121 protein-coding genes, 1 tRNA gene and 2 pseudogenes (2 of these 124 only partly in view) are annotated in these 108374 nt (G+C 74.9%); 46 read left to right on the forward strand and 78 right to left on the reverse strand.

All coding sequences use genetic code 11. The features are described 5' to 3' along the window. The 3 genes in view from RM780_RS04080 to RM780_RS04090 are tightly spaced (at most 59 nt apart) and all read right to left on the reverse strand, a layout consistent with a single transcriptional unit that may run on beyond the window. On the reverse strand, positions 1-611 hold the 5' portion of the coding sequence (locus tag RM780_RS04080) for a MucR family transcriptional regulator (protein ID WP_311629060.1). The gene continues 115 nt to the left of window position 1, outside the view; the window shows 611 of its 726 coding nt (coding positions 1-611); the start codon lies at positions 609-611; its stop codon lies off the left edge, out of view. Beyond that, the gene (locus tag RM780_RS04085) at positions 608-1036 is read right to left on the reverse strand and encodes an Aca2/YdiL-like domain-containing protein (RefSeq protein ID WP_311629061.1); all 429 of its coding nucleotides are present in this window, start codon (positions 1034-1036) and stop codon (positions 608-610) included. The genes RM780_RS04080 and RM780_RS04085 overlap by 4 nt, the downstream gene beginning before the upstream one ends. Before the next feature lie 59 nt (positions 1037-1095). Next, positions 1096-1272: a hypothetical protein gene (locus RM780_RS04090; protein ID WP_311629062.1), complete on the reverse strand. Its 177-nt coding sequence runs from the start codon at positions 1270-1272 to the stop codon at positions 1096-1098. 122 nt (positions 1273-1394) lie between these two features. On the opposite strand from RM780_RS04090, the gene RM780_RS04095 reads away from it, so the two are divergent. After that, positions 1395-1634, forward strand: a complete 240-nt coding sequence (locus RM780_RS04095; RefSeq protein ID WP_311629063.1) for a hypothetical protein — start codon at positions 1395-1397, stop codon at positions 1632-1634. 117 nt (positions 1635-1751) lie between these two features. On the opposite strand, the gene RM780_RS04100 is transcribed toward RM780_RS04095, so the two are convergent. Next, positions 1752-2045 (reverse strand): hypothetical protein, encoded by a 294-nt coding sequence (locus RM780_RS04100; RefSeq protein ID WP_311629064.1) that lies wholly within the window; start codon positions 2043-2045, stop codon positions 1752-1754. 183 nt (positions 2046-2228) lie between these two features. Here RM780_RS04100 and RM780_RS04105 point away from each other — a divergent pair, with 183 nt between their 5' ends. Beyond that, a complete protein-coding gene (locus RM780_RS04105) occupies positions 2229-2813 on the forward strand; it encodes a recombinase family protein (RefSeq protein ID WP_311629066.1) in 585 nt (194 codons plus the stop codon). Positions 2814-2866: 53 nt separating this feature from the next. Here the strand turns inward: RM780_RS04105 and RM780_RS04110 are convergent. The 37 genes from RM780_RS04110 to RM780_RS04285 form a co-directional block, all read right to left on the reverse strand. Continuing rightward, positions 2867-2940, reverse strand: a tRNA-Met gene (locus tag RM780_RS04110). A gap of 38 nt (positions 2941-2978) precedes the next feature. Next, the gene (locus tag RM780_RS04115; RefSeq protein ID WP_311629067.1) at positions 2979-3644 is read right to left on the reverse strand and encodes a hypothetical protein; all 666 of its coding nucleotides are present in this window, start codon (positions 3642-3644) and stop codon (positions 2979-2981) included. A 69-nt stretch (positions 3645-3713) separates the two neighbouring features. Continuing rightward, a complete protein-coding gene (locus RM780_RS04120) occupies positions 3714-3974 on the reverse strand; it encodes a hypothetical protein (protein ID WP_311629068.1) in 261 nt (86 codons plus the stop codon). Positions 3975-4012: 38 nt separating this feature from the next. Next, on the reverse strand, positions 4013-4351 hold the full coding sequence (locus tag RM780_RS04125; RefSeq protein WP_311629069.1) for a hypothetical protein: 339 nt from the start codon (positions 4349-4351) through the stop codon (positions 4013-4015). Next, a complete protein-coding gene (locus RM780_RS04130; RefSeq protein WP_311629070.1) occupies positions 4348-4605 on the reverse strand; it encodes a hypothetical protein in 258 nt (85 codons plus the stop codon). The genes RM780_RS04125 and RM780_RS04130 overlap by 4 nt, the downstream gene beginning before the upstream one ends. Continuing rightward, positions 4605-5900 (reverse strand): hypothetical protein, encoded by a 1296-nt coding sequence (locus RM780_RS04135; protein ID WP_311629071.1) that lies wholly within the window; start codon positions 5898-5900, stop codon positions 4605-4607. Before RM780_RS04135 ends, RM780_RS04130 begins: the two co-directional genes overlap by 1 nt. Beyond that, positions 5897-6142 carry a hypothetical protein gene (locus RM780_RS04140; protein ID WP_311629072.1) on the reverse strand — a complete coding sequence of 82 codons (246 nt, stop codon included), beginning with the start codon at positions 6140-6142 and terminating at the stop codon, positions 5897-5899. The genes RM780_RS04135 and RM780_RS04140 overlap by 4 nt, the downstream gene beginning before the upstream one ends. Continuing rightward, on the reverse strand, positions 6135-6326 hold the full coding sequence (locus RM780_RS04145; RefSeq protein WP_311629073.1) for a hypothetical protein: 192 nt from the start codon (positions 6324-6326) through the stop codon (positions 6135-6137). The genes RM780_RS04140 and RM780_RS04145 overlap by 8 nt, the downstream gene beginning before the upstream one ends. Then, positions 6319-6522, reverse strand: a complete 204-nt coding sequence (locus tag RM780_RS04150) for a hypothetical protein (protein WP_311629074.1) — start codon at positions 6520-6522, stop codon at positions 6319-6321. Before RM780_RS04150 ends, RM780_RS04145 begins: the two co-directional genes overlap by 8 nt. A gap of 175 nt (positions 6523-6697) precedes the next feature. After that, on the reverse strand, positions 6698-7090 hold the full coding sequence (locus RM780_RS04155) for a hypothetical protein (protein WP_311629075.1): 393 nt from the start codon (positions 7088-7090) through the stop codon (positions 6698-6700). Continuing rightward, entirely contained in the window at positions 7090-7479 is a 390-nt protein-coding gene (locus RM780_RS04160; protein WP_311629076.1) for a DUF4326 domain-containing protein, read from the reverse strand. Before RM780_RS04160 ends, RM780_RS04155 begins: the two co-directional genes overlap by 1 nt. Beyond that, positions 7476-7943: a hypothetical protein gene (locus RM780_RS04165; RefSeq protein ID WP_311629077.1), complete on the reverse strand. Its 468-nt coding sequence runs from the start codon at positions 7941-7943 to the stop codon at positions 7476-7478. The genes RM780_RS04160 and RM780_RS04165 overlap by 4 nt, the downstream gene beginning before the upstream one ends. Next, positions 7943-8152 carry a hypothetical protein gene (locus tag RM780_RS04170; RefSeq protein WP_311629078.1) on the reverse strand — a complete coding sequence of 70 codons (210 nt, stop codon included), beginning with the start codon at positions 8150-8152 and terminating at the stop codon, positions 7943-7945. The genes RM780_RS04165 and RM780_RS04170 overlap by 1 nt, the downstream gene beginning before the upstream one ends. After that, a complete protein-coding gene (locus RM780_RS04175) occupies positions 8152-8625 on the reverse strand; it encodes a hypothetical protein (protein ID WP_311629079.1) in 474 nt (157 codons plus the stop codon). Before RM780_RS04175 ends, RM780_RS04170 begins: the two co-directional genes overlap by 1 nt. Continuing rightward, a complete protein-coding gene (locus tag RM780_RS04180) occupies positions 8622-8867 on the reverse strand; it encodes a hypothetical protein (protein WP_311629080.1) in 246 nt (81 codons plus the stop codon). The genes RM780_RS04175 and RM780_RS04180 overlap by 4 nt, the downstream gene beginning before the upstream one ends. Before the next feature lie 80 nt (positions 8868-8947). Further along, a complete protein-coding gene (locus tag RM780_RS04185) occupies positions 8948-9787 on the reverse strand; it encodes a DNA adenine methylase (protein WP_311629081.1) in 840 nt (279 codons plus the stop codon). A gap of 30 nt (positions 9788-9817) precedes the next feature. Continuing rightward, positions 9818-10618 carry a DNA cytosine methyltransferase gene (locus RM780_RS04190; protein WP_311629082.1) on the reverse strand — a complete coding sequence of 267 codons (801 nt, stop codon included), beginning with the start codon at positions 10616-10618 and terminating at the stop codon, positions 9818-9820. Beyond that, entirely contained in the window at positions 10615-10863 is a 249-nt protein-coding gene (locus tag RM780_RS27945) for a zinc finger domain-containing protein (RefSeq protein WP_449657194.1), read from the reverse strand. The genes RM780_RS04190 and RM780_RS27945 overlap by 4 nt, the downstream gene beginning before the upstream one ends. Then, on the reverse strand, positions 10860-11693 hold the full coding sequence (locus RM780_RS04195; RefSeq protein WP_311629083.1) for a hypothetical protein: 834 nt from the start codon (positions 11691-11693) through the stop codon (positions 10860-10862). The genes RM780_RS27945 and RM780_RS04195 overlap by 4 nt, the downstream gene beginning before the upstream one ends. Further along, complete coding sequence (locus RM780_RS04200; RefSeq protein ID WP_311629084.1) at positions 11690-11878, reverse strand: hypothetical protein; 189 nt, start codon at positions 11876-11878, stop codon at positions 11690-11692. Before RM780_RS04200 ends, RM780_RS04195 begins: the two co-directional genes overlap by 4 nt. Further along, on the reverse strand, positions 11875-12255 hold the full coding sequence (locus RM780_RS04205; protein ID WP_311629085.1) for a hypothetical protein: 381 nt from the start codon (positions 12253-12255) through the stop codon (positions 11875-11877). The genes RM780_RS04200 and RM780_RS04205 overlap by 4 nt, the downstream gene beginning before the upstream one ends. After that, positions 12252-12923, reverse strand: coding sequence for a WhiB family transcriptional regulator (locus tag RM780_RS04210; RefSeq protein ID WP_311629086.1), 672 nt, complete (start codon positions 12921-12923; stop codon positions 12252-12254). The genes RM780_RS04205 and RM780_RS04210 overlap by 4 nt, the downstream gene beginning before the upstream one ends. Beyond that, complete coding sequence (locus RM780_RS04215; RefSeq protein WP_311629087.1) at positions 12920-13468, reverse strand: helix-turn-helix domain-containing protein; 549 nt, start codon at positions 13466-13468, stop codon at positions 12920-12922. The genes RM780_RS04210 and RM780_RS04215 overlap by 4 nt, the downstream gene beginning before the upstream one ends. Further along, positions 13465-13710: a hypothetical protein gene (locus tag RM780_RS04220; RefSeq protein ID WP_311629088.1), complete on the reverse strand. Its 246-nt coding sequence runs from the start codon at positions 13708-13710 to the stop codon at positions 13465-13467. The genes RM780_RS04215 and RM780_RS04220 overlap by 4 nt, the downstream gene beginning before the upstream one ends. Then, the gene (locus RM780_RS04225; protein WP_311629089.1) at positions 13707-14063 is read right to left on the reverse strand and encodes a hypothetical protein; all 357 of its coding nucleotides are present in this window, start codon (positions 14061-14063) and stop codon (positions 13707-13709) included. Before RM780_RS04225 ends, RM780_RS04220 begins: the two co-directional genes overlap by 4 nt. 164 nt (positions 14064-14227) lie before the next feature. Further along, positions 14228-14452: a hypothetical protein gene (locus RM780_RS04230; protein ID WP_311629090.1), complete on the reverse strand. Its 225-nt coding sequence runs from the start codon at positions 14450-14452 to the stop codon at positions 14228-14230. Next, positions 14449-14691: a hypothetical protein gene (locus RM780_RS04235; RefSeq protein ID WP_311629091.1), complete on the reverse strand. Its 243-nt coding sequence runs from the start codon at positions 14689-14691 to the stop codon at positions 14449-14451. The genes RM780_RS04230 and RM780_RS04235 overlap by 4 nt, the downstream gene beginning before the upstream one ends. Positions 14692-14837: 146 nt before the next feature. Beyond that, the gene (locus RM780_RS04240; protein WP_311629092.1) at positions 14838-15254 is read right to left on the reverse strand and encodes a hypothetical protein; all 417 of its coding nucleotides are present in this window, start codon (positions 15252-15254) and stop codon (positions 14838-14840) included. Beyond that, complete coding sequence (locus RM780_RS04245) at positions 15251-15418, reverse strand: hypothetical protein (protein WP_311629093.1); 168 nt, start codon at positions 15416-15418, stop codon at positions 15251-15253. Before RM780_RS04245 ends, RM780_RS04240 begins: the two co-directional genes overlap by 4 nt. After that, positions 15418-16023 carry a 3'-5' exonuclease gene (locus RM780_RS04250; RefSeq protein ID WP_311629094.1) on the reverse strand — a complete coding sequence of 202 codons (606 nt, stop codon included), beginning with the start codon at positions 16021-16023 and terminating at the stop codon, positions 15418-15420. Before RM780_RS04250 ends, RM780_RS04245 begins: the two co-directional genes overlap by 1 nt. Further along, positions 16020-16796, reverse strand: coding sequence for an ERF family protein (locus tag RM780_RS04255; protein WP_311629095.1), 777 nt, complete (start codon positions 16794-16796; stop codon positions 16020-16022). The genes RM780_RS04250 and RM780_RS04255 overlap by 4 nt, the downstream gene beginning before the upstream one ends. Further along, positions 16793-17842: a YqaJ viral recombinase family nuclease gene (locus tag RM780_RS04260; RefSeq protein ID WP_311629096.1), complete on the reverse strand. Its 1050-nt coding sequence runs from the start codon at positions 17840-17842 to the stop codon at positions 16793-16795. Before RM780_RS04260 ends, RM780_RS04255 begins: the two co-directional genes overlap by 4 nt. Beyond that, the gene (locus RM780_RS04265) at positions 17839-18084 is read right to left on the reverse strand and encodes a hypothetical protein (protein WP_311629097.1); all 246 of its coding nucleotides are present in this window, start codon (positions 18082-18084) and stop codon (positions 17839-17841) included. Before RM780_RS04265 ends, RM780_RS04260 begins: the two co-directional genes overlap by 4 nt. After that, positions 18081-18422, reverse strand: coding sequence for a hypothetical protein (locus RM780_RS04270; RefSeq protein ID WP_311629098.1), 342 nt, complete (start codon positions 18420-18422; stop codon positions 18081-18083). Before RM780_RS04270 ends, RM780_RS04265 begins: the two co-directional genes overlap by 4 nt. Beyond that, a complete protein-coding gene (locus tag RM780_RS04275; protein ID WP_311629099.1) occupies positions 18419-18718 on the reverse strand; it encodes a hypothetical protein in 300 nt (99 codons plus the stop codon). Before RM780_RS04275 ends, RM780_RS04270 begins: the two co-directional genes overlap by 4 nt. Positions 18719-18810: 92 nt before the next feature. Further along, positions 18811-19086: a DNA-binding protein gene (locus tag RM780_RS04280; protein WP_311629100.1), complete on the reverse strand. Its 276-nt coding sequence runs from the start codon at positions 19084-19086 to the stop codon at positions 18811-18813. Next, positions 19083-19316 (reverse strand): helix-turn-helix domain-containing protein, encoded by a 234-nt coding sequence (locus RM780_RS04285; protein ID WP_311629101.1) that lies wholly within the window; start codon positions 19314-19316, stop codon positions 19083-19085. The genes RM780_RS04280 and RM780_RS04285 overlap by 4 nt, the downstream gene beginning before the upstream one ends. Positions 19317-19491: 175 nt before the next feature. On the opposite strand from RM780_RS04285, the gene RM780_RS04290 reads away from it, so the two are divergent. The 3 genes from RM780_RS04290 to RM780_RS04300 all read left to right on the forward strand — a co-directional run bounded on the left by RM780_RS04290 (position 19492) and on the right by RM780_RS04300 (position 22042). Beyond that, positions 19492-20061, forward strand: coding sequence for a hypothetical protein (locus tag RM780_RS04290; protein ID WP_311629102.1), 570 nt, complete (start codon positions 19492-19494; stop codon positions 20059-20061). A gap of 215 nt (positions 20062-20276) precedes the next feature. Beyond that, a complete protein-coding gene (locus RM780_RS04295) occupies positions 20277-20735 on the forward strand; it encodes an ImmA/IrrE family metallo-endopeptidase (RefSeq protein ID WP_311629103.1) in 459 nt (152 codons plus the stop codon). Then, positions 20699-22042, forward strand: a complete 1344-nt coding sequence (locus tag RM780_RS04300; RefSeq protein ID WP_311629104.1) for a tyrosine-type recombinase/integrase — start codon at positions 20699-20701, stop codon at positions 22040-22042. Before RM780_RS04295 ends, RM780_RS04300 begins: the two co-directional genes overlap by 37 nt. 159 nt (positions 22043-22201) lie before the next feature. Here the strand turns inward: RM780_RS04300 and RM780_RS04305 are convergent, their stop codons facing one another. Further along, the gene (locus RM780_RS04305) at positions 22202-22633 is read right to left on the reverse strand and encodes a pyridoxamine 5'-phosphate oxidase family protein (RefSeq protein ID WP_311629105.1); all 432 of its coding nucleotides are present in this window, start codon (positions 22631-22633) and stop codon (positions 22202-22204) included. Positions 22634-22756: 123 nt separating this feature from the next. Between RM780_RS04305 and RM780_RS04310 the strand changes: the two genes are divergently transcribed. Then, positions 22757-23575 (forward strand): hypothetical protein, encoded by an 819-nt coding sequence (locus RM780_RS04310; RefSeq protein ID WP_311629106.1) that lies wholly within the window; start codon positions 22757-22759, stop codon positions 23573-23575. Beyond that, a complete protein-coding gene (locus RM780_RS04315; RefSeq protein ID WP_311629107.1) occupies positions 23572-24294 on the forward strand; it encodes a winged helix-turn-helix transcriptional regulator in 723 nt (240 codons plus the stop codon). The genes RM780_RS04310 and RM780_RS04315 overlap by 4 nt, the downstream gene beginning before the upstream one ends. A gap of 83 nt (positions 24295-24377) precedes the next feature. Here the strand turns inward: RM780_RS04315 and RM780_RS04320 are convergent, their stop codons facing one another. Then, entirely contained in the window at positions 24378-25946 is a 1569-nt protein-coding gene (locus RM780_RS04320) for a flavin-containing monooxygenase (protein ID WP_311629108.1), read from the reverse strand. A gap of 148 nt (positions 25947-26094) precedes the next feature. On the opposite strand from RM780_RS04320, the gene RM780_RS04325 reads away from it, so the two are divergent. After that, entirely contained in the window at positions 26095-26787 is a 693-nt protein-coding gene (locus RM780_RS04325; RefSeq protein ID WP_311629109.1) for a TetR/AcrR family transcriptional regulator, read from the forward strand. Between the two features lie 73 nt (positions 26788-26860). On the opposite strand, the gene RM780_RS04330 is transcribed toward RM780_RS04325, so the two are convergent. From RM780_RS04330 to RM780_RS04340, 3 genes are read right to left on the reverse strand one after another with little or no spacing between them, the layout of a single operon-like run. Further along, positions 26861-27178: a MazG-like family protein gene (locus tag RM780_RS04330; RefSeq protein WP_311629110.1), complete on the reverse strand. Its 318-nt coding sequence runs from the start codon at positions 27176-27178 to the stop codon at positions 26861-26863. A 40-nt stretch (positions 27179-27218) separates the two neighbouring features. Then, positions 27219-27467 (reverse strand): hypothetical protein, encoded by a 249-nt coding sequence (locus RM780_RS04335; RefSeq protein ID WP_311629111.1) that lies wholly within the window; start codon positions 27465-27467, stop codon positions 27219-27221. Then, on the reverse strand, positions 27464-27631 hold the full coding sequence (locus RM780_RS04340; RefSeq protein WP_311629112.1) for a hypothetical protein: 168 nt from the start codon (positions 27629-27631) through the stop codon (positions 27464-27466). The genes RM780_RS04335 and RM780_RS04340 overlap by 4 nt, the downstream gene beginning before the upstream one ends. A 161-nt stretch (positions 27632-27792) precedes the next feature. On the opposite strand from RM780_RS04340, the gene RM780_RS04345 reads away from it, so the two are divergent. From RM780_RS04345 to RM780_RS04365, 5 genes and pseudogenes are all read left to right on the forward strand, one after another. After that, a complete protein-coding gene (locus RM780_RS04345) occupies positions 27793-28620 on the forward strand; it encodes a helix-turn-helix domain-containing protein (protein ID WP_311629113.1) in 828 nt (275 codons plus the stop codon). After that, on the forward strand, positions 28617-28826 hold the full coding sequence (locus RM780_RS04350; RefSeq protein ID WP_311629114.1) for a DUF397 domain-containing protein: 210 nt from the start codon (positions 28617-28619) through the stop codon (positions 28824-28826). The genes RM780_RS04345 and RM780_RS04350 overlap by 4 nt, the downstream gene beginning before the upstream one ends. A gap of 113 nt (positions 28827-28939) precedes the next feature. After that, a pseudogene (locus tag RM780_RS04355) lies at positions 28940-29283 on the forward strand (DUF6879 family protein). A 189-nt stretch (positions 29284-29472) separates the two neighbouring features. Beyond that, complete coding sequence (locus tag RM780_RS04360; RefSeq protein ID WP_311629115.1) at positions 29473-30219, forward strand: helix-turn-helix domain-containing protein; 747 nt, start codon at positions 29473-29475, stop codon at positions 30217-30219. 287 nt (positions 30220-30506) lie between these two features. After that, positions 30507-31685 carry a serine hydrolase domain-containing protein gene (locus tag RM780_RS04365; protein WP_311629116.1) on the forward strand — a complete coding sequence of 393 codons (1179 nt, stop codon included), beginning with the start codon at positions 30507-30509 and terminating at the stop codon, positions 31683-31685. A gap of 24 nt (positions 31686-31709) precedes the next feature. Here the strand turns inward: RM780_RS04365 and RM780_RS04370 are convergent, their stop codons facing one another. After that, a complete protein-coding gene (locus RM780_RS04370) occupies positions 31710-32336 on the reverse strand; it encodes an ABATE domain-containing protein (RefSeq protein WP_311629118.1) in 627 nt (208 codons plus the stop codon). Positions 32337-32478: 142 nt separating this feature from the next. Between RM780_RS04370 and RM780_RS04375 the strand changes: the two genes are divergently transcribed. The 5 genes from RM780_RS04375 (at position 32479) to RM780_RS04395 (ending at position 37036) form a co-directional block, all read left to right on the forward strand. Next, positions 32479-33030 carry a carboxymuconolactone decarboxylase family protein gene (locus RM780_RS04375; RefSeq protein ID WP_311629119.1) on the forward strand — a complete coding sequence of 184 codons (552 nt, stop codon included), beginning with the start codon at positions 32479-32481 and terminating at the stop codon, positions 33028-33030. A gap of 64 nt (positions 33031-33094) precedes the next feature. Continuing rightward, positions 33095-33562: a nuclear transport factor 2 family protein gene (locus RM780_RS04380; protein ID WP_311629120.1), complete on the forward strand. Its 468-nt coding sequence runs from the start codon at positions 33095-33097 to the stop codon at positions 33560-33562. A gap of 80 nt (positions 33563-33642) precedes the next feature. Beyond that, the gene (locus tag RM780_RS04385; RefSeq protein ID WP_311629121.1) at positions 33643-35052 is read left to right on the forward strand and encodes a multidrug effflux MFS transporter; all 1410 of its coding nucleotides are present in this window, start codon (positions 33643-33645) and stop codon (positions 35050-35052) included. After that, the gene (locus tag RM780_RS04390; RefSeq protein ID WP_311629122.1) at positions 35049-36194 is read left to right on the forward strand and encodes a small ribosomal subunit Rsm22 family protein; all 1146 of its coding nucleotides are present in this window, start codon (positions 35049-35051) and stop codon (positions 36192-36194) included. The genes RM780_RS04385 and RM780_RS04390 overlap by 4 nt, the downstream gene beginning before the upstream one ends. Before the next feature lie 113 nt (positions 36195-36307). Further along, a complete protein-coding gene (locus tag RM780_RS04395; protein ID WP_311629123.1) occupies positions 36308-37036 on the forward strand; it encodes a bifunctional DNA primase/polymerase in 729 nt (242 codons plus the stop codon). 132 nt (positions 37037-37168) lie between these two features. Here the strand turns inward: RM780_RS04395 and RM780_RS04400 are convergent, their stop codons facing one another. Next, a complete protein-coding gene (locus tag RM780_RS04400; protein ID WP_311629124.1) occupies positions 37169-38155 on the reverse strand; it encodes a hypothetical protein in 987 nt (328 codons plus the stop codon). A gap of 195 nt (positions 38156-38350) precedes the next feature. On the opposite strand from RM780_RS04400, the gene RM780_RS04405 reads away from it, so the two are divergent. Continuing rightward, positions 38351-39109, forward strand: coding sequence for a CDP-alcohol phosphatidyltransferase family protein (locus RM780_RS04405; RefSeq protein ID WP_311629187.1), 759 nt, complete (start codon positions 38351-38353; stop codon positions 39107-39109). On the opposite strand, the gene RM780_RS04410 is transcribed toward RM780_RS04405, so the two are convergent. Further along, positions 39004-39495 carry an adenylyltransferase/cytidyltransferase family protein gene (locus tag RM780_RS04410; RefSeq protein WP_311629125.1) on the reverse strand — a complete coding sequence of 164 codons (492 nt, stop codon included), beginning with the start codon at positions 39493-39495 and terminating at the stop codon, positions 39004-39006. The two genes, RM780_RS04405 and RM780_RS04410, sit on opposite strands and share 106 nt — an antisense overlap. A gap of 178 nt (positions 39496-39673) precedes the next feature. Here RM780_RS04410 and RM780_RS04415 point away from each other — a divergent pair. The 4 genes and pseudogenes from RM780_RS04415 to RM780_RS04430 form a co-directional block, all read left to right on the forward strand. Beyond that, positions 39674-40915: pseudogene (locus tag RM780_RS04415) on the forward strand (glycosyltransferase); the annotation flags it as partial. A 383-nt stretch (positions 40916-41298) separates the two neighbouring features. Continuing rightward, positions 41299-43074, forward strand: coding sequence for a GumC domain-containing protein (locus RM780_RS04420; RefSeq protein WP_311629126.1), 1776 nt, complete (start codon positions 41299-41301; stop codon positions 43072-43074). Further along, the gene (locus RM780_RS04425; RefSeq protein ID WP_311629127.1) at positions 43071-44315 is read left to right on the forward strand and encodes an MATE family efflux transporter; all 1245 of its coding nucleotides are present in this window, start codon (positions 43071-43073) and stop codon (positions 44313-44315) included. Before RM780_RS04420 ends, RM780_RS04425 begins: the two co-directional genes overlap by 4 nt. A gap of 200 nt (positions 44316-44515) precedes the next feature. After that, positions 44516-47968: a tetratricopeptide repeat protein gene (locus tag RM780_RS04430; protein ID WP_311629128.1), complete on the forward strand. Its 3453-nt coding sequence runs from the start codon at positions 44516-44518 to the stop codon at positions 47966-47968. Between the two features lie 11 nt (positions 47969-47979). Here the strand turns inward: RM780_RS04430 and RM780_RS04435 are convergent, their stop codons facing one another. Continuing rightward, complete coding sequence (locus RM780_RS04435) at positions 47980-49491, reverse strand: hypothetical protein (protein ID WP_394812884.1); 1512 nt, start codon at positions 49489-49491, stop codon at positions 47980-47982. Between the two features lie 164 nt (positions 49492-49655). On the opposite strand from RM780_RS04435, the gene RM780_RS04440 reads away from it, so the two are divergent. Beyond that, positions 49656-50561, forward strand: coding sequence for an MOSC domain-containing protein (locus RM780_RS04440; protein ID WP_311629129.1), 906 nt, complete (start codon positions 49656-49658; stop codon positions 50559-50561). Between the two features lie 242 nt (positions 50562-50803). After that, positions 50804-51721: a helix-turn-helix domain-containing protein gene (locus RM780_RS04445; protein WP_311629130.1), complete on the forward strand. Its 918-nt coding sequence runs from the start codon at positions 50804-50806 to the stop codon at positions 51719-51721. 49 nt (positions 51722-51770) lie between these two features. On the opposite strand, the gene RM780_RS04450 is transcribed toward RM780_RS04445, so the two are convergent. Genes RM780_RS04450 through RM780_RS04460 form a run of 3 tightly spaced genes read right to left on the reverse strand, consistent with a single transcriptional unit; the run spans position 51771 to position 53046 of the window. Continuing rightward, complete coding sequence (locus tag RM780_RS04450; RefSeq protein WP_311629131.1) at positions 51771-52625, reverse strand: SCO6745 family protein; 855 nt, start codon at positions 52623-52625, stop codon at positions 51771-51773. A gap of 35 nt (positions 52626-52660) precedes the next feature. After that, the gene (locus tag RM780_RS04455; protein ID WP_311629132.1) at positions 52661-52900 is read right to left on the reverse strand and encodes a hypothetical protein; all 240 of its coding nucleotides are present in this window, start codon (positions 52898-52900) and stop codon (positions 52661-52663) included. After that, a complete protein-coding gene (locus RM780_RS04460) occupies positions 52897-53046 on the reverse strand; it encodes a hypothetical protein (RefSeq protein ID WP_311629133.1) in 150 nt (49 codons plus the stop codon). Before RM780_RS04460 ends, RM780_RS04455 begins: the two co-directional genes overlap by 4 nt. A gap of 160 nt (positions 53047-53206) precedes the next feature. On the opposite strand from RM780_RS04460, the gene RM780_RS04465 reads away from it, so the two are divergent. From RM780_RS04465 to RM780_RS04475, 3 genes are all read left to right on the forward strand, one after another. Then, a complete protein-coding gene (locus tag RM780_RS04465; protein ID WP_311629134.1) occupies positions 53207-54028 on the forward strand; it encodes a helix-turn-helix domain-containing protein in 822 nt (273 codons plus the stop codon). Next, positions 54025-54240 carry a DUF397 domain-containing protein gene (locus RM780_RS04470; protein ID WP_311629135.1) on the forward strand — a complete coding sequence of 72 codons (216 nt, stop codon included), beginning with the start codon at positions 54025-54027 and terminating at the stop codon, positions 54238-54240. Before RM780_RS04465 ends, RM780_RS04470 begins: the two co-directional genes overlap by 4 nt. Positions 54241-54423: 183 nt before the next feature. Beyond that, positions 54424-54849, forward strand: coding sequence for a nuclear transport factor 2 family protein (locus tag RM780_RS04475; protein WP_311629136.1), 426 nt, complete (start codon positions 54424-54426; stop codon positions 54847-54849). 86 nt (positions 54850-54935) lie between these two features. On the opposite strand, the gene RM780_RS04480 is transcribed toward RM780_RS04475, so the two are convergent. Continuing rightward, a complete protein-coding gene (locus tag RM780_RS04480) occupies positions 54936-55475 on the reverse strand; it encodes a dihydrofolate reductase family protein (protein ID WP_311629137.1) in 540 nt (179 codons plus the stop codon). Positions 55476-55604: 129 nt separating this feature from the next. Between RM780_RS04480 and RM780_RS04485 the strand changes: the two genes are divergently transcribed. The 4 genes from RM780_RS04485 (at position 55605) to RM780_RS04500 (ending at position 61995) form a co-directional block, all read left to right on the forward strand. Then, positions 55605-56822 carry an alpha/beta hydrolase fold domain-containing protein gene (locus tag RM780_RS04485; RefSeq protein WP_311629138.1) on the forward strand — a complete coding sequence of 406 codons (1218 nt, stop codon included), beginning with the start codon at positions 55605-55607 and terminating at the stop codon, positions 56820-56822. 54 nt (positions 56823-56876) lie between these two features. After that, positions 56877-58007 carry a glycosyltransferase gene (locus RM780_RS04490; protein ID WP_311629139.1) on the forward strand — a complete coding sequence of 377 codons (1131 nt, stop codon included), beginning with the start codon at positions 56877-56879 and terminating at the stop codon, positions 58005-58007. 159 nt (positions 58008-58166) lie between these two features. Next, complete coding sequence (locus RM780_RS04495; protein WP_311629140.1) at positions 58167-60335, forward strand: hypothetical protein; 2169 nt, start codon at positions 58167-58169, stop codon at positions 60333-60335. 85 nt (positions 60336-60420) lie between these two features. Beyond that, complete coding sequence (locus tag RM780_RS04500; RefSeq protein WP_311629141.1) at positions 60421-61995, forward strand: ABC transporter substrate-binding protein; 1575 nt, start codon at positions 60421-60423, stop codon at positions 61993-61995. Between the two features lie 55 nt (positions 61996-62050). Here RM780_RS04500 and RM780_RS04505 read toward each other — a convergent pair whose 3' ends face one another. The 4 genes from RM780_RS04505 to gmd all read right to left on the reverse strand — a co-directional run bounded on the left by RM780_RS04505 (position 62051) and on the right by gmd (position 67674). Then, the gene (locus tag RM780_RS04505) at positions 62051-62893 is read right to left on the reverse strand and encodes a glycosyltransferase family 2 protein (RefSeq protein WP_311629142.1); all 843 of its coding nucleotides are present in this window, start codon (positions 62891-62893) and stop codon (positions 62051-62053) included. Next, positions 62890-63342, reverse strand: coding sequence for a hypothetical protein (locus RM780_RS04510; RefSeq protein WP_311629143.1), 453 nt, complete (start codon positions 63340-63342; stop codon positions 62890-62892). Before RM780_RS04510 ends, RM780_RS04505 begins: the two co-directional genes overlap by 4 nt. Continuing rightward, entirely contained in the window at positions 63342-66368 is a 3027-nt protein-coding gene (locus RM780_RS04515) for a LamG-like jellyroll fold domain-containing protein (protein WP_311629144.1), read from the reverse strand. Before RM780_RS04515 ends, RM780_RS04510 begins: the two co-directional genes overlap by 1 nt. A 280-nt stretch (positions 66369-66648) precedes the next feature. Then, on the reverse strand, positions 66649-67674 hold the full coding sequence (gene gmd / locus RM780_RS04520) for a GDP-mannose 4,6-dehydratase (protein WP_311629145.1): 1026 nt from the start codon (positions 67672-67674) through the stop codon (positions 66649-66651). A 181-nt stretch (positions 67675-67855) separates the two neighbouring features. Between gmd and RM780_RS04525 the strand changes: the two genes are divergently transcribed. Next, positions 67856-68818: a GDP-L-fucose synthase family protein gene (locus tag RM780_RS04525; RefSeq protein WP_311629146.1), complete on the forward strand. Its 963-nt coding sequence runs from the start codon at positions 67856-67858 to the stop codon at positions 68816-68818. A gap of 87 nt (positions 68819-68905) precedes the next feature. On the opposite strand, the gene RM780_RS04530 is transcribed toward RM780_RS04525, so the two are convergent. From RM780_RS04530 to RM780_RS04545, 4 genes are all read right to left on the reverse strand, one after another. Beyond that, on the reverse strand, positions 68906-70372 hold the full coding sequence (locus tag RM780_RS04530; RefSeq protein WP_311629147.1) for a sugar transferase: 1467 nt from the start codon (positions 70370-70372) through the stop codon (positions 68906-68908). A 334-nt stretch (positions 70373-70706) separates the two neighbouring features. Then, entirely contained in the window at positions 70707-71549 is an 843-nt protein-coding gene (locus RM780_RS04535) for a heme ABC transporter ATP-binding protein (RefSeq protein ID WP_394812880.1), read from the reverse strand. Next, positions 71546-72658 carry a FecCD family ABC transporter permease gene (locus RM780_RS04540; protein ID WP_311629148.1) on the reverse strand — a complete coding sequence of 371 codons (1113 nt, stop codon included), beginning with the start codon at positions 72656-72658 and terminating at the stop codon, positions 71546-71548. The genes RM780_RS04535 and RM780_RS04540 overlap by 4 nt, the downstream gene beginning before the upstream one ends. Continuing rightward, positions 72655-73719, reverse strand: coding sequence for a heme/hemin ABC transporter substrate-binding protein (locus RM780_RS04545; protein WP_311629149.1), 1065 nt, complete (start codon positions 73717-73719; stop codon positions 72655-72657). Before RM780_RS04545 ends, RM780_RS04540 begins: the two co-directional genes overlap by 4 nt. Before the next feature lie 99 nt (positions 73720-73818). Between RM780_RS04545 and RM780_RS04550 the strand changes: the two genes are divergently transcribed. Together RM780_RS04550 and RM780_RS04555 are read left to right on the forward strand one after the other, a co-directional pair. Continuing rightward, entirely contained in the window at positions 73819-75345 is a 1527-nt protein-coding gene (locus RM780_RS04550; protein ID WP_311629150.1) for an HtaA domain-containing protein, read from the forward strand. Continuing rightward, complete coding sequence (locus RM780_RS04555) at positions 75342-76916, forward strand: HtaA domain-containing protein (protein WP_311629151.1); 1575 nt, start codon at positions 75342-75344, stop codon at positions 76914-76916. Before RM780_RS04550 ends, RM780_RS04555 begins: the two co-directional genes overlap by 4 nt. An 87-nt stretch (positions 76917-77003) precedes the next feature. Here the strand turns inward: RM780_RS04555 and RM780_RS04560 are convergent, their stop codons facing one another. Continuing rightward, positions 77004-77906 (reverse strand): LysR family transcriptional regulator, encoded by a 903-nt coding sequence (locus RM780_RS04560; protein WP_311629152.1) that lies wholly within the window; start codon positions 77904-77906, stop codon positions 77004-77006. A 105-nt stretch (positions 77907-78011) separates the two neighbouring features. Here RM780_RS04560 and RM780_RS04565 point away from each other — a divergent pair, with 105 nt between their 5' ends. Next, on the forward strand, positions 78012-78998 hold the full coding sequence (locus RM780_RS04565; protein ID WP_311629153.1) for a threonine ammonia-lyase: 987 nt from the start codon (positions 78012-78014) through the stop codon (positions 78996-78998). Positions 78999-79220: 222 nt separating this feature from the next. Here the strand turns inward: RM780_RS04565 and RM780_RS04570 are convergent, their stop codons facing one another. Next, positions 79221-80999, reverse strand: coding sequence for an acyl-CoA dehydrogenase (locus RM780_RS04570; protein ID WP_311629154.1), 1779 nt, complete (start codon positions 80997-80999; stop codon positions 79221-79223). A 64-nt stretch (positions 81000-81063) separates the two neighbouring features. Continuing rightward, the gene (locus tag RM780_RS04575; RefSeq protein WP_311629155.1) at positions 81064-81837 is read right to left on the reverse strand and encodes an SDR family oxidoreductase; all 774 of its coding nucleotides are present in this window, start codon (positions 81835-81837) and stop codon (positions 81064-81066) included. Positions 81838-81973: 136 nt separating this feature from the next. Between RM780_RS04575 and RM780_RS04580 the strand changes: the two genes are divergently transcribed. Further along, a complete protein-coding gene (locus RM780_RS04580; RefSeq protein ID WP_311629156.1) occupies positions 81974-82645 on the forward strand; it encodes a TetR/AcrR family transcriptional regulator in 672 nt (223 codons plus the stop codon). A gap of 38 nt (positions 82646-82683) precedes the next feature. On the opposite strand, the gene RM780_RS04585 is transcribed toward RM780_RS04580, so the two are convergent. The 8 genes from RM780_RS04585 to map all read right to left on the reverse strand — a co-directional run bounded on the left by RM780_RS04585 (position 82684) and on the right by map (position 91447). After that, positions 82684-83094, reverse strand: a complete 411-nt coding sequence (locus tag RM780_RS04585; protein WP_311629157.1) for a hypothetical protein — start codon at positions 83092-83094, stop codon at positions 82684-82686. 490 nt (positions 83095-83584) lie between these two features. Further along, a complete protein-coding gene (locus RM780_RS04590) occupies positions 83585-84619 on the reverse strand; it encodes a DUF5685 family protein (RefSeq protein WP_311629158.1) in 1035 nt (344 codons plus the stop codon). 87 nt (positions 84620-84706) lie between these two features. Further along, positions 84707-86311, reverse strand: a complete 1605-nt coding sequence (locus tag RM780_RS04595; protein ID WP_311629159.1) for an alpha-amylase family glycosyl hydrolase — start codon at positions 86309-86311, stop codon at positions 84707-84709. Positions 86312-86376: 65 nt separating this feature from the next. Continuing rightward, positions 86377-87264, reverse strand: coding sequence for a carbohydrate ABC transporter permease (locus RM780_RS04600; RefSeq protein ID WP_311629160.1), 888 nt, complete (start codon positions 87262-87264; stop codon positions 86377-86379). Beyond that, the gene (locus RM780_RS04605) at positions 87261-88337 is read right to left on the reverse strand and encodes a carbohydrate ABC transporter permease (RefSeq protein WP_311629161.1); all 1077 of its coding nucleotides are present in this window, start codon (positions 88335-88337) and stop codon (positions 87261-87263) included. The genes RM780_RS04600 and RM780_RS04605 overlap by 4 nt, the downstream gene beginning before the upstream one ends. Next, the gene (locus tag RM780_RS04610; RefSeq protein WP_311629162.1) at positions 88334-89731 is read right to left on the reverse strand and encodes an ABC transporter substrate-binding protein; all 1398 of its coding nucleotides are present in this window, start codon (positions 89729-89731) and stop codon (positions 88334-88336) included. The genes RM780_RS04605 and RM780_RS04610 overlap by 4 nt, the downstream gene beginning before the upstream one ends. Positions 89732-89792: 61 nt before the next feature. Further along, complete coding sequence (locus RM780_RS04615) at positions 89793-90458, reverse strand: biliverdin-producing heme oxygenase (protein WP_311629163.1); 666 nt, start codon at positions 90456-90458, stop codon at positions 89793-89795. 122 nt (positions 90459-90580) lie between these two features. After that, entirely contained in the window at positions 90581-91447 is an 867-nt protein-coding gene (map, locus tag RM780_RS04620; protein WP_311629164.1) for a type I methionyl aminopeptidase, read from the reverse strand. 33 nt (positions 91448-91480) lie between these two features. On the opposite strand from map, the gene RM780_RS04625 reads away from it, so the two are divergent. The 3 genes from RM780_RS04625 (at position 91481) to RM780_RS04635 (ending at position 92782) form a co-directional block, all read left to right on the forward strand. After that, on the forward strand, positions 91481-91732 hold the full coding sequence (locus RM780_RS04625; protein ID WP_311629165.1) for a hypothetical protein: 252 nt from the start codon (positions 91481-91483) through the stop codon (positions 91730-91732). A gap of 52 nt (positions 91733-91784) precedes the next feature. Then, on the forward strand, positions 91785-92477 hold the full coding sequence (gene npdG / locus RM780_RS04630) for an NADPH-dependent F420 reductase (protein WP_311629166.1): 693 nt from the start codon (positions 91785-91787) through the stop codon (positions 92475-92477). 101 nt (positions 92478-92578) lie between these two features. Further along, the gene (locus RM780_RS04635) at positions 92579-92782 is read left to right on the forward strand and encodes a hypothetical protein (RefSeq protein WP_311629167.1); all 204 of its coding nucleotides are present in this window, start codon (positions 92579-92581) and stop codon (positions 92780-92782) included. A 193-nt stretch (positions 92783-92975) separates the two neighbouring features. Here the strand turns inward: RM780_RS04635 and panB are convergent, their stop codons facing one another. Then, positions 92976-93851 (reverse strand): 3-methyl-2-oxobutanoate hydroxymethyltransferase, encoded by an 876-nt coding sequence (panB, locus tag RM780_RS04640; RefSeq protein WP_311629168.1) that lies wholly within the window; start codon positions 93849-93851, stop codon positions 92976-92978. A 243-nt stretch (positions 93852-94094) separates the two neighbouring features. Here panB and RM780_RS04645 point away from each other — a divergent pair, with 243 nt between their 5' ends. Further along, positions 94095-95177, forward strand: a complete 1083-nt coding sequence (locus RM780_RS04645; protein ID WP_394812881.1) for an endonuclease/exonuclease/phosphatase family protein — start codon at positions 94095-94097, stop codon at positions 95175-95177. Positions 95178-95210: 33 nt separating this feature from the next. Here the strand turns inward: RM780_RS04645 and RM780_RS04650 are convergent, their stop codons facing one another. Next, positions 95211-96971: an NAD+ synthase gene (locus tag RM780_RS04650; RefSeq protein WP_311629170.1), complete on the reverse strand. Its 1761-nt coding sequence runs from the start codon at positions 96969-96971 to the stop codon at positions 95211-95213. Between the two features lie 218 nt (positions 96972-97189). On the opposite strand from RM780_RS04650, the gene glnA reads away from it, so the two are divergent. Then, on the forward strand, positions 97190-98551 hold the full coding sequence (glnA, locus tag RM780_RS04655) for a type I glutamate--ammonia ligase (RefSeq protein ID WP_311629171.1): 1362 nt from the start codon (positions 97190-97192) through the stop codon (positions 98549-98551). Between the two features lie 106 nt (positions 98552-98657). Further along, a complete protein-coding gene (locus RM780_RS04660) occupies positions 98658-99110 on the forward strand; it encodes a VOC family protein (protein ID WP_311629172.1) in 453 nt (150 codons plus the stop codon). A gap of 9 nt (positions 99111-99119) precedes the next feature. On the opposite strand, the gene RM780_RS04665 is transcribed toward RM780_RS04660, so the two are convergent. Beyond that, positions 99120-99911 (reverse strand): crotonase/enoyl-CoA hydratase family protein, encoded by a 792-nt coding sequence (locus RM780_RS04665; RefSeq protein ID WP_311629173.1) that lies wholly within the window; start codon positions 99909-99911, stop codon positions 99120-99122. A gap of 125 nt (positions 99912-100036) precedes the next feature. Here RM780_RS04665 and RM780_RS04670 point away from each other — a divergent pair, with 125 nt between their 5' ends. Together RM780_RS04670 and RM780_RS04675 are read left to right on the forward strand one after the other, a co-directional pair. Then, a complete protein-coding gene (locus RM780_RS04670; RefSeq protein ID WP_311629174.1) occupies positions 100037-101896 on the forward strand; it encodes an ABC-ATPase domain-containing protein in 1860 nt (619 codons plus the stop codon). A 152-nt stretch (positions 101897-102048) separates the two neighbouring features. Then, positions 102049-105063: a bifunctional [glutamine synthetase] adenylyltransferase/[glutamine synthetase]-adenylyl-L-tyrosine phosphorylase gene (locus RM780_RS04675; protein ID WP_311629175.1), complete on the forward strand. Its 3015-nt coding sequence runs from the start codon at positions 102049-102051 to the stop codon at positions 105061-105063. 58 nt (positions 105064-105121) lie between these two features. Here RM780_RS04675 and RM780_RS04680 read toward each other — a convergent pair whose 3' ends face one another. Together RM780_RS04680 and RM780_RS04685 are read right to left on the reverse strand one after the other, a co-directional pair. Continuing rightward, entirely contained in the window at positions 105122-106027 is a 906-nt protein-coding gene (locus tag RM780_RS04680; protein WP_394812882.1) for a phosphatase PAP2 family protein, read from the reverse strand. A gap of 130 nt (positions 106028-106157) precedes the next feature. Continuing rightward, positions 106158-107186 carry a LacI family DNA-binding transcriptional regulator gene (locus RM780_RS04685; RefSeq protein WP_311629176.1) on the reverse strand — a complete coding sequence of 343 codons (1029 nt, stop codon included), beginning with the start codon at positions 107184-107186 and terminating at the stop codon, positions 106158-106160. 269 nt (positions 107187-107455) lie between these two features. On the opposite strand from RM780_RS04685, the gene RM780_RS04690 reads away from it, so the two are divergent. Beyond that, positions 107456-108374, forward strand: the 5' portion of a protein-coding gene (locus tag RM780_RS04690) for an extracellular solute-binding protein (protein WP_311629177.1). 344 nt of this gene lie beyond the right edge of the window; 919 of the gene's 1263 nt are visible here — the first part of the coding sequence; the start codon lies at positions 107456-107458; its stop codon lies off the right edge, out of view.

The raw sequence follows: 108374 nt of genomic DNA on the forward strand, positions 1-108374 counted from the left end.
ATCGAGTCGTACCCGGCCGCCCGCGCCACCGCTTCCAGGCGCTCCCGGCGCGCGGCGTTCGCCAGCGGCAGCGTCTGGGCCGCACCCCGCCGCCGGGCCTCCCGCACCGCAGGCAGGTCATCGGTGCCCGCGCGGGCATCCGCCGAGCGGCTGGCGATCTCCTCCGGCGGCGGGGCGGCCTCCCGCATCCGCTTCACCACCTCCGGGTCCGTCTCCATCAAGGCCTGGCGGGTGCGCTGGAGATCGGCGCGGGTATCGCGTGCCATCAGAGCAGTGGTCGCGGGCAGTTGGTGCTCGGCGCGGTACTCGGCTGCGGTGGTCTGGTGGGCGCGGGCCAGGTGCGGGCCCAGCGAGCGGAAGCGGCGCCCGCACGAGAGGCAGGTGACCAGCCCGTCGGGGTCGGCGCCGTCCGGGCCGCGCAGCGTGCCCCGGGTGCGGGCTGCGGCGGCGCGCAGCGCGTCGAGGTCGTACAGCAGGGCGCGGGCGCCCCGGGCCCGGCAGGCGACCGGGGCGGGCCAGCGGCCGGGCTGCTGCTGCATCACCACTTTCAGGCTGCGCGGGGCGTAGCCGAGGAGTTCCTCGGCCTCGCTGCGGCTCACCAGCTCGGTCACGCCCGCGCCGCCTCTCGCACGGCGTAGACGATGGACAGCGCCGGGACCTGCTGCGCGACGCGGGCAACCACCATGCGGTGCCAGGAGGCGGGGAACTCTGCGTCCGGGTGCGCCGCCCGGTATTCCTCGTCTGAGCGGTACGTCTCCACGACCGCGTCCCCGGGCTCGTCGCGGGTGTTCACGCTCCTGGCGACGGCGTCCACGAACTGCGCGGTGCGCTCCTCCAGCTCCTCCAGGGTCAGGCGCACCCCGTCGGGGACAGGGAACCTCCCGGACTGCCAGTGCTGGATCGTCTTGTAGGACACGCCCAGGTAGGAGGCGAGCCAGGGCCCGGACAGGCCGAGGTATTCGCGGACGGTCTGGAACTCGGCGGGAGTCATGCGCTCGTCGTCGGGCATCCCGGGCGGGTCGGTGTAGGTCGGCATCGGGGCTCCTGGCGCGGGTGGGCCCCCGGCGGTCGGCCGGGGGCCGGGTTCGCGGTGTGTCAGAGGGTGGTGTCGTGGCGCTCGACGATGGCCCAGTAGGCGTCGGAGTCGATGGTGTCGATGTCGACGTGGCCGTAGGTGCCGGTGATCTCCGCGACGATGCCGTCGATGTCGAAGTCCTCGATGTGGTCGCCGAGGGTGGTGGAGACGGCGTGGGCGATGTCCTGGGCGTTCATGGCCGGGTCCTTCCGGTCCGGGTCGGGGGCTGTTCCCCTGACCTCGCGACACCAACACTACTTCCTAGAATAGGAAGTTGGCAACCCCTCGCGCTGTCCGACCCCCGTGTCATGCTGCCCGGGTGACCGATGTGGCGGTGATGGTCGGCGGCCGGGGCCGGGTGCGGCTGGAGCTGGTGGTGGAGGCCGTGGCGGTGCTGGTGGACCCGGCGCTGCCCGGCACGCCGTGGACCGCCGGAGAGATCGCGGAGGCCCTGCCGGATCTGCTGGAGATGGCTGCCGGGGGTTCGCTGGCCGCGCCGGCGACGACGTTGCGGTGGCTGGGCGCGATCTGGGCGGGCGAACCACTCCCCGAGGAGTAAGTACTGCACGCGCGGCGTCATCTGCCGCACGCGGGCGTATGGTCGGGGCTGTCCGCGAGAGCTGTCCCCCCGGGTCCCCGCCCCCAACCCCTCCCCCGGGGCGGGGACCCCACCCCGCTACGGCACCCGGGCCCGGCACGCCGCGCACTCCTCGATCCGGCCGCCGTGCTCCGCCACCACCGCCCGCACCTCGCCCGCGCGCAGGTCCGGGCCGCCCGGCAGCCAGCAGCCCGCCCGGTGCAGCACACCCCGCCACGGCGCCCCCGGAGGCGTCCGCCGCCACTGCACCCACCAGCGCGGCGCCGCCGCGTCCTCCGCGGCCTCCAGCTCGGCGTGCACCTCCGCGAGCTGCGCGACCAGGTAGCGCTCGATCACGCGGAGCGCGGGCAGACTGCGGGGCAGGTCGTTCACGTGTTCGAGGATAGAGGGCGGCGCGAGCCCTGTGAGGCGTTCATCAATCGGTCGTTCCGTGAACTTCACGAACGCGCCCCCATCTGAGGCGAGTTGCCCGTTTCATCCGTTCGTTTTGGCGTTCATCAACTGGTAGCCTTCATCATGCCCCTACAGGACGTATTGCGAACGGAGGTGGGGGGCTTGGCCCTCATCGGGCTCGTCCGCGTCAGCACGGACGGCCAGAAGACCCAGCGCCAGCACGACGCGCTGGACCCGATCTGCCTGAAGGTCTTCGAGGAGAAGGTCAGCGGCAAGCTCACCGTGGACGAGCGGCCCGGGCTGACCGCAGCCCTGGAGTACATACGCGACGGCGACATGCTCTGCGTCCAGGAAGTCGACCGCCTCGGCCGCAACCTGCTGGACGGCCTGATCGTCCTGACCGACCTCTTCCAGCGCGGCATCGCCGTCAAGGTGCTGGAAGGCATCGCGGCCGGCGAGCACACCGAGCGCTCGCTCATCCTCGACCTGGCGCTCGCCCTCGCCGAGGACCGGCGCCGCGACATCGTCCGCAAGACGAAGAACGGCCTGGAAGCCGCCCGCGCCCGTGGCCGGGTCGGAGGCCGCCGCCCGGTCGTGGACGACGACAAGCGCGCAGCGATCTTCTCCCGCCGCGCGAGGGGCCAGTCCATCCGCGAAATCGCTGCCGGAGTCGGCGTCTCCGTCGGCGTCGTCCACAAGACGCTGACCGCGGCGACAGGCGACAAGGCCGAGAAGGCAAGCGCGTAGCTCCCAACGCGACGAAGGCCCCGGATCCGATCAGGATCCGGGGCCTTTTCTCGTAGCGAGGACAGGATTTGAACCTGCGACCTCTGGGTTATGAGCCCAGCGAGCTACCGAGCTGCTCCACCTCGCGTCGCAGGCTGGAGTCTACGGCATCCCGCCGGGTGTTGATCACGCCGCAACGGCCCGGCGCCGGGGCGCGGCAGGCAGCGCGGCGGCTTCCTCCCGCCCGTAGCGTGCCCCGCAGCCGGGGCAGTGGTAGGAGTCGCGGTCGCAGCGCCAGTGGATGACGCCGCCGCAGGGGCAGGCGCGGAGCCGTTCGGCGGGCCGCCCGTCGGTGGCGATCTCCAGGCGCCGGTGGATACGGCGGAGTTCTTCGATGAGGTCGTCGATGGCGGTGAAGTCGTGGCAGGCCCAGTCGAGGCGGAAGCGGAGCCACCCGCACAGTGCGCCCGCTTTGCTGCGGGGCTTGCCGTTGTCGTCGCGGTCCCAGCGTGCGGGCAGCTCGTCACGAATCTCCTTCTCGGCCCGCGCGTCCGCCAGCGCCCGCGCCCAGGAAGCGAGTTGCGGGAGGACGGCGGTGCTGCCGCCGGTCAGTGCCGCGCGGTCGAGGTCGACGCCGGGCGGGACGCGGGAGCCGGCGGGGGCACGGACCCCGTCGACGTGGATGGCGGTGTAGCCGAGGCCGTCGTCGAGGCTCGTGTACATGCCGGGGATGGCCTTGAGCCAGTCCTCGGCGGCGGTCTGGCAGGGGGTGCAGGCCAGGCGGCCCTGCTGGGCCTCCCAGGCGGTCAAGAGGCGGGGGCAGGCGGCGCAGTTGGTGTGCGGGTGGTCCATGGTCGGCTCCATGCGCGGTGGTGCGGCGGGGTGTGGGGCGCCCGGGTGGGGGCCGGGCGCCACGGGGGGCTAGTGGGGGGCGGTGCAGGGTTGGGTGGGCGTGGCCCACCACAGGGCTGCGGTCAGCACTGCTCGCCCGCAGCAGCAGGTGGTGAGGAACAGGCCGCACCGGTTGTCGTCGACCACGCCGCAGTGGGACGCGCCGTCGCGGTCGCGGACGACGAGGATGTGCTCGCCGACGGGTGGTACCCAGCCGCTGGCGGTCGGGTCGCCGGGGCAGGTCTGGGTGAAGCGCCAGTCGAGATCAAGGTCACAGCCGTTGTCGCTCACGGCGTGGGCTCCTTCGGGGCTGGGAGCGTCTCGGGGGGTTAGTGGCTGATGTGGATGGTGGCGTTGGGGTGGGCGAGGCACGCGGCGCGCAGGCGCCGCAGGTAGTCGAGGGCGCCGTCGTAGTCGCCCCACCCGTTGGGCGGATTCATCGCCTCGTACTTCGCGGGGTCGGCTTCCATGGCGGCGACGGCGCGGGTGAGGGCGTCGATGCAGTTCCTGGCGGTGCGGTCCTTGAGGTCGGAGAGCCGGTGGCCGAGCGCGTCGACCCACATGCGGCCAACGTTGCTCGTGTAGTTGCCGATGTCGGCGAGTTCGATCTCGACGGGCTCTGGGCCGCCGGTGTCGACCTTCATCCACAGGCTGATGTCGTAGCTCACGCGCGGGTCTCCTTGGGGGTTCGGGGGCAGCCGTTGGTGTGGTCGGCGGCGGGGTCGGTACAGAGGGCGAGGCAGTGGGCGTCGTGGCCCCCGGGGCGCGGGGGCTGGCAGTCGCAGTCGGGGTCAGGCGCGTCGCTGTACCGCTCGACGCGGTGGGCGCAGTCGCATGCCGCGCCGGGCCCGCCGTTGGCGTCGCAGTGCTGGTCGCGGGGCGCGCGGGCATCAGCCGCCGCGCAGCAGCGGGGGCACACCATCACGCCTCCTGCGTTTCGTTGTGGCACTCGCAGACGCACAGGGCGCCGGTGAATTTGTGGTTGCGCCGGCACCGCGCGTGCAGCCGCTCGGCATGCTCGTCGAGCCCTTCGGCGGCGAGGGCTTGGGCGGTGTCGCAGGCGGTGGACAGGTACTGGCGGGTGGTGATGCGCGCGAGGATCTCGGGCGGCAGTACCTCACCGGTGCCGCCGGGCGGGTTGACGGCGAGCGCGGCCTCGGCCGTCTCGGCGCGGTCGCGCCACCGGGCTACGGTCTGCTCGCTCTCGCCCAGGTCCCGGCGGAGGTCGGGAACGACGCTGCCCTGGAGGTAGTCGCAGCGGCGGGCAGCCTCCTCGGCGCGGCGGGTCAGCCGGATCGCCTGCGCGTTCATCTCGCCGACGACTTCCTCGTAGCGAGCGAGATCGGATTCCAACTGCGTCTGGGCATGGGCGAGTTCGTCGGCGCGGGCGCGGAGGCTTCCGGCTTTGCGCTCGGCCTCCCGGGCGTGCGCGGCAAGGTGCGCCTCGACCACGGCAAGGGCGGCGTCGGTGGCAGCCGCGAGGTCGACGCAGCCGCCTCCGGCGACGATCGCCGCCGCGATCTCCTCGCGCAGCCCGCCCGGCGCGGCGATGGGCTCCGGGGAGGGCGGCGTGGTAGCAGCGGCGGCAGCGGGCCCGAACGCCCAGCGATAGACGGCGGACCGCTCCCACTCGTCGCACGTCCCGGGGTGCCGCTGCCCGCAGTCCGCGCAGGCGGGCAGGGTGGCGAGGACCCGGACCAGGTCGGCACGCAGCGCGGCTCCCCGGCGGTCGGGCGGCGGGGGCCACGGCAGCGGGCCGCTGGAGGAGGCGGAGAGGCTGGCCGCGATCGCCGTTCCGATGTCGGTCGGCGGCGCCTCGGCGGCGTCCTCCTCGCCGTCCACCACTAGCGCGCCGGGTTGGGCGAGGCGGAGGCGGCCGGTGATGCAGCGGGCCCCCCGCAGCCACGCCGGGTCCGCGCCAAACGCGGCGGCGTCCGCGATGAACTCGTCGAGCTGGTCAGCCAGGCGGGCCGGCTCGGTGTGCGCGGCGAGTTCCAGGGTGATCGGGCCCCCGGCGGCGGCCTGCTGCTCCGCCTGGTCGAGTGCAGCCAGGACCGCGCGGGCGGCCGAGTCCCGGGTGGACAGCCGCAGCCAGTCGCCGGACGCCCGGACGGCGGCGCCGAGGGCGTTGAAGGCGACCGCGAGGCGGATGTCCGACGCCAGACGGCGCGGGGGGTCGGCGGGCTCGGGCTGCTGCGTCGAGTCGTTGTCGGTCACGGGGTCTCCTTGCGGTGGGCGGTCTGCTGGCTGATGGGGTTGGGGCGGCGGGCGCAGGCCGCGCACACCGGCAGCCCGGCGCCGTCACCGGTGACGGCGCCGCTCTTGCGGCACGGGGTGACGACGCTGCTGCCGCCGGCCCGCGCCTGGCGGGCGTAGTGCCGGACACGGCCCCCGGAGAGCTGCACCAGCAGCGGGTACCGGGCGGCCGGGTTCCAGACGAGGCGGGACAGGTCAGGCACAGGACGGCTCCTCGGTGGGCGCGGCGCAGTTCGGGCAGCCGGGGCGGTTCCAGCCGTTGCTGGAGTGCGGGCCCTGCTTGCCGCAGGCGGTGCGCACGGTGTCCCCGCCTGGTTCCCAGCGGGCGCGGTGCCGGTACGGGTCGCCGAGGAACGCGACGGTGAGGGGGAACTCGGGCTCAGGCACGGCGGGTCTCCTCGCGGGCGTGGTCGGGGCACAGGTCGAGCAGCGGCCCGCCGCGCGGGTGGCGCCGGGTCCGCCAGCCGTCCGCGCTGCGCAGGCGACGCAGTTCGGTGTAGGTGTCGACGTGGTGAGAGGTGTGGGTCTCCGCATAACAACCCGCCACGTCGCAGCGGATCGCGAGGTAGGCGTAGGTGCTCATCGCCGGTTCCTCCGGTTGCGGTTGCGACGTGCTGCTGCGCGGCGTGCGGCGCGGTTCGCGCGGGGCGGCTCGGCGCCGTCCGGGGCGTACTCCTCGCCGGTCGAGACGAGTTCCGTCTCCCAGGCGGCGCCCGGCGTGCCGTTGCGGTCTCGGCGCGGCGTCGAAGACGGGCCGGTCACGACGTCACCCCCGCCGGGTTCGGCGCGTCGAGCAGCGGCTCCCAGATCGCCCGAACCGTTCGCGCCCGCTCGGCCAGCCACGCCCGGACAGCAGGCTCGTCGGCCTCGGTGACGACGCACTCGGTCGAGCGAAGGATCGCCTTGCGCTGGAGGACCCAGAACACCTTCAGGGTGTCCGGCGGCACCTCGTCGCCGTCGGGGTCGGGGCGGTGCCAGTCCCAGCGGAAGACGAGGTTCAGGTCCGGGTCGAGGTCGCCCCACTCGGCGTGGAAGGCAGCCCAGGAGTCGTAGAGGGTGTGCAGTCCGTCGACGGGGCGGGCGTAGTAGTTGCCCTCGGTGCAGTAGTACGGGTGGTCGGTTTCCCACAGGCGGGGTGTGCCGCTGGCCATCACGCCACCTCCGCCGGGCTGTTGCTGATTTGCAGGAGCACCGCCGCGTGGCAGTGGTCGGGCACGCCGGGCGCGGGCAGCGGACACCAGCAGGCAAGATCGCGCCCGGCCAGCTCGGCGCGCGCGGCGGCGCGGAGGTCGGCCTGCTCGGGCTGGCGGATCCACGCCCGGTACGCCTCGGTGGCGAAGCGGCGGGCCCCGGCCGGGTCCGGCCAGGTGCCGACGCCGGAGCCGTGGTCGGTCTCGACGTGCCAGCCGCCGCTGTCCTTGCGGTAGACGACGCGGCTCGGGTTGCCCCAGCGCGTGCCCCGGCCGACGTACCGGGCGCCGGGCGGCATGCCGGGTTGCCCGGCGCGGCGGGTCCGCTGCACACGGCGGGGGGCGGTCACTGGTCCCACCCCTGCGGCATGTGGGCGGCGACCAGGGCCGACACCCACGCGGGCCACTCGTTCAGGCGCTGGTAGAGGTCGCGGGTGATCTCCTGGCGGCCGACGCGTCCGGAGGCGAGGCGGCGGGCGCCGGTGACCTGCACGATGGTGCGGCCCGGGGTGAACCACGACTGGCGGTGGGCCGGAGGCTGCCACTCGTAGGTGATCTTGAGGGTGTGGGGGGCGATCGTCGGCCCGTAGGCGTTGGGCAGGTCGGGTGCGCCGGTGACGCGGAGGGTGAGGATGCGGGTCTCGGCGGCGGGCTCAGCAGTCACGGCGGGGGCGGCGAGGCTCTGTGCGCCCGTCTGCGGCCCGTTCAGACCCCCCGGTCGCTCCTCGGTGCCGGAGGCGGGGGGTTCGGCGCTCTCAGGGCCGTACAGCGGCGCTCCCGGGCCCTGAGTCGGGTAGTCGGTTCCTCGGGTCATCAGTCTCCAGTCCCTTCGGTGTCGGTTTGCGGGGGTTCGAGGCCGAGCTGGACGGCGGCCAGGGCGACGGCGTCCGAGATCGACAGTTCGCCGTCGGACGCGGTTCGCAGAGCGAGCGCCCGGACGTGGAGGTCGTCGGCGATCCGCTGCTGCTCCGGGGTGAGCACGGGGCGGCCGAGACGATCGACGCGGCGGGGACGGGCGGCCATCACGCCCCACCCCCAGCGGCGGCGCTGGCGGCCAGCTCGCCCGCCAACGCCCGCACCTCGGCCGCAGTCACCGGCCCCGAGACCGCCCCGTCCGGGTACACCAGGCCGGCGACCCGGTGCTCCGTCTCGTACAGCCCCGCGCTCCACGCCCGGGCCGCGTCGAGCGACTCGGTCCGCAGCAGCCGCAGCCACTCCGCGCGCCACGCCTCGAAGCCGCCGATCGCCGCCCGGTGGATCAGGTCGCAGCCGAAGGACGGCGGCACCCCGAGCCGGCCGCGGCTCCCCCCGGCCCGGGCCCGCAGGGCGCTGGTGCGCACATCGTCGCGTTCCAGCGCGTCGGCGAACCGGTGCAGCGTGGCGATGACGGGCCCCAGGTCGCCGCGGCGGGCCTGGCGCAGGCGGCGGGCGGCGAGGAGCCGGGCCCGCAGCGCGTCCAGATCCGGCGGCGTCGGGGTGTTGGCGGCGTCGGTCACTTGGCACCCCCAGCGTCGGCGGTCCGGCACGGCCACGCCACGACGGCCACGAACTCGCCGTCGTCGGTCTGCGTGGAGCACCCGGCGCAGACCTCCTCGACGCGGATGTGGGAGCAGCGCTCCACGCCCGGGTCGTCGTGGCCGTCCTCGGTGGCGTACTCCTCGCACTCGCGCTCCAGGCACTCCACGGGCCCGGCGAAGATGAGCAGCGGCGCGTGCGTCATGGTGGTGGTGTCGGTCATGTGGCCCTCCAGGGCGGTGTCGTGGTTCGGTTGACGGGTGCCGCCCCGGGTTGAGCGGGGCGGCACACCAGCGGGCGCGGTCATGCGGGGAGGTCCGCCGCGGCGAACAGATCCAGGTCGGGCCCGGCAGCCAGGGGCCGGTTGGACCACAGCACCTCCGTGCGGCCCTTCGCGCCGCGCGCGTTGCCGGTCATGGTCTGCCGCTCCGCGCGGTGCCAGCCGGCGTACAGCGAGGCGTACAGCGGGGAGTCGTAGCCGGACAGGACGACCGCGGCGCGGCAGCCGGACAGCGCGGCCGCAAGGTCCCGGTGCTCCGCCTCGTCGCGCATCTCGACGCGGTAGTTGCTCCACGGCCGGGTCGAGCCGAGGTAGGGCGGGTCCACGTACAGCAGCACGCCGTCGTGCTGGCCGTACTTCCGGATCAGGTCAAGGGCAGGCAGGCACTCCAGCGACACGTGCGCCAGACGCTCCGCCGCCGCGGCCAGCCGGTCCCGGTAGGCCTGCATGTAGCCCGGCATCGACATGCTCGACCCGGCGGGGTCGATGTAGTGCCGCCACCCGGTGTTCCGGAGCGTCCCGGCGCGGCCCTGCGCGAGCCGGCACCAGATGCGGCGGGCCAGCTCCAGGTCGTCACCCGGCGGCGCGGGCTCGTGCGCGGCGGCGAGTTCGGCGCGGGAGTGCGGGGTGAGCATGCAGGCGCGCAGCAGCTGCTCGGGCCGGTCGCGGAGGACACGCCAGAACGTGACCAGCTCGTGGTCGAGGTCGTTCGCGGTCTCCATCACGGACGGCTCCTTGGCGAGCAGCACGGACAGGCCGCCGGCGTAGGGCTCCACGTAGTGCCGGTGGGCGGGGAGCTGGCTGACGATCCAGTCGGCCACGCGCATCTTGGAGCCGAAGTACGGGACGGGCGAGCGGGTCATGCCGGGTCCTCTCGGGTTGGCGGGGCGGGGTCATGCGGCAGGCGCCGGACACGACACGGGCGGGCCAGCGGCGGCTTCCGGGGCGCGGGCCAGGAGCAGCCGCAGCGCGAGCACCGCCTGGCGGGGCACCACGCCGTTACCGATCGCCCGCAGCTGCGCCTCCCGGTCCAGGCCCGGCACCGCCGTGGCCCGTGCCCCCCGGCCCTGCGCTTGTCCGGGTGCTGCGGGCCGCCGTTCTTCGCGAGCTGGGCGGTAGGGGTCTTCAGCAGCGGGCCACGCGAGGATGAACTCGCGCCACCGCTCGTGCGGCGCTCCGATGCGGGGATCACTGGCGGGCAGGCCCAGCCATTCCGCATCGAACCCGAGGTCGGCCAGGTCGCCGAGTACGGCTCCGAGTGCCCGAAGAGGTCCGGGTTCGGACTCCGCCAGAGGCGTGCCGCCGGGTCCCATACCGCGATCGGCTGGCTGCGAGAGGAGTCCTCGGACATTTTCGATCACCACGATTCGGGGATTGAGGGCTTGGATGGCGCGGGCGACGTGCGCCCACAGGCCGGAGCGGGTTCCGGGTGCTATGCCAGCGCGGAGGCCGGCGACGGACACGTCCTGGCAGGGGAAACCGGCGGTGAGCGCGTCCACGGGCTCGACGGTCGTCCAGTCGGTGGCGGTGATGTCGCCGAGGTTGCGCACGGTGGGGTGGTGGTGGGCGAGGATCGCCGCCGCGCCGGGGTCGGGGTCGGCGACCCACGCCAGCTCGCCGCCGAGCACCTGCTGGACGGCGTCGTCGAGGCCGCCGTAGCCGGTGCACAGCGACCCGATACGGGGGCCGCTCACCGCGTGCCTCCGTCCGCCGCGCCAGGCGTCCGGACGGGCGCGCGGTCGGCGGCGGATCCGGATGCGGCCTCGTGTCGGGTCCATGCGGTGATGCGGGCGGGGTGCAGGCCGGTCATGCGCCTGCCGCGGCCCGCGGTGGTGCAGGCGATGTGCGGGGCGGCGTGGCAGTGCGGGCAGGCGACAGCGCGGGCCGGGTGCCGGCGGGCGCCACCGAGCAGGGCGCGGAGTGTGGTCAGGCGGGTCATGAGGCGGTCCTCGCGGTTTGGGTTTCGCAGGCGTGGCAGATGGTGCGGGGCCGGTCGCGGCGGGGGATCATGCGGCCGTCGCAGGTTTCGCAGCGGGTGGGGTCGCGGGGCCGGGTTGGCGGCGGCGGCGCGGCAGGGTCGTGGCCGTCTTGTCCCTGGGATTGATCGAGATCTGTTCGGCCGGGGCGACCATCCACCTGTGGTTGCTCGACAAGGCCAGCCATCTCTTGGGGTAGTTCCATGGCTATCCCTGGGTTGTTCGGGCCGCGGTGGCCCGAACCAATCGGGCCGCGGTGGCCCGAACTCATAGGGGCCGCGGTGGCCCGAACTTTGTCCGGCTGTTCCTCCGAAAGTTCGGGCCGCGGTGGCCCGAACTCATAGGGGCCGCGGTGGCCCGAACTTTCCTCACCGCGCTCCCATGGCGGAGGCGTCTTCCCCGCCGAGCGCTGACTTGCCTTCAATGAGTCTTCGGCGGCGGCCCACAGCGGGGTCGGGGCCATCAGGAGGACGTACAGGGAGGGCCGCCCGCGGCGCTGCTGCCCGACGACGCCGACAACCCCGGCGGCGATCGCGGCGTTCAGGTAGCGCCTGGCATCTTTCTCCCGGGCGCCCGCGGCCTTGGCGATGTCCTGGATGCGGATCGGCTTGCGGTCCCCGTGGAAGCGGAGTTCGCCGCTGGCGTTGGCCATGGCGCGGAGGGCGTAGAGCAGGGTGAGGAACCCACCGCGGCGCAGCGCGGTGGGCAGGGCGGGCGCCCACTTCCAGGCCAGGGCGTTGCCCCAGGAGTTGGGGACGCTTCCGCTCGCCGGGCGGTCCTCGGGTGTGCTCACGGTCTCTCGTCTCGCTGCGGGGTGTCGGTGGGCCGGATGGGGTCGGAGTGGGGTGGTGGTGCGCGGCCGGCGAGGAGGGCGGGCTGGTGGCGGTCGCAGCGCCAGCCGCAGGGGTAGAAGCGGGCGGGGGCGCCGCAGGGGGTGCGGCCGTGGTTGCAGCGCCCGTCGCGGCGCGGGGCGTTCACGCGGTCACCCCCGCCCGGGTGTTGAGGGCCTCGCGCCACACGACGGTGTCTTCGTGGTGGTGGCGGGCGCAGGCGTAGCCGGGCTGGTCCCAGGTGTGGGCCCACAGGGCGCAGCGGCCGGTGGGGCAGGCGTAGGTGGCGTCCCAGTAGGCGCAGCCCAGGAGCCAGGCGCACCAGTCGCACGCGGCCTTGCGGCGGGGCGCGAGGCGGTAGCGGACGCCGTTGGCCTGGGCGTAGCGGGCGTTCGCGTCCGGGGTGGCGTAGACGTGGACGAGGAGGTTCGGCGCCCAGGCGAGGCGGGTGGTGGCGGGGGTGTGCCCGCAGTGGTCGCACAGGCCGGTGATGTCGGCGGCGTCGAAGAGCGTGAGCGTGGTCATGAGCGCCTCGCCTTCTTGGCGAGGCGGGCGCGCTGGTCGGGAGTGGTGGCGCCGCGGATGCCCTGGCGCTGCGAGGGGCGCAGGCCGGCCTCGTCGCGCAGGGTGGTGTCCAGGCAGTTGCGTCGGACGGGGCAGTCCAGGCACCAGTTGTAGGCGCGGCGGCCGTTTGCGGTGGCGATGGTGTCCTGGTCCCACCAGGTGGGGTCTGCGTCGGGGTGGAGGCACAGGCCGTGCTGCTGCCAACGGGCGGGGTCGATCCGGGCGGGCCGGGGCGCGACCGGGGGGGTCATGGGTGCGGCGTGCGTGAGGTGCGCGAGGCACAGGGGGATGCCGCAGGCGGGCCGCGGCCTGCCGTGCGGGGGCCGGCCGTGGGTGATTTCCCACCATGCGGTGCGGGCGGAGCCCTCGCGGTGTCCGTAGCGGACGCGGGGGCCGCGTTCGCTGATCGGCCCGGTCCAGATGAGGTGCCCGTCGGGAGTGCGGCGGGTGCGGGCGGTCATGTAGGCGCGGAGGCTGGGTGCGGGGGCGCACCCGGTGGGGACCGGGGGGAGCTGTAGTGCGCGGCGGGCGCGGGCGATGGTCTTGGCGGACACGTGGGCGCGGGCGGCGATCTCGCGCACGGGCAGCCCGGCGCGGATCAGGTCGGCGACGTCGGCTCGGATCCTCACGGCGTTGCCTCCCTGGACTGTCGGCGCCAGCGGGTGACGGTGCGTTCGGCGATGTTCAGGCGGCTGGCGATGTCGTGGGCGCTCCAGCCGCGTGCGGTGGCGGTGATGGCGGCGTGGCGCCGGTCGGCGGCGGTGAGGGGCGGGAGGGGCCGACCGTGGTCGAGGGCGCGTTCGACGGCGACGAGGTCGACGGGCCCGAGGGGGTCGGTGCGGATGGTGGCGGGGCCTGCGGTGTCGGGCTGGACGGAGAGGATCGCGGTCTCGGTGCGGGGGGCGATGGTGCGGACGTCGCCGTGGGCGAGCGCGGCGACGGCGCGGCGGGAGGTTGCGGCGACGTCGGCGATGTGGGTGTAGAGCCAGCCGGCGGCGAGGAGTTCGCGGACGCGCTGAGCGGCTGGTGCGGCGTCGACGCGGCGGCGCTGGCCGCGGTGGTGGTCGAGCTTGAGGCGGGCCATGTAGTGCTGGTGTGCTTGGCGGCATTCGGGGCGGCGGCAGCCTCGGAGGTAGCAGGCGCGGGTTCCGTGCTCGGGCAGGGTGCGGGTCACAGCTCTTCCTCCTCACGCTCGGGCCAGGCGGGGGCGTCGGGCCACAGGGCTTCGCAGGTTTCGAGTTCGCGGAGGCGCTGCTCGACGCGGACGGCGAGCCACGTTTCGGCCTGGCGGCGGATGCGGGCCTCGCGCGCGGCCTGCTGGCGGTGGCGGGGGGCGCTGTCGAGGACGACGGCCAGCGCCAGCACGGTGGCGCCGACGAGGGCCAGGTAGGCGCAGATCCAGGCGGTGTCGCTCACGCTGCGGCCCTCCCCTCGGCCGGCGGGGCGAGCCGGTAGACCGCTATGCGGTGGCCGTGGGTGCTCGCCAGGGTGGAGGGCACGTAGGTGCCGGTGTGCTGGAGCAGGCCGGAGGCGGCCAGGGCGCGGCATGCGGCCCCGACGTATCCGGCGCCCTGGTCGGGGAGCAGTTCGCGGAAGTCGTTGGCGGAGAAGGTGTCGAGGGCGCGGCCGTGGGCGAGGATGGCGCGTTTGACGACGGCCAGGTCCCAGGCGCTGGTGTCGGCGATGATGCGGGCGAGGGTGGTGTCGCGGGCGTCGGCGGCGAGGCGTTCGGCGGGGGTGAGGCGGCGGGGCCGCGGGCTGTCAGCCATGTGTGCTACTCCTTGGGGTGGTGCCGACCCGCCCGTGTCGGGCGGGCGGGTACGGCGTCAGGGGTGGTTGCGCTTGGCGCGGCGGTCGGCCAAGGGGGCGATCGCGAGCCAGACGGCGACGGCGATGCCGATGCGTAGTGCCCAGGCGGCGAGGTCGGCGGCGGTCACGCGGCGGCCTCGTTCGCCTTGCGGCGCAGGCGGTCGCCCACGCCGAACACGCCGTGCTGCTCGCAGTGCGCGTCCAGCTCGTCGGCCGCTTCCCGCAGCACTTCGTCGCGTACCTGCGCGTGGTAGGCGTTCAGGAGGGTGTCCGCTGCGGTGTCCGTTCGGGGGCGCATGCAGGCGGCGCGGCCAGTGAGGTAGTCGTGGATCAACTGCCGGGCGGTCATCGCGGGTCCTCGCTCTCGGCGATGGCGCGCAGCCGGGCCAGTTCGCCGCGCCGGAAGAGGGCGATGGCGGCTCCATAGGCGGGGAACGCGTCGGCGAGGCGCGCGGCGTTCGCGTCGTCGGCGGACGTCCACGCGGCGAGGAGCTTCGTGGTGAACGACCCGGCGGGGTAGCCGCCGTGCCCCTCGTGGAACAGGACGTGGGCGGCGACCTGCGGCGGGATGGTGACGGGCTGGCTCATGGGTGTTGGTCCTCTCGGGAGTGGCGGGTGTGTGGTTGGGGGTTCCGCCGCCCGGCCTGTGGCATCCGGGCGGCGGAACCGTGGGGCGGATCAGTCGGGGTCGGGGTGCCGCCGCGGCGCGGGGAAGGATGGGCGGCACCCCGGGATCAGGGGCCGTCGGTGACGGCGTGGCGGCGCAGCACGGCAGGCAGCAGGTCCGGGTCGAGGGGGGTGAGCATCCGCACGCCCTCGAACGGCTCCCTCGGCGCCAGCACGAGCTGGCCGGGCGGGTCCGGGACCGGCTGCGGCTCCGGCCCCGGGCCGTCGTTCTCGTGCCGGTACTCGATGCAGCGCCACAGGTCCGGGCCGTCCGTCGCGAACCACTGGATCGGGGTCCGCTCGGCGACCAGCGCGATCATCGGCAGCGGGCAGCCCGGGCCCGAGACCGGGTCGGTGCGCTGCTCCCGGTCGTGGATGCACGTCCGGCAGGTGCGGGCGATCCACTCATCCCGCTCGGTGCCGCAGCTGAACGGCGGCTCGGGCCGGGCCTCCGCGGCCAGCGCGTCGTAGTCGTCGAAGTTCACCGCGCACCGCCTTCCGGGGAGCGCTGGGCAGCAAGCACGGTGGCCAGGTCACCGCGCTCGGGCGGGGGCACGGGGCCCGTCTCCGCCCCAGCCATGCAGGCGCCCAGCACCACCGCCGCCACGCCCACCGCGGCGACCGCGGCCAGGCACAGCCACCCCGCCATCACCGCGCACCGCCCGTCACCGCGTCGTACACGTCGCGAGCCCACACGGCGTCGCCGAGCGCGGTGTGCGCCACGTCCTCACCCGGCGGCTCCACGCCCACCGCGCGGGACAACTCCCGGGAGGAGAACGGCACCCGCGGTTCGGGCTGCCCGACTTGCCGCGTCGCGTAGACGTGGCCGGCGGCCAGGGTCGCGATGTCCACCGGCCGGTAGCGCCACGGCACGTCCGGGCCGGAGACGCCCAGCAGTTTGGCGAGGAACGCCGCGTCGAAGCCGGGGTTGGAGCCGACCAGGACCGCGCCGCGCAGCATCTCCTCGATGCAGGCGTGCAGTTCGGCTGCGCCGACCGGGTACTGCTCGCCGTCCGTGCCGGTGGGCATCGCCATCGCGTACTTGCCGTGAGGGACGACCGCCCGCTCATAGTGGCGGCCGACCTTCAGTGCCTCCCGGTCGGCGGCGGCCAGTTGGAACGGGGTGAGGCGGATCTGCCACAGCCGCTCGATGTCGTGGTCGTTCTCGCGGCGGATGACGGCGATCTCCCACGCCTCGTGCCGCTGCGGGTCCAGGCCCGACGTCTCGCAGTCGACGAACGCCAGGGCGGTCATGACGCACCGCCCGTGCGCTCGTTGTAGATCCGGCGGCCGAGCGACTCCAACGTCTCCGGCTCGCCCGTCTCGTTCGAGACACGGGCGCCCATCATCCGGAGGTTGCTCAGCTCGTAGCCGATCTGCTGAAGCCGGCCCGGGCTGGTCTTCGGGTCGAGGATCTCGTCGCGGTACGACTCCGCAGACCGGGCCGGAGCCTCGATACCGCGCTCGATCCGCTCGGCGTCCGGGTCACGGTCCCCCGTCGGGATCAGGCCGCCGGTCAGCAGCAGCGTCCGCAGCGCGACCGTCTGCGCCTTGGTGGTGCTCTTGTCGGAGGTGTCGAGCGCCTCACCCGCCGACTGGAGCGTGAGCGTGTCGCCCTTGGGGCCCATGACGTGCCACGTCACGACCACGGAGCACTCACGCATCTTGCTGCCGGCCTTGGTCAGCTTCTCCCCGTACTGGGCTTCGACGCGGACCGGGAGGACGTGCACGCCGTGCTTGAGGGTGACGGGCCCAAAGTGCTGCACGACGGTGTCGGCGCCGCGGTAGGAGTAGCGGGTGCCGCGCTCGTTGTACTCCTCGCCCTTGCCGATGGCGCGGACGTCGCGACGGACGCGGAGCCACGCGATGTGGACCGGGACCATCTCGGGGTCGCCGTCGCCGGGCTCGTAGTCGGCCATCGGGTCGGCCGCAGGGGCGGTGAGGGAGAATTCGTCGGGCTCGGCGGCGGGCGATGGCGCGCCGTCGCGCCCCGCCGCCGCGGCGGCCCGTTCAGCCAGAGTCGTCATGCGGCATACCTCTTCCGGATCGCGGTGGGGATGGTCAGGCGGCGGTGGGTGCGGTCCTCCACGCACGCCGCGTAGGCGTCGGGGAACTCCGCCCGCAGCCGGGAGACATCGACGTGCTCCCGGGAGGCGGGCTCGTAGGCGTAGGCGATGCGGTCGCCGACGAGGGCCTGCTCGGCGTTACCGAGGCGGGCGACGAGCCGGGCCTTCGCCGCGGTCTTCCGCTTCTTCGCGTCGGTCTCGTCGGCGGCGGCCTGCACGTACTCGGTGAGGTCGTCGTGCGCCTGCTCCTCGCGGGCGATCTGGACGAACCCCCCGTCGCGGTGCGGGTGGAGCTGCTCGTACAGGGCGAGGAGGACGTCGGGGTCGGCGTCTCCGGCGAGGGCGGGCGGGGTGCGCTGGGTGATCTGCTGCCAGGCGTTCGCGCCGGCGGTGCGCAGGTCGGCGATGAGCTGCTGGTGGTCGCCGACGCGGACGACGAACTGCCGGTAGTCGTTGCCGCCGATCAGGACCGCTACGTGCAGATGGTCGTAGCCGCAGACGTCGGCCTGCCAGAGGGTCTGCGCGAGGACGTCGTCCGGGCAGCCGGTGCGCCACTGCGGCGCCTTCATTTTGTCGCGGCACTTCACCTCAAGGGCGCACCGCTCGCGACCGTCGGCGAGGGGGCACTCCAGCACGCGGCGGTCGAGGGTGCACATCTGCCACGGGCGGTCGATGTTGGCGACGAGGCCGACGCGGCGGACGACGGAGCGGTTGCGGCGGGCCCATTCGCGGGCGACGGTCTCCTCGTTCAGCCGCCCCCACAGGGCGGGCTCGGAGTCGTCGCTTTCGAGGGGGAGGCCGCCGATCTTGTCGTAGTAGACGGACAGGGCGTTGCCGAATCGGCTGATGCCGAGGATGGCGGCGATGTCGCTGGAGCCGAGGCCCTGCCTGCGGGCGTTGAGCCAGGTGTCGCGGTCGGCGTCGGCGGGGAGGATGAGGCGGCCGGTGGGGGTGGCCCTCCGGCCGGCGCCCGGGGCGACTGCCCCGGGCTGCACGGTCGTCGTCATGCCGCTGCCCTCGCTTCCTGCGGCGCGCAGGCCGCGATTCGTGCCGCCAGGCGCCTGGCTCGGCGGGCCCGCATCCGGGCGAGGATCTGGGCGTCGGTCGGGGCCTGCCAGGCGTGCCAGCCAGCGGCGGCCGTCCACCGGCGGGCGTGGGGGCGCTTGGGGATGCCGCACCAGCGGCAGCCCGACGGCTGCGCCGCCGTGCGCTCGGACAGGGCAGCGTCCTCTTCGGGAAGGCGGTTCATGCCGCGGTCCTCTCGTGCGTGGCCGCCGCCTCGTTGAGCGCCTGCGCGATGCGCACCGCCTGGGGGACGGTCGTCATCAGCGCCCCGTGCTTCTCGGCCAGGGCCTCGATCCGCTGGTCGACTTCGCGGCGGCCGTGGGCGCGCTGCATGTCGGTCGTCGCGTCGTGGGTGGCGTATTCGTCCCACTCGCGGATCTGCTGGAGCGTCTCGGCGTCCTCGGTGACGAGGTCGCGGATCACGCGCTTCAGCCAGGCGGACACGTCGACCTTGGCGCCGAGCGTGGTGGGGGTGATGTGGATGGGGTGGGGGCCGCACGCGGCCCGGATCGGCCCGCTCACGACGCACCCCCAGCGGCCTCGACGCCGCGCGTGGGGTAGGTGGCGGGAGTCCGGCGCATCCCGTCCCGCACCACGGACGTGATCGCCGACAGAATGCTCGGCCCGTCGTAGGCGGCCAGCGCGCCAGCCACATGCGTCGCACGCATGTCCAACAGCCGGGCACGGGCCTCCGCGCCAGCCACATCCACCGGCTCCGGAAGCGTCAACGCCTCCCGGACAGCCGAAATCAGGTCCGCCACGGCGGCGGCCGGGACCGTATCCTGGCCGCGGCCAGGGGTGATACTGGGAGCCACCACGGGCTCCTCCTTTCGATCGATACAGCCAGATCAGCGATCGGATGGGGGGAAGGGCGGTCCCGCTGCCGGGCGGGACTGCCCGCAGGGGCGCGTCAGGCGGCGGCGGGCGTGGTGTGGCGCGGCACCCGGGGGCGGGACGCGGGGCGCGTCGCCTCGGCCGGGCGCATCGCGGCCTGCCGCGCCTTCCGGCGCCTGGCCAGCTGCTCGGCCTCGAAGCGCTCGACCTCCGACAGGGGGAAGAGGAGCTTCCGGCCGTCTTCCAGAGCCTCGGGGGCCCTGCCGCGGTGCCGGCGGGTGTAGATGCCCTGCGGCGTGGTGTGCCACCTCTTGGCGAGCTGCTCGACGGTGAGGTGGGGGGACTCGTTCATGTCGCCTCTCTTCCTGTGGTCTGCGCGATCTCGGCGATCGCGTCCCTGGTGCGGCTGGCGTCCTGGAGAGCCAGGGCTATGCGTTTGAGCACGTCAGGGCTGGGGTTGGCCTTGTTTCTCTCGATCCGGGAGAGCCACGAGGGCGAGACGCCGGCGAGGCGGGCGAAGTCCCGCAGGCCGTAGCCGCTCTCAATGCGCCGGCGCCGGATCGTCTCTCCTCGCGCTTGCATGGGGGAAACATTAGGAAGAAAGAGGAAGAAGAGCAAGCGCTCGATGAGAATTTGTAGGAAGCTACAGGAAGCGAGTGTCCATCTGGCGGGATGGGGTCTGACTCAAGCGCGTACCAGCGGGTAGGCTGTTGCCTGTTGTTTCCTGCTGTTGCCTGTGGCTGTGGAGGCGGAAGATATGACCTGGGGCCCCGAAGCGTGGAAGCGCCTGGGGGACGCCATCCGCGATGACCGCATCCGCCAGGGCATCACGAGCCGCGAGGAACTGGCTGAACGGGTCAAGCGGCAGGGCGGCTCCGTAACCTCCCGCTCCATCGGCGACCTGGAGCGGGGCCTGCACCGGTCTACCGGGAAGAAGCCGCGGACCCTGGAACCCACAGTGGCGGCGCTCGGGTGGCCCTACGGTGCGTCCGACCGCATCCTCAACGGCGAGGAGCCGGCGGTCGTTCTGCGCCAGGAAGTGCGCCCCGAGGCCGAGCAAGCCTCAGGCCGGGAGGCCGTGCTGGAAGCGCTGCCGCAGGTGTACGCGTTCAGCCGTCAAGTGGCCGCCCTCGGCGGCGATCCCGACTTGCGGGACCAGTTCGACGACCTAGCCCACCGCCTGGTCCGCTCCATCCCCGTGGGCGGCCCTCAGGGGCGCTTCGGGCTCGCCGCGTATCGCCCCCACGCGCCAGGGGAGGGCCCGGCCGATGATGACGCCGAGCGCATCCGGGAGTTCTTCGAGAGCGGCGACCCGTCAGCCGGGTGAACTCCTGTACAACCTTCGGCATATGCCGTATGTCTCATTGGGTACCCCGTAACCCGCCGCCGGGCCGGGCTTGCTGCCGCATGCCCCAATTTGCCCGAGCATGGCATGGGTTGATGAATTTTTGATAGATTCCTAGCGGCGGGCACACGGTTGCGGTACATATGGTGCCGAGCGGCGCGCCTCCCACCCACGCACCTCGTACCCGGGGGAGACGTATGTCCAATACGCAGGTCGCAGCCCTGGCGACACTCGGCCTCGCCTACTCGCCCGTGTCTGTCCTGGAGCAGCTGGCCATACCGGTCGTGCGCATGTGGATGCGCGATACCTGGGCAGTCTGGTGCGCCTCCCGCCGTACAGTGATCCTCGCCTCTGGACTCTCGGCCACCCAGGAGCGATGCATCCTCGCGCATGAGGTGGAGCACGTCCTGATCGGCGATGACGGGTGCGCCCCCGGGCCGGCGGCCGTGCGGCAGGAGCGGTACGCCGACCGCGAGGCCGCCCGCAAGCTGATCGCCATCAGCGACCTCGCCCCGGTCGCGCAGTGGGCGCCGGACATCCGCGCCGCCGCCGCAGAGCTGAACGTCACGGAGCGCATGCTGCGCATCCGACTGCACGACCTGGACGGGGAGGGATGGCCATGGCCGACAAGGGCTACATCGAGGACCGCTGGCTGACGAAGCGGCCCAACCCCAAGACCGGGAAGAGGGAGCGGACCAAGCTCTACGGCAGCAAGACGAAGCGGTACCGCGTCTGCGGCATCCCCGGAGTCCGCAAGCGGTCATTCGCCGCCCTGGAACCCGCGAAGGCGTGGCTCAAGCAGGCCGCCACCGACGCTTCCCGCGGGGACTTCTACGACCCGCGGGCAGGAGAGACGACGCTCCGCGAGTACGTCGAGGCCACCTGGTGGCCCACGCTCCGCCGCGCGCCCGGGACGAAGGAGTCGATGCGCTCCGGCGTTTTCAACCACATCCTCCCGCACATGGGCCACCACCGGCTCGCCGACATCGGCGCCGATGAGATCAAGTGGTGGCTGACCCGGGTCGAGCGGGACGTGGATGTCGGGACCGCCCGCGTGATCTGGAGCTACTTCTCCTCGATCATGCAGGCGGCCAGGGGCGCCAAGAAGATTCCCGCCAACCCGTTCCGCGACCCGGACCTCATCCCGCCCACGAAGCCGAAGTCGAAGGCCAAGGCGTGGCCGCAGGCCACCGTGGCGGCTGTCCGCGGTCAGCTGGCCCCCCGCTACCGGATCCTGGTGGACGTCGCGGTCGGCGCCGGCCTGCGGCAAGGGGAGGCGTTCGGCCTCTCCCCGGGTGATGTGGATGGCGAGGTCGTACACATCGCCCGGCAGGTGGTGAAGATCAGCGGCAAGCTGGCGTTCGCCCCGCCGAAGCGCGGGAAGGAGCGGGATGCGCCGTGCCCGCCCGAGCTGGCCGAGGCCATCAAGGCGCACATGGAGGAGTACCCGCCGGTGGAGGTGACGCTGCCGTGGGTGGACCCCGACCGGCCGAGTCTGGCCTGGGATGAGCGGCCCATGAGGACGGTGCTGCTTCTCACCACCACGCCGCGCACTAAGGGCAAGTCTGGGGGGGCCATCAACCGCACCACGTGGGATGAGAAGCAGTGGAAGCCGGCCCTGGCCCGGGCCGGCGTTATCCAGGCCCCGGAGCGGACCCTCATCCCCCGCCAGGGGCAGGAGGCGCTCCGGCGGACCACGTGGGCCATGCCGCGTGAGGACGGCTTCCACGTGCTCCGGCACACCTTCGCCTCGGTTGTGCTCCAGGCTGGCGAGACGATCGACCAGGTGGCAAAGTGGCTGGGGCACTCCGATCCGGCGTTCACGCTCAGGACGTACATCCACTTCCTGCCGGACGCCGGGCGCCGCGGGGTTGCCGCGCTGGGCGCCTGGCTGCGCGGCCCCGAGACGCCTCAGACGCCGGTAGCGGCTGGAACTCCCTCACAACCCCCTCACGGCGGTTGAGCGGCGACAGATCCGCCGTCTGGGCAGGTCAGCCAGGGCATCGCTGAGGGAGATGATCAGAACCCGGCTTAGAGGCCGACTCGTCCGCCGCTTTGCGCTTTCGCGCCCGCCAAGCCGCCCCCCGCCGCCGGGCACACCGGCCCGTCGCCCGGCGCGTTCTCAGGCCGGGCCCGTTGGGGAGCCCATGTCGGAGCTGAGCCAGTGGGTGGGGGTCAGGTGGATGACGACCTGGGGGCCGAAGTCGCGGGCCATCGTGAGGTAGGCGTCCAGGGGGGCGCCCGTCAGGTAGCGGGAGGCCATCGTGCGGTGCGTCGCCTCGTCGGCGGGGGTGAGCTCGGCCGGGCCCTCGACGGAGACGTAGCGGACCGTGGGCTCCAGGCGTTCGACCATCAGGCTGAAGCGGCCGGCGGCGCGGATCAGGCGCGCCTTGCGGGAGTCGGCGCCGGTGAGGACCCAGGGCCGGCCGCCGGGCTCGTACGCGTACCAGATCGGGACCACCAGGGGGCCGCGGCCGGGGCCCGCGTCCACCGCGAGGGCGGCGATGTGCGGCGCGGCCAGGAACTCTTCGCGTTCGTCACGAGTCAGTGCCATGCCCCCGACTGTAGGCACGCCCACTGACAGACCCTCGCGACGGCACGCGGCGCCCGGGCGTGCGCGCCGAATGGACTGCAAGAAGAGGTTGTTGGCTACTTGTTTTCAAAGTAGCGTCGGGGTGTGGAGAGCGTGAGCGAGATCCCCGGCATACCCCTGTCCGTGGCGCTGCCCGTGGCCGTTCTGGCCGGGCTGGTGCCCCTGATCGGCCTCGGCGTGGTGACCGCCGGAGCCCGGGCCGCCGGCCTGCCACGGCCGTTACGGCTCGGCGCGGCGGTCGCCGCCGCGCTGGCCGGCTGGGGGCTGCTGCTGGTGGCCCTGACGGTGAGCGGCGCGGTCTTCGGCGAGGTCCGCACCTACACCGGCGTCGCGGCCGGGCTGGCCTGGCTGCTGCCCAGCGTGCTGATCGCGGTCGCGGCGCGGCGCGTTCCAGCGCTGCGCGCGGCGCTGGGCGGCCGGGCCGGGCCGGTGCTGCTGACGGGGGTGGAGACGGCGCGGTGTATCGGCGCGGTGTTCCTGATCCTGCACGGCCGCGGCGACCTGCCCTCCGGTTTCGCCCTGCCCGCCGCCTGGGGAGACATCGCGGTGGGCGCGACCGCGCCGCTCGCCGCCTGGGTCGCCTGGGCCCGCCCGGACGACCTGCTGCGCCCGGGCTCGGGGTGGCGCCGCGCGTTCCTGGCCTGGCAGTTCGCCGGGCTGGCCGACATGTGGATGGCCGTCACGCTGGGCCGGCTGCACGCCCCCGGTGCCGGGCAGGTCTTCGAGGGCCCGCCCGACACCGCGGCCTTCCTGGACCTGCCGATGCTGCTCTTCCCCGGCTACCTCGTGCCCTTCGCGACCGCGCTGCACTACGTGGTGCTCGCCGGGCTGCTGCGTCCGGGGCGCCGGGACCGCCCGGGCCGCGCCCCCGGCAGGGGGCTCGGCTACGCTGCGGCCTCGTGAGCCGACGAACCTACGGCCAGTACTGCGGCCTCGCCCGCGCCCTCGACCTCGTCGGCGAGCGCTGGACCCTGATCATCGTGCGCGAACTCGCGCTGGGCCCCAAGCGGTTCGGGGAGCTGCACGCCGGGCTCGCCGGCCTGGGCACCAGCCTGCTGGCCGACCGCCTGCGCCACCTGGAGGAGCAGGACGTCGTCCGCCGCGCCGCGGCCCCCCGCCCCGCGGGCGGCGTGGTGTACGAGCTCACCGACCGCGGCGCCGTGCTCGCCCGCGCCCTGGCGCCGCTCACCATCTGGGGAGCCACGCGGCTCGACCCGGAGCCGGGGGAGGGGGCGTTCCGCGGCGACTGGCTGGCGTTCGTCCTCGGCTCCTCGCTCCGGCCGATCGGGTCGGTCGGGTCCTCCGCCGCGGACGGTCCGGGGGACTGCTACGAGTTCCGCCTCGCCGGCGGGGCCGTGGTGTGGGTGGTCGTCGAGGGCGGCGCGCCGGCGGTGGCGAGGGAACGGCCGGCGCGCGAGCCGGACGTGATCGCCACCCTGGACGTGCCCACCCTGGCGGACATCGCCGTCGGACTGCTCGACCCCCGGCAGGCGGAACGAGAGGGCCGCGCCGCATTCGCCGGGGACCCGGCCGCGGTCGAACGCGCCCTGGAGCTGCTGACCGGCACGGCGGCGGGCGCCGCCCAAGTTCCCCGGGCGGAAGGCCGTTCGGACCCCTCCTAGGACGCGCGGCCAGGCGCGGACCGCGCGGACCGGGCACGCGAGGGCCCGCCCCGCCGGCGTGGGGGGCGGGCCCTCGCAGTCTCTCAGCGGGCCGCGGGCGTCCGCCGCTCCCGCGTCGCGCGGGAGCGGGACCCCGCCGACGCGTGGACCCCGCGGCGGAAGGACATGGCGTTGTCCACCGGCCCGTGCCGCAGCGTGACCACGTCCCGCAGGTAGTTCATCCGCAGCCGCCACGGCGCCCGGGACCCCTGCTTGGGGAACGCCTGCACCGCCCGCAGCACGTATCCCGCCGCGAAGTCCAGGAACGGCTCCTCCCGCACCGAGGCGTCCCGCTCCGGCACGCACTGCCGGTACCCGTGCCGGTCCATGTGCGCCAGCAGGCGGCACACGTACTCGCTGACCAGATCCGCCTTCAGCGTCCAGGAGGCGTTCGTGTAGCCCACGGTGAAGGCGAAGTTGGGCACGTCGCTGAGCATCATGCCCTTGTACGCCATCGTCTCCGGCAGCGAGACCTCCCGCCCGTCCACCGTCAGCCGGATCCCGCCGAAGGCCAGCAGGTTCAGCCCCGTCGCCGTGACGATGACGTCCGCCGGCAGCTCCTCGCCCGAGGTGAGCAGGATGCCGTTCTCCGTGAACGTCTCGATCGTATCCGTGACCACTGACACCTGCCCGCGCCGCAGCGCCCGGAACAGGTCCCCGCCCGGCGCCACGCACACCCGCTGGTCCCACGGGTCGTAGCGCGGCCCGAAGTGGGTGTCCACGTCGTAGCCCTCCGGCAGCAGCCGCCGGGCCTGCTTGCGCAGCAGCGACTTGACCAGCTTCGGGCGGCTGCGGCTGATCTTGTAGAAGGCGGTGTGGCTGACGACGTTCTTCCACCGGGTCACCGCGTAGGTGGCGGCCGTTCCCGGCAGGACGCGGCCCAGCCCCTGCGCCACCGGGTCCCGCTGCGGCATCGCCAGCACGTAGGTGGGGGAGCGCTGGAGCATGGTGACGTGCCCGGCCACGCCCGCCATGGACGGAACGAGGGTGATGGCCGTGGCGCCGCTGCCGATGACGACGACCCGCTTGCCCGCGTAGTCCAGGTCCTCGGGCCAGTGCTGCGGGTGAACGATCGGCCCGGTGAAGCGCTCGCTGCCGGGGAACGCCGGGGAGTACCCCTCGTCGTAGCGGTAGTAGCCGCTGCACACGAACAGGAAGTCGCAGGTCAGGCGAACCGTTTCCCCCGTGTCGCCGCGCTCGGCCGTCACCGTCCAGCGGGAATCCTCGCCCGACCAGGCCGCGTCGTTGACCCGGTGCCGGTAGCGCACCGCGCGGTCCACGCCGTACTCGGCGGCGGTCTCGCGGATGTAGTTCAGGATCGAGGGCCCGTCCGCGATGGCCCGCGAGTCGGTCCACGGCCGGAAGCGGTAGCCAAGCGTGAACATGTCGGAGTCGGAGCGGATGCCCGGGTAGCGGAAGAGGTCCCAGGTGCCGCCCATGGCCTCGCGGGACTCCAGGATGGCCACGCTCTTGCGGGGGAACGACCGCCGCAGGTGGCAGGCGGCGCCGATGCCCGAGAGGCCGGCGCCGATGATCAGGACGTCCACGTGCTCGGTGGGCGCGGCCCCGTCCCCGGCGTGCTCCGAGGCGGCGGCCTGCTCGGCTGTGCTCATGAGGTACCTCTTCCTGGCCTGTCCCTGGCGCGTCGCCGCCGCGCGGGGCGGGGCGCCTGCCTGCGGTGTTCCCGCTCCGCTCCAGGGCATCTGGAACGCGGCCGTGTCACTGTTGCATCTGGTACCGCGCAGTGTCAATATCGGCCCGATGAGTCCCCGGACACCCCGACCCGCCGACCGCGACGGTCCCGCCGGCCGCCACGGCCGCACCTACCGTGGCGCGACCCAGCGCGAACGCCAGCAGGAGCGCCGCGCCCGCCTGATCGACGCCGCGGTCGAGGTCTTCGGAACGGCCGGCTACCGCGCCGGGACGGTGGACCGCATCTGCGCCGAGGCCGGCCTGACCAAGCGGTACTTCTACGAGTCCTTCGCGGACAGCGAGGCCCTGCTGCTCGCCGTCTACCAGCGGGTCAGCGACGACCTGCGCGCCCGCGTCCTGGCCGGGGCGGAGAGCGCCGGGCCGGGCGTCGAGGACCTGGTGCGGGCCGCGCTGGACACGCTCTTCCGCGCGATCGAGGCCGACCCGCGCCTGGCCCGCATCGCCTTCGTGGAGGTCCTGTCCGTCAGCCCGGTCGTGGACCACGCCTACCGCACGGTCAACACCGCGCTCGTGGAGGAGATCCTGCGCCTGACGGGCCCGGCCTTCGACGGCCGCGAACTCTCCGGCGCGCACCCTCAGTTGCTGGCCACCGGCCTGCTGGGGGCGATCGTCTTCATCGCCCACCAGTGGATCCTCTCCGGCCTCGACCACCCGGCCGAGACGGTGGTCACCAGCGCCCACGCGCTGGTGATGGCGGTGGTGACGGGCGCGGCCCTGCCGCTGGAGGCGCCGCGCGCTTAACGCCCGGCCGGGCGTGGGCCGTTGGGATTACCCGGCCCGGCCGGTCCCGTCCCCGCCGGCGCGCGCCGCCGGTTCAGTCCCCCAGGGAGCGGTCCGCGACGCGGCGCAGGTGGCTCTCGAAGACAGCGCGCGCGTCGGGGCTCAGCGTCGCCAGGGTCACCATGCCGGTCAGGATCACATCGCACACCTCCTTCTCGACGTCCGCCCACGTGTGGCTCGCGCCCTTGCGTGGATTCGATCCCATCGCCCCGTGCACGGCCTCCGCTACCTCCCCCGCCTCCTCCTGGATCTTCAGCACCCGCAACAGCCGCCTCACCTCGGGCGGATGAGCACTGTGCGCGTCGAGCCACGCCACGAGACGGCCGATCGTCTCCCAGGCCGCGGAGTCCATGCGTTCCCCCTCCGGGGAGTCGGTCGTTCCGCGCGGGACCCTACCAAGGTCGGGGCGCCCGGCCCCGGCGGGGAACGACGCGGCGCAGCGCGTACAGGACCGTGGCCGGAAGCAGGGTGAACGACTCCCCGCTCTCGAACTCCAGCCGCCGCGCGCCCCTGGGCAGCGCCGCCATGTTCCTGATGGTGAACACCTGCCCACCGATGGTCAGTTGATCCCCGAGCATGACCGTCGCCGCGTCGATCGTGACCGTGACGAGGACGCCGTGCCCGGCGTCCGGCCTCCTCACGCCTCCTCCGTTCGGGTGAACGGAGGCTTCCCGTGCAGCAGGTCCAGATGCCGGCGGACGGCTTCCGACAACTCCTCGAACCGCTGGTCGAGTTCGTCGCGCGGCGGCGCGTCGTCGCTTGCCGCGCCGGGGCCGGGGGCGGCTCCGTCGGGTCGCTCAGTCATGGCTCACCCACTCAGTAGAGCTGTCGATAGGACTTGCGGGCCGGTACGCTCCGTGCTTGACCCGTTACCAACTAACCGGATGCGCGCCCGCGTTGAGAACGTTGAGTCGGAATTTCTCAAAGGTCACGGGCGGAAGCGCGGACAAGAGGCCAGGTCAGGGGATGGACGAAGCGAACTCGGAGCAGCCTTTGAGCGCTCTCGCGCACTTCGGTACGGAGGTCAAGGAGGCCCGCAGGGCGCGCAATCAGATGTCGCAGCGTCATCTGGCCCAGGGCACGGGCTACTCGATCGCGTACGTGAGCAAGGTCGAGCACGGGACCCTGCTGCCGTCCGTTCGTTTCGCAGAGAACTGCGACAAGGTCTTCGGAACCGGCGGCCTGTTCGCGCGCCTCCGGCGAAGGATCGACGAGGGCGAGGCGCCGAGTTGGTTCGTCCCGTACCTGAAGCTGGAGCCCAAGGCCGCCCGCATTCTCGACTACTCGGTCAACTGCCTGATCGGGGTGCTGCAGACGGAAGAGTACGCGCGAGCGATTCTTCGGGCGGGCAACCCCCAGGAACGGCCGGAGATCATCGACGGCAGGGTCAAGGCGCGCATGCGGCGCCGGGACGCGCTGAACACCGAGCATCCGCCCGGGCTTTGGGTCATCGTGCACGAGGCGTGCTTGCGCACCGTCGTGGGCGGTCGGGCCGTGATGGCCGAGCAGCTCGCCCACTTGGCGGCCGTCGGGCAGACGCCGCGCGTCGACCTGCAGGTTCTGCCGTTCGCGGCCGGCGCGCCGGGCGCGCACATTCTGCCCTTCACCCTGCTCGTCTTCCGGGACGCGACCCCGTCCACCCTGTGGACGGACGGCCCACTTGGCGGGCGCCTCTTCCAGACCGAGTCGACGGTAGCGTGGGCCATGGAGCACTACGAGCGACTTCGGGCACACGCCATGTCGCCTGACGATTCGCTCGACTTGATTCGCAGCATCCATAGGGAGTTTCGATGATCGACCTGTCCTCGGCCGCGTGGCGCAGGAGCACCTACAGCGGCAACGGCGGCAACTGTGTCGAGGTGTCCGACGACTTCGTTGCCCAGGCGGGCGTGGTGCCGGTGCGCGACACCAAGCAGACCGGAGCCGCTCCCCTGCTGCTCGTCCCCGCGCGGGCCTGGGGCGCGTTCCTCACGGCCGTCAAGGACAGCGGCCCGCGCTGATCCGGCGCCGGGTGCGGGCTTCGCGCCTCCGTGACGGAGCCTCCACCCGGCCTGTGGGCCCGCGTCGTTCAAGGCGCCGCGCACGCTGATTCCGCCGATCCGGAGGGCCCTGGATGTCGCAGAGCATCGGTGACTTCGCGGCGAGCTGGTGGCGGCCCTGGCTCGATCTCGTGCGAGAGGTCACCGCCCAGGGAGTGTCCATGCGCCGGGCCCGCGTCGTCTCCGAGCCGCCGTCCGAGTACATCCGGTACGAGCACAGCTTCACGTTCACCAACGTAGCGGCCGGCGCGACTTCTGGCTCTTCGACGAACAGATCGTGCAGTTCAACATCTTCGACGGCGACGGCCGTTGGACCGAGACGGACCAGACCGAGGACCCGGCGGTCGCGCGTGCCTGTGCCGCCGCGTTCGAGGCGGTCTGGGAGCGCGCCGTTCCGCACGCGGAGTACCACGTCTGACGGATCGGCCAGCAACGTCGTGCTGGCATGGCCGTGCGAGCGCGGGCCGGGCCCGGCCGGGGGTTGACCAGGGGAAACGGGATTGATCGGGGGCTCGGGAGGGGGGTGCCGGTCAATGGTCGGGGCGGTGGAATCGGATCCGGGATAGCGCCGGGGGGTGTGCCCCCGGCCGAGCCGGAGATGAGAAGTATGGACAGTGCTGTCATTGCCGCGGCCGGGGCAGGGGGGCTGGGTCGCGACGCGTTTCTGCGCAGGAGTGCGGACCTGGCCGCGTTTCTGCGTCAACTCGGGGTCAGTCCGGCCGACTGCGTCGGGGTGTTCATGGCGGCGTCGCCCGACTTGATGGTCAGCGCCCGCGGCATACGCCTCGCCGGCGCGGCCTGTCTGCCGCTGCCGCCCGCGCACCCCGCCGAACGGCTGCGGCGCGCCATGGAGGACGCCCGCGCCCGGGTCGTTCTGGCGGACGCGGACCTCGCGCCCCGCCTGGCCGGCCTGGCTCCGCCGGGGACGTGGGTCGTGCTGCCGCCCGCCCGGCCGCGCGTGGACCATCAGCCCCCGGCCGCAGAGGCGTTGGGGCCCACGCCCGCCCGGCAGGCGTTCTACCGGCAGGTGCTGGCGTTCGTCGTCGCGCACCTGGGGGACCCGGACCTGTCGCCCGGCGCGATCGCCCGCGCGCACCACGTCTCCGTGCGCACCCTGCACTGCCTCTTCCAGGACCACGGCACGACCGTCAGCGGCTGGATCCGCCGCGAGCGCCTGGAACGCACCCGGCGCGACCTGGCCGACCCCGCCCTCGCCGGCCTCCCGGTCCACCGGATCGCCACCCGGTACGGCCTCCCGCACTACGCGGGCTTCAGCCGCGCCTTCCGGGCCGTCTACGGCATGCCGCCCCGGGAGTACCGCCGCCACGCCCTGGCCGGCGCGGCCCTTCGCTGAGCCCGCGCCGGCCGGCGCCTGGCGGCGCGGGCGCAGGCTCCGCCCCCCTCGTAGCGGAGCCTGCCGGGGATCCCGCGCGGTGGGGGGAGTGTGGACGGGGGTGGCCGGGACCGGTCCCGTCGCAGGGCGGGGGCGGTGGGGCGTTAACCTCGGGCGCCCGTGGATCACCCCTGGGGGTGGCTTGCGCGGCGGCCCGGCGGGCAGTTTCTCCCGGTCCGATGACGTGCGGGGGTGCCGATGGGTCGCAGGAGCTTGTCCGTGGGGAACGCCCCGTGCGGGGGTGCGTGGTGAGCCGCGGGCCCGGGCGGCGGTCGGTCGCCTCGGGGATCGGCCTGGGGCTGGCCGCCGGGGCCGCGGGCGCGCCCGCCGCGTCCGGCGTTCCGGCGCAGGCCGAGCCCGAGGAGCGGCTGCGGGCCGATGTGGAGGCGGTGGCCGCCACCGGCGTGGTCGCGGTGGTGGCCCGCGTGGAAACGCCCGGGGGCGCCGTCGCCGCGACGGCCGGGGAGGCGGCGCTGGGCACCGGACGGCCCGTCCCGCCCGGGGCGCTGGTCCGGGTCGGCAGCACCTCCAAGCCCTTCCTGGCCGTGGTCGTCCTCCAACTCGCCGAGGAGGGCGTGCTCTCGCTGGAGGAGCCGGTCGAGCACCGCCTCCCGGGCCTGCTGCGCGGCGGGGGCAACGACGGCCGCGCCCTCACCGTCCGCCAGCTCCTCCAGCACACCGGCGGCGTCTTCGACTACCTCTCCGACGCCGAGGCCATGCCGCAGTGGCGCAGCGCCGAGGCGTTCCGCGCCCTGCGCTTCCGCCGCTACGCCCCCGCCGAGCTGATCCGCATCGCGCTGCGCCACCCGCCCGACTTCCCGCCCGGCACCGGCTTCGCGTACTCGAACACCGGCTATCAGCTCCTGGCCCTGATCGTCGAGCAGGCCACCGGCCTGCCCTGGGAGGCCCAGGTCGCCCGCCGCGTGCTGCGCCCCCTGGGCCTGCGCGACACCCTGCTGCCCGGCGACGACCCGGCCATCCGCGGGCCCCACCCGCGCGGCTACTGGCGTTTCCCCGACGCGGCCGGGCTCACGGACGTCACCGTGGTCAACCAGACGATGGCCGGGGCCTGCGGGGCGATCGTCAGCACGGCCGCCGACATCACGCGCTTCTTCGGCGCGCTGCTGGGCGGCCTGCTGCTGAGCCCCGGCACGCTCGCCGCGATGCGCTCCACCGTCCCGGCGGCCGGGGACATCGCCGCGGCCTGGCCGGGGTCCGGCTACGGACTCGGCCTCCAGTGGGTCCCCCAGGGCGGGTACTGGGGGCACAACGGCGACACCCTCGGGTACTCGACCCGCACCGGCGCCACCGCCGACGGCTCCCGCCGCTTCTTCGCCTGCGTCACCGGCTACGCGGGCCCGCCCACCGAGGAGGCCCTGACCACGCTCGCCGCCCGGGCGCTGGGCGGGGACGCCTCCGGCGGGTAGCGCCCCGGGCGCAGGGCCCGCCGTTCACGGGGCCCGGCGGCGGTGGCGGTCGTAGTGGCGGGCGGCGCGGGCCCGGTTGCCGCAGGCCGCGGAACACCACTCGCGCCGGGGGTGCCGCTTGACGAAGTACAGGACGCACCCCGGGGCCAGGCAGGCCCGCAGCCGCAGCCGCTCGGGCCGGCTGAACAGGCCGACCGCCTCCTCGGCGATCGCGGAGACCGTGGCGTCGGCCGCCCGGCCGCTGGTGCGGGCCAGCCGCGCGGGCGTCTCGCCCGGGGTCCAGGCCAGGGCCGACCATCGGGGCACGGCGCCGGCGGCCTCGTTGACGGCGGCCACGGCGGCGGCCAGGTCCGCGGGCTCGCCCGGCGCGGCGGCGGCCGGCCGCGGGTCGCCGGTGGCCTCGGCGGCGAGCCGCCGCAGGGCGTTCCGCAGGCCGCGCAGGCGCTCCGCGAGGCGCGCGAGCTCCGCCTCGTCCGGCGCCTCGGGGCCCGCCGCGGCCAACAGCTCGGCGCGGGGGGCGACCGCGCGCAGCCAGGCGGCCGTCCCGGCCGGTTCGGTGAGCGCGTCGTGGACGCCGTCGCGGTCGGCCCAGATCGTGTTCATCAGCTCCACGGGCAGCGGTTCGCCCAGCAGCGGTGCGCTTGTCTGCACCTCCTCACCCTACGCCACCTCTGGCGTTTTTCTCACGGTTGCGGCGGCCCTCTTCCGTTGACGGCGGGGCATGAGGCGTGAGACGGTTCTAATGGTTTCCGGCGCGTCCAAGCGTTGGATATGAGAGAAGGTGCAGGTAGCCATGACGGCATTCACCCCGGTCGACCCCGCCGCCGCCACCGGCCCGGCCGCCGAGCTGCTCGCCGAGGTGCGGCGGACCCTGGGCCTCACCCCGAACATGACCAAGGCCATGGCCAACAGCCCCGCGCTGCTGAGGGGTTACCTGGCCCTGTCCGGCGCCCTGGCCGGGGGCGTGCTGCCCGCGGGCGTCCGCGAGCGGCTGGCGATCGCCACCGCCGAGTACCACGGCTGCGCGTACTGCCTGTCCGCCCACACCTACATCGGTGCGCACCTCGCGAAGGTCGAGGAAGAGGAGCTGGACGCGGCGCGCCGCGCGCAGGCGTCCGAGCCGCACACCGCGGCCCTGCTGGCGCTCTCCGACGCGATCGCGCGGGGCCGCGGCGCGGTGGGGGACGAGGCGCTGCGGGCCGCCCGGAGCGCGGGCGTCACCGACGCGGAGATCGGCGAAGTCGTCGGCCACCTCGCGCTCAACGTGCTGACCAACTACTTCAACCTCCTCGCCGGGGTCGAGAACGACTGGCCCCCCGTCACCCCGCACGCCCCCGCCGCCTGACGCCCCCAGGGCCGGCCCGCCCCGGCCCGCCCCCGCCCCCGGCAACGAGAAGGACGCCACTGCCATGTCCCGACTCCGCCCGCCCCTCCCGCCCTTCGACCTCGACGGCGCCCTGGCCAAGGTCCAGGCCGCCGAGGACGCCTGGAACACCCGCGACCCGCAGCGGGTCGCCCTCGCCTACACCGAGGACTCGCTCTGGCGGAACCGGGACGCATTCGTCACCGGCCGCGAGGAGATCGTCGCCTTCCTCACCGCCAAGTGGGAGCGCGAGCTGGACTACGTGCTCCGCAAGAGCCTGTGGGGCTTCCGCGGGAACCGCATCGCCGTCCGCTTCCAGTACGAGTGGCACGACGCGGACGGCCGGTGGTTCCGCTCCTACGGCAACGAGCTGTGGGAATTCGACGAGCGGGGGCTGATGAGCCGCCGCGAGGCCAGCATCAACGACGTGCCCATCGAGGCGTCCGAGCGCCGCTGGTTCGGCCCCCGGCCGGAGAACGAGCGCGGCGGCGGGCACGACATCCCGCTGAGGTAGCGGCGCCGGGCGGGGCTGCCCGGCCGGCGGAAAGTCATGGGATGATCGGGCGGTTTCCCGCGCGACTCCCGGAGGGGTGCATGCATCAGCCAGGTCGGCCCCGCCCGGGTGGCGGCGTCTCCGGCGAGGACCCCACCGCCGCCGCCATACCGACCGCCATACCCGGCCCCACGGACCCCGGCACCACGGACCCCGGCCCCACAGATCCCCGAACGGCGAGCCCCCGGCCCGTCCCCCCGACGCCACCGGCCGCGGGGAGGCGGGCCGGACCGCTGCTGGTCCTCGTCCTCGGCAGCCTCACCGCCGTCTCCCCGCTGTCCATGGACCTCTACCTGCCCGCCCTCCCCGACATCGCGGACGACCTGGGCACCGGCGCCTCCTCCGTCCAGCTCACCCTCACCGCCTGCCTCCTCGGGCTGGCCCTCGGCCAGCTCCTGGCCGGCCCGCTGAGCGACCAGTTCGGCCGCCGCCGGCCCCTGATGGCCGGGATGAGCTGCTACGCGCTGGCCTCCGTGGCCTGTGCCCTCGCCCCCAGCGCCGGGGCCCTCACCGCCTGCCGGCTGCTCCAGGGCCTCACCGGCGCGGCGGGCGTGGTGATCGCGCGGGCCGTGGTCCGCGACCTGTACGAGGGCGTTGCCATGGCCCGCTTCTTCTCCTCCCTCATGCTGATCTCCGGCGCCGCCCCCGTGCTGGCCCCCGTCGCGGGCGGGCAGTTGATGCGCGTCACCGACTGGCGCGGGATCTTCCTGGTTCTGGCCGCCGCCGGCGTCCTGCTGGTGGCCGCCGTCGCCCGCCTCCTGCCGGAGACCCTGCCGCCCGCGCGCCGCAACCCGTCGGGCCTGCTGCCCGCCCTGCGCACCATGGGCGGGCTGTGCCGGGACCGCGTGTTCACCGGCCACCTGCTCGTCGCCAGCCTCACCATGGCCGCGGTCTTCTCCTACATCTCGGCCTCGCCGTTCGTCGTCCAGGAGATCCACGGCGCCTCGCCGCAGGCGTTCAGCCTGCTGTTCATGCTCAACTCCCTGGCCATGGTCGCCACCAGCCAGATCAACGGAAAGCTGCTCGTCGGCCGCTTCCCCATGCACCGGATCACCGCCGCCGGGCTCGGGCTGATGCTGCTGGCCGCCGCCTCGCTGCTCGTGATGACCAGCGGCGCGCTCGGCCGGGCCGGGCTCGTGCCGGTCTCCGCCGGCCTGTTCCTGATGATGGGCGCCATGCCGCTGGTGATGCCCAACGCCAACACCGAGGCCCTCACCCGCACCCCGCACGCCGCCGGGTCGGCCGCCGCGCTGCTGGGCGCCGCCGCGTTCTTCGTCAGCGCCCTGGTCACCCCGCTCGTCGGCGTCGCCGGGGAGGACACCGCCGTGCCCATGGCGCTGGTGCAGCTCGGCCTGGCCGTGCTGGCCATCGCGGCCTTCCTGCTGCTGTGCCGCCCCCGGCGCACCGCCCGCCGGGGCGCCCGCGCCGGCCGCCCTATCCTGGGCCCGTGAACCCCGGCCCCACGACGAGCGCCCCCACCGCCGCCCCGCTGCGCGCCGCCCTGGACGCGCTGCTCGACGGCCTGCCCCCGCGCCGGGCCGCCGCCGCGGTGGACCGGCTGATGGCCGGGTACCGCAACCGCGAGGCGCCCGTCCTGCGGGACCGGGCGGACGCCGTGGCCTACGCCGCCTACCGGATGCCGGCGACCTTCGAGGCGGTCGCCGCGGCCCTGCGGCAGCTCGCCGCCCGGCTCCCGGGCTGGGTGCCCGACGGGCACCTCGACCTGGGCGGCGGCACCGGCGCCGCGGCCTGGGCCGCCGCGGCGGTCTGGCCCGCGGCGAACGCCCCCGGCACAGGCCGCGGCGAACGGCCGACGCTGGTGCTGGACCGCGCCGGACCCGCGCTGGACCTGGGCCGGGAGCTGGCCGCCCGCGCCCCCGACCCGCACCTGCGGGCCGCCGAGTGGCGCCGCGCGAGCCTGGACGCCCCAGGGCCCCTGCCGCCCGCCGGCCTCGTCACCGCCTCCTACGTGTTGAACGAACTGGCCCCGCCCGCCCGCGACGCCCTCGTGGACGCCGCCGCCGCGGCCGGGACCGCCGTCGTCCTCGTGGAGCCCGGCACCCCCGACGGCTACCTCCGCGTCCGCGCCGCCCGCGACCGGCTGATCGCGGCCGGGCTGACCGTGCTGGCGCCCTGCCCGCACGACGCCGCCTGCCCCATCACCCCCGGCGAGGACTGGTGCCACGTCGCCGCCCGGGTCGGCCGTTCCGCCCTGCACCGCCGGGTCAAGGGCGGCGTCCTGCCGTACGAGGACGAGAAGTTCGCCTACGTCGCCGCCGCGCGCCCCGCCGTCACCGGCACCGGCGAGGGCCCCGAGGCCCGCGTCGTCCGCCGCCCGCTGCTGCGCAAGGGGCTGGTCCTGCTCGACCTGTGCACGCGGGAGGACGGCCTGCGCCGCCAGGCCGTCTCCAAGCGGCACGGCGCGGACTACCGGGCCGCCCGCGCGGCCGAGTGGGGCGCGCCCTGGCCCCCGGACCGGGACGGGGAGCGGGACCATGAGCTTGGTCACCCCGGCCGTCACGATTACCCATCCCGTCCCGCGACAGGGCAGGATGAGCGCGAAACGCGCGGTGGTGAAACGGCGGCGGAATAGCGGAATAAAACGCGGGGCCGCCACGCTGCAGGGCGTATCGATGCATCGACCGGATCCGGCATCCGGCCCGTGGGGACGTGCGGGCGGGGGACGGACAAGGCGGTAGGAGGCTCATGGAACGCGAGAGCAGGTTTCCCCGCTGGCTGCGTCGGGGCGCCCGCGGCGCCGCCGCCGGAGCCGCCGCCGCACGGGCCCGCGAGGAGCTGCTGCTCGCCGCCGCGGGGGCCGGGTTCCCGCTCGCCCCCGCCGCGCACCCGCAGGGCTATCGATGTTCCTGCGAACGCATCGGGTGTCCGAGCCCCGCCCGCCACCCCGTATCGCTGGCCTGGCAGACCCAGGCCACCACCGACCGCGACCAGATCCTGCGCTGGCTCCGGGCCGACCCGGAGGCCAACTTCGTCACCGCCACCGGCCGCGCCCACGACGTGCTGGACGTCCCCGCCTCCGCGGGCTACGCGGCGCTGGACCGGCTGACCGCCCAGGGCGTCGAGATCGGCCCCGTGGCCGTCACCGACCCCGACCGGATGCTCTTCTTCACCGCCACCCGCGGCACCCCGGACGACGAGGACGAGTGGTGGCCGTGCGAACTGGACTGCCACCCCGAGACGATGGACGAGCACCCCGGCCTGCGCTGGCACTGCCGCGGCAGCTACGTCCTGCTGCCGCCCTCGCGCGTGATGGGCTCGGAGACGGCCGGCACGGCCGCGGGGGTCCGCTGGCTGCGCGGCCCCGAGCACCCGCTGCCCGAGCCGCTCTCCCTCCTCGAATCCCTCACCGACGCCTGCGCCCAGACCGCCCGCCTGGAGGCCGAGACCGAACCGGCCGCCTGGCCTGCGGGCTGAACGGCCCCTCCGGCTGAACGGCCCCTCCGGGATTGGGTCTTCACGAGCCGAAGTCCCCGCGTGGCCGCGCCCGCGGGGGACCGTTGCTGACCCGGCGGGCGCCCGCCCAGGACGTCGCGCCCGCCCCGGACGTTATTCGCCGGTGGCCGCGACCACGCCGATGTCGCGGGTCAGGATGGAGATCTCCGCGTCCTCGCCCGGGGGGATGACCGCGGCCTGGGTGGCGACGCGCTCCAGGGTCAGGGCGGTGCGGGCCTCGCCCTCCATCAGGGGCTCCAGCTCCCGGGGGACCTGCACCGTCTCGCCCTCGGCCACGGTGGTCCGCTGGTCGTGCGCGGTGGCGAACAGGACCAGCGCGCCGCCGTCCTCCGTGCGCACCGCGATCGCCTCGTTGCCCGCACCCTCCGCCGGCCGGTCCTGGAACTCGGTGAGCGCGGCGGCCGAGTTGTTGGCTTCCTCGCGCTCGGCCACCACGTCGGAGGTGAACGTGCCCTCCGCGAAAGGCCCCTGGCCGGTCCGGAGGTACTCCGCGTAGCTCTGGGCCAGCTCGCCCGGCTCCACGGCCAGGCCGCTCTCGCCGCCCTCGGCCGGGGTGGGCAGGTCCTCCAGGTGGCCGCCCTCGTCCACCGCCGGCTCGGGAACGCCCTGCTCCGGCAGGATCGCCACGTACGAGACCAGCCACTCCTGGCCGACGGAGGAGCGGGTGAAGACCAGGAGCTGGCGCGCGTCCTGAAGCCGGTTGGTGCGCACGTCCGCGAGGAAGTACTTCGGCCAGCCCGCCTGTTCCGGTATGTAGAACTCCACCTGGCGGACCTGGAGGGGCGCGAAGTCGGGGTTGCCCGCCGGGCTCAGGGCCCGCGCCGAGCTGAGCGCGGCCTGGCGGATCGCGCCCTTGGGGCCGGTCTCCGCCTCGGCGTTGCGCTCGGGGTCGTAGTCCGCCAGCGCCTCGTTGCTGATCTCGACGTACCGGTCGAGGGCGTCCTGCGCCTCCTCCTCGGTCAGGGCCTCGACGACGGCGGTCTCGCCGTTGACCGTCATGCAGGCCGACAGGGACGCCACCATCGTCAGGGCCACGGTCAGCCCCGCCGCTGCCGTCGTCAGCCGTCCTCGCACCCGCATTCCGGAGCCCTTCCGTCGTCCTGCCCTCGAACCGCCGTGGTCGCGGCCGTCGTTCCCGCTCGCATCGGTGCAGGCATGGTATCCATCCCGCGTCCCGTGCCGCGCCCGGGTGCGCGAGGGGGTGGGGGCACCGGGGAGCATGGCAGGATGCCCGGCATGGCGGGGAGACCTGGCGCGGCCGAGACGGCCGGCACGATGACGTACACGGCGGCGCTGCGGCGGCTGCGGGGGGCGCAGAAGACGGCCAAGGGCGTCTCGCTGTACTCGCGGCTGGTCAACCGCCCGCTGGGGCGGATCCTCGCCGCCGCCGCCTACCGCGCGGGCCTCGGCCCGAACCAGGTGACGCTGCTCTCCGCCGCCGTCAGCGGCACCGCCATCGCGGCCGTCGCGCTGGTACGCCCCTCCTGGCCGCTGGCGTTCGGCGTGTGGGCCGGGCTCGTGCTGGGCTTCGCGCTGGACTCGGCCGACGGGCAGCTCGCGCGGCTGCGCGGGATCTCCAGCCCGGCGGGGGAGTGGCTGGACCACTTCGTGGACTGCGCGAAGATCACCGCGCTGCACGGCGCGGTGCTGATCTCCTTCCACCGCTTCTTCGAGCTGCCGGCGCAGGGCTGGCTGCTGGTGCCCCTGGCGTTCCAGCTCGCGGCCGTCCTGATCTTCTTCGGCGGGCTGCTCACCGACAAGCTCAAGCCGAAGCGGGCCCCCGGAACCGGCAACGCCCCCGCCGCGCCCCCCTCGCGGGTGCGGGCCGTCGCCCTGCTGCCCGTGGACTACGGCGTGCTGTGCGCGCTGTTCCTGCTGCTGGGCAGCGAGCGGGCGTTCCGCCTGGGGTACGCGGCGTTCTGCGCGGTCTACGTGCTCTTCTGCGCGGCGTTCTCCGCGAAGTGGTTCCGCGAGCTGTCCGCGCTCGCGGCGCCCGCCGGCGCGGAGAGCGCGTCCAGCGCGCCGCGCAGCTGAGTGCTGGAGGTGTGCACGGTGTACGGCAGGTAGACGATCTCGACGCCGATGCCGCCGAAGTCGCGCTCCAGCTTGTCGCCCTTGGGCGTGCCCCGCCAGTCGTCGCCCTTGAACATCACGTCGAAGCGGACCTGCTTCCAGGTCTCCAGCTTCTCCGGCACCGTCTCCACGAAGGCCGCGTCCACGAAGCGGATGCTGCGGACGATCTCCAGCCGCTCCACGAGCGGGATCACCGGGGGGCGGCCCTTGGCCAGCTCGGCCATCTCGTCCGAGACCACGCCCGCGACCAGGTAGTCGCAGCGGCTCCGGGCGTGCCGCAGGATGTTCAGATGCCCGACATGGAAGAGATCGTAGACACCCGGGGCATATCCCACGATGTGCGCCATATCACCCAACCCCCCATCTTTCGCAAGGAACACAGAGATTACACAGGCCCCACCGGCCCTTCACCCTCTTCACCGGGGCCGGAGTACCGACCTTAGCGCCACAGGGCGTGCATTCTTGCGGATAGTCTGGATACTTACCGCTGTCCAGGGGCGGTGCAGGCAGGGGGAGGAGTGTCCGGTGCGTGAGCGTCTTCTGCTCGTTTCCACCAACTACGCGCCCGAGCAGGCCGGCATCGGGCCGTATGCGACGCAGATCGCCGAGCACCTCGCCGCCGAGCGCCGCGCGGAGGTCCACGTGCTCGCCGGCATGCCGCACTACCCGGCCTGGCGCGTCGACCCCGCCTACGACGGCAAGTGGCGCGCCCGCGACGAGCGCGCCGGGGTCGTCGTCCACCGCCGCCGCCACACCGTTCCGCCCCGGCAGACCGCGCTCAGACGGGCGCTGTACGAGGCGAGCATCCTCGGCCACGGCCTCCTCGCCCCGCCCCGGATGCCCCGCCCCCACGCCGTGCTCGCCCAGGTGCCCAGCCTCGCCGGCGGCGTCCTCGCCGCCCGCCTCGCCCGCCGCGCCGGCGTCCCCTACCTGCCCGTCGTCCAGGACCTGATGGGCGCCGCCGCCGAGCAGAGCGGCATCGCCGGCGGGGACCGCGCCGCCCGCGCCGCCGCCGTCGTGGAGCGCCGGATGCTGCGCGGCGCCACCCTCGTCGGCATCATCCACGACACCTTCCGCGAGCGGGTCCGCGCCCTCGGCGTCCCCGCCGACCGCATCCGCCTGGTCCCCAACTGGTCGCACGTGCGCGGTGCCTGGGACAACGGCGACCCCGCCGCGGCGGCCGGGGCCCGGGAGCGCACGCGCGCCCGGATGGGCTGGAAGAGCGGGCAGACCGTGCTCCTGCACGCGGGCAACATGGGGCTCAAGCAGGGCCTTGAGGTGCTGATCGAGGCCGCCCGGCACGCGCCGGAGCTGCGCGTGGTGCTCATGGGCGACGGCAGCCGCCGCCCGCACCTGGCCGCCCTGGCCGCGGACGTTCCCAACGCGGAGCTGCTGCCGCCGGTCGCCGAGGAGGAGTTCCCCGAGGTGCTGGCCGCCGCCGACGTCCTCGTCGTCACCCAGCGGGCCGCCGTCCTCGACATGAGCGTCCCCTCCAAGCTCACCTCCTACTTCGCCGCCGGGCGCCCCGTCATCGCCTCGGTCGCCGCGGCCGGAGGCACGGCCGCGGAGCTGCTGCGCGCCGAGGCCGGGCCCGTGGTCGAGCCCGAGGACCCGGCCGCGCTCGCCGCCGCCGCCCGCGCGCTGGCCGCCGACCCCGCCTCCGCGAACGCCGCCGGCGCCCGCGGCGCCGCCTACGCCCGCACCCACCTCTCCCGCGGCGCGGGCCTGGCCCGCATCACCGCCCTCCTCGACGAGGCGCTGGCCTTGACCCCCGGCCCCCGCCCGAAGCCCGCGCCCGCGCGGGTCCGCGCGACGGAGGCGCCGACCGCGCCCGGCGGCAGCCCGGACGTTGTGCCAGGCCAGCCGGAGCCCGCGCCTAACGGCAGGGCGGAGCCTGTGGCCGGTCGGGGGCCGGAGTTTTCCTCAGGCGCCGTGTCCGACCACCCGGCGGAGCCGGATCGCGTGCCGGAGGCCGCAGCCCTGCCCGGCGCCGCGTCGGACGCCGTCCCCGATGGCGTGCCGGAGGCCGCACCCGGCCGGAGGCCGGAGGCCGCGGCTGTGCCCGGCGGCAGGCCGGACGTTGCCCCCGGTGGCAGCCCCGAACGCGCGGGCGCCGAGTCCGCTTCCACGCCACGAGAAGGACGTACCGCATGAGCGCAGCCCGCGAGGAGGTCAAGGCAGCCGCTGGGCAGCAAGTCGCCGGTGGCCATCCCTATGACGAGCCGGACCTGCTGCGCGACCAGTTCCGGCAGTTGCTGCGGTACCGGCTGCTGATCGTCTGCGGGATTCTCGTCGGTCTGGTCGGCGGCGCCTGGCTCGGGCTGACCGCCAACCGCAGCTACATCGCCACCAGCGAGGTCCGCGTCCGGATGCAGGGCGCCGACCCCTTCGAGCCCGCCACCGCCGCCGACCGCGTCGTCATGGGCTCCGAGCGCCGCACGGCCGTGAGCACCGTCGTCGCCGAGGCCGCCGCCAACCACCTCGGCTCCCCCGGCCAGGCCCGCGAGCTGCGGCGCGGCCTGACCGTCACCAACCCGCCGAACACCGAGATCCTGCGTTTCTCCTACTCCTCCGACGACCCCGAGCTGGCCGCCGAGCGCGCCAACGCCTTCGCCGACGCCTACCTGGCCAACCGCCAGACCGACGCCGAGGAGATCATCGCCCACAACGTCGCCTCCCTGGAGGGCCAGCGCGAGCCGCTGCTGGAGCGCCGGGAGCAGCTGGACGCCCAGCTCGACGCCACCCCCGCCGGCACCACCGACTACGACACCACCGTCGCCGAACTCGCCAGCGTCACCGGCGAGATCTCCTCCCTCCAGTCGCAGATCGCCGGCCTCCAGGCCCGCGACACCACCGGCGGCGACGTCATCACCGCGGCCAACCCGCCCGGCAGCCCCTCGGGCCCCGGCCTGCCGCTGATGCTCGGCCTCGGCTACGTCGTCGGCATCGGCATAGGGCTCCTGGCCGCCTGGATCCGGCTCGTCTTCGACCCCACCGTCCGCTCCGCGGGCGACGTCACCCGCGCCCTGCGCGCCCCCGTCCTCGGCGTCCTGCCCCGCACCGGCCGGGGCCACCCCGACCAGCTCCTCGCCGAGGGGCGGCTGGCGGAGGAGTACCGCTCGGTCGCGTTCCGCCTCGCCTACGACGACGACTTCGCGCGCCGCCGCCGCCTCCTGGTCGTCGCCCCCCGCGGCAGCATCGAGACCCCGCTGGCCGCCTCGGTCAACCTCACCGCGGCCTTCGCCGAGATGGGCATGGACGCGCTGCTGGTCGAGGCCGACCTGCGCACCCCCACCCTCAGCGACCAGCTCCACCACGCCGACGGCGTCCGCCCCGGCTGGGCCGCCGTCCCCGGCCGCCCCGAGGGCACCTGGCCCGCCGGGGTCCGCGTCCCCATCGACGCGGGCGAGTCCGGCATCTTCGACCTCGTGCCCGGCCGCCGCGTCCGCAACGTCCCGCGCGCCCTCACCTCCCCGGCCGCCACCCAGCTCCTGGGCCACGCCGACACCAAGGGCGCCGTGGTCGTCGCCCTGGCCCCCGCCGTCCTCTCCTACGCCGACGCCATCGCCCTGGTCGACCGCGTCGACGGCGTGCTCGTGGTGTGCGACCCCAGCCAGGTCCGCCGCGACGACCTGGCCCGGGTCCGCGAGCTGGTCGTCGGCGCCGGCGGCATCCTGCTGGGCGCCGTCCTCCACTCCTGGGGCAGCGGCGGCGAGCAGACCCCCGCCCCCGGCACCGGCGGCGAGGCGCCCCGCCCCCGCATCACCGAGGCCACGCCCCGCGCCATGGCCCGCGAGCGCGACCGCGCCGACCGCGAGGCCCGCGACACCCGCGCGGCCCGCGACTACCGCGACATCGGCTCGGAAACGCTGGGTCTGCGCGTGCTCGACCCCGCGGAGCTGGAGGAGGGCCCCACCCGGCAGTGAGCAGACCCGCAGCCCCCTCCCCCCGGGCCCCGCGCGCCGCCGCCGCTGCCTCGGTCGCCGACCAGGCCGTGGCGGCCTTCACGAACATAGCCGTCGTGGTCGTCGCCGCCCGGCAGTCCACCGCCGGTGACTTCGCCTCCTTCGCCGTCGTCTACACCGTCTTCGCGCTGCTCCTCGGCGCCGCGAGCGCCTACGTCGGGCAGGCCCTCGCCCTGCGGCGCGGTACCGACGGCGAGCTGGGCCGGCACGCCCGCGCCTCCGCCGCGTTCACCCTCGGCGGCTCCGCCGCCCTCGGCGCGCTGCTGGCCGCCGCCACCTGCGCGCTCCCCGGCGGCATCGCCGCCGGCCTGGCCGCCCTCGGCCTGGTGCTGCCGATCGCGCTGACCCAGGACGCCCTGCGCTACGCCTTCGCGCTGCTGCGCCGCCCCCACCTGGCCCTGGCGGCCGACCTGCTGCGCTGCGGCGTCGCCCTGCCCGTCCTGGCCGCCCAGCCCTACGGCACCGGGCCCGGCCGCATGGTCCTGGTCTGGGGCCTGTCCGCGCTCCCGGCCCTGCTGCTGGGCGCCGCGCTGCTGGCCCGCCTCACCCGCGGCTGCGGCGGCTCCGCCCTCGCCGGGGCCCGCACGATGCTCGGGCCCGCCCACCTCGGGCGCCGCTTCGCCGTCGAGTTCGGCGTCGGCAACGGCGCCTCCCAGCTCGCCATCGTCGGCCTCGGCGTCGTCGCCAACCCCCTGGCCGTGGGCGCGCTGCGGGGCGCGACGACCCTCTTCGGGCCGATGAACGTCCTGTTCAACGCCGCCACCGGCTTCGGCCCGCCCCTGCTGGCCCGCTACGGCACCCCCCACCGCCAGGCCCGCGCCGCCGCCTCCGCGGGCGGCGTCCTTGCCGCCCTCGCCCTCGCGCTGACCGCCGCGCTCGCCGTCCTCCCCGACGCCGCGGGCCGCGAACTCCTCGGCGACACCTGGGCGCTGGCCGTGGACCTGCTCCCGGCCACCGGCAGCCAGTACGCCGCCATGGCCATGGGCACCTGCGGCCTGCTGGTGCTGCGCGTCCTCACCCCCCGATCCACCCTCCCCATCCAGGTCGTCTTCTCCGCCCTGTCCGTCTGCGCCCTCCTCACCGGCTACGCCCTCGCCGGCATCACCGGCGCCGCCTGGGGCCTGTTCGCCGGCTCCGCCGCCAAGGCGACGGCCGTCTGGCTGCGCGCGGCGATGGAGCTGCGCACGGTGGTACGCGGCTGATCCCTGGCGGGCCGCCGCATGGCGGCTGAACGTCCGGAGTGGGGGCGGCCGTTGGGCGAACGCCCGGAGCGGGGTCCGGCGGTCCGCATCCCGCCGTGGGCCGACGGCGCCCTCCCCGCGGGGACCGCGGCGTCATAGCCTGTGGTCGTCCAGGTGCGCTGGGGCATTCTGGGGTGGGACGGGTCGGGGGTGTGTGCGGGGTGGCCGAACGGCGGCTGACGCGGCGGGAGCTGGTGCAGCGGCAGCGGGCCGAGGGGTTCGTGGGGCGGCGGGCCGAGCTGAGCGCCTTCGCGGACAACCTGGGCCGCGACCCGCAGGACGCGGCCTTCCGCTTCCTCTTCCACGTCCACGGCCAGGGCGGGGTCGGCAAGACCACGCTCATCCGCCGCTGGGAGCAACTGGCCCGCGACCACGGGGCCGTGACCGTCATGGTCGGGGACGGCGTGCACAGCGCGCTGGAGGCGATGGAGGCCGTCGGCGTCCAGCTCGCCCGGCAGCAGTTGGTGTTGAAGGACTTCGACAAGCGCCTTGCCGAGTACCGGCAGCGGCGCCACGAGGCCGAGACCGCGCTCGCCCTGGGGGGCGAACCGGCCGCCGAGGGCCCGCCCGCCTCCCCGGGCAGCACGCTCGCCGCCCAGGCCGGCCTGGCCGCCCTCAGCGCAGTGCCCGTCGTCGGCGCCCTCGCCGGGGCCCTGGACGCCCAGCAACTCGCCCAGGGCGGCGACCGGCTGCGCGCCGCCGCCGCGCGGCTGCGCCGCCCCGAGGACGTTCAGCTCGTCACCGCCCCGCTGAAGGTCCTCACGCCGCTGTTCCTCGAAGGGCTGGCCGAGGCGGCGCGCCGCAGCCGGCTGCTGGTGCTGTTCTTCGACGTGTACGAGCGCACCGCCCCGGTCCTCGAACCGTGGCTGCCCGAGGTGATCTTCGGCGGCGCGCACGGGGACCTGGAGGCCAACGTCGTGGTCGTCCTGGCCGGGCAGGGGCGGCTGGCCCCCCGCCACTGGGCCGACTGGCAGGGCCAGGTCACCGGCATACCCCTGGAGATCTTCAGCGAGGAGGAAACCCGCGGCCTGCTGGCCGCCCGCGGCCTCACCGACGAGACCACCGTCGAGGCCGTGCTGCGCCTCTCGGGCCGCCTGCCCGTCCTGGTCGACATGCTCGCCCAGGCCCGCCCCGCCGGACCCGGCGAGGTCCCCGACCCCTCCGAGACCGCCGTCGACCGTTTCCTGAAGTGGGTCCCCGACCCGTCCCTGCGCGCCGCCGCCCTCCTGTGCGCGCTGCCCCTGGCCCTTGACGAGGACCTGCACCGCCTCCTCGCCCCCGAACCGGCCGGTCCCGAAGGCTGGGCCTGGCTGCGGTCGTTGCCCTTCGTCCAGCCCGCCGAGGACGGCCGCGTCCGCTACCACGACACCGTCCGCGCCCTGATGCTGCGCCACCAGCGCACCCGCTCCGCGGCGAGCTGGCGCGAGTACCACGCGCGCCTGGCCGGCGCGTACGCCGAGCGCCGCCGCGCGCTGGAGACCACCCTCACCGACGACGAGACCCGCTGGGAGGACCCGGCCTGGCGCGAGGCCCGCCGCAGCGAGACCTACCACCGGTTGTGCGCGGACCCCCGCCAGGCGCTCACCGCGGCCCTGCGGGAGACCGTCGACGCCTGCGACCAGGGGCCCGCCAACCTCCGCCGCTGGGCGCAGGTTCTGCGGCAGGCGGCCGAGGACACCGACGACGACGCCATCGCCGACTGGGCGCGGCGGCTGGAAGGGGCCGCCGCCCCCGGCGCCGAGGAGGGCGACGGCCGTAGCGGCGTCATCGCCGCCCTCACCTGCCTGCTGGCCGCGCCCCGGCTCCCGGCCGAGGACCAGGCCCTCGTCCTCGCCATCCGCGGCAGGGAGCACCGCGAATCCGGCGCGACCGACCGCGCCATGGCCGACTACGACCGCGCGCTCGCCCTCCACCCCACCCTGGCCCGCGCCTTCGCCGGGCGCGGCGTGACCCACTGGGCCGCCCGGCGCCCCGAGGAGGCGCTGGCCGACCTGGACCGCGCCATCGCGCTGGACGCGGACGACAGCTGGGCCCTGTCCAGCCGCGGCGAGGTCCTCTCGGCCCGGGGCCGCCACGACGAGGCCGCGGCCGACTTCAGCCGCGTCATCGAGCTGGAGGACGACTACGCCTGGGCCTTCGCCCAGCGGGGGGAGGCGCACCGCATGGCCGGTCGTCCGGAGGAGGCCCTGGCGGACCTCAACCGCGCCGTCGAGCTGGTGCCCGACTACGCCTGGGCCCTGGCCAGCCGGGGGGAGACCCATCGAGTCCTGGGTCACTACGACGAGGCGCTGGCCGACTTCGACCGCGCCGTCGAGCTGGACGACGAGTACGCCTGGGCCCTGGCTCAGCGGGGGGAGACGCACCTCCTGGCCGGCCGGCTGCCGGAGGCGCTGTCGGACCTGAACCGTGCCCTCCAGCTCGAACCCGACCACGCCAGGGCCCTGGCCCAGCGGGGCGAGACGCACCGGCTCGCCGACCGCCTCGACGAGGCGCTGGCCGACTTCGACCGCGCCGTCGAGCTCCAGCCCGACTACGCCTGGGCCATCGCCAGCCGCGGGCAGACCTACCGGGCCCTCGGCCGGCCTGAGGAGGCGCTGGCGGACATCGACCGCGCCCTCGCCCTCCGGCCCGGAATGGCCTGGGCTCTCGTCGACCGGGGGATCATCCACCGGCTCGCGGGCCGCTACGACGAGGCGGTGGCCGACTTCGACCGCGCCCTCGGACTCGATCCGGGCAGGAGCTGGATCCTGGCCCAGCGGGGGGAGACGCATCGGCTCGTCGGCCGTTTCGAGGAGGCGGTGGCCGACTTCGACCGTGCCATCGAGCTCGACCCCGAGCACGTGTGGACCATCGCCAGCCGGGGGCAGACCTACCAGGCCCTGGGCCGGCTTGAGGAGGCGCTGGCCGACTTCGACCGCGCCCTCGGACTCGACGCGGACCGCAGCTGGGTCCTCGCCCAGCGGGGGGAGACGCACCGGCTCAGCGACCGCTACGAGGATGCCCTGGCCGACTTCGACCGCGCCGTCGCGCTCGACCCCGACTACGTCTGGGCCATCGCCAGCCGGGGGCAGACCTATCAGGCCCTGGGCCGGTTTGAGGAGGCGCTGGCCGACTTCGACCGCGCCCTCGGACTCGACGCGGACCGGGAGTGGGTCGTCGCCGTTCGCGGGCTGGCCCGCTGCCTCGTCGGCCGCTACGGAGACGCCCTTGCGGACGTTGGCCACGCTCTCCGGCTCGACCCCGAGGACGGCGGCAACTGGCTGACCCTCGCCCTCGTCCGCCGCCTCGCGGGCGAGCCCGAGGAACGCGAACACTGGTGCCGCGCCGAGGAGTTGCTGACCGCGAAGGCCGCCGGGGAGGGCCCCGAGGCCCTCGACGCGACGGCCGACCTCGTGCTGCTCGCCTGCGCCCTGCCCGACCCGGAGCGGGCGCAGGCGCGGGTGGCGGCGCTCTTGGACCGGGACCCCGTCCCGTGGCACCTGCGCCACGTGCTGGACGACCTGCGGATCCTGCGGACGTTGCAGCCCGCCGCCGCGGACCTGGTGCGCGACGTCGGCGACCGGCTCCGGGAGGCGCTCAACGCCCGGGGCGGCGCGGGAAGCGACGGGCCCTGACGCCCTCCGGGTCAGTCCAGGTGGGTGCGCGACGCCGAGCGGAAGGTCGTCACCAGCAGCAGGCACAGCACCGCGATGCCGATGCGGCCCGAGGCCTGGAGCAAAGAGCCGCGCAGCAGGATGAAGCTGTAGCCGGCCAGGACCGGGACGACGACGGCGATGATGTTGCCGGGGGAGGGGTCGTCCACCGTGCGCTGGACGTAGCGGCGGTCCGCGCGGGCGGCCAGGTAGCCGACGGCGACGAAGCCGCCCGCCATGCCCAGCGGGCCGAAGTCCAGCCACAGCTCCGCCCACAGCGGCGAGGAGAGGTTCGCGCTGGAGGTGCCCATCCAGCCGCCCACCAGGAAGCCCGTGTCCTGCGGCTTGCTCTCCCACACCGTGCGCGGCACGAAGAACAGCGCGGCGCCCGCCACCTGCTGCCCGTACGTGTGGCCGTTGCCGTCCGCCGCGTAGGTGATGGTGTTCGCGAACATGTTGACCTGGTCGTAGTCCTTGACGACCAGCGTCTCCAGCGTCGAGTTGGTCTCCACCGGCTGCGTGCCGTTCTCGTCGTACCGGAAGCGGTCCGAGAAGGGGAAGATCACCAGGGCGATGATCACGCCCATGGCCAGCGCGGCCCGGTACATCACCGGGCTGCGCGGGAACACGGTGAACAGCAGCGCGAAGAGAACGGTCAGGAACCAGTACCGCGGGTTCGAGACCGGATTGTTGACGATCGCGTTGATCAGCAGCAGGCCGCCCCAGGGCAGCAGCACCCCGGGCCGCCGCCGCGCCGCCGGGGAGGTCACGATCCAGCGGGTGAGGATCAGCAGGGCCAGCATGGCGGGCACCGTGCCGAAGCCCCGCAGCAGGGCGTTGCCCGCCTCGCCCGCGGCCTCGGCCGCCTGCCCGCCCGTGGCCTCCTCCAGGCTGCTGCTGATCTCCTGCCGGCTGGCGAAGAAGACCGCGGGACCGCCCAGTTGCAGGATCAGCAGGCCGCTGGCCGCGTAGGCGATGCCCACCAGCACCCACAGCCGCTGCCGGTGCACGCGCGCCGGGGGGCGCCGCCGGGAGCGCAGCGAGGGCCGGTGCCGGGCCAGCAGCGCGCCGACGTCGAAGGCCACCATGCCGACCAGGACCAGGATGGTGGCAAGCTGGGTGTCCCCGCGCGGACCGAGGACCGGGGTCGGGTCCCGGCCCAGGACGCTCTGCGCCAGCGGCGCGATGCCCATCGCCAGGTAGCTGAACAGCCAGAACGCGCCCTGCACCAGCCGCCGGCGCCCCGAGAGCACCATCGCCGACAGCCGCACGCCCGCGTAGCAGGCGACGACGAGCTGCAGCCAGAACGTGGGGTCCCGCAGGCCCTCGCCGGGCTGCGCGGCCACGGCCAGCGGCAGCACGATCACCAGCCCGGTGATCAGCGGCAGCGACAGCGGCCGGGAGAGGACCGCGCGCCCGCCCCGCGAGACCCCGGGCACCGGCCGGGGGGCGCGCGGCTGCCTTCTCGGCCCGCTGTCCTCCGCCGGCCGCGCCTGCTGGTCCACCGCCACCGCGCCCGCCCCCTTTCGCGCCCTTGCGCCCCTTCGCGCCCCAGACGCGCTTCGCTCCCGGTCCGCCCCGGTCCGCGCCAGTCTAGGCGCGCGAGCGCCCCGCCGTCGCCGGGCAGGCGCCGTCGTCGCCGGGGCCGCGGGTGCGGCAGGATGGCCGCATGACGGGGAGCACGCCGCACGAGGGCGGCACCGCCGCCGCGGCCACCATCACGGAGCTGTACACCTACCCGGTCAAGGGCTGTGCGGGAACGCCCCTGCGCACCGCCGCCGTCACCCCCGCCGGCCTCGCCCACGACCGGACGTTCATGGTCACCGCAGAGGACGGCGCCTTCCGCAGCCAGCGCCGCGATCCGCGCCTGGCCCGCGTCCGCCCCTCCGTCGACGGGGACGGGGCCGTGCTCACGCTGCGCGCGGACGGATTCGGCGAGGTCGCCGTCGCGGTCTCCGCGGGCCCGGACGCCCCGCGCCGCCCGGTCACCCTCTTCGGAACGCCCTACCCCGGCATCGACCAGGGCGCGGAGGCCGCCGCCTGGCTGAGCGAGGTGCTGGGCGCGCCCAGCCGCCTGGTGCGGGTCCCGCCCGAGCACGATCGCGTGACGGACGGCGAGACGGCGGGAACGTCGGGGTACGCCGACAGCGCGGCCGTTCACCTGGTCTCCGCCGCCTCGCTGGACGCCCTCAACGCCCGGATCGAGGAGGGCGGGGAACGGCCGGTGCCGATGGACCGGTTCCGGCCGAACATCGTGGTGGACGGCTGGCCGGACGGCGCGGGCCTGCCCGCCGCGCACGCCGAGGACCGGGTCCGGCGCCTGGCCGCCGGGACGGCCCTGCTCGGGTACGCCAAGCCCGCGATCCGCTGCGCCGTGACCCGCACCGACCAGGTCACCGGGGCCCGCTCCGGCCTCGAACCGCTGCGCACGCTGGCCGCGTACCGGCGCGAGCCGGAGGGCGGGGTGTCCTTCGGCGTGAAGTTCGCCGTGCTGCGGCCGGGGAGGTTGGCGGTGGGGGACGCGGCGCGGGCGATCGCGTGGACGGAGGACGGCGCACCCCTCCCGGGACGTTGACCCGAGACATGCACCGAGCCGCCGACCAGGGCCGTTACCCCAGGCTGATACCGGGAATCCCAGCCAGGGACCTGACCCTGGAGCCTACCCGGGCCCGTCGCCCAGGCCGTTGACCAGCCGCCGGTGGGGCCGGAGGCTCGTGGCCGCGGGCCGGGCAGTCGCCCCGGCTCGCAGGTCCCCCGCCGGCCCCGCCGGCAATGCGACTTGATTCTCCAGTCGGTGGAGGGATGAGAGTGGAGCCCGTGAGCGACCCCACCGAGGTGCTGACCATCGGCGAACTCGCCCGGCGCACCGGGCTGCCCGTGCGCACCATCCGCTTCTGGTCCGACAGCGGGCTCGTGGAGCCGACCGACCGCACGGCGGGCGGCTTCCGGCTCTACGACGCCGCTGCCGCCGCCCGGCTCGACCTGGTGCGGACCCTGCGCGAGCTGGGTCTGGACCTGGAGGCGGTGCGGCGGGTGCTGGACCGGCAGGCGACGGTGCGTGACGTGGCCCGCGCGCACGTGCGGGCGCTGGACGCGGAGATCCGCACCCTGCGGGTCCGGCGCGCGGTGCTGGACCGGGTCGCCCGGCATGGCGGTACCACCGAGGAGATGAGACTGATGCACGAACTGGCCCGGATGTCCGCCGACGAGCGGCAGCGGATCATCGACGACTTCGTCCGCGAGACCTTCGAGGGCGTGGAGGCGGAGGAGCCGGGCGCCCAGATCGCCCATGCCATGCGCAGCATGCCGGCGCGGCTGCCGGAGGACCCGACGGCCGAGCAGGTGGAGGCGTGGGTGGAGCTGGCCGAGCTGGTCGGCGACGAGGAGTTCCGGGCACGGGTCCGCGCGATGGCCGTGGCCGGGGCCCAGGGGACGGCCGAACAGCCGCAGGGCCCGGACCCGGCCGTGGTCATGGAGCACGCCGGGCGGGCCGCGCGCGAGGAGATCGCCCCGGACTCGCCCGAGGGCCGGGAGATCCTGGAGCGGATCACCGGCCCGGGGCTGGGCGCGGCGGAACGCGCGGAGCTGGCCGACCGTTTGGCCACCTTCACCGACCGCCGCGTGGAACGGTACTGGCAGCTCCTGGGCATTCTCAACGGCTGGCCGCCCCGCCCCTCCGGCGTCCCGGCCTTCGAGTGGCTGATCGCGGCCCTCCGCGCCCCGGCGGCCTCGTAGCCGGGTGGCCCCTCCCCGCACGCGGGGAGGGGCCTCGGGCTGTCTCCGGTCAGGGCCTGGGGAGGCCGATCGGGTTGGCCGCGGGGACCGCGCCGGTGTCCAGCAGGTGGCGGGCCAGCGGCGTCGCCAGCGCGACGGCCTCCTCAAGCCCCGCCTCGCCCAAGGCGGTCACCGGGCCGGCGGCCAGCCGGTCGGTGTCCTCCTCCACGGTCCTCCGGACCGCCTCGCCCGCAGCCGTCGGCCGGCCCTCGGCGTCCAGCAGCCCGCGCGCGGCCAGGCCCCGCTCGGCCTCCTCCCACTCCTCCTCGGTCCAGCCCCGCGCCGACTGGAGCGGCTCCCGGGGAACGGCCCCGGTGGCCACGTGCGTCACGCTCGCCTCAAGCCCGGTCAGGCCCGCGTGCGCCAGGGCCATCGTGTGCCCGTCGCCCCGGTGCTCGCGCAGGATCGTCGCGGCCAGCCACAGCCGCAGAACGGCCGAGGCCGGACGTTCCACCGCGGCCCAGGCGGCGGCCAGCGGCCGGCCCTCGAACGAACAGCCCTCCACGGCCCTTTCGAGCAGCCCGGCCAGCCGCGCCACCTGCGCGCCGGGCGGCAGGGCGCGTTCCAGCACGCGCTCGACCGCGCCCAGGTAGGCGTTGAGGACCGTCTCCGGCGGCGCGAGACGCCAGGCGTCCGGCAGCGCCCGCTGCACCCGCCGCGGCGCGAAGGGGAAACACACCGCCCCGGCCGCCGCTGCGTCCACCGCGCCCATCGGCGCCAGCCGGCTGCCGAAGTACCCCATCCAGAAGCCCTTGAGCCCGGCCCCCCGCATCGCCTCGGCCGTCTCGGGCGCGAAGTACGCCACCGCGTGCAGCGGCTCGTACACCTGCCACAACCGCCGCGCGGGACTCCCGTTCTCCGCCATGCTGCTTCCTCCTGTCAGACACGGCCTCCCACCCCTCAGCATGCGCCTCCCCTCCATCCGGCGGAACGCCGGGGGTTGACCAGCCGTGTGGCGTACAGCACGGTCGCCGGCTGCATCGTGAACGTCTCCCCGCCGTCGAATTCAAGGCGCCTCCCGCCGCGAGGCAGGGCCAGCAGGTTGCGGACGGTGTACATCCGCCCGCCGATCGCGATCTCGTCCCCCACGAGGACCGTGGTCGCGTCCACCGTCACCGGCACGTGCACCCCGCCGGTCACCGCGGCCCCCCTTTGAGCCGGCCGTTCTCCGCGGTCCGCGCGTTGGCCTCGCGCACTCGCTCGCGCAACTCACCCAGGAGAGCGCTCTCCTCCTCCTCTTCCATCCGCTCCATCCGTTCCTCCGGAGGCGTCTCCTCTGTGGCCACGGCATCCCTCCTGAGCAGGAAATCCGACTGTCCGGTGTGCGTACGCTGCGTGCCCGGGGCATCACTAGCTGAGCACGGAAGGGGCGGCCAACGCCCGCGTGAACGGGAGCTGTTCAGCCCCGTTCGCCCGCACGTTTCTCGAACACAGGAGGTCAGGGCCATGAGCGAAGAGACCCCGGCGGAGCACATGAACGACCTCACGCACCTGGGCGTGGAGATCAGGGAGGCCCGGGAAAACCGCAAGCTGACGCAAAGGCACCTGGCCCGCGCGGCGGGCTACTCGGAGAGCTACGTCAGCAAGGTGGAGTCGGGCACGGTCCTGCCCAGCGAAAAGTTCGTCGCCGCCTGCGACACGTCCTTCGGCACGAACGGCCTCTTCGCCCGCCTCCGCGAACGCATCGTCAAACGCGGCCACCCGACGTGGTTCCAGCCTTACGCCCGCCTGGAGCGCGAGGCGAGCAGCATCCTCAACTACAGCGCCAACCTGGTCGCGGGCATCCTGCAGACGGGTCCTTATGCCCGCGCGGTCATTCGCGCCGCCTTCCCGCGAGAGGCGGACGAGTTCGTCAACGAGCGAGCGGAGGCGCGGCTACAGCGACGGGAGGTCATGAAGCGGGAGAAGCCGCCGCTGCTGTGGGTCGTGCTGCACGAGGGGGCGCTGCGCACCAGGGTGGGCGAAGACCACCACATGCGGGAGCAGTTGGGCCACCTGCTGAAAGAGGCCAAGTCCCCGCACGTGGTCATCCAGGTCCTCACCTTCGACGCGGGGGCGCCGCCTTCGGCGGAGAGCTTCACCCTCCTCTCATTCGCCGGGCGTTCCGGCGTCGTGTACTCGGATACGCCCATGGGCGGCCAGGTCTCCGACGCCGAGGAAGCGGTAACTTACTCTCGTACGGTCTTCGACCGGCTGCGCGCGGCAGCGCTGTCGCCCGCCGCCTCGTTGGCCCTCATCCGCCAACTCATGGAGGAGTATCCGCAGTGACTGCTCATCCCGATCTCACCGGCGCGGTGTGGGTGCGCTCCAGCTACAGCAATGGCCTGGGCGGCGAGTGCGTCGAGTTCGCCCCCGACGTGGCCCGCGCCACCGGCGCCGTCCCGGTCCGCGACTCCAAACTCCCCACGGGCCCCGCCCTGTTCATCCCGGCCCCGGCCTGGCGTTCGTTCATCACCGCCGCAGCAGGGGCAGCGTCCTAGACCGCCGAGGGGGCGGACGGTCGGGAGGGCATCGTCCCGATTCCGGTGGAGGGATACGGGCAGACCGGCCGCGCACCCAGCCGGGTCGGTGTACGTGCGCTCTGATCCGGGAGGTCTTTTCCGCCGGGGTTCATGTCGCGAAACCGCCAGTGCGCGGGCCTGTCGGTGTCTAGGGTCGCGGGCATGTCGCAGCAGAGCCGCACCCTTGTCGAGAGTGCCTGGAGGGCGTTCGCCAGCCACGATGCCGAGCGGATCGCCGCGGTGTTCGCCGAGGACGCCGAGTGGCTCGCGCCCGCGGGGAACGCGACGGCCGTCGCGCTGGGGGCGCCGAGTCACATGGTGGGCAGGGAGGCGATCGTGCGCTTTCTCGCGGAGGACTTCCGCCGCCTGTTCGCGCGCGATGTCACGGTCACCTTTCGCGGGTTTCATGCCGATGGCGAGCGGGTGGTGGTCGAGGAGACGATGACGGCGACGCTGGCCGACGGCGGGCAGTACGCCAACGACTACTGCTTCGTCTTCGAACTCCGGGACGGGCTGATCCACCGGGTCCGCGAGTACATGGACACGGCCCGCGCGCACCGCATGATCTTCGGCGCGGCCCCGCGGTAGTCGCTCCAGCCCCCCCGGACGGGAGCGGCGGTCCCGGACGGACACGGCGCCGACCGGGACCGCGGACGCGGGCGGCGGCCCGGGCGTCACAGGGGGCGGTACGTGAGGACCGCGATGCCGGAAGGCAGGATCGTGGAGTCGGTCAGGGCGAGCCGGGCCGCGGTGCCGGGCGCGAAGAGGAGGTCGCCGGTGCCGACGAGGAAGGGGTGGAGCCACAGGCGCAGTTCGTCGATCAGGCCGCGGTCCAGGAGGGCTCGGGACAGGGAGCCGAAGCCGTACTGCACCAGGCGCAGGTCCTTCTCCTCCTTGAGGGAGGCGACGTGGTCCGCGACCCGGTCGGCCAGGACGGTCGTGGCGTGCCAGCCGGCCTCGGCGAGCGTGGTGGAGGCGACGTACTTGGGCATCGCGTTGATGCGGTCGCTGTAGGGGTCGCCGGATCTCTCCGGCCAGGAGGCGGAGAACACCTCGTAGGTGCGCCGGCCCATCAGCAGGGCGTCGGACTCCAGCAGCAGGTCGGTCTGGAGCTTCAGGGCGGCCCCGCCGTCCTCGCCCGTGGAGGGCCAGTCCTGGGGGTCTCCGATGACGCCGTCCAGGGTGAGGTAGGTCGAACTGACCAGGTAGCCCATCGCGTTATCCTCTCGGTTCCGAATCGGGTGCGCCGAGCGTGGCACGGCGGGCCGCTCGCGGGGAAAGGCCGAACGCGCATGACGGATGTGCGCGCAACGCATGACCGTGAGGGTGGGGGAGGGACGGACATGCGGGGTCGAGAAGACGGCGCGGGCAGGGCGGAGGGCGCCGTCCTGCCGCTGCCGCAGGCCCCGGAGGCCATCGAGCTGCGGCACCTGCGGGCGTTCGCCGCCGTCGCGGAGGAGCTGAGCTTCAGCCGCGCCGCCGCGCGCCTGTACCTCTCGCAGCCCGCGCTGAGCCGGCAGATCCGGGCGCTGGAACGGCTGGTCGGCTGCGAGCTGCTGCGCCGGACCACGCACCGGGTCGGGCTGACGGCGGCCGGGGAGGCGTTGCTGGAACGCACCCGCCGCATCCTGCTGGAGGTGGACGACGCTGTGGCCGTCACGCGCGCGGCCGGCGGGGAGGCCGCGGGCCGGATCGAGCGCCTGATGCGGCCGTTGACCGCGATCGCCACGACCGCCTGCCTGCCGGAGCTGCGCGAGGCCAACGAGGTGCTGCTCGCGGAGTTCCCCGTGCCCGCCGAGACCGACATCCGGCCCGTGAACGCGAACGGGGTCCCCTCCTTCGTCCTCAACTCCGGCCCCGAACGCCCCGCCACGCTCCTCTACCTGCACGGCGGCGGCTACACCATGGGCTCCGCCTACGGCTACCGCTCCCTGGCCGGGGCCCTGTGCGCCGCCGCCGGGACGGCCGCGCTGCTGCCCGAGTACCGCCTGGCGCCCGAGAATCCCTACCCGGCCGCCGTGGAGGACGCCGTGCGCGCCTACCGTTGGATGCTGGAACGCGCCCCCGGCGCGGACTCGTTGGCCGTGGCGGGCGACTCCTCGGGTGGCGGGCTGGTGCTGTGCCTGCTGGCCGCGCTGAAGCGGGAGGGCCTGCCCCTGCCCGGTCGGGCCGTGCTGCTGTGCCCGTGGCTGGATCTGAGCTGCCGGCACCTGGCCAACTCCGCGCCCCAGGCGATGCTCACGGTGGTCCGGGCCGCCGCGCGGGACTACCTCGCCGGGCACCCGGCCGGCGACCCGCTGCTCGACCCGCTCTCGGCGGACCTGGCCGGGTACCCGCCGGTGCTGGTGCAGGCCGCCGACGCGGACGCCCTGGTCCACGAGGCGCGGCTGTTCGTCGAGCGCGCGCGGGAGCGGGGCGTCGAGGCGGTCCTCGACCTCTACCCCGTCGAGGAGCACGTCTTCCACATGTTCTGGTCCTTCCTCCCCGAGGCCGCGGACGCCCTGGCGAATGCCGCCGCCTTCCTCCGCTCTCCCGCCCCCGGGGCCTGGTCGGCGCGGTAAGATCCGCCGATCGGGTGGTGTGTGGCCGTGGGGCGAACGTGAGGGGGAGTCGTTGTGAAGGTGCTGCATGTGGTGACGCTGCACACGCCGACGCACGAGTTCGGGGGGCCGACGCGGGTCGCGCTGTCGTTGTGCCGGGGGCTGCGGGCCCGCGGCGAGCGGGCCGTGCTGGCCGCGCTGGGGGACGGGTTCCCGGGCGGGGAGGCGCTGCCGCGCGAGGTGGAGGGCGTTCCCGTGCGGCTGTTCCAGGCCCGGCACGTGCTGCCCCGCTTCGAGGTCAGCGGGATCACCTCGCCGGAGCTGATGGCCCGCGCCTGGGGTTACGTGCGCTCCGCCGATGTCGTTCACGTGCACCTGATGCGGGACCTGATCACGCTGCCGCTGGCCCTGATCGCGCTCCAGGCCGGGAAGCCGCTGGTGCTCCAGACGCACGGCATGGTGGATCCGACGGAGAAGCGCGTGGCGCAGGTCGTGGACCGGCTGGGCGTGCGGCGGGTGCTGCGGCGGGCCGACGCCGTGCTGTACCTCACCGAGCGGGAGCGCCGGGAGACGGCCGAGGTGGTCGCCCCGCGACCCATCGCCCCGCAGTTCCGGCTGGTCAACGGGGTCGCCGCGCAGGCGGAGCGGCGCCGGACGCAGGGCCCGCCGCGGGTTCTCTACCTGGCCCGGGTGCAGGCCGGGAAGCGGCCGGAGGACTTCGTGGGCGCGATGCCCGCCGTGCTGGCCAAGCACCCGGACGCCCGTTTCGTGCTCGCCGGGCCCGACACGGGCGCGCTGGCCGGGACGCTCGCGCGGGCCGAGGAGCTGGGCGTGCGCGACTCCCTGGAGCACCCCGGGGCGCTGGACGGCCGGGAGCGGGTGATGGCCGAGCTGCGGCGGGCGGACGTCTTCGTACTGCCCTCCGTGCAGGACGCCTTCTCCGTCTCCGTGCTGGAGGCGATGTCCGTGGGAACGCCCGTGGTGGTCACCTCAACGACCGGCCTGGCGCCGGACGTTGCCCGCGCGGGGGCCGGGCGGGTCATCGACCCCGGATCCGAGGCCGTCGCGGAGGCCGTCCTCGACCTGCTCGACCCGGCGGCCAACGAGGAGGCGTCCCGGGCCGCCTTCGCCCTGGTCCGCGAGGAGTTCACCATCGACGGCGTGATCGACACCCTCCTGGACGTCTACCGCCGCGTGCGCCGCTGAGGGGCCCCGGCGGTCCGGGGCGCGCCATCGGCTTTTTCACCATTCGGTCACGAAGGCGGCATCAGGGGCCGCAAGGCCGTTGCGCCGTGCCTAGGGTGAGGGGGCGTCAGGAAGCGGCCGAGGGGCGTGTGAAGAGGGCGGCGGGGAAGGGGAGCCCACATGACGGGGGACAGACCGCCGGTCTTCGAACGCCAGACGGTGATCCGGCGCGTGCACGCGCTGGCCCAGCCCGGGTACCCGCTGCCGGGGGGCGAACGCCGCCCCGTCGTCTACGTGCAGGGCGGGCGCGGCTACGGCAAGACGCTGCTGCTCGACCTGCTGGAGGACTGGGTCAGCCAGTATCTGCCCTCCGGGCGCGCCGACTTCGCCGACGGCAGGCACGAGGAACTGCCGCACCTCCTGTCCGTGCTGGCCGGGCAGCTCACCCGGTACCGGCCCGGATACGGGCGGCTGCGCTTTCCCCGGCTGCTGATCGCCCTGCTCGCGCTGGAGGAGGACCTGCGGCCGTACCGGTTCGACGAGGCCCGCCTGCGGCTGTCCGAGGCGCTGAAGCAGCGGCGCAACGGGATGTGGCCGCAGCGCTTCCTGGGCGAGCTGACCGAGCAGCCGCCCGAGGTCCAGGTGCAGGTCCCCTTCGTCATCGCGCTGGTGCGGCTGCCCGTCAACGCGCTGGTCGCCCTGGTCGGCTTCACCTTCCCCGGGCGCGCCCAGCGCTGGTTCGGTCACCGCGACAAGGGACTGCCCCATAAGCCGCTCGACACCCTGATCGAGCTGAACCGCTGGGCGCACACGGCCCGCGAGGACCCGTCGGGACCCGCGGGCCGGGAGGCCGGGGAGCGGATGGCCGGTCTGCTGTGCGAGGCGTTCCTGGCCGACCTGCGGGACAGCCCGCGGCGGGTGCGGGCGCGCCAGACGCCCCTGTTGCTGCTGGACAACGCCGACGCCCCCGCGGGCCGTGATTTCCTGCGGTGGCTGATCGAGTCCCGGCCGGCGCTGGGGGAGGGGGACCGGGCGGAGCCGCTGACCGTGGTGGCCACGGGCCGCGAGCCGCTGCCGGAGATGGCCGACGGGCGGGTGGCGGAGGCGGAAACGGCCGCGCCGGACGCGGAAACGGCCGCGCCGGACGCCGCCGGGAGGGCCGCGGGTCGGGCCGGCGGGACCGGCCGGGCGGGGGCTCCCGTGTGGCTGCGCTACCGGCTGCCCGACCTGACCAGGCCCGACATCCAGCGGCTGCTCGACGACGCGGCCGGCGGCGAACGGGTGGACCGGCGGCTGACCCGGCTCGTCCACGAGTTCACCGCGGGGCACCCTCAGGCGGCCGGGCTGCTGGCCGAGGTGGCCGCGCGCCGGGCCGGGCGCGGCGGATCCTCCGGCGCGCCCGAGTCGGTGGCGGCGCTGCTGACCTGCCCCGCGCCGCAGGGCCACGGCCGTGGCGCCGCCGGCGCGGGCGGCCCCTGGGGAGCGGGGCCCGCCGCCGACGGGCCCCGGGCGGCGGGCCCCGGCCGGGGGGACCCCCACGCGGGGGAGGGCGGCGCCCGGGCGCGGTCCGCCGAGGAGTGGCTGCTGGCCCGGCTGCTGCCCGTGGAGGAGTCCGGCGTCGCGGCCTTCGCCCGCTGCGCCGCGGCCCGCACGGAGGCGGACGGCCTGTGGCTGAGCCATCAGCCGGACCTGGTGGCCGCGCCGTGGGGGCAGCGCGTGCGGCAGGCAGCGCCCTGGCGGGCCTCGGGGGACGCCGGGACGGCGGTGCTGCGCCGGCTGCTGCTGCGCCGCCTGGCCGCGGCGCCGGGCGACGGGCGGGGCGGCGGGCCCGACGATGGACCCGGCGAGGGGCCGGGCGGCGGCCCCGGCGGCGGGCCGGGCTGGGAGGCGGTGCACGGCCGGCTGCGCGACCAGTGCCGGGCCAACGGGGACCTCGCCGGGGAGCTGCACCACGCCCTGGCCCTCGGCGAACTCGCCGGCGTGGCCGAGCGGCTGGCCGCCCTGCTGCCCCGGACCCCGGGCCGCGAGTGGCTGGCGCTGCTGCGCGCCGCGGCCGGCGTTCCCCTCGGGGCGGAGGCGGCGGCGCCCTCGCCGCCCTACGAGCTGTTCGAGCGCCTGGTGCGCGACGCGGTGGGCGAGGGCGCGGACGACACGGTCACCCGGGTCGTTCACGTGGTCGCCGCCCTGCGCATCGTGCGCGACCCGCTGACCGGGCTGCGCCGGCGCCTGCTGTACGACCAGATCGCCACCGCCCTGGGCGTGCTCGCCGCGGCCCAGCCCCGCGACGGCCTGGTGCTGCTCCAGGAGGCGGTGACCGAGTACCGGGAACAGGCCGCGTGGTGGGCCTGAAGCGCCGGGGAGTGCGAGGGCGGCACGGTCCGGGCCCGGCTCCCGGTCCCCGGCCGGGACCGGAAACGAGAGGAGCGGAAGGCAGATGACCCCCACGTCCCGCACGGGCCGCACGCCGGGGAGCCGCCCGGGGCGGAACCCGTTCGAACCCCCGGGGCGCCGGGTCCGCAAGGCGGTGGCGGTCCTGCTCGCCGCCGCCCTGGCCGCCGGTCTCGGCGTGCTCGGCGTGCGAGCCCTCCTCGCGGAGGGCGGCTGCCCTGGCGGCCAGACCCGGGAGGGCGGCCAGTGCCTCGGCGTCACGGACGGCTCGCACCCCTTCCTGCCCACGGCCGGAGGCGAGGCCCTGGGGGAACGCTTCCGGCAGGTACAGGAGCGGATCCTGACCGAGAACGAGCGGGTCGCCGCCGGCCCCGACCGCTCCGTGAAGGTCGGGCTGCTGGCCACCCTCACCCCCGACGGCGAGGGGCCGCAGTCCCCCGAGCGGGTGCTGCACGCGCTGGAGGGGGCGTACACCGCGCAGATGCGCGCCAATCACACCCGCGAACTGGGCGACCCGGCGCCGCTGATCCAGCTCTACCTGGCCAACGCGGGCGCCCGCCACGAGCGATGGCAGGCCGCCGTGGACGGGCTGGTGGAGCTGGCCGACGGCCCGCAGCCGCTCGTCGCGGTCGTGGGCCTGTCCATCAGCACGGAGGCCAGCCGGGCCGCGGCGCTGGAGCTGTCCGGCCACGGCATCCCGGTCGTGGCTTCCTCGGCGAGCGGGGACCAGCTCAACTCCGGCGAGGTGCCCGGGCTCGTCCGCGTCACCGCCACCAACACCGACTTCGTCAACGCCCTGCGCACCTACGTCGCCGGCCGGGAGGAGCTGCGGGAGGCGGTGCTGGTGCACGATACGCAGGCCCCCGACCTGCACGTGCACTCCCTGACCGAGGCGTTCCGCACGGTCATGGCGGAGCAGATCGGCAGCAATCCGGAGCAGCCCTTCGAGGGCACCACGACCGAGGAGTCGCCGCGGCCCGCACTGGTCGACGCGGCCGTGCAGAACACCTGCGCCATGGGCGCGGACATGGTCCTCTTCGCGGGCCGGACCCACGACCTGGACACCTTCCTGGAGGCCCTGGGCAACCGGTCCTGCCGGGAGGACCCCATCAGCGTGCTGTTCGTGGAGACCGGCCCGGTGATCGCCGAGCACCGGTGGCCCGACCTGACGGCCGGCCGCATCACCGTCGTCCAGGCGTCCGCCATGGACCCGGCCTGGCTGCGGGAGGAGGGCACCGGGACCGCCCCGGAGGGATTCGCGGCCTTCCGCGCGCGGTTCGGCGAGTACGTCGCCTCTGACGGGGACGCCGCAGGCGCGGGCGCCGAGACGCCGGAGGAGGGACTGGCGGACGGCTACGCCGCCGCGAACCACGACGCGCTCGCCGTGGCCGTCCGCGCCCTCCGCCTCGCGCACGTCCAGGACCCCGACGCGGAGCTGACGGGCGCCTGGGTGCGGGACGCCTTCTTCCTGCTGCATCTGGACAACGCGGTGCGCGGCGCGAGCGGCACGCTCAGCTACACGAGCGGCGGGGAGGGAGCCCCGGCCGGGAAGCCGGTCGCGCTGATCGAGGCGCCGCCCGGCCCCGAGCCGCCTCCCCCCTACATCACCCCGGACCGCTGATCACCGGGCGCCAGCCCCCGGCCGTTCACCCCGCCCGCCCGGGCAACGGCCGGGGTCAGAGGTCCGGTTCGCGGGACTTGAGGCCGATCTGCCAGCGGTAGAAGCTCATCGCCAGCGCGTAGTCGAAGCCCGCGCGGCCGTCCAGGAAGCCGCGGCGGTAGACGTAGGCGTAGGCGAAGGACAGCAGCGGCTTGAACGGGGCCTTGTGGAAGAGCTGGCCCTGGCGCGTCTTGGCCGTACGGATCTGCTCCCGGACGTCCGGGTTCTTCTCCAGCCACGCCTCCCAGTCCGAGTACCGGTTGTGCCGCTCGAACCAGGTCCGTACCGGGTCAAGATCCATGTGCTCCAGGGGGGCCTTCAGCCGCACGACCGGGTCGGCCAGCGGCTGGTAGTGGCCCTCCTGCTCGCCCATCCCCGGCGCGTCCAGGTCGTCCGGCTCGGGGAAACGGGCCCGGGTGCGGTCCAGCAGCGCCCGCTTGACGATGGTGTAGCCGTGCCGCAGGCGGCGGCCGGCGAACCAGTACCCGAGCGGGATGTCGAAGGCCGCCGGGCGCACCGGCCGGCCGTCCAGGAAGATCCTGCGCAGCTCGGCCAGCAGCTCGGGGCTGGGCATCTCGTCCCCGTCCACGAACAGCACCCACGGGATCTCGGTGCGCACGTGGTCCAGGCACCACTGCTTCTTCTTGGGGTACTTGCCGTCCCAGACGTAGGGAACAATCTCGGCGCCCTCCGCGGCGGCCAGCTTCCGGGTGTCGTCCGTGCTGTCGGAGTCCACGACCACCACCGCCTGGAAGTGGTCGACGACCGACCGGACCGTGCCGGTGATGTTGGCCGCCTCGTTCTTGGTCGGGATCACGACCGCGATGGGCAGCCGGGGGCGTTCGCTGCTCTCCGTCACTGCTCTCCCTCGCCGAGCAGGTCCGCGAACTCGGGGCAGAGGTGCGGGATGGCCTCCGCCGCGCCCGGCACCTCGCCGTCCGCGACGGCCTCCGCCACGCCGTCCGGGTCGTGCCGCTGAAGGTAGCCCACCCGGTCGCACGCCTCGTTGCCCAGCTCCAGGATCGCGCCCGGGTCGGTGCCCTCGGGCACGCGGTCGGCCAGGTACTCCCGCTGCTCCTCGGTGAACTCGCCGCCCCCGGGCGGGGTCAGCTCGTCCTCGGGAACGGTCTCCTCCGGGATGCCGTCGTCCTGCGACCCCCCGGCCGCCTCCTCCTCGGGGGAGGAGGCTGCCGGGGAGGACCCCGCCTCGGGGTCCTCCTCCCCGCCCCCGCCGCTGCACGCGGCGAGGGGCGCGAGGAGGAGGACCGCCGAGAGGGCCAGGCCGGACGCGGTGAGGCGTCGTCGCATCACGGCGCCCCGAAGGTGAGCACGAGCTGCGGGCGGTACCCGGCGTTGTTCGCCTCGCCCGACCACAGCCACAGGCTGTCCGTGCCCGCGCTGGTCAGCGCCAGGTCGACCGACCCGCCGAGCGCGCCCTCCAGCGTGGCCAGGTCCAGCGGGACGGTCTGGACGCTGCCGGGACTGTCCGGCGCCGCCAGCGTCCCGATGACGCCGTCGTCGAGGGTGGGGCGGGTGGCGTAGGTGGTGGTGTCCTCCGACCAGCTCCCGGTGATCTCCCGGACGTCGAAGGAGTCCGCCGACCCGGCGAACGAGTCCCCGGTGACCGTCAACTGGAGCGAGGCGGCCAGCAGGGTCTGGCCGGAGGGCGCCGCGGGCACGTCAAAGGCCAGGTAGCTCTCGTAGGCGGAGGAGCCGCGGACCGCCAGCTGCGCGTGCGATCCGTAGTTGGAGCCGGTGGACGCGCCGTTGACGTAGGTGTCCGCGGTCGGCTCGACCGCGGTCACCGTGTCGGTGGGCGCCGAGGCGGCCTGGTAGTGGGCGGCGATCCGGCTCGCGGAGAGCTGGACGTTGTACACGGCCGTCTCGTCCATCCGTCCGGAGAAGTAGTCGCTGGAGGGCCGGCTGGACCAGCCGAAGAGGCTGTCGCCGCCGCTGCGCCACCAGCCGGTGGTGTTCCGGGCCGAGGTGATCAGGACGTTGCTGGCCACCTGCTGGCCGTCGACGTACAGGCGCATGCCACTGGCGCCGACGGACGCCGCCACGTGGTGCCAGTCGCCGTCGTTGTATGACTGCGAGCTGGTGATCGTCCAGCGGGTGTTGCTGGAGTTGTACACCCCGAAGACCAGGCGGCCGTCGTTGCGCATGTAGATGTTGTTGTCCCGGTTGGTGCTGTCCTCCAGGATGCGGTTGCCGAACCCGAGGAGCCGGCCGCCCTGGTTGGTCGTGGTCTGGAACCACGTCTCCGCCGTGAACCGGGTCAGGCCCGAGTAGCGGCGCTCGCTGTAGGTGTACGAGTCGGTCCCGTCGTATCCGATCCCGCGGGCGTCCGGGCCCGGCACCGCCCCGGGGCTGACCCCGCGCTGCGGGCCGCCGCGGTGCGCGCCGCTGGCGTTGTGGCCGGAGGCGTCCGCGGCGAAGTTGTTGGCCGTCTCGTTGTAACGCCAGTACAGCAGCGGGTTGTCGGCGCGCACCGCGTCCGCGTAGGGCTCGCCGCCGGTGGTCACGGTGGCCGTCACGGGCGCAGACAGGGCGCTGGTGTTGCCGGCCGCGTCGGTGGCGGTGACGCGGTAGCTGTGCGTCTCGCCGGCGGTGACATCCGTGTCCTCGTAGACGAGCTGCGGGCGGCTCCACGGCATCGAGGAGGCCGACACGGTGTGCACCGGCGTCGCGCCGCCGTCGCGGTAGACCCGGTAGGTCAGCTCGCTGTCGTCCAGGTCCTGGCTGGGGCGCCAGGTCACGTCGATCTGCCCGGCGTCCAGGCTGCTGGCATAGGTCTCCGGCGTCGAGGGGTTGCCCGTGTCGGGGCCGGTGGCGAAGCGGGTCAGACCCCACTGCGGCTGGCCGTTGACGGTGGTGAAGCCGCCGCCGACCCACAGGAAGTCCCGCTCCTCGCCCGGCACGTCCTCGGCGACCGCGATCACGCGCGGGCCGACCGACTCGCCCAGGCCGTCGTTGGTGTTGGGGAACCAGCCCAGCTTGGCGCCGTCGCCCACCGACTGGCCGAAGAGGTGGTAGCGCGGCTGGTTGGGGAACTCGCCCATGCTGGAGCAGTCGTGGGCGTGGTGCCCCGAGTACAGCACGTCCTCGTGGACGGCCACGGCCTGGGTGGCGCCCAGGCAGGTGTCGCGCCAGCGCTCGTTGAAGTCCGAGAGGTTCAGGGCGATGCGGCCGTCGAACACGCCGCCGCCGGAGCCCTCGTTGCCCGTGTAGAAGCTGGTGTCGTCCACGGCGAGGGACTGCACCGTCGAGTTCTCGTGGATGAAGCCCGTCGGGTAGGTGCGGACGTTGGCGCCCGTGCTCGCGCGGACCACGGCCAGCGCGTGGGAGTTGGCGCCGTTCATCCGGAAGAAGTCGCCGCCCAGGACGACGTTCTGCCCGTCCGGGGTGATGGCGATGGCCTTGCCGACCTCGTCCGCGTCGGCCCGCCAGGTGGTGACGGCGCCGTCCGAGGCGTTCACCGCGCCGAAGTAGGAACGCGAGACGCCGCTGAGCTGCGTGAAGTCCCCGCCCAGGTACACCCGGTCGTTCGTGGCCGCGATGGCGCGGACGATGCCGTTGGCCGCGACGGGGAACGGCTTGCGCGTGCAGGAGGGAATGTCGAAGGCCGCGACGCTGCTGGCGCCCTGGCCGTTGACCGAGCCGAAGGTGCCGCCCGCGTACAGGGTCTGGCCGTCGGGGGAGACGGCCAGCGCGCGGATGGTCGCGGTGCCCGAGCCCACGGTGAAGTCCAGGTCGCAGTCCGCCACCGGCTCGCCCGTCGCGGCGTCCAGCGCCACGAAGTTGTCGGCCGGCTGCTCCTGGGTGCCGGAGGCGGCCCCCGGCGGGCGGATCGTGGAGAAGGTGCCGCCGGCGTAGATCACGCCGTTGGACTCGGCGAGGGCCCAGACGATGCCGTTGGTCTGCCAGGTCGGCAGGTCCTCGGCGGTCATGGTCAGCGGCGGGGTCAGGGCCTCGGCGCTGTCGGCGCCCGGCCCGTCCGTGCTCGCGAGCACTCCCGCCCCCACGGCCAGCGCCGCCCCCAGCGCCACGACCCGGCCCCACCGGCCGCGCAGCCGGTGGCGCGCCTTCCCCGGGCGGGTCGCGTCGCCCTTCGGCGCGCGCCGCGCCCGGCGGCGAGCCTTCCGCGAGACGGCGACGCGCGCCTCGTCCTCGCCCGTCAGGTCCGACGCCGGATCGGCCGCGGCGCCGGCCGCGTCCTCGCCCTCGGCGTGGCCGGTCCCCGCCGCGCCGGCGTCCCCGTCCGGAGCGGACGCTTCGTCTCTGACGTCCGCCGGCCGGTCGCCGTCGTCCATCGCTTCCATCGACTCACCCATTTCCACAAGCCTTACCGTTCAGCGCAGTTAGTGACCAACGGAACCGGGCCCTGGTTGTGCCTGCGGAGGCACCAATTCCGTCTCGGTCCCGGCTCCTTCCGATCACCGGTTGGTCACCGCGTTTCCTTGCTCTCCCCCAGGCTCCGCCCGGGGGGACTCCCAACTCCGCCCGCGCGGCACTCTGCGGGCCTCATGCGTATGTGCGGCCCGGCAGCCGCGCTGGGGGTACCTCCCTCCCCCGGGCTTTGCCCGGGGGGACCCCCACGCGGGGGCGCGTCGCTCACCGATCGATCCGCACCCGCGCGCCGCTCAACTCCGCCTCCAGGGCGGCGATGTCGGCCTCCACCATCAGCTCCGCCAGCTCCCGCCAGCGCACCGCCGGCTCCCAGCCCAGCAGCTCGCGCGCCTTGGCCGGGTCGCCCACGAGCGCGTCCACCTCGCTGGGCCGCTCGTACTTCGCGTCGAAGCGCACGTGCTCGGTCCAGTCAAGACCGCCGGCCGCGAACGCCGCGCCCAGGAAGTCCCGCACGGTCGCCGGAACGCCCGTGGCCACCACGTAGTCGTCCGGCCGGTCGCGCTGGAGCATCAGCCACATCGCCTCGACGTACTCGGGCGCGTAGCCCCAGTCCCGGACCGCGTCCAGGTTGCCCAGGTACAGGTGCTCCTGGAGCCCGGCCCTGATCCGGGCCACGGCCCGGGTGATCTTGCGGGTCACGAACGTCTCGCCGCGGCGCGGGGACTCGTGGTTGAAGAGGATGCCGTTGACCGCGAACATGTCGTACGCCTCGCGGTAGTTCACCGTGGACCAGTAGCTGAAGACCTTCGCGACGCCGTAGGGGCTGCGCGGGTGGAAGGGGGTCCGCTCGTTCTGCGGCGGCGGGGCCGCGCCGAACATCTCCGAGGAGGACGCCTGGTAGATCCGGGTGTCGATGCCGCTGGCGCGTATCGCCTCCAGCAGCCGGAGCGTGCCCAGGCCCGTCACGTCCGCCGTGTACAGCGGCACGTCGAAGGAGACGCGGACGTGGGACTGGGCCCCGAGGTTGTAGACCTCGTCGGGCCGCACCTCGCGCAGCAGGTTGACCAGGGCCACGCCGTCGGAGAGGTCGGCGTGGTGCAGGACCAGGGCGCGGTGGGGCTCCTGGGGGTCCTGGTACATGTGGTCGATGCGCTCGGTGTTGAAGGTGGACGAGCGGCGCACGAGGCCGTGCACCGTGTACCCCTTCTCGATCAACAGCTCGGCCAGGTAGGAACCGTCCTGACCGGTCACGCCAGAGATCAGCGCGGTCTTGCCCGCGGTGGTGCTCATCGGCGATCCCCCAACTTCGTGATATATGCCACAGAATGGCGGTGGGCGTGGTGTGTGCGGCCGGTGGTGGCCGGCCCTGGGCTCAGCGGCGTGGGACCGGAGGGCCCGTGCCGGCGCCGGGGGCGCCGTCCGCGGTGAACGGGCGGTGACACCTGCGGGCCGCCTGGCACAATCCGGTGCCATGACGACACTGCTGGAGCCCGGAGCCCGCGTCTTTGTCGCGGGCCACCGCGGTCTCGCCGGATCCGCCATCGCTCGCGCGCTGACGGAGGCCGGTCACGAGGTGCTGACCAGGACCCGGGACGAGCTGGATCTTCGGGACGCGGAACGGACCCGGGCATTCCTGCGCGACGCCCGGCCGGACGCCGTGGTGCTGGCAGCCGCCACGGTGGGGGGGATCATGGCGAACCAGCGGTTCCCGGTGCCGTTCCTCGAAGACAATCTCCGCATTCAGCTCAGTGTCCTGGCCGGCGCTCACGCGGCCGACGTGAACCGGCTTCTCTTCCTCGGCTCGTCGTGCATCTATCCCAAGCTCGCCCCGCAGCCCATCCCGGAGGAGGCGCTGCTGACCGGGCCGCTGGAGCCGACCAACGAGCCGTACGCCCTGGCGAAGATCGCGGGGATCTCCCAGGTGCGCTCCTACCGCCGGCAGTTCGGCCGCGCGTACATCGCGGCGATGCCGACAAATCTCTACGGGCCCGGGGACAACTTCGATCCCGAGACCTCCCACGTGCTGCCCGCCCTCATCCGGCGCTTCCACGACGCGAAGGCCGCCGGCCGCGAGGAGGTGACGCTGTGGGGCACCGGCACGCCGCGCCGGGAGTTCCTGCACAGCGCGGACCTGGCGGCGGCCTGCGTGCTGATGCTGCGCGAGTACGACGACGAGATCGCGCTGAACGTCGGCTGCGGCGAGGACCTGACCATCGCGAGGCTGGCCGCCACCATCGCGGAGGCGGTCGGCTACACCGGCCGCGTCGCCTGGGACCCGGCCAAGCCGGACGGCACGCCGCGCAAGCAGCTCGACATCACTCGGCTGCGCAAGCTGGGCTTCGAGCCCTCGGTCCCGCTGGCGCGCGGCATCCGCGAGACGTATGCGTGGTGGCTGGGTCATTCTCAAGGCTCTGATCGTTCCGTGGGCTCCTAGGCGGCCGGGTCCCGCCCGTCCGCGTCCTGCTGGTCCATCTGCTCCCGGGGGTCCGGGGCCCGCTACACGCGGGGCCCGGGCCCCCTCCTAGTACGCCCCACGGCCGTCGGCCACGGCGCGCAGGGTGCGGGTGAGCACGTCGAGGTCGGTGGTCAGCGACCAGTTGTCGGCGTAGGACAGGTCCAGGGCCAGGCCCTCGTCCCACGACAGGTCGGACCGCCCGCTGACCTGCCACAGTCCGGTCATGCCGGGCTTGACGCCGAGCCGGCGCAGCTCGACGGCGCCGTAGGCGGCGACCTCCTCGGGAAGCGGCGGGCGCGGTCCGACGAGGGCCATCTGCCCGCACAGGACGTTCCACAGCTGCGGCAGCTCGTCCAGCGAGGTGCGGCGCAGGACCCGGCCCAGGCGGGTGACGCGCGGGTCGCGCCGCATCTTGAACAGCGGCCCGGAGGTGTGGTCGTTGGCCGCCTCCAGCTCGGGGCGGCGCAGCTCTGCGTCGGGGACCATCGTGCGGAACTTCCAGAGCGTGAACGGCCGTCCGAGGTGTCCGACGCGGGTCTGCCGGAAGAGGACGGGGCCGGCCGAGTCCAGGCGGATCGCGGCGGCCAGCACGAGCAGGGGTACGGCCAGCAACAGGAGCGCCAGCGCGGCGGCGGCGCGGTCGAGGGCGGCCTTGAGCGCGGGCTGGAGGCCGTGGCGCAGCGGCGGGTCGACGTGCAGGAGGTTCAGGCCCGCGGCGGTGGAGACCGAGAGGCGGTGCGGGCCGACCTCGGTCAGGCCGGAGGCGAGGGCCAGGTCGTATCCGGCGTCCTGCACGGCCCAGTTGAGCCGGCGCAGCCGGTCGCCGGTGAGGCGCGCGCCAGGCAGCACCAGGACCAGGTCGGCGTCGTGGCGGTGGGCGGCGGCCAGGACGGCGGGGCCGTCGGTGCCCTCGGGGATCAGGTAGCCGGGCCCGGCGTCCTCGCCCGCCTCGGCGGGGCCGGAGGGCGCCGAGGGGGGAACGGCCGTGGCGGCGGCGGTCCCGGAGAGGGCCGGGGCCGCGTCGGCGGCCAGCCGCCCCAGCTCGGGGACGCCGCAGGTGGGGGCCTCGTGCCCGGCCAGCACGGCGCCTATCACCAGGTAGGGGTGGTCGGTCCGGGCGGCGAGCTGGGTGACCGCGAGGTCCACGGGGCCGGCCTCGCCGACGACCAGGACCCGGCGCAGGGCGTGCGCCAGGTGCCTGCGGCGGGTGAGGTGGGCGTGGATGCCGGTGCTGGTGGCGGCGGTGATCAGCAGGGCCGGGGTGAGGGCCAGCAGCGCGGCCGAGACGGAGGAGCCCTCGCCGGTGACCGCGCGCAGGCCGGCGAGCAGGCCCAGCAGGAGCAGCCAGTCGTGGGCGGCGGCCAGCAGCCCGCGGGACTCGCCGAGCCGTCCGGCGGCGTACCGGCGGTGGCCGGCCCGCACGGCCAGCCAGGCGGCGGTGGCCACGCCGGCGGCGGCGGCCGGGCGCGGCTGGAAATCCAGGGCATAGACGGTCAGGACGGGGAGGAGGACGCCGAGCGCGTCGGCGGTCACGGCGATCGTGCGGTACCGGCGGGCGGCGCCGGCGGGACGGGCCGGGCGAGCGGCGGGAGCCGGGGAGCGGAACCCGGCGGAGGCCGCCGCGCGCGGGGCTCCGCCGGCGCGAGGGGCCCGGCGGGTCGGCCGGGCCCCCCGCGCGGCCTGTGAACGATGCATGAACCCCCCTATACACGAGATGGCGGCGACGCGGGGACGTTGTGAAGACGATAGGCGACAAAGAAGGCGCGCCTTCATCTCCCCGTGAGTGCGCGCCTCGTTGCGGGAAAAGGTTAGGGCATCCAAGAGATGTTTGGCTGCCGTTTGATGTAACTTTCCGGAAGCGCCCGGTTCAACGGCTTGATCCGTTCCCGCGCAGGGGCAGCACCAGCCGCGTGCCGGTGAGGGGATGGGGGAGGACCTCCACGGGGTGGTCATAGATCTCACTGAGCAACTCGCCGGTCAGCACCGCCTCCGGCGGGCCCGCGGCGGCGAGCCGGCCCCGGTGCAGCACGGCCACCCGGTCGGCGTGCGCGGCGGCCAGGCCCAGGTCGTGCAGCACGACGACCACGGCGGCCCCCGCCGCGGCGCGCTCCCGGCACACGCGCAGCACCGCCTCCTGGTGGCGCAGGTCCAGCGCGGCCGTGGGCTCGTCCAGCAGCAGCGTCCCGGCGCGCTGGGCCAGGACCCGGGCCAGGGCCACGCGGGCGCGTTCGCCGCCGGAGAGGGCGGGGAAGGGGCGGCCGGCGAGGGCCGTTGTCCCGGTCTGGACCATTGCTTCCGCAACGGCCGCGTCGTCCGCCGCCGCGGCGGCCGTTCCCGCCCACGGGGCCCGGCCCATGCGCACCACCTCGGCGGAGGTGAACGGGAAGGAGATGGTGGGGTCTTGTGGAAGCACGGCCCGGCGCCTGGCCAATTCCCGCGCGCCGTGGGCGTGCGCGGGGCGGCCGGCCAGGGTGACCTCGCCCGCCTCGGGCGCCAGGTCCCCGGCCAGGGCGGCGAGCAGGGTGGACTTGCCCGCGCCGTTGGGCCCGGCCAGGGCCAGCACCTCCCCGGCGGCCACCTCCAGGTCCACCCCGTCCAGCACCGCGCGCCCGCCCCGGCGCACGGTCAGCGCGCGGGCCGCCGCGACCACCGCGCCGGGCGCGGGCCACGCCGCCTCCGCGGGCGCCCGCCCGCGCCCCCGCCGCCTCACGCCCAGCCGCCCTGGCGGGCGCGGGTGCGGCGCAGCAGCCAGAAGAAGAACGGGCTGCCCAGCAGCGCGGTCAGCACCCCCAGCGGCAGCTCGGCGGGCTGCGCCAGGGTGCGCGCCGCCAGGTCGGCGGCCACCAGCACCAGCGCGCCCGCCAGCGCGCTGCCCGGCACCAGGAAGCGGTGCCCCGGCCCCGCCGCCATCCGCAGCACGTGCGGCACCAGCAGCCCCACGAACGTGATGACCCCGGCCACCGCCACGGCCGCCGCCGTCAGCAGCGCGACCAGCACGATCAGGACCAGCCGCAGCCGCTCCACGTCCACGCCCAGGTGGCGGGCGGGCCGTTCGCCCAGCGCCAGCAGGTCCAGGCGCCGCGCCCACAGCGGGGCCAGCAGCAGCCCGGCCGCCGCGCAGGGCAGAACGGCCAGGACCCGCGCCCAGGTCGCCTGGGAGAGCGAGCCGAGCTGCCAGAAGGTGATCTGCGTGATCTGGGCGTTGTCCGCGACGAAGACGAACAGGCCGATGAGCGCGCCCGCGAAGGCGTTCACCGCGATGCCGGTCAGGATCAGCGTCACCACCTCGGTCCGCCCGCCCGAGCGGGAGAGGGCGTAGACCAGCAGGGCGGTCCCCAGCCCCGCGCAGAAGGCGAAGGCGGTGACGGTCCAGGAGCCGAGGAAGGAGGCGCCCAGCGCGATGGCCCCCACCGCCCCGGCCGCCGCGCCCGCCGAGATGCCGATCACCCCGGGCTCGGCCAGCGGGTTGCCGAACACGCCCTGCATCAGCGCCCCGGCGCACCCGAGCGAGGCCCCGACCAGCGCGGCCAGGGCGATCCGCGGCAGCCGGACGTCCCACAGCACGCTCTCGCCGACCCGGTCCAGCGGCCGGCCGCCCAGGCCCAGCCGGTGCAGCAGCGAGCCCAGGACGTCGCCGGCCGGGAGGCGGTAGGCGCCGGTCGCGGCGGAGAGCAGCACCAGCGCGACCAGGGCGGCGGCGAGCGCGGCGGTCAGCGCGGCGGCCCGCGCCCGGCGGCGGGGCGCGGGCGGGGCGGCGGGCGCGTCGGCCGTCCCGAGGTCGGCCCCGGCCGAGGGCTCCGCGGCGGGCGGCGCGCTCACGCCGCGCCCCCGTGGATCTGCCGCGCGAGCGAGGCCAGGACGAGGTCGGTGCGCGGGCCGTAGGTCAGCAGCATTCCGTCCTCGATGCTCGCCACCCGCCGCTCGGCCCCGGCCGGGGTCTGTGCGATCCCGGGGATCTCCAGCAGGCCGTCGACGCCGCCCACCGAGTCGAGCCCCCTGCGCATCACCAGGATCACGTCGGGCGCGGCGGCCACCAGGGCCTCGCTGGTCAGCGGCGTGAAGTCGCCCTCAAGACCCGACTCCACGCCCGCGTCCACCCCGCCGGCCGCCTCGATCAGCGAGGTCGCCCCCGACTCGGGCCCGCCCATCAGGTAGACCGAGGCCGTGCCGCGCAGGTAGAGGAACGCCACCCGCGGCCGGTCCCCGGCCTCCGGCAGCCCCGCCCGCACGGCCGCGATCCGCTCCGCGGTGCGGGCGTTCAGCTCCTCGCCCGCGGCTGGCACGCCCAACGCCCCAGCCACGGCCGCGATCCGGCCCTCCACGTCCTCCAGCGCGAGCGCGGGGTCGAAGACGACCAGCGGAACGCCCGCGGCGCGGATCTGGTCCACGGCCTCGGCCGGGCCGGTGGTGGACTCGGCCAGCACCACGTCGGGCCGCAGCGACAGCACGCCCTCGGCGGAGACGTCGTGGCCGCGCGTCACCAGGGGCAGGTCCGCGGCCTGTTCGAAGGTGGCGCTCACGTCCCGGGCCACGACGCGCTCGCCCAGGCCCAGGGTGAAGACGATCTCGGAGAGCGAGCCGGAGAGGGGAACGATGCGGTCCGCCGCGGCGATCCGCACCTCGGCGCCGTCGGCCGAGTGCACCGTCACCGGCAGGCCGGGTTGGGGCGCGGGTCCGGCCAGCGGCTCGACCCGGTCCTCCCGCTGCTGGGCGTTCCCCGCCCCGCCGCCCGTCCCTCCGCCGGAGCCGCTCGCGCCGCCGGTGCCGCCCCCGCCGCAGGCCGTCAGCAGGAGCGCCAGCAGGGAGACGAGGGAGAGGGCAACGACCGGCGCGGGGGCGCGCGTTCCGGTCCGGGGCCTGGGGTGCTGCCGTGTCCGCACGCCGCTTCCCGCCTTTCGTGTGGGACCCCACGGGCCGCCGAGAATTTAGGTTAGCCTAACCTTACTCGCCCGATCCCGAGCGTCAGGAGGGGACCCCCGATGCTGCCCGCAAGGCCGCCCGGAACGCCGCGCCGCGCCCCGCGCCGGGCGTTCCTCCCGGCGCCGCCCCTGGCGTTGCTCCTGGCCTCGCTCCTCGCGCTCTGCCTGCTGCCCGCCCTGTCCGGCACCGCCCACGCGGCCGAACGCACCCTGGCCGGCGGCCGGCTGGACTGGGGCATCCGCTCCTCGTTCCAGACCTACGTCACCGGGCCCATCGCGGGCGGCAGTTGGAGCGTGAGCGGGGGAGCGGCCACGGTCGGGGAGAGCCAGTTCCGCTTCCACACCGCCCGCGGCTCCTACGACCCCGGCTCCGGGGCGCTGACGGCCGGTTACACCGGCGGCGTCCGCTTCACCGGGCACCGGGAGGAGGACGGGACGTACCAGCTCGACCTCACCGTCTCCGACCCCACCGTCCGCGTCGACGGCGCCACCGGCACCCTCCACGCCGACGTGCGCAGCCGCGACCGTTCCTCGGGCCGGGTCACCGAGGCCGCCCAAGTGCCGCTGGCCGACCTGGACTTCAGCGGCGTGGACCTGCGCGGCGGCACCCGGATCGCCGTCACCGGCATCCCCGCCACCCTGACCGCCGAGGGCGCCCGCGCCTTCGCCGGGTACTACCGGGCGGGCGATCCCCTCGACCCGGTCTCCCTCACCGCCGACTCCGAGGACCCCGCGCTCCCGCCGGGCGCCACCGCTGATCCGGACGAGGACGAGGACGAGGGCGGGGACGGCGGTTCGGAGGCCGGGGGCGAGGACGCCACGGACGCGGGCGAGCCGGCGCTCGCCGGCGGCGCCGTGGACTGGGGCGTGCGCCGCACCTTCCGGGAGTACGTCACCGGCCCTGTGGCCGAGGGCGCCTGGGAGCTGTCGGGCGGCGCGCGGGACGGCGGTGCCCTCTTCCGTTTCCCCGCCGGGGAGGGCACCGCCGACCTCGAAGCCGGCACCGCGCGGGCCGCGTTCGAGGGCCGCGTCCACTTCACGGGCAACGGCCTCGACCTCGCGCTCGGCGGCCTGACCGTCACCGTGGCCGAGGGCACCGGAACGCTCGCGGCCGACGTCACCGCGGACGGCGAGGCGCTGGAGGACCGGCCGCTGGTCACCTTCCCGGCCGCCGCGGGCGACCTGGAGCCCGAGGACGGCCTGATCCTGCTTCAGGAGGTGCCCACCGAGCTGACCGAGGAGGGCGCCGAGGCCCTGGCCGGCCTCTACCCACCCGGCACCGCCATGGACCCCCTCACCCTCGCCCTGACCACCTCCGGGGCGGACCTCCCGCCGCTGCCCGACCTGGGCAGCGACCCGGACGGCGCCGCAACGCCCGCGGCGGGCGAAGAGGCAGAGCGCGCAGGCGAGTCGGGGCAGCGCGAGGACGCCGCCCCCGCCGCGGACGGCTCCTCCGGGCCCGGCCCCGCCGTCTGGCTCGCCGGGGGCACGGGCCTGCTCGCCCTGGCCGCCGCCACGTTCCTGATCCTGCGGCGCGCGCGCCGTACCACCACCACCCCTGCTGCTGAGGAGAACGACCGGACATGACCGCCACCCGCGCCGCCCGCGCCCCGAGAACGACCCTCACCCGCCGCCGCGGCCTGCTGCTCGCCGCGGCCACCGCCACCGTGCTTGCCGCCGGGGCGACCGCCCCGGCCGTGGCCGCCGCGCCCGCCGCCCCGGGCACGCCCGCCGTCGCGCTGGGCGAGGGCACCCTGGACTGGGGCGTCAAGGAGTCCTTCCGCCGCTACGTCACCGGGCCCATCGCGGGCGGCAGCGCCACCGCGGCGGACGGTGCGGAGACGAACGAGGACGGCACCTACCGGTTCACCGGGGGCACCGGCACCTACGACACCGCCACCCACGCGGTGCGGGCGGCCTTCGGGGGCAGCGTCCGCTTCGAGGGGCACCACGGCGCGCTCGACCTGCGGCTCTCCGGCCTTGAGGTGATCACCGAGGGCACCTCGGGCAGCCTCGTCGCCGACGTCACGGTCGCGGGCGAGACCACGGAGGACGTGGCGTTCGCCTCCCTCGACCTCACCGGCGTGGCGCCGGGGCGCGGCGAGGGCGGCGCCCTGGTCTTCGCGGGCATCCCGGCGGCGCTGACCGAGGGCGGGGCGGAGGCCTTCGAGTTCAGCGGCAACCCGATGTACCCGGTCGGCACCGAGCTGGACCCGGCGACGCTCACCGTGACCCCGGAGGCGGGCCGCGGGGAGCCCGGAGGGGAAGACCCGGGCGGTGAGGAGCCCGGCGGGGAGAACCCCGGTGGTGAGGAGCCGGGCGGGGAGAACCCGGGCGGGGAGAACCCGGGCGGGGAGAACCCGGGCGGCGAGGAGCCGGGCGGCGAGGAGCCCGGTGGCGAGGACTCCGGTGCCGAGGAGCCGGGCGGCGCCGTGCACGACGGGACGCTGGTCTGGGGCGTCAAGGCGTCCTTCCGCGCCTACGTCACCGGCCCCGTCGCCGCCGGCCGCGTGGAGCTGAGCGACGGCGCGGCCGAGGCCGGGGGCGGCTACCTCTTTCCCGGCGGCTCCGGCGCCTGGGAGGCCGAAGTCCCGTCCCTGGAGGCCGCGTTCGAGGGCGGCGTCCGCTTCACCGGCCACGACGGCGCGCTGGACCTGGCGTTCACCGACCTCGCCGTCGAGATCGACGGCTCCGGCGCCGCGCTGCTGGCCGATGTCTCCTCCCGGGACCGCGAGACCGGCGAGGTCACCGCGTACGAGGACCTGGCCGTCGCCGGGCTGGACGTCCCGGCGGGCGCGCTGGCCCCCGAGAACGACGTCATCGAGCTGTCCGCCGTGCCCGCCACGCTGACCGCCGAGGGCGCCGAGGCATTCGGCGGCTTCTACCAGGAGGGCGAGGCCCTGGACCCGGTCACCGTCGCCGTCACGGTGGACGAGGACGCCGCCCTGCCCGCGCCCGGCGGCCCCGCCCCCCAGGCCGGCGGCCCGGGCGGGCCCGCCCCGGACGCGGGCGGGACCGGCGCCCGGGGCGGCGCCCTGGCCACCACGGGCTCCTCCCTCCCCGGGCCCGCCGCGACCGCCACCACGGCGGCCCTCGCCCTGGCCGGGGCGGCCTCCCTCGTCGCCGCCCGGCGCCTCCGCGCCCGGCACGGGCGGTGACGGACGCGCGGGGCGGGAACCGACCGCCCCGCCCCGCGCGTCAGCGCACGACCCGCCGCGGGGCAACGCGCCCGCCGCGCCGCCGGGTCAGAGCCAGGGGCCGTCCTCGGCCGTCGCCGCCAGCGAGGCCGCGAACGCCTGCACCGGCAGCGCGGCCGGAGGGCGGCCGTACACCGCGAGCGAGACCCGCCGCCGGTCCTCCGGCAGCCGCACCGCCCGCACCCCGGGGTGCCGGTGCGCCCGCAGCGCCAGGCCCGGCAGCAGCCCGACGCCCAGGCCCGCGGCCACCAGCGCCTGCACCGCGACGTAGTCGTCCGTCTCGAAGGTGATCCGCGGCGCGAATCCGGCCCGCTCGCACAGCGCCGTCAGGTGGGTGCGGCACCGCTCGCAGCCGGCGATCCAGTTCTCGCCCGCGTAGGTCTCCAGCGCGGTGGGCGGCCCCTGCCCGGCGCCGTTCCCGGGCGTCACCACGAACATCGGCTCCTGGAGGACGGGCGTGACCGTGGTGTTGCGCCGGTCGCCGGGCACCGGGTCGTCGTGGTCGAAGATCAGCGCGGCGTCCACCTCGGCGTTGCGCAGCGCCGTCAGGGCCTCGGGCGGCTCGGCCTCGGTCAGCGCCAGCTCCACGCCCGGGTGCCCCGCTGCCAGCCGGGCCGCCGCCGGGGGAACGAGCGTGGCCAGCGCCGAGGGGAAGGCCGCCAGCCGCACCCGGCCGGTGCGCAGGCCCGCGTGCTCGGCCAGCTCCGCGCGGGCCGCCTCCACCTGCCCCAGGATCTCCTCGGCCCGCGCCACCAGCAGCCGCCCCGCGTCGGTGAGAACGACCCCGCGCCCGGCCCGCCGCACGAGCACCACGCCGGCCTCGGCCTCCAGGCGCGCCAGGTGATGGCTCACGGAGGGCTGCGCATAGTGCAACGCCTCGGCGGCGGCGGTCACCGACCCCTCCCGGGCCACCGCCACCAGCACCCGCAACCGCGTCAGATCCAGCGCCACGCCCCGAGCCTAGCCGCAGGTCCGGGGGCATTCATAGGCGGCGTCGATGGATGCAGAGAAAACAGGCATTGGATCGATGGGACGCGGTCGTGCGACCGTGCTGGCATGGCCACCGCTCTCGCTCTCGCCGCGCCCACCATCACCGACGCCCTCCGGGCCCGCCGCCTGCTGGCCGGGCACCTGCCGGCCACGCCGGTGTGGTCCTATCCGACGCTGAACGCCGCGGTCGGCGGCGGTACCACCGTGTTCGTCAAGCACGAGAACGCCCAGCCGACGGGCGCGTTCAAGGTGCGGGGCGGGCTGAACCTGCTGGCCGGGATGGACGAGGCCGCCCGCGCCCGCGGGATCGTCGGGTACTCCACGGGCAACCACGCCCAGTCCCTGGCCTACGCCGCCGCCCGGTTCGGCGCTCCCTGCGTCATCGTGATGCCCGCGGCGCCCAACCCGGTGAAGGCGGCGGCCGTCCGGGCCCTGGGAGCGGAGCTGGTGGAGGCCGGGGCCGACCTGGCGGAGGCGGCGGCCGAGGCGGAGCGGATCGCGGCGGTGCGCGGGATGAGGCTGGTCAGCGCGGGCGACGAGCCGGCCCTGATCGCGGGGGTGGCGACGGCCTACCTGGAGCTGTTCGAGCAGCAGCCGGGCCTGGACGCGGTGATCGTCCCCGTCGGCGGGGGCAGCGGGGCCGCCGCGGCCTGCCTGGTGGCCGCGGCCGTCGCGCCGGACTGCGAGGTGGTCGCCGTGCAGGCGGCCGGGGCCCCGGCCGCACACGACTCCTGGGAGGCGGGCGGGGCCCCGGTCTCCCGGCCCATCCGCACCCGCGCCGAGGGCCTGGCCACGGGCTGTTCCTTCGCCCTGCCGCAGTCCCTCATCCGGCGGCGGCTGGCGGAGTTCCTGCTGGTGAGCGACGAGGAGATCGCCCGGGCCCAGTGGCTGATGATGCGCGAGGCGCACACGCTGTGCGAGGGCGCGGGGGCCGCGGCGCTGGCGGGGCTGCTGTCCCGGCCCGGGCGTTTCGCGGGCCGCCGGGTCGCGGTGATGTGCACCGGGGGCAACGCGGGCGAGGCAGAGATCCGCGCGGTGGTGGGCCACTCCTGAGGCGGGCACCCCGCCAGGCCGCGGGAGCGCGACGGCCCTCGCCACGGGCGTTGACCGCGAACGCCCGCGGCGGGCGTTCGCGCCACGGAACCCCGGGCGGGCGCTACCGGCCCGGGGTCCCGCTGTGGGGGGTGCGGTCCGGGAGGACCGCGTCTGACGTCCGGGCGGAAGGCGGCCGGCCGCCACCGGCCCGTGGACAGCCGGCCGCCGTCGGCCCGGACGTCAGAACCAGTCGGGATCCATCTGCGCGGCGGTCAGGTCCCGTGCCATGAGCAGGTCGAACTGCGGCCCGGTGCGGGGCAGTTCGACCCGGAAGAAGTACCGGGCCGCCTGCCGCTTCCCGGCGTGGAAGGCGCTGGTGCCGCCCTGTGCGGCCAGGAGCTGCTCCAGCCAGATCCACGCCAGCACCACGTGGCCCGCCGCCTCCAGGTAGACCGAGGCGTTGGCCAGGGCCTCCTCCGGTGAGCCGCCCGCCCACAGGTGGGCCGTGACCGCGCCCAGCCGCTGGGCCGCGGCCGTCAGCGAGGCGCCGAACTCCGCCGCCTCCCCGCCCGCCGCGTCGGCGCGCCGGGCCGTGGCCGCGATCGTCTCCAGCAGCAGCCTCAGGCCCGCGCCGCCGTTCATCACGGCCTTGCGGCCCAGCAGGTCCAGGCCGTGGATGCCGTGCGTGCCCTCGTGGATGGGGTTGAGCCGGTTGTCGCGGTAGAACTGCTCGACGTCGTACTCGCGGGTGTAGCCGTAGCCGCCGTGTACCTGGATGGCCAGGTCGTTGGCCGCCAGGCACCACTGCGAGGGCCAGCTCTTGACCACCGGGGTCAGCACGTCCAGGAGCAGCCGGGCGCGGGCCCGCTCCTCCTCGGCCGGGGCCGTGCGCTCCTCGTCCAGCAGCCGCGCCGCGTACAGGCACAGGCCCAACGCGCCCTCGACGTACGCCTTCTGGGCCAGCAGCATCCGCCGTACGTCGGCGTGCTCGACGATCGGGACCTGCGGGGAGGCGGGGTCCCGGTCGGTGAGCGGGCGGCCCTGCGGCCGGCCCCGGGCGTAGTCGAGGGCGTGCAGGTAGCCCGTGTACCCCAGCGCCGTGGCGCCCAGGCCCACGCCGGTGCGGGCCTCGTTCATCATGTGGAACATGTACGCCAGGCCCCGGTGCGGCTCGCCCACCAGCTCGCCCCAGGCGCCCTCGCGCTCGCCGAAGTTGAGCAGGGCGTTCGTCGTGCCGCGGTAGCCCATCTTGTGGTTGAGGCCGGCCAGCGAGACGTCGTTGCGCGCGCCGGGCGAACCGTCCTCGTTCAGCAGGTACTTGGGCACGATGAACAGCGAGAGGCCCTTGACGCCGGGCGGGCCGCCGGGGATGCGGGCCAGCACGAGGTGGACGATGTTCTCCGCCAGCTCGTGGTCGCCGCCGGAGATCCACATCTTGCTGCCGAAGAGGCGGTAACGGCCGTCCGGCCGGGGCTCGGCGCGAGTGCGCACGTCCGCCAGGGAGGAGCCGGCCTGCGGCTCGGACAGGCACATCGTGCCGAAGAACCGCCCGGCCACCATCGGGCGCACCCAGGTGTCGATCTGCTCCCGGCTGCCGTGCGCCAGCAGGAGGTTGGCGTTCCCCGTCGTCAGGAAGGGGTAGGCGCAGGTGCCGACGTTGGCGGCCTGGAACCACGCCATGCACGCGCCGGCCACCAGGGAGGGGAGCCGGAGGCCGCCGACCTCCTCGTCCATGGTGGCGCCCAGCAGGCCCGAGCCGGCGAACACCCGCAGGGCCTCGCCCACTTCGGGGATGATGTGCACCCGCTCGCCGTCGAAGCGCGGCTCCTGCGCGTCGTTCTTCTTGTTGTGCGGGGCGAAGTGCCGGGCGGCCATCTCCGCGCTCAGGTCGAGCATGGCGTCGAACGTCTCGCGCCCGTGCTCGGCGTAGCGCGGTCGCTTGGTCAGCGCCTCGGCGTCCAGCCACTCGTAGAGCAGGAAGTCCAGGTCCCGCCGGGACAGCAGCAGGGATTCCGTCATCGCGCGCGCCTCCTTCCCGGTCTCATCCGTCCGCGCCTGTCCGTCCGGCCTTGCCCGCGCCGGCTCAGACCGTGGTGGCCAGGCCGCCGTCGACGGGGATCACCGCGCCGGTGACGTAGGCGCCCGCGCGGCTGGAGAGGTAGACAGCGATCCCGGCCATGTCGTCGGGGCGGCCGATGCGGCCCAGCGGCGCGGCGGCGGCGATCTCCTCGCCGAACGCCTCCAGCGTGGCGGCCATCATCTTGGACTCGAACGGGCCGGGGGCGATGGCGTTGACCGTGATGGCCTGGGGGCCCAGGTCCTTGGCGAGCACCCGGGTGAGGTGGTGCAGGGCCGCCTTGCTGGCCGAGTACGAGTAGGTGGGCAGGCCGGGGACGTGCAGGCCGTCGATGGAGCCGACGTTGATCACGCGGGCCGGGTCCTCCGCGCTGCCCGCCGCGCGCAGCCGGGGGAGGAGGGCGCGGGTGAGCAGGAAGGGGCTGCGCAGGTTGAGCGTCATCACCTTGTCCCAGCCGCTGACCGGGAACTCCTCCAGCGGCGCGCCCCAGGTGGCCCCGGCGTTGTTCACCAGGATGTGCAGGCCGTCCTCGCGCTCGGCGATCTCGGAGGCCAGGCGGTCGACCTCCTCGTCGCGGGAGAGGTCGGCCGGCAGGGAGACGGCCTCGCCCAGCTTGGACAGCTCGGCGGCGGCCTCCTCGCAGGCGGCGGCCTTGCGGGAGGAGAGGTAGACCTTCGCGCCCGCCTCCACCAGGCCCCGCGCGATCATCAGGCCGATGCCGCGCGAACCGCCGGTGACCAGGGCGGTCTTGCCGGCTACCGAGAAGAGGGAGGGCGTCACGGGGGCTCCTGTGAGGGGCTGGGAGTGTCCGGGGCCCTCGGAGGCTACCGAGTCCCCGAGCGCGCCGTCAACACTGCGTCGAGAACATCGACACGCTGTCGACAACGGGGGGTCCCCCGGAGGTAGGGTGACGCCCATGCCCCTCCACCAGCCGCCCGGCGCCGAGCGCGCCGCACCCCGGACCCCGCGGGGCAGGCGCGCGCCCCGGCCGTCCGGCGACGACCGGCAGCTGGCCATCCTGGCGACGGCCGAACGGCTGCTGGAGGGCAGGCAGTTCCACACCATCTCCATCGACGAGCTGGCGCGCGGGGCCGGGATCTCGCGCCCGACGTTCTACTTCTACTTCGCCTCCAAGGAGGCGGTGCTGCTCGCCCTGCTCGACCGGGTCGCGGAGGAGGCGGGCCGGGCCGCCGGGGAGGCGCTGCTCGGGCTGGCCGAGGACCCGCCGGCCCGCTGGCGGGGGGCGCTGGCCGCCTTCTACGACATCTTCCGCGCGCACCGCGCGGTGGTGCTGGCCGTGGTGGAGGCCGGGGCGAGCGCGGGCGGCGCCGAGGTGCGGGGGCTGTGGGCCTCCGTCCTGGGCGGCTGGATCGCGCACACCGCGCGGGCCATCGAGGCCGAGCGCGAGCGGGGGGCCGCCCCGCCCGGGCCGCCGGCCCACGAGCTGGCGGCGGCCCTCAACTCCATGAACGAGCGGGTCTTCTACTCCTCCTTCGCCGACGACGGCCTCGTCCCCAGGGGGACCGACGTCGTCGAGGTCACGCTGCACGTGTGGCTGACGGCCATCTACGGAACGGCCGGCTCCTGAGCGGCCGACGCGGGAACGTCCGGCGCCGGGGCGGCAGGCTAGGGAACGGCCGGCTCCTCGCAGCCCGTGGCCGTGGCCGAGCCGGGGCCGCAGGCGCGGACGTAGAGCAGGCCGCCGCGCGCCGCTGCCGCCGCGCAGCCGCCCCCGTCCTCATGCGAGGCGGGAACGGCCCCGGCCTCCGGCGAGGTCCACACCACCACCTCGGGGGGCGGGGCGCCGTCGCCCGGGACGTTCCCCAGCAGCAGCAGGTCACAGCCCTCCGCGCCCGTGGCGTGCTCGATCCACAGCACGTCGCCGTCCTCGATGTACCGACCGTGCTCGGCCACGTCTCCGATGCACGCCGCCCGCAGCCCGTGCTCGGCCTCGGCGCAGCGCACCGCCAGCGAACAGACGGCACCCGCGGCGGGGCGCATTCCCTCCCGCTGCGGACGCGACAACCTCCCGAACATTCCTGCCTCCCGGACGAGCGGACTGGACGGAGCCGGAGCCGGAGCGCTGCGCGCCGGCCGCGGGCGCGCAACGGCGGCCCGGCGCGTGGGGTCTGGGCCGCGGCACGGCCGGCTTCCCCGTGCCCCCGCGAGGTGGCCGGAACGGCCGCACGGCGGCGGGCGGCAACGGCCCGCAACGACGCGGGTGCCCCGGGTTCGCGCCCCTCATGCCGGGGGCGTACGCCCTTCGTTTCCCGCGCGCCGCGCCGGGCCGCGCCCGCGCGGCCGATAATCGGCCGGTCTTCGCCCCCCGCGCGGCCCGCGCCCGGCGCGCCGGGCGCATGCGCCGGCTCATTGCTCGGTCCTCACTCCCGAAATCCACCCCATACCCCTCCCCTTTCCGGCCCTCCGGGCCATCCCGGCCCGGGGAAGCTCCGTGGCTCCGCCCCCGCATCATGGTCGCCATCCGATCGCCCCGGCGCCAGCGCCGAATCGGTCAGTCGTGCGGTGTTCAACAACTGCAGTCGCAGCAGCAGCAGTCGCACTCACAGCCGCAGTCGCCGCAGTCGCACCAGTCGCGCTTTTTCTTCTCCTTTCTCTCCTTATTGCTCCGCTTCTTCTTCCTTTTCCTCTCTTTGTTCTTACTGTTCGCCTCGTCGCCCGGCTTGGTGAGGTCCACGCGCTCGGCGTTCTCCCCGGCGAAGGCGCGCGTCACGGCGTGGCGCAGCTCCGTCCCCAGCAGGGCGTCCACCAGCCGCCGGTCGGCGAACCGGGCCTTTGCCAGGGCGCGTTCCACGCCCCCCACCGCCTCCTCGCACAGCCGCCACACCTCGGCTAGCGGGGTGCCCGTCGCCGCGATGGCGTTCCACGCCCCTGCCGCCGCGTCCGCCTCCCGGTCCTCCACCGCGTCCAGCAGGTGCGCCACCCGCCCGAACAGCCGCCCCGCCTCGGCCAGGGGCCGGGCGTTGGCCGGGCGGCCTGCCAGGTGGGCGGTCTGGGCGAAGGCGGCGGCCGTGGCCGTCTCCGTCGGCTCGGTCACGTCCGTCAGCGGCGTGCCGGGCCCGGCCAGGGCCTCGACGCCCGCCTGCCGCCCGGCCGCCGCGGTGAGCACCGCGGTGTCGAAGCCGACACCGGCCCCGTGGCGGGCGCCGGCCGCGGCCCAGTCCCGGGCGAGCAGGCGGGCCGCCCCCGCGGCCGGACGCCTGGCCAGCGCCCCGTCCCCGTCCTGGGCGTGGTCCCGGAGCTTGGCCGAGGCCAGCACCAGCGACACCACGGCGGCCAGCCGCGGGCCCTCGCCCCGGGCCACCGGCGCGGTGCGCATCCCCCGCAGCGGGCACGGGCCGGCCGTGCGCCGCGCCCCGGGGCCCGGCGCTGCCTGCGCCTCGTGCAGGACGGAGATCAGCAGCCCGTCGTAGTTCGTCGCGGCCCTGGCCGCCTGCCCCCTGGTGTCCCGCAGCGCCAGGCACAGCCCGCACAGGTGCGCCCGCCACTGCTCCCGCAGCGCCCCCGGCAGCCGGTGCCCGCACGGACGGATGATCCCGAACATCGCGCGTCGCCCCTCCCCGACGTCCCCCCGGACGTCCCTGTCCGGTGGACGCCCGACGGGGCTCTGCGGTTCAGCGGCGGGGAGGTTTCAGCGGCCGAGCGCGAAGATGCCCCAGGCGAAGCCGGGGGCGGTCACCTCCTGCCCGATCAGGGTCACGCCGTCCGCCTCCACCGGCCGTGCCCCGGCGGCCAGTTCGGGCCGGGGCAGGGTGAACGCGGCGGGCTCGCGCCGGGGGTTGACCACCACGAGGTAGCGGTCGCCGCGGACGTACACCAGCGGGTAGCCGGTGTGCAGGACCTCGGTGGCGCCCCGGCTGCCCAGCTCCGGGGTGGCCTTGCGCAGCGCGATCAGCCGCCGCACCAGGTGCAGCAGCGAGCCCGGGTCGGCGCGTTGGGCCGCGACCGTGGGCCGCCCCGGCTCCGGGTCCACGGGCAGGTAGAGCAGCTCGGCGGGCGCGGTGGAGAACCCGGCGTTGGGCCCGTCGTCCCACTGCATCGGGGTGCGCGACCCGGCGCGGTTGTAGGTGCGGCCCAGGGAGCTGCCCTCGTGGTCGGGCAGGCCCGGCAGGAAGCGCATCCCGATCTCGTCGCCGTAGTAGATCGCGGGCAGCGTCGGCCAGGTGAGCTGGAAGGCGAACGCGGCGGGTAGCTGCTCGGCGGTGCGCGGCCCGCAGCACAGCCGGGAGAAGTCGTGGTTGGCCGTGGGCAGCGTGATGTGCCCCCGGCCGCCGAGGACCCCGGCCACCGACTCCCAGGCGGTGACGAAGGTGCCGGCCTCGCCGCCGCCGTCCGCCTCGAAGTAGCAGTGGCGCTGCGTCCAGTGGTCGGCGACCGTGCCGTGGCCGTTGTTCCACAGCGAGCGCAGCGGCAGCCCGTCCGAGGGGCCGCCGAACTGCAGGAAGAAGTCGGAGTGGAAGCCCGCCGGCACCGAGACGGCCGGGTCGCCCCACTCGGCGAAGAGCGCGGCCTCCGGGTGGGTGGAGTCCAGCCAGGCGCGCAGCTCGGCCCACAGGGTGCTGGTCTCGCGCAGGTCAGGGTCGTCCTTCACCAGCGAGTGGGCCATGTCCACGCGGAAGCCCGCCAGGCCCAGGCGCAGCCAGTAGTCCATCACCTCGCGCAGCGCGGCCCGGTTGGCGCGCGGGCCCTCGGCGTCCACCGGCTGGCGCCACGGCTCCTCCGGGTGGGGGCGGGCGTAGCCGAAGTTGAGCGCCGGCTGGGAGTCGAAGAAGTTCGGCAGGTACCCGCCGGGCCGCGTGCCGGGGGAGGGCACGAAGCCCGGCGGCAGCCCCCCGTCCGGGTCGGCCCAGATATAACGCCCGTCGCCGGGGTCGTTCGCCGCCGCGGCGAACCACGGGTGGGCGTCCGAGGTGTGCCCGGCGACCAGGTCGAGCATCACGCGGATGCCGTGGCCGCGGGCTGCCTCCACCAGCGCGGCCAGGTCGTCGGCGGTGCCGTAGCGGGGGGCGACCGACAGGTAGTCGGAGACGTCGTAGCCCGCGTCCCGGAAGGGCGAGGCGAAGCAGGGGTTGAGCCAGACGGTGTTCACGCCCAGCCAGGCGAGGTGGTCCAGGTGCGCCGTGATGCCGGCGAAGTCGCCGATGCCGTCGCCGTTCGAGTCGGCGAAGCTCTGCGGGTAGATCTGGTAGAGCACCGCGTCGGCCAGCCACGCGGGGACGGGGCGGAAGGAGGACATGCGTCGGAACCGCCTTTCTGGTCGGGGGAGCCGGTCGGCCGGGGAGCCGGGAACCCCGGTGCCCCTCAGCCCTTGACCGCGCCGGCCGTGAGACCCGAGACGACGGCGCGGCGGAAGATCAGGACGAGCAGCGCGATGGGCAGCACGGACACGGTGGCCGCGGCGAAGATCGTTCCGTAGGGGATCGTGAACTGGCTGCCGAAGAGCGCCACCCCGACGGGCATCGTGCGGTACCGGTCCGCCGTGTTCAGGGTCAGGGCGATGAGGAATTCCGTCCAGCAGGCCGTGAACGTGAAGATCGCCGCCGTGAACATGCCGGGCCTGGCCTGCGGCAGGATCACGAAGAGCACGGTGCGCACCGGCGAGGCGCCGTCCACCCAGGCGACCTCCTCCATCTCCTTGGGGATACCCAGGAAGAAGTTGCGCAGGATCCAGATGGCGAAGGGCACGTTCAGCGCCGTGTAGACCAGGATCAGGCCCTGGTAACTGTTGAGCCAGCCCAGCTCGCGCATCAGCAGGAACAGCGGCGCGGCCAGCGCGATGGTGGGGAAGAGGGAGATCATCAGCAGCGCCACCATGATCGGCGCCTTACCGCGCAGCGGCAGCCGGGCCAGGGCGTAGCCGGCGAAGGAGCTGAGCCCGAGCACCAGGATCGTGGCGACGATCGAGACCAGCACGGAGTTGAGCAGGTAGGTGCCGAAGTTGTTCTCGGCGAAGGCCTCGCGGTAGTTGTCGAAGGTGATCCGGTCCGGCCAGAGCGTCGGCGGGTTGGCCCCCACCTCGTCCAGGCCCTTCAGCGAGCTGACGGCCATCCAGTACAGGGGCGCGGCCACGAACAGGGCGATCAGCAGCGCGGCCAGGCGCGTCCAGGTGAACGCTCCCGCCAGGCGTCGCAGCCGGGAGGGGGCGGGGGCAGTGGTGCGCGCGGTCGTCGCGGGCGCGGTGGCGGTCATGTGCCGGACTCCTCGTCGCCGACCCGGGCCTTGAAGGCGCGCAGGAAGAGCAGGCAGCCGACGAGCACCAGCGCCGCTGTGCTCGCGGCCACCGCCGCGCCGGGGCCGAAGTCGAGGTTGGTGAACATCACCTGCCAGCCCAGCAGGGCCAGGGACTCGGTCGCCTGTCCCGGGCCGCCGCCGGTGAGCACGAAGGGCAGGTCGAACAGGCCGAACGCCTGGAGGATGCGGAAGAGGACGGCGATGGTCAGCGCCGGGCGCAGCAGCGGCAGCCGCACCCGCCAGAACGCCGTCCACGGGTCGGCGCCGTCCACCGTGGCGGCCTCGGTGACGTCGTTGGGCAGCATCATCAGCCCGGCCAGCACGATGATCGCCACGAAGGGCGTGGTCTTCCACACGTCCGCGGCGGCCATGGACAGCACGGCGGGCCAGCGGGTGCCGAGGAACTGCACGGGCTCCCCGGTCACCGCCTCGGAGAAGGAGGTCAGCACGCCGTAGACGCCGTTGTACATGTACGCCCACAGCTGCGCCGAGACCACCGTGATCATGGCCCAGGGCAGGAGCAGCAGGGCCATCATCCAGCCGCGTCCCGGCCCGCCCAGGCGTTCCAGGACCAGGGCGATGACCGTGCCGAGCACCAGCTCGGCGATCACGGTGCCGACCGTGTAGAGGACGGTGAAGATCAGCGCGTGCCGCCAGCGGCCGGAGCCCAGCAGCAGCGTGTAGTGGTCGGTGGTGAAGCCGGAGAGCCGAAAGCCCCCGGAGGAGACGCTGACGTTGCTCAGGCTCATCGCGACGGAGAACGCGATGGGGAAGAGCGTGACGGCCAGCACCACCACCAGGGCCGGCCAGGTGAAGACCCAGCCCAGGCGCGCGAAGCGCCGCTCCAGATCGGTGCGGTCGTCCCCCGACGGCCCCGTTCCTCCGCCGGCCGCGGCGGCCCTCGCCCCGCCGGGCTCGGCGCGGCCCCTGAGCCGGTCGGCCAGCCGGCCGGCCGGGGAGCGCCCGTAGGCGACCGCGCCGGCGTCCTTCCGCGCCCGCCGCTGCCGGCGGGCGCGCTCGCCGCGTCTCATAGGGCGTCGCCTTCCAGGGCCCGCTGGATGTCCTCCTCGGCCGCGCGCAGGGCGGAGCGGGGCGAGGTGGCACCGGTGAGGGCCGCGTTGAGGTTGGTGAAGATGCCGTTGCTGACCTGGGCGTAGCGCGGGGTCTCGGCGGGCCGGGCGACCAGCGGCACGTCCGCGGCCAGGTCGAGCACGGGGTTCTCGCGGCGCAGGCCGGGGTCCTCCAGCACGTCCCGCACGGCGGGCAGGACGGTGTTCTCGGCGAGGATGCGCTGGGCCTCGTCGCCGGTCATCCACTCGATGAACGCCAGGACCGCGCCGACCGCGTCGCTGTGCGGGTTGACCATGAGGTTCCAGCCGGCCAGGGCGGAGGGGCCGGGCGGCTCCTCGCCCTCGAAGGCGGGCAGCGGGGCGACGCCGACCTTGCCGGCGACCCGGGAGACCTCGGGGTTGTTGGACTCGCTGTAGCCGTGGGACCAGTTGCGGTGGAAGGCGGCGTCGCCCTCCACGAAGGTCTGCAGGGACTGCGGCTCCTGGAAGCTGTTGGTGGCCGAGGGGACGACGTCGTCCTGGAGCATGCCGCGCATGAAGTCGAGCACCCGCCGGTTGGCGGGGGAGTCGATGGCGGCGCGGTCGCCGTCCCGGGAGATGCTGCGGCCCCCGGCGGCGGCGGACAGCTCGGTCCAGTTCACCGTCAGGCCCTCGTAGTTGGCCCACTGGGCGACGTAGCCGTACTTCACCTCGCCCTCGTCCTGGAGGCGGGCGGCGGTCTCGGCCAGCTCCTCCCAGGTGCGGGGGACCTCCAGGCCGTGCCGCTGAAGCAGGTCCTTGCGGTAGTAGAGGAAGCCGGCGTCGCCGTAGAGCGGGGCGGCCAGGTGCTCGCCCTCGTACTCCACGGCCTCGGCCCGCTGCTCGGGGTAGCGGTCCCAGAAGTCGTCGGGCAGGTGTTCGTCCAGCGGCATCGCCAGCGTCGCGGAGCCGAACTGCGCGGGCCAGATGATGTCGCCGTTGTAGACGTCGATGGCCCCCGACCCCCCGGAGATCTCGGTGGTCAGGGTGGCCCGCATGGTGTCGGTGTTGTTGGGGGCGGGCTGGTACTCCACGGAGATGTCGGGATGGTCCTCCTCGAAGGCGGAGATCAGCCGCTCGGGCAGGCCCTCGGGCCCGAAGTTGATGGCGTACCAGGTGATGCGGCCGGAGGCCGGGCCGACCGCCTGGGGGTCGACGGCGGCGGAGCCGGCGGCCGTGCCGCAGGCCGCGGCGGCCAGCAGGGCCGCGGGCAGGGCGCAGCACGCCCGGGCCCGGCGGCGGGCGCGGCTGCGGGGAAGGGACGTAGCCAGGGCGTGCTCCTCGGGGTGACCGCGTGGATGACCGCTTGGTCGGCGGCGCGGTGGGCCGCGTTCCAAGGCCACAGCGTCCCGCGCGGGCCAGAGGGCACGAAGCAGAAAACGCGCTTATCGGAAATATTCACTCAGCTCGCGGAGCGGACCCGGCCAGCTCGCGGAAGAGGCCGGTGTTCAGCGCGAAGGCGCGCCGGCACTCCTCCACGATCCGCAGCCGCTCCGGGCCGTCCACGGGCAGCGCGTCCAGCCGGGCGCGGTAGTCCCGCTTGTACGCCGCCGGGTTGCCGATCGCCTCGAAGACGTAGAAGCGCACGCCGTCGCCCCGGTGCGCCAGGCCCCAGGTCTTCTCGGCGGCCGAGCGGATCACCTGGCCGCCGGAGAGGTCCCCGAGGTAGCGGGTGTAGTGGTGGGCGACGTAGCCGCCGGGCCAGTCCCGCGCGACCTGCAGCACCCGCGCGGCGTATGCGTCGGTCGCCGGCAGCGGGCGCAGCGCCGCCCGCCAGTCCCCGCCCTCGTGGAGGTGGTCGAGGTCGCGCTCCAGGGCGGCGGTGCGGAACAGCTCGGGGCGGACGAACGGCCCCGCCACCGGGTCCCCGGCCAGCCGGTCGGCCGCCGCCTCCAGCGCGCGGTAGACGACCCACAGCTGCTCGGTGTACCGCCGGAAGGCCGCCAGCCCCAGCCGCCCGCCCAGCAGGTCCGCGATGAACGGGGAGGTCTCGGCCTCCTCGTGCTGCCGGCGCGAGGCCGCGCGGATCAGGGCGGAGAAGGGCGTTGCTTCGAGCACGGTCACGGCGGACCTCCTTGCACGGGGAGGCCCATGGTCACAACTTAGGCTTGCCTAAGTCAAGGGTTCACCGCGGGGCCTTCGCGACGCCGGGCCGAACGCCCGCCCCGGGGCGGCGTCAGGGGGGGTCAGGGCAGCGTCAGGATCTCCGCGCCGCTCTCGGTGACGACCAGCGTGTGCTCGAACTGCGCCGTGCGCCGGAGGTCCTTGGTGACCACCGTCCAGTTGTCCGCCCACATCTCCCACTCGTGGGTGCCCAGCGTCAGCATCGGCTCGATGGTGAACGTCATCCCCGGCTCCATCACCGTGGTCGCGCGCGGGTCGTCGTAGTGCGGCACGATCAGCCCGGAGTGAAAGGCGCTGTTGATGCCGTGCCCGGTGAAGTCCCGCACCACGCCGTACCCGAACCGCTTGGCGTAGGACTCGATGACCCGGCCGATGACGTTGATCTGCCGTCCCGGGCGCACCGCGCGGATCGCCCGGTTCAGCGCCTCCCGCGTGCGCTCCACCAGCAGCCGCGACTCCTCCTCCACCGCCTCCTCGCCGCCGACCAGGAACGTGGCGTTGGTGTCCCCGTGCACCCCGCCGGTGAACGCGGTGATGTCCAGGTTCACGATGTCCCCGGCGCGCAGCACCGTGGAGTCCGGGATGCCGTGGCAGATCACCTCGTTGACCGAGGTGCACAGCGACTTGGGGAAGCCGCGGTAGCCCAGCGTCGAGGGGTAGGCCCCCTGCCCGCACAGGTAGGCGTGGGCCACCTCGTCCAGCTCGTCGGTGGTGACGCCCGGCCTGATGTGCGCGGCCGTCTCCGCCAGGGCGCGGGCCGCGACCCGGCCCGCCTCCCGCATCCGCCGGATCGTGTCCGCGTCCTGCACGTCGGGGCCGGAGTACCGCGCGGGGGCCTTGCGGCCGACGTACTCGGGGCGGGGGATCGCCGAAGGGACGGCGCGGGCCGGCGAGATCGTGCCCGGGACGAGAAGTGACTGGCCAGACATGCAATCGAGTGTACGGGCGGGCAGGATGAGGACATGGCTGCTCTCTTCCGGCGCAGAGGCGCCGGCCGCCCCGGCGAGTGGTACTACTGCCTCAGGCACGGCACGGTCGAGGAGGGGCCCGAGTGCCCCGCCAAGGACCGCTTCGGCCCCTACGGCACCCGCGAGGAGGCCGCGCACGCCCTCGACACCGCCCGCGAACGCGAGACCGACTGGCGCAACGACCCCCGCTGGAACGACGAACCGCCCGGCGAGGGCGGCGACCAGGACGGCGGGGACGGACCCTGAGATCCGCAGGGCGGCCGTTGAGCACCACCCGTGGGGGTGGGACGATGCCCGCATGACGACGAGTGACGCACCGCCCCGGGACCCCTGGGACCTGCCCGACGTCTCCGGCCTGGTGGTCGGCGTCCTGGGCGGCACCGGGGACCAGGGCCGCGGCCTGGCCTACCGCCTGGCCAGGGCCGGGCAGCAGGTCATCCTCGGCTCCCGCGCCGCCGGGCGCGCCGAGGAGGCCGCCGCCGCCCTCGGCCACGGCGTGCGGGGCCTGGACAACGCCGCCTGCGCCCGCGCGAGCGACGTCGTGATCGTGGCCGTCCCCTGGGAGGGGCACGCCGCCACCCTGCGCGAGCTGCGCGAGGATCTCGACGGCAAGCTCGTCGTGGACTGCGTCAATCCCCTCGGCTTCGACAGGAAGGGCGCCCACCCCCTCGTCCCCGAGGAGGGCAGCGCCGCCGAGCAGGCCGCCGCGCTGCTGCCCGGCTCCCGCGTCACCGCCGCCTTCCACCACCTCTCCGCCGTGCTCCTCCAGGACCCGGCCGTCGAGAAGATCGACACCGACGTCATGGTGCTCGGCGAGCGCCGCGCCGACTGCGAGATCGTCCAGGCGCTGGCCGGGCGCGTCCCCGGCATGCGCGGCGTCTACGCCGGGCGGCTGCGCAATGCCCACCAGGTCGAGGCCCTGGTCGCCAACCTCATCTCGGTCAACCGCCGTTACAAGGCGCACGCCGGCATCCGCCTCACCGACCTGTGAACGCCCGCCAGGCCGCGCGTTCCGCAAGCACCGCAAGCACCGCACGCACCGCACGCACCGCACGCAGTACCCGCACCGCCGCACCCCTGGAGTCCCCGCCGATGCCCCAGCCCGACACCGCCGCCCGGCAGCGCCGCCTCGCCCGGTACGCCCTGCTGCTGTGCGCGCTCACCGCCGCCGCCGCGGTCCTCTCCTTCTCCCGCGGCAACTGGCTCGGCCTGGTGTGGGTCCTGCTGGCCGGCCTGGCCTCCAACATGGCCTGGTACTACCACCGCAAGGCCCGGGGAGCCTCCCCCCGGGCCTAGGGCGTGTCCGCAAAGTCCCGCCGGGCGCGCGACGCCTGGCACGCACGCTCGCTGCGTTCCCGAATCGCCCAAGTACGCCCAGTACGAGTGGCGATCCGGTGCCTTGCGATCGCACGCACCAGCCGCCGCGCTGATCCAGCGCGACTTTGCGGACACGCCCTAGCGTCGTGCCTCTTCTTCCCGGCGGGCGGGATCAGTGGAAGCTGTGCTCCTCCGCCGGGTAGGCGCCGCCCACCACGTCGTCGGCGAAGGCGCGGGCCGCGTCGCCCAGGGCCTGCCGGAGCTGCCCGTACTGCTTGACGAACCGCGGCGTCCGGCCGCCCGGCCAGTCGGTCATCCCGGCCATGTCGGTCCACACCAGCACCTGCGCGTCGCAGTCCGCGCCCGAGCCGATGCCCACGGTCGGGATGTGCAGGCTGCGCCGCACCTCGGAGGCGAGCTCCGCCGTCACCAGCTCCAGCACCACCGCGAACGCCCCCGCGTCCTGAACGGCCTTGGCGTCCCGCAGCAATTGTTGCGCCGCCTCCTCGCCGCGGCCCTGGACCGGGTGCCCGCCATAGGCGTTCACCGACTGCGGCGTCAGCCCGACGTGGGCCATCACCGGGATGCCCGAGTCCACCAGCAGCCGGATCTGGTCGGCGGAACGCTCGCCGCCCTCCAGCTTCACCGCGCCCACCCCGGCCTCCTTCACCAGGTGCGTGGCGCTGCGCAGGGCCTGCACCGCGCCCTCCTGGTACGAGCCGAACGGCAGGTCGCCCACGACCATCGCCCGCCGGGTGCCGCGGACCACCGCCGCGGAGAGCATCGTCACCTGCTCCAGCGTGACCGGCACGGTGGACTCGTACCCGAGGTGGGCGTTGCCCATCGAGTCGCCCACCAGGATCACGGGGATCCCGGCCTCGTCGAAGACGGAGGCGGTCATCGCGTCGTAGGCCGTCAGCATCGGCCACTTCTCGCCGCGCCGCTTGGCTGCGGCGATGTCACGGACGGTGATCCTGCGGCTGCTCTTGCCGCCGTAGAGCCCGGGCTGCGCCTGGGCAGGGGTCTGCTGTGTGATCGCGCTGGTCATAGCGCCGCTCCTGTTCGTCGTCTCGAAGCGCCATAGAGGCGTCCCCGGATCGACCCCCATGGTGACACCGACGGGCTGCTACGGGAAAGGGGCGGGAGGAGGGGGCTGATATAACGGAACCCCGCACCGGCCCGTCGTCGTCCTCCCCTGCACCGGTATCCGTTTCCGGTGAGGCGGATCACAGGCGCCCGGGGGTCGCGGCGGGGTTCCCGGGGGGAGGGCGACGGGCAGCGAGGGCAGCGGATGGCACGTGTGGACACCCCTGGGATCCGGCGGGACGAGGGCGGCGCCGGCAGCGGCGGCGCCCGGGACGGCGACGACGGCGCCGGGGGGCCGGCCGAGCCGGGGGACGAGGGGAACGCCACGCCCCCGGGGGACGGCGCGCCGCGCTGGCGGGACCGGGTCGGCCGGTGGCGCCGCGGCTGGTGGATCGCCGGGCTCTCCCTGGCCCTGGCCCTGGTGATGCTGGTCCACTCCCGCATCCCCAACGAGATCGGCAACCTCGGCAGCCTGCTCCAGACCTTCCTGCCCTGGCTCGGCCTGGCCATCCCGGCGCTGGCCCTGTGCGGGGTGCTGCGCCGCTCGGCCACCGCGGTGGTCGCCGTGCTGGTGCCCGCGCTGGTGTGGGTGGACCTCTTCGGCGGGCTGCTGGTCGACAAGTCCGGCGAGGGCGGCGCGCTGATGGTCGTCAGCCACAACGTGGACGCCGACAACGCCGACCCGGCCGAGACCGCCCGCCGCCTGGCCGAGTCCGAGGCGGACGTGATCGCCCTCCAGGAGCTGCCGCAGGGCGAGGTGGCCACCTACGAGGAGGCGCTGTCCGCCAGCCACCCCTTCCACACCGTGCAGGGCACGGTCGGGCTGTGGAGCCGGTACCCGCTCAGCGGGACCGCCCCGGTGGACATCGGGATGGGCTGGACCCGGGCGATGCGCAGCACGGTGGCCACCGACGACGGCGAGGTGGCCGTCTACGTGGCGCACCTGCCCTCGGTCCGGGTGCAGTTCCGGGCCGGGTTCACCGCCGGGCAGCGCGACGACGCCGCCGAGAGGCTGGCCCGGGCCATCGCCTCCGAGACGGTGCCGCGCACCCTCCTGCTGGGCGACCTCAACGGGACGATGAACGACGGCGCGCTCGCCCCGCTCACCTCGCAGCTACGCTCCACCCAGGGCGCGGCGGGGGAGGGCTTCGGCTTCAGCTGGCCGGCCGGGTTCCCCATGGCCAGGATCGACCAGATCCTGGTGCGCGGCCTGGAGCCGGTGTCCTCCTGGACCCTGCCGGCCACGGGCAGCGACCACCTGCCGGTCGCCGCCCGCGTCGACCTCTGACGCCGGGGCCGGGGCCCCGCCCCGGGACGGGCCTCAGGCGTGCTCCCGCCAGCGGTTGGTGATCGGCAGGCGGCGGTCCTTGCCGAAGACCTTCGGGGAGATCTTCGTGCCCGGCGGGTACTGGCGCCGCTTGTACTCGGCCGTGTCCACCATCCGCAGGATGCGGGTGACCAGCGCCTCCGGGTGCCCGGCCGCGATGATCTCCTCCCGGCCCAGGTCCCGGTCCACGTACAGCTCAAGGACCCGGTCCAGCTCGTCGTAGTCCGGCAGCGAGTCCGTGTCCAACTGGCCCGGGCGCAGCTCCGCGCTGGGCGGCTTGGAGATGGAGTTCTCCGGGATCGGCGGGGTCTCGCCGCGGCGGGCCGCCGCCTCGTTGCGCCACCGGGCCAGGCGGTAGACGCCCGTCTTGTACAGGTCCTTGATGGGGCCGTAGGCGCCGACCGAGTCGCCGTAGAGGGTGGAGTAACCCACCGCCAGCTCGCTCTTGTTGCCCGGGGCCAGCACGATGTGGCCCTCCTGGTTGGAGACCGCCATCAGCAGCGTGCCGCGCAGCCGGGACTGGAGGTTCTCCTCGGCCAGCCCGGTCAGCTCCACCGCGGACATGTAGGCGTCGAACATCGGCGCCACCTCGACCGTGCGCAGGTTCAGGCCGGTGCGGCGGGCCAGCTCGGCCGCGTCGCTGCGCGAGTGCTCCGAGGAGTAGTGCGAGGGCATGGACAGGCCGTGGACGTTGGCCGGCCCGATCGCGTCGCAGGCCAGGGCCGCCACCAGCGAGGAGTCGATGCCGCCGGAGAGCCCGATCAGCACCGAGCGGAAGCCGTTCTTGACGACGTAGGCGCGCAGCCCCGTCACCAGCGCCTGGTAGATCTCCTCCGGGTCCTCCATCCGGGGGGCCACGGCGCCGGGGTACTCCACGGGGTAGGGCTCCACCGGCGCGGCGCCGAGGGTCACGTGGTCGATGCGCAGCCCGTCGCCGGCCACGCCCGAGCGCGGGCGTTCCTCCGCCGCCGGAAGGTCCAGGTCCAGCAGCAGGCACTCCTCGGCGAACTGCCCGGCCCGCGCGATCACCGAGCCGTCGCGGTCCACCACGATCGAGTCGCCGTCGAAGACCAGCTCGTCCTGGCCGCCCATCATCGCCAGGTACGCCAGCACGCAGCCCGCCTCCTGGGCCCGCTTGCGGACCAGCTCCAGACGGGTGTCGTCCTTGTTCACCTCGTAGGGCGAGGCGTTGATGGCCAGCAGCAGGCCCGCGCCCGCCGCCCGGGCCGCCGGGACCCGGCCGCCGTCCTGCCACAGGTCCTCGCAGATGGCCAGCGCCACGTCCACGCCGCGCACCCGCACCACCGGCAGGGTCTCGCCCGGCACGAAGTACCGGAACTCGTCGAACACGCCGTAGTTGGGCAGGTGGTGCTTGGCGAACGTCAGTGCCACCTCGCCGCGGTGCAGCACGGCGGCGGCGTTGCGCGGGGCTCCGGCCGGCTGCCCGGCGTTCTCCCGGACCTCCTCGGCCTCGGAGCGGTCGAGGTAGCCGACGACGACCGGAACGTCGCCCAGGCCCTCTCTCTCCAGCCGGGCCGCGAGGCCGCGCAGGGCGGCCCGGCTGGCGGAGACGAAGGACGGGCGCAGCGCCAGGTCCTCCACGGGGTAGCCGGTCAGCATCATCTCGGGGAACGCCACGAGGTGCGCGCCGCGCTCGGCGGCCTGCCGCGTCCAGCGGAGCACGGCGTCCGCGTTGCCGGCCAGGTCCCCGACGCAGGAGTCGGTCTGATTGAGGGCGATACGTAGCTGAGGCACGCCCCCGAGTGTAATCGTCCGATTGACATTATGGGGGGCGCGCACCGGCGCAACGGGGCGACTCGGCGGTGCGGTGTGGAGTGCCCCACAATGGGTGGCGGGCCTCCCCCGGTCGCGCATGTGCAACGCCGCGGAAATCCTGTGATGGGATGCTCGGGGGCCCGGCGGGACCCCGCGGCCGGTGACAGAGCCGTCTTGACCAGCGAGGAATGGTGGAAATGGAGAAGCAGCAGGAGTTCGTGCTGCGCACGCTGGAAGAGCGGGACATCCGCTTCGTGCGCCTGTGGTTCACCGACGTACTCGGCTTCCTCAAGTCCGTCGCGGTCGCCCCGGCCGAGCTGGAGCAGGCGTTCGAGGAGGGCATCGGCTTCGACGGCTCCGCGATCGAGGGCTTCGCCCGCGTGCACGAGTCCGACATGATCGCCAAGCCGGCCCCCAGCACCTTCCAGATCCTCCCCTGGCGGGCCGAATCCCCGGGCACCGCGCGGATGTTCTGCGACATCCTCATGCCCGACGGCTCCCCCTCCTACGCCGACCCGCGCTACGTCCTCAAGCGGGCCCTGGCCAAGAGCTCCGACCTCGGCTTCACCTTCTACACCCACCCCGAGATCGAGTTCTTCCTGCTCAACGAGAAGCCCGTGGACGGCTCGCGCCCCACCCCCGCCGACTCCTCCGGGTATTTCGACCACACCCCGCAGAACGTCGGCATGGACTTCCGCCGCCAGGCCATCACCATGCTGGAGTCGATGGGCATCTCGGTGGAGTTCTCCCACCACGAGGGCGCGCCCGGCCAGCAGGAGATCGACCTGCGGTACGCCGACGCGCTCTCCACGGCGGACAACATCATGACGTTCCGCCTGGTGATGAAGCAGGTCGCGCTGGAGCAGGGCGTGCAGGCCACGTTCATGCCCAAGCCGTTCTCCGAATACCCCGGCTCCGGCATGCACACCCACCTCTCGCTCTTCGAGGGCGACCGCAACGCCTTCCACGAGACCGGCGCGGAATTCCAGCTCTCCAAGATCGGCCGGTCGTTCATCGCCGGACTGCTGCGGCACGCGGGCGAGACCGCCGCCGTCACCAACCAGTGGGTGAATTCCTATAAGCGCATCTGGGGCGGCGCCCAGCGCCCCGCCGGCGCCGGCGGCGAGGCCCCCTCCTACATCTGCTGGGGCCACAACAACCGCTCCGCCCTCATCCGCGTCCCGATGTACAAGCCCGGCAAGACCGGCTCCACCCGCATCGAGGTCCGCTCGCTGGACTCCGGCTGCAACCCCTACCTCGCCTATGCCGTCCTGCTGGCCGCCGGCCTCAAGGGCGTCGAGGAGGGCTACGAGCTCCCGCCCGGCGCCGAGGACGACGTCTGGGCCCTCACCGACCGCGAACGCCGCGCCCTGGGCATCGAGCCCCTCCCGCAGAACCTCGGCGAGGCCATCCAGCTGATGCAGCACAGCGAGCTGGTCGCCGAGACCCTGGGCGAGCACGTCTTCGACTTCTTCCTGCGCAACAAGCGCCAGGAGTGGGAGGAGTACCGCTCCGAGGTCACGGCCTTCGAGCGGCGCAAGAACCTCCCGGTGCTCTAGCCGGGCCCAGCGCGGGGAGCGACCCGGATGCCGCGTCCGTGTGGCCGGGCGCGGGCTGGGTGTCCACTCTGGGGGAAACGGTGGACCACAGCCCGAGGGGAACCGCGTGCGACGAGACGAGCTGCCCGCCCCGGAGGCGGGGCTGCTGATGACCCACTTCCTGACCGTCGCGGACGTGGCCCGGTCCCGGGCGTTCTACGCGGACCTGCTCGGCGGCGAGGTGGTCCTGGAGGAGAACCCCTGCATCGTCCGGCTGGCCAACGGCTGGATCATCATGAACCCCGGCGGCGGGCCGACCCCCGACAAGCCCGGAGTCACGCTGACCCCGCCCGCCGACCCGGCCACCGCGCACAGCTTCCTCAACCTCCGGGTGGCCGACATCGCCGCCTGCCACCGGGAGTGGAGCGCCAAGGGCGCGCGGTTCCTGACCCCGCCGCTGGACCGCAAGGCCGAGCTGCGCTGCTACCTGCGCGACCCCGACGGCTACCTCATCGAGGTCGGACAGGCCACCGGGATGCTCAGCGGCGTCCTGGCCGACCCTCCCGCCGGGACCGGCTGACCGCGGCCGTCAGGGCCCGAAGGTGCCGTGGCGGCCCGCGCCGTCGGCGAAGCGGGTGGCGCCGCGGGCCGCCTCGGAGGCCAGGGGGACCAGGCCGTGGGCGAACTCGTTGGCCAGGGCCGCCGGTTCGGGGAGGTCCTCGCCCTCCAGGAGCGAGAGGCGGTCGTGGCGCAGGCAGTCCTGGGGGAACGCCGCCAGTCCCTCCGCCAGGGCCAGGGCCGCCGCCAGGGCGCCGCCCGCCGGGACGACCCGGCTGACCAGTCCGATGCGCAGCGCCTCGGCCGCGTCCACCGGCCGCCCCGTCAGGACCAGGTCCATCGCCACCCCCGCGCCCACCAGCCGCGGCAGCCGCACCGTGCCGCCGTCGATCAGCGGCACGCCCCAGCGGCGGCAGAACACCCCGAACTCCGCGTCCTCGCCCGCCACCCGCAGGTCCGCCCAGATCGCCAGCTCCAGGCCGCCCGCCACCGCGTGCCCCTCCACCGCCGCGATCACCGGCTTGGACAGCCGCATCCGCGTCACGCCCATCGGCCCGTCTCCGTCCGGCGCCACCCGGTTCCCCCGCCCGGCGCTCACCGCCTTGAGGTCCGCGCCCGCGCAGAACGTCCCGCCCGCGCCGTGCAGCACGGCCACCGAGGCGCCCGGGTCGGCGTCGAAGGCGCGGAAGGCGGCGGCCAGCGCCTCCGCGGTGTCCCGGTCCACGGCGTTGCGCACCTCGGGCCGGTTCAGCGTGACCGTGGTGACCGGCCCGTCCCGCCGCACCAGCACGGACTCCTCGGCGGGGGCGGGCGTCGCGGGCATGCACAGGATTGAAGCAGCGCCGCGCCGCCGCTCCAAGGGGCCGGCGCGGATGACGGGGGCCCGGCCCGGCTGCGCGAGAATCGGCCGCGGGCCGGACGGCGGCCCGGAACGGCGGAGGGGACGCGATGACGCAGCGGGGAGGGCCGTGGCGGGGCCACGGCCGACGGGGTCAGGGCGGCGGCGGACGGCCCGGCGGCGGCCACGGGCCGCGCGGCCACGCCGGGGGCGGCGCGGGCCGGGGCGAGGAGCGGGCGGGCCTGGAGCGAGCGGGCGAGCGGGGTGGCGAGGCGCGCGTCCACGCGGGCGACCTGGCCGCCGAGCTGGACCGCCTGGAGGGCGCCCCCTACGGCCGGTACCGCGACCTGGTCGGCCGCTGGCGCCTGCCCGACGGCTGGGAGGTGGAGCTGCTGCGCGCCCAGGCCGACCCCTTCGCCCCGCCCGCGAGGGTCGCGCTGCGCGTGCCCGCCCCGCTCGCCGCGTTCCCCCCGGAGCTGTGGTCCACGCCCGTGCGGCGCCGGGCCCTGGCCGCGCACCTCCTGCGGCGTGCCGCCGAGGCGACGGCCGGCGAGCGGGCGTTGCACCTCGACAGCGGCGGCCAGGAGGTCCTGGACCGCTCCTCCTGCCGGATCGCCCCCGGGGACGGGGCCGTCACGCTGCGCCTGGGCGTCTCCCTGCCAGGCCACGGCCGCCGCGTGGACGCCCGCACCGCGCGCCGCCTGCTGTGCGAGGCCCTGCCGCGCGTGGCCGAACGCGCCCTGCGGCACGCGGCCCTGGACCCGGGCGAGGCGCGGGCGTTCGTCGAGGCGGTCGAGGACTCCGACGCGCTGCGCCGCGCCCTGCCCGCCCACGGCCTGGCGGCCTTCGTCGCGGACGGCTCCGTGCTGCCGCGCCGCTCCGGCGCCTCCGACCTGCCCGCCGCCGGGCCCGGAGTGATCCCCTTCGCCTCCCCGGAGGAGCTGCGGGTGACCCTCACGGCCCCGAACGCCGGGCCCGTCACCGGCATGGGCATCCCCGAGGGCGTCACGCTGATCGTCGGCGGCGGCTTCCACGGCAAGTCCACGCTGCTGCGCGCCCTGGAGTCCGGCATCTGGGACCACGTGCCCGGCGACGGCCGCGAACGGGTGGTCGCCCGCGCCGACACGGTCAAGCTGCGCGCCGAGGACGGCCGCCGGGTGACCCGGGTGGACGTCCACGCGTTCGTCGACCGCCTCCCCGACGGCTCCGACACGGCCGACTTCTCCACGGTCAACGCCTCGGGCTCCACCTCCCAGGCCGCCGCGCTCTGCGAGGCCGTGGAGGCCGGAGCCCGCGTCCTGCTGATCGACGAGGACACCGCCGCCACCAACCTGATGATCCGCGACGCCCGGATGCAGGCCCTCGTCGCCCGCGAGCGCGAGCCGCTGACGCCGCTGGTGGACACGGTCCGCTCCCTGCACCGCGACCACGGCGTCTCCACCATCCTGGTCATGGGGGGCTCCGGCGACTACCTGGAGGTGGCCGACCGGGTCCTGATGCTGGACGCCTACCGGCCCTCGGACGTCACCCGCAGGGCCCGCGAGATCGCCGCCGTCCCCACCGGGCGGCGCGCCGAGGCCGGGACCTTCCCCGGCGTGGTGCACCGCAGCCCCGACCCGGCGAGCCTGGACTCCTCGGCCCGCGGGCGCACCCGCGTCCGCGCCCGCGGCACCGACCAGCTCGTGCTGGGCGAGGAGGAGATCGACGTGCGCGCGGTGGAGCAACTGGCCGACTCCCCGCACCTGCTGGGCGTCGGCCTGGCCCTGGAGCTGGCCGTGCGCCGCGGGCACCTCGACGGCCGCCGCACGCTCGCCCAGGCCCTGGACCTGCTGGAGGCGGACCTCGGCGGCGAGGACCCGGCCGCCGCGCTGCTGGGCCTGCGCGACGACGACTTCGCCGTCCCGCGCCGCTTCGAGATCGCCGCGGCCCTCAACCGCCACCGCTCCCTGCGGGTGCGCCGCGACGGCTGAACGGGCCCCGCGCCGTCCGGGCAGCCCAGGCGGGGGACCCGGCCGGGCTGCCCGGACCGGCATCACGTCCGGGCCCTGTGCCCCGCCCGCGCGTCCCGCCGTATCGTGAGAGGCGGACCAGAGCCGCGAGCAGCAGCAGGGACGGACGACACGTGACAGCGGGTGCGCCGGTGGGCCGACGGCGGGACAGCCGGTTCGGGCAGTTGCTCCGGCGCGGGTTCACCGACCCGACGCAGGCCGTCCGGCTGCTGGACTCCGGCGTCCTCGGCGCCGCCGGGGAGGACGCCGCGCTGCTGGACGGCCTGGGCGCCACCGCAGACCCCGACCTGGCCCTGGCCGGACTGGTCCGGCTGGTCGAGGCCCAGCCCGAGGGCGGGCGTTCCCGGCTGGTCGACACCCTGGCCGCCGCCAAGCCGCTGCGCGACCGCCTCCTCGCCGTGCTCGGCGCCTCCGAGGGCCTGGCCGACCACCTCGCCCGCCACCCCGAGGAGTGGCAGGCCCTCGTCGCCTTCGAAACGGCCGACCTGCACCCGGGCCTCGCGGAGTTCGAGGCCGCCCTCGCCGGGGCCGCCGACCCCGACGCGCTGCGCCGGGCGTACTACCGCGCCCTGCTGACCATCGCCGCCCGCGACCTCACCGGCAGCAGCGGCTTCGCCGAGACCGCCGCCGAGCTGGCCGACCTGGCCACCGCCACGCTCCGCGCCGCCCTGCGCATCGCGTGCGCCGAGGCCCCCGGGGACGCCGCCCTGTGCCGGCTGGCCGTCATCGGCATGGGCAAGTGCGGCGGGCGCGAGCTGAACTACGTCTCCGACGTGGACGTGATCTTCGTCGCCGAGCCCGCCGAGGGCACCGGCGAGGGCCCCGCCCTCCAGGCCGCCACCCGGCTCGCGAGCCGGATGATGCGGGTCTGCTCGGACACCACGGCCGAGGGGACCATATGGCAGGTGGACGCCAACCTCCGCCCCGAGGGGCGCAACGGCCCGCTGGTGCGCACCCTCAGCAGCCACCTCGCCTACTACAGGCGCTGGGCCAAGACCTGGGAGTTCCAGGCCCTCCTCAAGGCCCGCCCGGTGGCCGGGGACGCCGAGCTGGGCGAGGAGTACGCCCGGGCCGTCGGCCCCCTGGTCTGGCAGGCCGTGGAGCGGGAGAACTTCGTCCCCGACGTGCAGCAGATGCGCCGCCGGGTGGAGAGCTCGGTGCCCGCCGCCCAGGCCGAGCGGGAGCTGAAGCTGGGGCCCGGCGGCCTGCGCGACGTGGAGTTCGCCGTCCAGCTCCTCCAGCTCGTGCACGGCCGCACCGACCCCGAGCTGCGCGGCGGCGCCACCCTGGACGCCCTGGCCGCCCTCGCAGCCGGCGGGTACGTCGGCCGCCAGGACGCCGCCTCCCTGGACGCCTCCTACCGCTTCCTGCGCACCGCCGAGCACCGCCTCCAGCTCCACCGCCTGCGCCGCACCCACCTGATGCCCACGGAAGAGCCCGAGCTGCGCCGCCTCGGGCGTTCCCTCGGCTTCACCGTCGAGCCCGTCGAGGAGCTGAACGCGGCCTGGCGCCGCCACGCCTCGGCCGTCCGCCGCCTGCACGAGAAGCTGTTCTACCGCCCGCTGCTGGACGCCGTCGCCCGCCTGGAGGCCGGCCAGGCGCGCCTGGGCACCGACGCCGCGCACGAGCGCCTGGAGGCCCTGGGGTACTCCGACCCCGCCGCAGCCCTGCGCCACCTGGCCGCGCTCGCCTCCGGCGTCACCCGGAAGGCCGCCATCCAGCGCACGCTGCTGCCGGTGCTGCTGGACCGGTTCGCGGACTCGGCCGACCCCGACGCCGGGCTGCTCGGCTTCCGCAAGGTCTCCGACGCCCTGGGCACCACCCCCTGGTACCTGCGGCTGCTGCGCGACGAGGGCGCCGCCGCCGAGAACCTCGCCCGCGTCCTGTCGGCCGGCCGCCTGGCCCCCGACCTGCTGCTGCGCGCCCCCGAGGCCGTGGCCCTGCTGGGCGACCCCGAGGGCCTGCGGCCCCGGCCGCGGGCCGCGCTGCACCAGGAGATCCGCGCCGCGGTCGGCCGCGCGGCCACGCCCGAGGACGCCGTGGCCGTGGCCCGCGGGGTGCGGCGGCGGGAGCTGTTCCGCACCGCCGCGGCCGACATCGTCGGCGCCTACGCCCCCGAGGGCGCCTCCGCCGTCGAGGCGGCCCCGCTCGAACACGCCGCCGCGCTCGACCAGGTGGGCAACGCCCTCACCGACATCAACGCGGCCACCCTCGCCGGCGCCCTGCACGCCGCCACCGCCGCCCAGAGCCCCGAGGACGCCGCGGCCTGCCGGCTCGCCGTCATCGCCATGGGCCGCTTCGGCGGGCACGAGCTGAGCTACGGCTCCGACGCGGACGTCGTCTTCGTCCACGAGCCGGCCGAGGGCGCGGGGGAGCAGCGCGCCGCCCAGGTCGCGTTCGCCATCGCGAACGAACTGATCCGGCTGCTCCAGCTCCCGAGCAACGACCCGCCCCTGCTGATCGACACCGCCCTGCGCCCCGAGGGCCGCAGCGGGCCGCTGGTGCGGTCGTTCACCTCCTACGCCGCCTACTACCGGCGCTGGTCCCTGGTCTGGGAGAGCCAGGCGCTGCTGCGCGCCCAGCCGGTGGCGGGGGACGTGGGCCTGGGGGAGCGGTTCATCGCCCTGGCCGACCCGCTGCGCTACCCCGCCGGCGGCCTGCCCGAGGAGGCGGTGCGCGAGATCCGGCGGCTGAAGGCGCGGATGGAGGCCGAGCGCCTGCCGCGCGGCGCCGACCCCGCCACCCACACCAAGCTCGGGCGCGGCGGCCTGTCCGACATCGAGTGGACGGCGCAGCTCCTCCAGATGCGGCACGGCGGCGAGGTCCCCGCGCTGCGCACCACCCGCACCCGCGCCGCGCTGGCCGCAGCCCGGGAGGCCGGGCTGCTGGAGCCGGATGACGCACAGGTGCTGGACGAGGCGTGGGTGCTGGCCTCCCGGGTGCGCAACGCCGTGATGCTGGTGCGCGGCCGGCCGATGGACACCTTCCCCACCGACCCGCGCGAGTCCGCGGCCGTGGCCCGCTACCTGGGGTACGAGCCGGGCGGGGTCGGCCGGATGCTGGACGACTACCGGCGCACCACCCGGCACGCCCGGGGCGTGGTGGAGCGGCTGTTCTACGAGAGCTGACCCTACGAGAGGCGAGGCGCGGGGCCCGGCGGGGCAACGCCCGGCCCGGCCGCCGTCTCTAGGAGGCCGCCGCCGCGGCGGTCCTGGCGGCGGGCCGGGGCCCGGGGACCTGCCGGGGCAGCCGGTAGCAGGCGCGGCCGTACCACCACCGGGCGACGAGGTAGCCGAAGCCCAGGCAGATCATCCCGCCCACCGCGTCCAGCCAGAAGTGGTTCGCGGTCGCGACGATCACCAGCAGCGTCACCGCCGGGTACAGCGCCCCCAGGATCTTCAGCCACAGCGGGCGGGCCAGCACGCAGATGGTGATCCCGCACCACAGGGACCAGCCGATGTGCATGGAGGGCATCGCCGCGTACTGGTTGGAGACCGAGGCCATCGTGCTGCCCTCGGCGGACAGTGAGCCCCACGTGTTGTGGACGGTGGCCGTGTCGATGAAGTCCATGCCCTCCATCAGCCGCGGCGGCGCGAGGGGGTAGAAGTAGTACCCCAGCAGGGCCACGCCCGTGGTGGCGAAGAGCACCAGCCGCGTCGCGCCGTACCGGCCCGGGTGGCTGCGGAAGAGCCAGACCAGCACCGCGATGGTGACCACGAAGTGCAGGGTGGCGTAGTAGTAGTTCATCGAGACGATCAGCCAGGTCACGCCCTCCACGGCGTGGTTGACCGAGCGCTCGAAGGCCAGGCCGAGCGCGCCCTGCACGTCCCAGATCCAGCGCGCGTGCTCCTGGGCCTGCGCGGAGCGGTCGGGGGCGGCGTTGCGGATCATCGAGTACGTGCCGTAGCTGACGGCGATCAGGATCAGCTCGAACCACAGCCGGGGCCGCCGGGGCATCCAGCGCGGGCCGAGCCGCCGGGCCGGGCGAACGTCCAGCGCGTGCGCGCCGGCGGGCGTCTGCGTGCTCTGCTCCGTCACCGGCTCCGCCACGTCCACTTGCTCATCTTCCGGCCTGACACTGATTGCCCCCATGGGCCCACAGTCTGCCAGAGGGCTGACGCCGGACCGATCATCCTCCGGTCTGGTCTTCGGCCCGCCGTCTCCTCCGCGGGACCGAGCCGCCCCGGAAGGGTTCCCCCAGGTCCCGCCCGGTGACCGGCCCTCAGGCCCGGCGCGCGACCGGCGCGGCGGCCGTCGACCCGCGCACCACCAGCTCCGGCAGGAAGACGAACTCCGTGGGCGGCGCGGGCGTGCCGCCGATCTCCTCCAGCAGCGCCCGCACCGCCGCCTGCCCCATCGCCGCCACCGGCTGCCGGATCGTGGTCAGCGGCGGGTCGGTGAACGCGATCAGCGGGGAGTCGTCGAAGCCGATCACCGAGCAGGACTCCGGCACGGCCAGGCCCCGCTCCCGCGCCGCCCGGATCGCGCCCAGCGCCATCATGTCGCTGGCGCACACCACCGCCGTGCACCCCCGGTGCAGCAGCTCGGTCGCGGCGGCCTGCCCGCCCTCCAGGCTGAACAGCGAGTGCGCCACCAGCCCCCGCGCCTCCTCCTCGGGCATCCGCAGCTCCTCCCGCACCGCCGCCAGGAAGCCCTCGATCTTCCGCAGCACGGGCACGAACCGCGCCGGCCCCACGGCCAGCCCGATCCGCCGGTGCCCCAGCGAGGCCAGGTGCGTGACGGCCAGCCGCATCGCCGCCCGGTCGTCCGGGGAGACGAACGGCGCGCGCACCTTCGAGGAGTAGCCGTTGACCAGCACGAAAGGAACGCCGTTGCCGCGCAGCCGCTCGTAGCGCTCCATGTCCGCGCTGGTGTCGGAGTGCAGCCCGGAGATGAAGATGATCCCGGCCACGCCCCGCTCCACGAGCATCGCCGTCAGCTCGTCCTCCGTGGAGCCGCCCGGCGTCTGCGTGGCCAGCAGCGTCGTGTACCCGCGCCCGGTCAGGCCCTGGCTGATCACCTGCGCGAAGGCGGGGAAGATGGGGTTCTCCAGCTCGGGAATCACCAGGCCGACCAGCCCGGCGCTGCGCTTGTGCAGCCGGGCGGGCCGCTCGTACCCCAGCACGTCCAGAGCGGCGAGCACGGTTTCGCGGGTGGCGGCGGCGACGCCCGGCTTGCCGTTGAGAACCCGGCTGACCGTCGCCTCGCTCACCCCCGCCTGGGCTGCGATGTCGGCAAGCCGTGCGGTCACAGAGGGGGACTGTACCGGGCGCCGCCGCCCGCTGGCATCCCGCCGTGCCCCCGCCGTGCCCCCGCGTGCACCCCCGCGTGTCCCCGCTGAGCCCCCCGCCCCCGGGCGCCGCTCCGCCGCGCGCCCCCTGCTTCCTGAAAGTTGCCGCAAGAACTTTCCAAAGCCTTCCCCCGCTGTTACGTTCCTGCCCAGCCCAGCGCCGCAAGGGCGCGACGCCGGGGCCGGAGGCCGTCGGCCCTGGAACGGGCAAACCGGCAGAAGGAGTTCACATGCGGCGCGGCATAGGAGCGAAACCCTTCGGTGCAGCCCTCATCCTGGCGTTGACGCTTGCTGCAACGGCTTGCGGGAGCGAGCAGAGAGCCGGCTCGGGCGGCGGCGACGGCGAGCTGTCCGGCACCGTCACCTTCTGGGACACCTCCAACGAGACCGAGGCGGAGGTCTTCCAGGCCCTGGCCGAGGAGTTCGGGACCCGCCACCCCGGCGTCACCGTGGACTACGTCAACATCGGCTTCGACGACGCCCAGAACCGCTTCAAGAACGCGGCCGGCGCCAACGAGGCCCCCGACGTCATGCGCACCGAGGTCGCCTGGGTCGCCGACTTCGCCAGCCTCGGCTACCTCTACCCGCTGGACGGCACCCGCGCCCTGCAGGACGAGGAGGACTTCCTCGACACCGCCCGGGCCAGCACCGTCTACGAGGGCACCACCTGGGCCGTCCCCCAGGTGACCGACACCCTCGCCCTGTTCTACAACCGCGCCCTGCTGGAGGAGGCCGGGGTCGACGTGCCGACATCCCTGGCCGAAGTCGAGGCCTCCGCCGAGGAGTTCGAGGCCGTCGGCACCACCCCGCTGTACGTCCGCGGCGACGACCCCTACTGGTTCCTGCCCTTCCTCTACGGGGAGGGCGGCGACCTCGTGGACGCCCGCGCCGAGCGCGTCACCGTCGACGACCCCTCCGGCGTGGCGGCCTTCCGCGCCCTGCGCGATCTGGTCGACTCCGGCGCCGCCACCACCGACACCAGCGACGGCTGGGAGAACATGATGTCCGCCTTCGCCTCCGGCGAGGTCGCCATGATGGTCAACGGCCCCTGGGCGCTGGCCGACGCCGCCGAGGCCCTGGGCGAGGACCTGGGCGTCGCCCCCGTCCCCGCCGGCGCCGCCGACCAGGGCGCCCCCCTCGGCGGCTGGA

Origin of the sequence: Streptomyces boetiae (genome assembly GCF_031845405.1) — a bacterium.
In the GTDB taxonomy this organism is placed as follows: Bacteria; Actinomycetota; Actinomycetes; order Streptomycetales; family Streptomycetaceae; genus Streptomyces; species Streptomyces boetiae.

Coding starts and splice junctions, on each gene's coding strand:
- RM780_RS04405 (WP_311629187.1), top strand. CDS start 38,351: ATGACGTACACGGCGGCGCTGCGGCGGCTGCGGGGGGCGCAGAAGACG.
- RM780_RS04350 (WP_311629114.1), top strand. CDS start 28,617: ATGATCGACCTGTCCTCGGCCGCGTGGCGCAGGAGCACCTACAGCGGC.
- RM780_RS04265 (WP_311629097.1), bottom strand. CDS start 18,084: ATGAACCGCCTTCCCGAAGAGGACGCTGCCCTGTCCGAGCGCACGGCG.
- RM780_RS04150 (WP_311629074.1), bottom strand. CDS start 6,522: ATGAGCACCTACGCCTACCTCGCGATCCGCTGCGACGTGGCGGGTTGT.
- RM780_RS04450 (WP_311629131.1), bottom strand. CDS start 52,625: ATGGCGGAGAACGGGAGTCCCGCGCGGCGGTTGTGGCAGGTGTACGAG.
- RM780_RS04400 (WP_311629124.1), bottom strand. CDS start 38,155: ATGCGGGTGCGAGGACGGCTGACGACGGCAGCGGCGGGGCTGACCGTG.
- RM780_RS04245 (WP_311629093.1), bottom strand. CDS start 15,418: ATGGCGGGGTGGCTGTGCCTGGCCGCGGTCGCCGCGGTGGGCGTGGCG.
- glnA (WP_311629171.1), top strand. CDS start 97,190: ATGGAGAAGCAGCAGGAGTTCGTGCTGCGCACGCTGGAAGAGCGGGAC.
- RM780_RS04465 (WP_311629134.1), top strand. CDS start 53,207: ATGAGCGAAGAGACCCCGGCGGAGCACATGAACGACCTCACGCACCTG.
- RM780_RS04375 (WP_311629119.1), top strand. CDS start 32,479: ATGACGGCATTCACCCCGGTCGACCCCGCCGCCGCCACCGGCCCGGCC.
- RM780_RS04570 (WP_311629154.1), bottom strand. CDS start 80,999: ATGACGGAATCCCTGCTGCTGTCCCGGCGGGACCTGGACTTCCTGCTC.
- RM780_RS04295 (WP_311629103.1), top strand. CDS start 20,277: ATGTCCAATACGCAGGTCGCAGCCCTGGCGACACTCGGCCTCGCCTAC.
- RM780_RS04340 (WP_311629112.1), bottom strand. CDS start 27,631: ATGACTGAGCGACCCGACGGAGCCGCCCCCGGCCCCGGCGCGGCAAGC.
- RM780_RS04565 (WP_311629153.1), top strand. CDS start 78,012: ATGGCCACCGCTCTCGCTCTCGCCGCGCCCACCATCACCGACGCCCTC.
- RM780_RS04280 (WP_311629100.1), bottom strand. CDS start 19,086: ATGAACGAGTCCCCCCACCTCACCGTCGAGCAGCTCGCCAAGAGGTGG.
- RM780_RS04600 (WP_311629160.1), bottom strand. CDS start 87,264: ATGACCGCCACCGCGCCCGCGACGACCGCGCGCACCACTGCCCCCGCC.
- RM780_RS04230 (WP_311629090.1), bottom strand. CDS start 14,452: ATGACCGCCCGGCAGTTGATCCACGACTACCTCACTGGCCGCGCCGCC.
- RM780_RS04260 (WP_311629096.1), bottom strand. CDS start 17,842: ATGACGACGACCGTGCAGCCCGGGGCAGTCGCCCCGGGCGCCGGCCGG.
- RM780_RS04635 (WP_311629167.1), top strand. CDS start 92,579: ATGCCCCAGCCCGACACCGCCGCCCGGCAGCGCCGCCTCGCCCGGTAC.
- RM780_RS04285 (WP_311629101.1), bottom strand. CDS start 19,316: ATGCAAGCGCGAGGAGAGACGATCCGGCGCCGGCGCATTGAGAGCGGC.
- RM780_RS04495 (WP_311629140.1), top strand. CDS start 58,167: ATGACGGGGGACAGACCGCCGGTCTTCGAACGCCAGACGGTGATCCGG.
- RM780_RS04515 (WP_311629144.1), bottom strand. CDS start 66,368: ATGGGTGAGTCGATGGAAGCGATGGACGACGGCGACCGGCCGGCGGAC.
- map (WP_311629164.1), bottom strand. CDS start 91,447: ATGTCTGGCCAGTCACTTCTCGTCCCGGGCACGATCTCGCCGGCCCGC.
- RM780_RS04395 (WP_311629123.1), top strand. CDS start 36,308: ATGGAACGCGAGAGCAGGTTTCCCCGCTGGCTGCGTCGGGGCGCCCGC.
- RM780_RS04525 (WP_311629146.1), top strand. CDS start 67,856: ATGACGACACTGCTGGAGCCCGGAGCCCGCGTCTTTGTCGCGGGCCAC.
- RM780_RS04130 (WP_311629070.1), bottom strand. CDS start 4,605: ATGGTGTGCCCCCGCTGCTGCGCGGCGGCTGATGCCCGCGCGCCCCGC.
- RM780_RS04420 (WP_311629126.1), top strand. CDS start 41,299: ATGAGCGCAGCCCGCGAGGAGGTCAAGGCAGCCGCTGGGCAGCAAGTC.
- RM780_RS04180 (WP_311629080.1), bottom strand. CDS start 8,867: ATGACCGACACCACCACCATGACGCACGCGCCGCTGCTCATCTTCGCC.
- RM780_RS04155 (WP_311629075.1), bottom strand. CDS start 7,090: ATGGCCAGCGGCACACCCCGCCTGTGGGAAACCGACCACCCGTACTAC.
- RM780_RS04170 (WP_311629078.1), bottom strand. CDS start 8,152: ATGGCCGCCCGTCCCCGCCGCGTCGATCGTCTCGGCCGCCCCGTGCTC.
- RM780_RS04320 (WP_311629108.1), bottom strand. CDS start 25,946: ATGAGCACAGCCGAGCAGGCCGCCGCCTCGGAGCACGCCGGGGACGGG.
- RM780_RS04115 (WP_311629067.1), bottom strand. CDS start 3,644: ATGGACCACCCGCACACCAACTGCGCCGCCTGCCCCCGCCTCTTGACC.
- RM780_RS04605 (WP_311629161.1), bottom strand. CDS start 88,337: ATGAGACGCGGCGAGCGCGCCCGCCGGCAGCGGCGGGCGCGGAAGGAC.
- RM780_RS04480 (WP_311629137.1), bottom strand. CDS start 55,475: ATGGGCTACCTGGTCAGTTCGACCTACCTCACCCTGGACGGCGTCATC.
- RM780_RS04665 (WP_311629173.1), bottom strand. CDS start 99,911: ATGCCCGCGACGCCCGCCCCCGCCGAGGAGTCCGTGCTGGTGCGGCGG.
- RM780_RS04380 (WP_311629120.1), top strand. CDS start 33,095: ATGTCCCGACTCCGCCCGCCCCTCCCGCCCTTCGACCTCGACGGCGCC.
- RM780_RS04625 (WP_311629165.1), top strand. CDS start 91,481: ATGGCTGCTCTCTTCCGGCGCAGAGGCGCCGGCCGCCCCGGCGAGTGG.
- RM780_RS04590 (WP_311629158.1), bottom strand. CDS start 84,619: ATGTTCGGGATCATCCGTCCGTGCGGGCACCGGCTGCCGGGGGCGCTG.
- RM780_RS04325 (WP_311629109.1), top strand. CDS start 26,095: ATGAGTCCCCGGACACCCCGACCCGCCGACCGCGACGGTCCCGCCGGC.
- RM780_RS04345 (WP_311629113.1), top strand. CDS start 27,793: ATGGACGAAGCGAACTCGGAGCAGCCTTTGAGCGCTCTCGCGCACTTC.
- RM780_RS04585 (WP_311629157.1), bottom strand. CDS start 83,094: ATGTTCGGGAGGTTGTCGCGTCCGCAGCGGGAGGGAATGCGCCCCGCC.
- RM780_RS27945 (WP_449657194.1), bottom strand. CDS start 10,863: ATGACCCGCCTGACCACACTCCGCGCCCTGCTCGGTGGCGCCCGCCGG.
- RM780_RS04090 (WP_311629062.1), bottom strand. CDS start 1,272: ATGAACGCCCAGGACATCGCCCACGCCGTCTCCACCACCCTCGGCGAC.
- RM780_RS04330 (WP_311629110.1), bottom strand. CDS start 27,178: ATGGACTCCGCGGCCTGGGAGACGATCGGCCGTCTCGTGGCGTGGCTC.
- RM780_RS04510 (WP_311629143.1), bottom strand. CDS start 63,342: ATGCGACGACGCCTCACCGCGTCCGGCCTGGCCCTCTCGGCGGTCCTC.
- RM780_RS04475 (WP_311629136.1), top strand. CDS start 54,424: ATGTCGCAGCAGAGCCGCACCCTTGTCGAGAGTGCCTGGAGGGCGTTC.
- RM780_RS04290 (WP_311629102.1), top strand. CDS start 19,492: ATGACCTGGGGCCCCGAAGCGTGGAAGCGCCTGGGGGACGCCATCCGC.
- RM780_RS04235 (WP_311629091.1), bottom strand. CDS start 14,691: ATGAGCCAGCCCGTCACCATCCCGCCGCAGGTCGCCGCCCACGTCCTG.
- RM780_RS04410 (WP_311629125.1), bottom strand. CDS start 39,495: ATGGCGCACATCGTGGGATATGCCCCGGGTGTCTACGATCTCTTCCAT.
- RM780_RS04305 (WP_311629105.1), bottom strand. CDS start 22,633: ATGGCACTGACTCGTGACGAACGCGAAGAGTTCCTGGCCGCGCCGCAC.
- RM780_RS04225 (WP_311629089.1), bottom strand. CDS start 14,063: ATGGCTGACAGCCCGCGGCCCCGCCGCCTCACCCCCGCCGAACGCCTC.
- RM780_RS04085 (WP_311629061.1), bottom strand. CDS start 1,036: ATGCCGACCTACACCGACCCGCCCGGGATGCCCGACGACGAGCGCATG.
- RM780_RS04485 (WP_311629138.1), top strand. CDS start 55,605: ATGCGGGGTCGAGAAGACGGCGCGGGCAGGGCGGAGGGCGCCGTCCTG.
- RM780_RS04185 (WP_311629081.1), bottom strand. CDS start 9,787: ATGACCCGCTCGCCCGTCCCGTACTTCGGCTCCAAGATGCGCGTGGCC.
- RM780_RS04440 (WP_311629129.1), top strand. CDS start 49,656: ATGACGGGGAGCACGCCGCACGAGGGCGGCACCGCCGCCGCGGCCACC.
- RM780_RS04595 (WP_311629159.1), bottom strand. CDS start 86,311: ATGTCCTCCTTCCGCCCCGTCCCCGCGTGGCTGGCCGACGCGGTGCTC.
- RM780_RS04670 (WP_311629174.1), top strand. CDS start 100,037: ATGACGCAGCGGGGAGGGCCGTGGCGGGGCCACGGCCGACGGGGTCAG.
- RM780_RS04250 (WP_311629094.1), bottom strand. CDS start 16,023: ATGACCGCCCTGGCGTTCGTCGACTGCGAGACGTCGGGCCTGGACCCG.
- RM780_RS04580 (WP_311629156.1), top strand. CDS start 81,974: ATGCCCCTCCACCAGCCGCCCGGCGCCGAGCGCGCCGCACCCCGGACC.
- RM780_RS04555 (WP_311629151.1), top strand. CDS start 75,342: ATGACCGCCACCCGCGCCGCCCGCGCCCCGAGAACGACCCTCACCCGC.
- RM780_RS04255 (WP_311629095.1), bottom strand. CDS start 16,796: ATGACGACTCTGGCTGAACGGGCCGCCGCGGCGGCGGGGCGCGACGGC.
- RM780_RS04205 (WP_311629085.1), bottom strand. CDS start 12,255: ATGACCACGCTCACGCTCTTCGACGCCGCCGACATCACCGGCCTGTGC.
- RM780_RS04360 (WP_311629115.1), top strand. CDS start 29,473: ATGGACAGTGCTGTCATTGCCGCGGCCGGGGCAGGGGGGCTGGGTCGC.
- RM780_RS04680 (WP_394812882.1), bottom strand. CDS start 106,027: ATGGGGGCAATCAGTGTCAGGCCGGAAGATGAGCAAGTGGACGTGGCG.
- panB (WP_311629168.1), bottom strand. CDS start 93,851: ATGACCAGCGCGATCACACAGCAGACCCCTGCCCAGGCGCAGCCCGGG.
- RM780_RS04165 (WP_311629077.1), bottom strand. CDS start 7,943: ATGACCCGAGGAACCGACTACCCGACTCAGGGCCCGGGAGCGCCGCTG.
- RM780_RS04645 (WP_394812881.1), top strand. CDS start 94,095: ATGGCACGTGTGGACACCCCTGGGATCCGGCGGGACGAGGGCGGCGCC.
- RM780_RS04385 (WP_311629121.1), top strand. CDS start 33,643: ATGCATCAGCCAGGTCGGCCCCGCCCGGGTGGCGGCGTCTCCGGCGAG.
- RM780_RS04300 (WP_311629104.1), top strand. CDS start 20,699: ATGGCCGACAAGGGCTACATCGAGGACCGCTGGCTGACGAAGCGGCCC.
- gmd (WP_311629145.1), bottom strand. CDS start 67,674: ATGAGCACCACCGCGGGCAAGACCGCGCTGATCTCTGGCGTGACCGGT.
- npdG (WP_311629166.1), top strand. CDS start 91,785: ATGACGACGAGTGACGCACCGCCCCGGGACCCCTGGGACCTGCCCGAC.
- RM780_RS04550 (WP_311629150.1), top strand. CDS start 73,819: ATGCTGCCCGCAAGGCCGCCCGGAACGCCGCGCCGCGCCCCGCGCCGG.
- RM780_RS04500 (WP_311629141.1), top strand. CDS start 60,421: ATGACCCCCACGTCCCGCACGGGCCGCACGCCGGGGAGCCGCCCGGGG.